General features: G+C 42.3%; 103 protein-coding genes (2 of these 103 running past the window's edge). 33 read left to right on the top strand and 70 right to left on the bottom strand.

Annotation, left to right across the window (positions count from 1 at the left end; all coding sequences use genetic code 11):
• The 5 genes from J3P43_RS03020 to J3P43_RS03040 all read right to left on the bottom strand — a co-directional run.
• On the bottom strand, window positions 1–867 hold the 5' portion of the coding sequence (locus J3P43_RS03020) for an LCP family protein (RefSeq protein ID WP_255898866.1). 132 nt of this gene lie to the left of the window's left edge; 867 of the gene's 999 nt are visible here — the first part of the coding sequence; its start codon is at window positions 865–867; its stop codon lies off the left edge, out of view.
• Between the two features lie 226 nt (window positions 868–1,093).
• Window positions 1,094–1,834, bottom strand: coding sequence for a tyrosine-protein phosphatase (locus tag J3P43_RS03025; protein ID WP_255898869.1), 741 nt, complete (start codon window positions 1,832–1,834; stop codon window positions 1,094–1,096).
• A gap of 114 nt (window positions 1,835–1,948) precedes the next feature.
• Window positions 1,949–2,164, bottom strand: a complete 216-nt coding sequence (locus J3P43_RS03030; protein WP_255898871.1) for a hypothetical protein — start codon at window positions 2,162–2,164, stop codon at window positions 1,949–1,951.
• A 62-nt stretch (window positions 2,165–2,226) separates the two neighbouring features.
• On the bottom strand, window positions 2,227–3,939 hold the full coding sequence (locus tag J3P43_RS03035) for a S41 family peptidase (protein WP_255898873.1): 1,713 nt from the start codon (window positions 3,937–3,939) through the stop codon (window positions 2,227–2,229).
• Window positions 3,940–4,102: 163 nt separating this feature from the next.
• The gene (locus J3P43_RS03040) at window positions 4,103–4,318 is read right to left on the bottom strand and encodes a hypothetical protein (protein ID WP_255898875.1); all 216 of its coding nucleotides are present in this window, start codon (window positions 4,316–4,318) and stop codon (window positions 4,103–4,105) included.
• Between the two features lie 114 nt (window positions 4,319–4,432).
• Here J3P43_RS03040 and J3P43_RS03045 point away from each other — a divergent pair, with 114 nt between their 5' ends.
• Complete coding sequence (locus J3P43_RS03045) at window positions 4,433–5,020, top strand: porin family protein (protein WP_255898877.1); 588 nt, start codon at window positions 4,433–4,435, stop codon at window positions 5,018–5,020.
• A gap of 377 nt (window positions 5,021–5,397) precedes the next feature.
• On the opposite strand, the gene J3P43_RS03050 is transcribed toward J3P43_RS03045, so the two are convergent.
• From J3P43_RS03050 to J3P43_RS03060, 3 genes are all read right to left on the bottom strand, one after another.
• On the bottom strand, window positions 5,398–5,661 hold the full coding sequence (locus J3P43_RS03050; RefSeq protein ID WP_255898879.1) for a DUF2007-related protein: 264 nt from the start codon (window positions 5,659–5,661) through the stop codon (window positions 5,398–5,400).
• Between the two features lie 74 nt (window positions 5,662–5,735).
• Window positions 5,736–8,561: a M16 family metallopeptidase gene (locus J3P43_RS03055; protein ID WP_255898881.1), complete on the bottom strand. Its 2,826-nt coding sequence runs from the start codon at window positions 8,559–8,561 to the stop codon at window positions 5,736–5,738.
• A 54-nt stretch (window positions 8,562–8,615) separates the two neighbouring features.
• Complete coding sequence (locus tag J3P43_RS03060; protein WP_255898883.1) at window positions 8,616–9,770, bottom strand: acyltransferase family protein; 1,155 nt, start codon at window positions 9,768–9,770, stop codon at window positions 8,616–8,618.
• 67 nt (window positions 9,771–9,837) lie between these two features.
• On the opposite strand from J3P43_RS03060, the gene J3P43_RS03065 reads away from it, so the two are divergent.
• Window positions 9,838–11,019: an anhydro-N-acetylmuramic acid kinase gene (locus tag J3P43_RS03065; RefSeq protein WP_255898885.1), complete on the top strand. Its 1,182-nt coding sequence runs from the start codon at window positions 9,838–9,840 to the stop codon at window positions 11,017–11,019.
• Window positions 11,020–11,369: 350 nt separating this feature from the next.
• On the opposite strand, the gene J3P43_RS03070 is transcribed toward J3P43_RS03065, so the two are convergent.
• The 4 genes from J3P43_RS03070 to J3P43_RS03085 all read right to left on the bottom strand — a co-directional run bounded on the left by J3P43_RS03070 (window position 11,370) and on the right by J3P43_RS03085 (window position 16,721).
• The gene (locus J3P43_RS03070) at window positions 11,370–13,667 is read right to left on the bottom strand and encodes a TonB-dependent receptor (RefSeq protein WP_255898887.1); all 2,298 of its coding nucleotides are present in this window, start codon (window positions 13,665–13,667) and stop codon (window positions 11,370–11,372) included.
• Between the two features lie 74 nt (window positions 13,668–13,741).
• Window positions 13,742–14,083 (bottom strand): hypothetical protein, encoded by a 342-nt coding sequence (locus J3P43_RS03075; RefSeq protein ID WP_255898889.1) that lies wholly within the window; start codon window positions 14,081–14,083, stop codon window positions 13,742–13,744.
• 72 nt (window positions 14,084–14,155) lie between these two features.
• On the bottom strand, window positions 14,156–14,887 hold the full coding sequence (locus J3P43_RS03080) for a response regulator transcription factor (protein ID WP_255898891.1): 732 nt from the start codon (window positions 14,885–14,887) through the stop codon (window positions 14,156–14,158).
• A gap of 16 nt (window positions 14,888–14,903) precedes the next feature.
• Window positions 14,904–16,721 (bottom strand): sensor histidine kinase, encoded by a 1,818-nt coding sequence (locus tag J3P43_RS03085; RefSeq protein ID WP_255898893.1) that lies wholly within the window; start codon window positions 16,719–16,721, stop codon window positions 14,904–14,906.
• A gap of 114 nt (window positions 16,722–16,835) precedes the next feature.
• Here J3P43_RS03085 and J3P43_RS03090 point away from each other — a divergent pair, with 114 nt between their 5' ends.
• Window positions 16,836–17,753, top strand: a complete 918-nt coding sequence (locus J3P43_RS03090; RefSeq protein WP_255898896.1) for a T9SS type A sorting domain-containing protein — start codon at window positions 16,836–16,838, stop codon at window positions 17,751–17,753.
• A gap of 65 nt (window positions 17,754–17,818) precedes the next feature.
• Here the strand turns inward: J3P43_RS03090 and J3P43_RS03095 are convergent, their stop codons facing one another.
• Window positions 17,819–18,187: a DUF3127 domain-containing protein gene (locus tag J3P43_RS03095; protein ID WP_255898898.1), complete on the bottom strand. Its 369-nt coding sequence runs from the start codon at window positions 18,185–18,187 to the stop codon at window positions 17,819–17,821.
• Window positions 18,188–18,301: 114 nt separating this feature from the next.
• Between J3P43_RS03095 and J3P43_RS03100 the strand changes: the two genes are divergently transcribed.
• The gene (locus J3P43_RS03100) at window positions 18,302–19,492 is read left to right on the top strand and encodes a THUMP domain-containing class I SAM-dependent RNA methyltransferase (RefSeq protein ID WP_255898900.1); all 1,191 of its coding nucleotides are present in this window, start codon (window positions 18,302–18,304) and stop codon (window positions 19,490–19,492) included.
• A gap of 130 nt (window positions 19,493–19,622) precedes the next feature.
• On the opposite strand, the gene J3P43_RS03105 is transcribed toward J3P43_RS03100, so the two are convergent.
• The 3 genes from J3P43_RS03105 to J3P43_RS03115 are packed head-to-tail and all read right to left on the bottom strand — an operon-like array spanning window position 19,623 to window position 23,127.
• Complete coding sequence (locus J3P43_RS03105; protein WP_255898902.1) at window positions 19,623–21,482, bottom strand: M1 family metallopeptidase; 1,860 nt, start codon at window positions 21,480–21,482, stop codon at window positions 19,623–19,625.
• A gap of 51 nt (window positions 21,483–21,533) precedes the next feature.
• Window positions 21,534–22,556, bottom strand: a complete 1,023-nt coding sequence (locus J3P43_RS03110) for an energy transducer TonB (protein WP_255898904.1) — start codon at window positions 22,554–22,556, stop codon at window positions 21,534–21,536.
• Window positions 22,543–23,127, bottom strand: a complete 585-nt coding sequence (locus tag J3P43_RS03115) for an RNA polymerase sigma factor (protein ID WP_255898906.1) — start codon at window positions 23,125–23,127, stop codon at window positions 22,543–22,545. Before J3P43_RS03115 ends, J3P43_RS03110 begins: the two co-directional genes overlap by 14 nt.
• Window positions 23,128–23,273: 146 nt before the next feature.
• Between J3P43_RS03115 and J3P43_RS03120 the strand changes: the two genes are divergently transcribed.
• Window positions 23,274–25,184 carry a vWA domain-containing protein gene (locus J3P43_RS03120; RefSeq protein ID WP_255898908.1) on the top strand — a complete coding sequence of 637 codons (1,911 nt, stop codon included), beginning with the start codon at window positions 23,274–23,276 and terminating at the stop codon, window positions 25,182–25,184.
• Between the two features lie 90 nt (window positions 25,185–25,274).
• The gene (locus J3P43_RS03125) at window positions 25,275–26,003 is read left to right on the top strand and encodes a DUF4197 domain-containing protein (RefSeq protein ID WP_255898910.1); all 729 of its coding nucleotides are present in this window, start codon (window positions 25,275–25,277) and stop codon (window positions 26,001–26,003) included.
• A 49-nt stretch (window positions 26,004–26,052) separates the two neighbouring features.
• On the opposite strand, the gene J3P43_RS03130 is transcribed toward J3P43_RS03125, so the two are convergent.
• From J3P43_RS03130 to porX, 6 genes are all read right to left on the bottom strand, one after another.
• On the bottom strand, window positions 26,053–27,843 hold the full coding sequence (locus J3P43_RS03130) for a DUF885 domain-containing protein (RefSeq protein WP_255898912.1): 1,791 nt from the start codon (window positions 27,841–27,843) through the stop codon (window positions 26,053–26,055).
• 179 nt (window positions 27,844–28,022) lie between these two features.
• Entirely contained in the window at window positions 28,023–29,000 is a 978-nt protein-coding gene (locus tag J3P43_RS03135) for a YihY/virulence factor BrkB family protein (protein ID WP_255898914.1), read from the bottom strand.
• Window positions 29,001–29,093: 93 nt separating this feature from the next.
• Window positions 29,094–32,858: a transglutaminase domain-containing protein gene (locus J3P43_RS03140; protein WP_255898916.1), complete on the bottom strand. Its 3,765-nt coding sequence runs from the start codon at window positions 32,856–32,858 to the stop codon at window positions 29,094–29,096.
• A 20-nt stretch (window positions 32,859–32,878) separates the two neighbouring features.
• On the bottom strand, window positions 32,879–34,090 hold the full coding sequence (locus J3P43_RS03145; RefSeq protein WP_255900180.1) for an alanine dehydrogenase: 1,212 nt from the start codon (window positions 34,088–34,090) through the stop codon (window positions 32,879–32,881).
• A gap of 67 nt (window positions 34,091–34,157) precedes the next feature.
• Window positions 34,158–34,577, bottom strand: coding sequence for a tRNA (adenosine(37)-N6)-threonylcarbamoyltransferase complex ATPase subunit type 1 TsaE (gene tsaE / locus J3P43_RS03150; RefSeq protein WP_255898918.1), 420 nt, complete (start codon window positions 34,575–34,577; stop codon window positions 34,158–34,160).
• A gap of 23 nt (window positions 34,578–34,600) precedes the next feature.
• Window positions 34,601–36,151, bottom strand: coding sequence for a T9SS response regulator signal transducer PorX (gene porX / locus J3P43_RS03155; RefSeq protein ID WP_255898920.1), 1,551 nt, complete (start codon window positions 36,149–36,151; stop codon window positions 34,601–34,603).
• Window positions 36,152–36,245: 94 nt separating this feature from the next.
• On the opposite strand from porX, the gene J3P43_RS03160 reads away from it, so the two are divergent.
• The 7 genes from J3P43_RS03160 (at window position 36,246) to J3P43_RS03190 (ending at window position 42,765) form a co-directional block, all read left to right on the top strand.
• Window positions 36,246–37,484 carry an HD domain-containing protein gene (locus tag J3P43_RS03160; RefSeq protein ID WP_255898922.1) on the top strand — a complete coding sequence of 413 codons (1,239 nt, stop codon included), beginning with the start codon at window positions 36,246–36,248 and terminating at the stop codon, window positions 37,482–37,484.
• A 71-nt stretch (window positions 37,485–37,555) separates the two neighbouring features.
• Window positions 37,556–38,593 carry a UDP-3-O-(3-hydroxymyristoyl)glucosamine N-acyltransferase gene (gene lpxD / locus J3P43_RS03165; RefSeq protein ID WP_255898924.1) on the top strand — a complete coding sequence of 346 codons (1,038 nt, stop codon included), beginning with the start codon at window positions 37,556–37,558 and terminating at the stop codon, window positions 38,591–38,593.
• A gap of 16 nt (window positions 38,594–38,609) precedes the next feature.
• Entirely contained in the window at window positions 38,610–40,019 is a 1,410-nt protein-coding gene (locus J3P43_RS03170; RefSeq protein WP_255898926.1) for a bifunctional UDP-3-O-[3-hydroxymyristoyl] N-acetylglucosamine deacetylase/3-hydroxyacyl-ACP dehydratase, read from the top strand.
• Window positions 40,019–40,801 carry an acyl-ACP--UDP-N-acetylglucosamine O-acyltransferase gene (gene lpxA, locus J3P43_RS03175; protein WP_255898928.1) on the top strand — a complete coding sequence of 261 codons (783 nt, stop codon included), beginning with the start codon at window positions 40,019–40,021 and terminating at the stop codon, window positions 40,799–40,801. Before J3P43_RS03170 ends, lpxA begins: the two co-directional genes overlap by 1 nt.
• A gap of 9 nt (window positions 40,802–40,810) precedes the next feature.
• The gene (locus J3P43_RS03180) at window positions 40,811–41,428 is read left to right on the top strand and encodes an ABC transporter ATP-binding protein (protein WP_255898930.1); all 618 of its coding nucleotides are present in this window, start codon (window positions 40,811–40,813) and stop codon (window positions 41,426–41,428) included.
• 69 nt (window positions 41,429–41,497) lie between these two features.
• Complete coding sequence (gene efp, locus J3P43_RS03185; RefSeq protein ID WP_255898933.1) at window positions 41,498–42,058, top strand: elongation factor P; 561 nt, start codon at window positions 41,498–41,500, stop codon at window positions 42,056–42,058.
• Between the two features lie 125 nt (window positions 42,059–42,183).
• Window positions 42,184–42,765, top strand: coding sequence for a 5-formyltetrahydrofolate cyclo-ligase (locus tag J3P43_RS03190; RefSeq protein WP_255898935.1), 582 nt, complete (start codon window positions 42,184–42,186; stop codon window positions 42,763–42,765).
• Window positions 42,766–42,816: 51 nt separating this feature from the next.
• On the opposite strand, the gene J3P43_RS03195 is transcribed toward J3P43_RS03190, so the two are convergent.
• Genes J3P43_RS03195 through J3P43_RS03225 form a run of 7 tightly spaced genes read right to left on the bottom strand, consistent with a single transcriptional unit; the run spans window position 42,817 to window position 46,451 of the window.
• The gene (locus J3P43_RS03195; RefSeq protein ID WP_255898937.1) at window positions 42,817–43,566 is read right to left on the bottom strand and encodes a zinc ribbon domain-containing protein; all 750 of its coding nucleotides are present in this window, start codon (window positions 43,564–43,566) and stop codon (window positions 42,817–42,819) included.
• Window positions 43,566–44,663 carry a Nif3-like dinuclear metal center hexameric protein gene (locus tag J3P43_RS03200; protein WP_255898939.1) on the bottom strand — a complete coding sequence of 366 codons (1,098 nt, stop codon included), beginning with the start codon at window positions 44,661–44,663 and terminating at the stop codon, window positions 43,566–43,568. The genes J3P43_RS03195 and J3P43_RS03200 overlap by 1 nt, the downstream gene beginning before the upstream one ends.
• A complete protein-coding gene (locus J3P43_RS03205) occupies window positions 44,660–45,139 on the bottom strand; it encodes a hypothetical protein (RefSeq protein WP_255898941.1) in 480 nt (159 codons plus the stop codon). The genes J3P43_RS03200 and J3P43_RS03205 overlap by 4 nt, the downstream gene beginning before the upstream one ends.
• 17 nt (window positions 45,140–45,156) lie before the next feature.
• Window positions 45,157–45,381 (bottom strand): DUF2905 domain-containing protein, encoded by a 225-nt coding sequence (locus J3P43_RS03210; RefSeq protein WP_255898943.1) that lies wholly within the window; start codon window positions 45,379–45,381, stop codon window positions 45,157–45,159.
• Window position 45,382: 1 nt separating this feature from the next.
• Window positions 45,383–45,739, bottom strand: coding sequence for a TM2 domain-containing protein (locus J3P43_RS03215; protein ID WP_255898945.1), 357 nt, complete (start codon window positions 45,737–45,739; stop codon window positions 45,383–45,385).
• 16 nt (window positions 45,740–45,755) lie between these two features.
• The gene (locus J3P43_RS03220) at window positions 45,756–46,034 is read right to left on the bottom strand and encodes a DUF2752 domain-containing protein (RefSeq protein WP_255898947.1); all 279 of its coding nucleotides are present in this window, start codon (window positions 46,032–46,034) and stop codon (window positions 45,756–45,758) included.
• Window positions 46,035–46,451, bottom strand: coding sequence for a DUF4199 domain-containing protein (locus J3P43_RS03225; RefSeq protein WP_255898949.1), 417 nt, complete (start codon window positions 46,449–46,451; stop codon window positions 46,035–46,037).
• A 696-nt stretch (window positions 46,452–47,147) separates the two neighbouring features.
• Between J3P43_RS03225 and mfd the strand changes: the two genes are divergently transcribed.
• Both mfd and J3P43_RS03235 read left to right on the top strand, forming a co-directional pair.
• Window positions 47,148–50,510 (top strand): transcription-repair coupling factor, encoded by a 3,363-nt coding sequence (gene mfd, locus J3P43_RS03230; protein WP_255900182.1) that lies wholly within the window; start codon window positions 47,148–47,150, stop codon window positions 50,508–50,510.
• A 204-nt stretch (window positions 50,511–50,714) separates the two neighbouring features.
• Window positions 50,715–52,010: a UDP-N-acetylmuramoyl-tripeptide--D-alanyl-D-alanine ligase gene (locus J3P43_RS03235; protein WP_255898951.1), complete on the top strand. Its 1,296-nt coding sequence runs from the start codon at window positions 50,715–50,717 to the stop codon at window positions 52,008–52,010.
• A 53-nt stretch (window positions 52,011–52,063) separates the two neighbouring features.
• Here J3P43_RS03235 and J3P43_RS03240 read toward each other — a convergent pair whose 3' ends face one another.
• Window positions 52,064–52,711, bottom strand: coding sequence for a porin family protein (locus tag J3P43_RS03240; RefSeq protein ID WP_255898953.1), 648 nt, complete (start codon window positions 52,709–52,711; stop codon window positions 52,064–52,066).
• A gap of 166 nt (window positions 52,712–52,877) precedes the next feature.
• Between J3P43_RS03240 and J3P43_RS03245 the strand changes: the two genes are divergently transcribed.
• Window positions 52,878–53,645, top strand: coding sequence for a DUF3575 domain-containing protein (locus tag J3P43_RS03245; RefSeq protein WP_255898957.1), 768 nt, complete (start codon window positions 52,878–52,880; stop codon window positions 53,643–53,645).
• A 101-nt stretch (window positions 53,646–53,746) separates the two neighbouring features.
• Here the strand turns inward: J3P43_RS03245 and J3P43_RS03250 are convergent, their stop codons facing one another.
• On the bottom strand, window positions 53,747–58,012 hold the full coding sequence (locus J3P43_RS03250) for a two-component regulator propeller domain-containing protein (protein ID WP_255898959.1): 4,266 nt from the start codon (window positions 58,010–58,012) through the stop codon (window positions 53,747–53,749).
• A gap of 585 nt (window positions 58,013–58,597) precedes the next feature.
• Here J3P43_RS03250 and J3P43_RS03255 point away from each other — a divergent pair.
• Window positions 58,598–59,257, top strand: a complete 660-nt coding sequence (locus tag J3P43_RS03255; protein ID WP_255898961.1) for a rhomboid family intramembrane serine protease — start codon at window positions 58,598–58,600, stop codon at window positions 59,255–59,257.
• Between the two features lie 79 nt (window positions 59,258–59,336).
• Here J3P43_RS03255 and J3P43_RS03260 read toward each other — a convergent pair whose 3' ends face one another.
• The 6 genes from J3P43_RS03260 to trmB all read right to left on the bottom strand — a co-directional run bounded on the left by J3P43_RS03260 (window position 59,337) and on the right by trmB (window position 66,556).
• A complete protein-coding gene (locus tag J3P43_RS03260) occupies window positions 59,337–60,599 on the bottom strand; it encodes a glucose-1-phosphate adenylyltransferase (protein WP_255898963.1) in 1,263 nt (420 codons plus the stop codon).
• 2 nt (window positions 60,600–60,601) lie between these two features.
• Complete coding sequence (locus J3P43_RS03265; protein ID WP_255898966.1) at window positions 60,602–62,023, bottom strand: glycogen synthase; 1,422 nt, start codon at window positions 62,021–62,023, stop codon at window positions 60,602–60,604.
• Window positions 62,024–62,116: 93 nt separating this feature from the next.
• Entirely contained in the window at window positions 62,117–64,915 is a 2,799-nt protein-coding gene (polA, locus tag J3P43_RS03270) for a DNA polymerase I (RefSeq protein ID WP_255898968.1), read from the bottom strand.
• Window positions 64,916–65,008: 93 nt separating this feature from the next.
• Complete coding sequence (locus J3P43_RS03275; protein ID WP_255898970.1) at window positions 65,009–65,575, bottom strand: DNA-3-methyladenine glycosylase I; 567 nt, start codon at window positions 65,573–65,575, stop codon at window positions 65,009–65,011.
• Complete coding sequence (locus J3P43_RS03280) at window positions 65,572–65,904, bottom strand: MGMT family protein (RefSeq protein ID WP_255898972.1); 333 nt, start codon at window positions 65,902–65,904, stop codon at window positions 65,572–65,574. The genes J3P43_RS03275 and J3P43_RS03280 overlap by 4 nt, the downstream gene beginning before the upstream one ends.
• Window position 65,905: 1 nt before the next feature.
• On the bottom strand, window positions 65,906–66,556 hold the full coding sequence (trmB, locus tag J3P43_RS03285; RefSeq protein WP_255898974.1) for a tRNA (guanosine(46)-N7)-methyltransferase TrmB: 651 nt from the start codon (window positions 66,554–66,556) through the stop codon (window positions 65,906–65,908).
• Window positions 66,557–66,611: 55 nt separating this feature from the next.
• Between trmB and fcl the strand changes: the two genes are divergently transcribed.
• The gene (gene fcl / locus J3P43_RS03290) at window positions 66,612–67,556 is read left to right on the top strand and encodes a GDP-L-fucose synthase (RefSeq protein ID WP_255898977.1); all 945 of its coding nucleotides are present in this window, start codon (window positions 66,612–66,614) and stop codon (window positions 67,554–67,556) included.
• A 94-nt stretch (window positions 67,557–67,650) separates the two neighbouring features.
• Here the strand turns inward: fcl and J3P43_RS03295 are convergent, their stop codons facing one another.
• The 10 genes from J3P43_RS03295 to J3P43_RS03340 form a co-directional block, all read right to left on the bottom strand.
• Window positions 67,651–68,076: a hypothetical protein gene (locus J3P43_RS03295; RefSeq protein ID WP_255898979.1), complete on the bottom strand. Its 426-nt coding sequence runs from the start codon at window positions 68,074–68,076 to the stop codon at window positions 67,651–67,653.
• The gene (locus tag J3P43_RS03300) at window positions 68,076–68,450 is read right to left on the bottom strand and encodes a phage holin family protein (protein WP_255898983.1); all 375 of its coding nucleotides are present in this window, start codon (window positions 68,448–68,450) and stop codon (window positions 68,076–68,078) included. The genes J3P43_RS03295 and J3P43_RS03300 overlap by 1 nt, the downstream gene beginning before the upstream one ends.
• Window positions 68,451–68,486: 36 nt before the next feature.
• Window positions 68,487–68,771: a YtxH domain-containing protein gene (locus tag J3P43_RS03305; protein WP_255898985.1), complete on the bottom strand. Its 285-nt coding sequence runs from the start codon at window positions 68,769–68,771 to the stop codon at window positions 68,487–68,489.
• Window positions 68,772–68,870: 99 nt separating this feature from the next.
• Window positions 68,871–69,914: an AI-2E family transporter gene (locus J3P43_RS03310; RefSeq protein WP_255898988.1), complete on the bottom strand. Its 1,044-nt coding sequence runs from the start codon at window positions 69,912–69,914 to the stop codon at window positions 68,871–68,873.
• Between the two features lie 108 nt (window positions 69,915–70,022).
• The gene (locus tag J3P43_RS03315; RefSeq protein ID WP_255898990.1) at window positions 70,023–71,447 is read right to left on the bottom strand and encodes a hybrid sensor histidine kinase/response regulator; all 1,425 of its coding nucleotides are present in this window, start codon (window positions 71,445–71,447) and stop codon (window positions 70,023–70,025) included.
• A 9-nt stretch (window positions 71,448–71,456) separates the two neighbouring features.
• Window positions 71,457–71,870 (bottom strand): response regulator, encoded by a 414-nt coding sequence (locus tag J3P43_RS03320; RefSeq protein WP_255898992.1) that lies wholly within the window; start codon window positions 71,868–71,870, stop codon window positions 71,457–71,459.
• A complete protein-coding gene (locus J3P43_RS03325; protein ID WP_255898994.1) occupies window positions 71,870–74,680 on the bottom strand; it encodes a PAS domain-containing protein in 2,811 nt (936 codons plus the stop codon). The genes J3P43_RS03320 and J3P43_RS03325 overlap by 1 nt, the downstream gene beginning before the upstream one ends.
• An 11-nt stretch (window positions 74,681–74,691) precedes the next feature.
• Entirely contained in the window at window positions 74,692–76,095 is a 1,404-nt protein-coding gene (locus J3P43_RS03330; protein WP_255898996.1) for a sigma-54-dependent transcriptional regulator, read from the bottom strand.
• A gap of 95 nt (window positions 76,096–76,190) precedes the next feature.
• Window positions 76,191–76,958 carry an enoyl-CoA hydratase/isomerase family protein gene (locus J3P43_RS03335; protein ID WP_255898998.1) on the bottom strand — a complete coding sequence of 256 codons (768 nt, stop codon included), beginning with the start codon at window positions 76,956–76,958 and terminating at the stop codon, window positions 76,191–76,193.
• Window positions 76,959–76,983: 25 nt separating this feature from the next.
• Window positions 76,984–77,400, bottom strand: a complete 417-nt coding sequence (locus tag J3P43_RS03340) for a cobalamin B12-binding domain-containing protein (RefSeq protein WP_255899001.1) — start codon at window positions 77,398–77,400, stop codon at window positions 76,984–76,986.
• Between the two features lie 96 nt (window positions 77,401–77,496).
• Here J3P43_RS03340 and J3P43_RS03345 point away from each other — a divergent pair, with 96 nt between their 5' ends.
• Both J3P43_RS03345 and J3P43_RS03350 read left to right on the top strand, forming a co-directional pair.
• Entirely contained in the window at window positions 77,497–79,167 is a 1,671-nt protein-coding gene (locus tag J3P43_RS03345; RefSeq protein ID WP_255899003.1) for a glutamine--tRNA ligase/YqeY domain fusion protein, read from the top strand.
• A gap of 82 nt (window positions 79,168–79,249) precedes the next feature.
• On the top strand, window positions 79,250–80,530 hold the full coding sequence (locus tag J3P43_RS03350; protein WP_255899006.1) for a replication-associated recombination protein A: 1,281 nt from the start codon (window positions 79,250–79,252) through the stop codon (window positions 80,528–80,530).
• A gap of 19 nt (window positions 80,531–80,549) precedes the next feature.
• On the opposite strand, the gene J3P43_RS03355 is transcribed toward J3P43_RS03350, so the two are convergent.
• Window positions 80,550–81,134, bottom strand: coding sequence for a helix-turn-helix domain-containing protein (locus tag J3P43_RS03355; protein ID WP_255899009.1), 585 nt, complete (start codon window positions 81,132–81,134; stop codon window positions 80,550–80,552).
• A gap of 131 nt (window positions 81,135–81,265) precedes the next feature.
• Here J3P43_RS03355 and J3P43_RS03360 point away from each other — a divergent pair, with 131 nt between their 5' ends.
• From J3P43_RS03360 to J3P43_RS03385, 6 genes are all read left to right on the top strand, one after another.
• Window positions 81,266–82,738, top strand: a complete 1,473-nt coding sequence (locus J3P43_RS03360; RefSeq protein WP_255899010.1) for a DUF5687 family protein — start codon at window positions 81,266–81,268, stop codon at window positions 82,736–82,738.
• A 3-nt stretch (window positions 82,739–82,741) separates the two neighbouring features.
• A complete protein-coding gene (locus J3P43_RS03365; RefSeq protein WP_255899012.1) occupies window positions 82,742–83,443 on the top strand; it encodes an ABC transporter ATP-binding protein in 702 nt (233 codons plus the stop codon).
• Between the two features lie 11 nt (window positions 83,444–83,454).
• A complete protein-coding gene (locus tag J3P43_RS03370) occupies window positions 83,455–84,240 on the top strand; it encodes an SDR family oxidoreductase (RefSeq protein WP_255899014.1) in 786 nt (261 codons plus the stop codon).
• Between the two features lie 167 nt (window positions 84,241–84,407).
• On the top strand, window positions 84,408–85,088 hold the full coding sequence (locus J3P43_RS03375; RefSeq protein ID WP_255899016.1) for a YiaD family glycine zipper/OmpA-like lipoprotein: 681 nt from the start codon (window positions 84,408–84,410) through the stop codon (window positions 85,086–85,088).
• Between the two features lie 82 nt (window positions 85,089–85,170).
• Window positions 85,171–85,506 (top strand): hypothetical protein, encoded by a 336-nt coding sequence (locus J3P43_RS03380; RefSeq protein ID WP_255899019.1) that lies wholly within the window; start codon window positions 85,171–85,173, stop codon window positions 85,504–85,506.
• Window positions 85,507–85,670: 164 nt separating this feature from the next.
• Window positions 85,671–86,867 (top strand): FAD-dependent oxidoreductase, encoded by a 1,197-nt coding sequence (locus J3P43_RS03385; RefSeq protein WP_255899022.1) that lies wholly within the window; start codon window positions 85,671–85,673, stop codon window positions 86,865–86,867.
• Window positions 86,868–86,869: 2 nt separating this feature from the next.
• On the opposite strand, the gene J3P43_RS03390 is transcribed toward J3P43_RS03385, so the two are convergent.
• The 6 genes from J3P43_RS03390 to J3P43_RS03415 form a co-directional block, all read right to left on the bottom strand.
• Window positions 86,870–88,120, bottom strand: a complete 1,251-nt coding sequence (locus tag J3P43_RS03390) for an aspartyl protease family protein (RefSeq protein ID WP_255899025.1) — start codon at window positions 88,118–88,120, stop codon at window positions 86,870–86,872.
• 190 nt (window positions 88,121–88,310) lie between these two features.
• Window positions 88,311–89,951: a dihydrolipoamide acetyltransferase family protein gene (locus J3P43_RS03395; RefSeq protein WP_255899028.1), complete on the bottom strand. Its 1,641-nt coding sequence runs from the start codon at window positions 89,949–89,951 to the stop codon at window positions 88,311–88,313.
• A 29-nt stretch (window positions 89,952–89,980) separates the two neighbouring features.
• Complete coding sequence (gene pdhA / locus J3P43_RS03400; protein ID WP_255899031.1) at window positions 89,981–90,976, bottom strand: pyruvate dehydrogenase (acetyl-transferring) E1 component subunit alpha; 996 nt, start codon at window positions 90,974–90,976, stop codon at window positions 89,981–89,983.
• Window positions 90,977–91,157: 181 nt separating this feature from the next.
• Window positions 91,158–91,472 carry a YbaB/EbfC family nucleoid-associated protein gene (locus tag J3P43_RS03405; RefSeq protein ID WP_255899033.1) on the bottom strand — a complete coding sequence of 105 codons (315 nt, stop codon included), beginning with the start codon at window positions 91,470–91,472 and terminating at the stop codon, window positions 91,158–91,160.
• Window positions 91,473–91,516: 44 nt separating this feature from the next.
• On the bottom strand, window positions 91,517–91,897 hold the full coding sequence (locus J3P43_RS03410) for a response regulator (protein WP_255899036.1): 381 nt from the start codon (window positions 91,895–91,897) through the stop codon (window positions 91,517–91,519).
• A gap of 204 nt (window positions 91,898–92,101) precedes the next feature.
• Entirely contained in the window at window positions 92,102–93,307 is a 1,206-nt protein-coding gene (locus tag J3P43_RS03415; protein ID WP_255899039.1) for a serine hydrolase domain-containing protein, read from the bottom strand.
• A gap of 315 nt (window positions 93,308–93,622) precedes the next feature.
• On the opposite strand from J3P43_RS03415, the gene fumC reads away from it, so the two are divergent.
• The 4 genes from fumC to J3P43_RS03435 are packed head-to-tail and all read left to right on the top strand — an operon-like array spanning window position 93,623 to window position 96,809.
• Window positions 93,623–95,020 carry a class II fumarate hydratase gene (gene fumC / locus J3P43_RS03420; RefSeq protein ID WP_255899041.1) on the top strand — a complete coding sequence of 466 codons (1,398 nt, stop codon included), beginning with the start codon at window positions 93,623–93,625 and terminating at the stop codon, window positions 95,018–95,020.
• A 42-nt stretch (window positions 95,021–95,062) separates the two neighbouring features.
• The gene (locus J3P43_RS03425; RefSeq protein WP_255899044.1) at window positions 95,063–95,557 is read left to right on the top strand and encodes a fumarate hydratase; all 495 of its coding nucleotides are present in this window, start codon (window positions 95,063–95,065) and stop codon (window positions 95,555–95,557) included.
• Window positions 95,558–95,559: 2 nt separating this feature from the next.
• A complete protein-coding gene (locus tag J3P43_RS03430; protein ID WP_255899046.1) occupies window positions 95,560–96,354 on the top strand; it encodes a S1/P1 nuclease in 795 nt (264 codons plus the stop codon).
• A 5-nt stretch (window positions 96,355–96,359) separates the two neighbouring features.
• Entirely contained in the window at window positions 96,360–96,809 is a 450-nt protein-coding gene (locus J3P43_RS03435; protein WP_255899048.1) for a low molecular weight protein-tyrosine-phosphatase, read from the top strand.
• A 90-nt stretch (window positions 96,810–96,899) separates the two neighbouring features.
• On the opposite strand, the gene J3P43_RS03440 is transcribed toward J3P43_RS03435, so the two are convergent.
• The 5 genes from J3P43_RS03440 to J3P43_RS03460 all read right to left on the bottom strand — a co-directional run bounded on the left by J3P43_RS03440 (window position 96,900) and on the right by J3P43_RS03460 (window position 102,112).
• A complete protein-coding gene (locus J3P43_RS03440; protein ID WP_255899050.1) occupies window positions 96,900–98,780 on the bottom strand; it encodes a rhamnogalacturonan lyase in 1,881 nt (626 codons plus the stop codon).
• 203 nt (window positions 98,781–98,983) lie between these two features.
• Window positions 98,984–99,301, bottom strand: a complete 318-nt coding sequence (locus J3P43_RS03445; protein ID WP_255899053.1) for an MmcQ/YjbR family DNA-binding protein — start codon at window positions 99,299–99,301, stop codon at window positions 98,984–98,986.
• Between the two features lie 56 nt (window positions 99,302–99,357).
• Window positions 99,358–100,488, bottom strand: a complete 1,131-nt coding sequence (locus J3P43_RS03450) for a hypothetical protein (protein ID WP_255899056.1) — start codon at window positions 100,486–100,488, stop codon at window positions 99,358–99,360.
• A 13-nt stretch (window positions 100,489–100,501) separates the two neighbouring features.
• Window positions 100,502–101,215: an RDD family protein gene (locus J3P43_RS03455; protein WP_255899058.1), complete on the bottom strand. Its 714-nt coding sequence runs from the start codon at window positions 101,213–101,215 to the stop codon at window positions 100,502–100,504.
• A 222-nt stretch (window positions 101,216–101,437) separates the two neighbouring features.
• Window positions 101,438–102,112: a carbonic anhydrase family protein gene (locus J3P43_RS03460; protein ID WP_255899060.1), complete on the bottom strand. Its 675-nt coding sequence runs from the start codon at window positions 102,110–102,112 to the stop codon at window positions 101,438–101,440.
• 108 nt (window positions 102,113–102,220) lie between these two features.
• On the opposite strand from J3P43_RS03460, the gene J3P43_RS03465 reads away from it, so the two are divergent.
• Window positions 102,221–102,898 (top strand): TetR/AcrR family transcriptional regulator, encoded by a 678-nt coding sequence (locus tag J3P43_RS03465; RefSeq protein ID WP_255899063.1) that lies wholly within the window; start codon window positions 102,221–102,223, stop codon window positions 102,896–102,898.
• A gap of 99 nt (window positions 102,899–102,997) precedes the next feature.
• Here the strand turns inward: J3P43_RS03465 and J3P43_RS03470 are convergent, their stop codons facing one another.
• From J3P43_RS03470 to J3P43_RS03485, 4 genes are all read right to left on the bottom strand, one after another.
• Window positions 102,998–103,645: a hypothetical protein gene (locus J3P43_RS03470; RefSeq protein WP_255899065.1), complete on the bottom strand. Its 648-nt coding sequence runs from the start codon at window positions 103,643–103,645 to the stop codon at window positions 102,998–103,000.
• Window positions 103,646–103,829: 184 nt separating this feature from the next.
• Complete coding sequence (locus J3P43_RS03475; protein WP_255899068.1) at window positions 103,830–104,681, bottom strand: NHL repeat-containing protein; 852 nt, start codon at window positions 104,679–104,681, stop codon at window positions 103,830–103,832.
• 202 nt (window positions 104,682–104,883) lie between these two features.
• The gene (locus J3P43_RS03480) at window positions 104,884–106,497 is read right to left on the bottom strand and encodes a DUF5060 domain-containing protein (RefSeq protein ID WP_255899071.1); all 1,614 of its coding nucleotides are present in this window, start codon (window positions 106,495–106,497) and stop codon (window positions 104,884–104,886) included.
• Window positions 106,498–106,731: 234 nt separating this feature from the next.
• Window positions 106,732–107,490 carry an RHS repeat domain-containing protein gene (locus tag J3P43_RS03485; RefSeq protein WP_255899074.1) on the bottom strand — a complete coding sequence of 253 codons (759 nt, stop codon included), beginning with the start codon at window positions 107,488–107,490 and terminating at the stop codon, window positions 106,732–106,734.
• A gap of 342 nt (window positions 107,491–107,832) precedes the next feature.
• On the opposite strand from J3P43_RS03485, the gene J3P43_RS03490 reads away from it, so the two are divergent.
• On the top strand, window positions 107,833–109,032 hold the full coding sequence (locus J3P43_RS03490) for a GAF domain-containing sensor histidine kinase (RefSeq protein WP_255899077.1): 1,200 nt from the start codon (window positions 107,833–107,835) through the stop codon (window positions 109,030–109,032).
• 108 nt (window positions 109,033–109,140) lie between these two features.
• Here J3P43_RS03490 and J3P43_RS03495 read toward each other — a convergent pair whose 3' ends face one another.
• The 5 genes from J3P43_RS03495 to J3P43_RS03515 form a co-directional block, all read right to left on the bottom strand.
• Window positions 109,141–110,439 carry a nucleoside hydrolase gene (locus J3P43_RS03495; protein WP_255899079.1) on the bottom strand — a complete coding sequence of 433 codons (1,299 nt, stop codon included), beginning with the start codon at window positions 110,437–110,439 and terminating at the stop codon, window positions 109,141–109,143.
• Between the two features lie 118 nt (window positions 110,440–110,557).
• On the bottom strand, window positions 110,558–111,073 hold the full coding sequence (locus J3P43_RS03500; protein WP_255899082.1) for a DUF4251 domain-containing protein: 516 nt from the start codon (window positions 111,071–111,073) through the stop codon (window positions 110,558–110,560).
• A gap of 164 nt (window positions 111,074–111,237) precedes the next feature.
• On the bottom strand, window positions 111,238–111,780 hold the full coding sequence (locus tag J3P43_RS03505; protein WP_255899085.1) for a dihydrofolate reductase family protein: 543 nt from the start codon (window positions 111,778–111,780) through the stop codon (window positions 111,238–111,240).
• Window positions 111,781–111,844: 64 nt separating this feature from the next.
• The gene (locus J3P43_RS03510; protein ID WP_255899087.1) at window positions 111,845–112,627 is read right to left on the bottom strand and encodes an AraC family transcriptional regulator; all 783 of its coding nucleotides are present in this window, start codon (window positions 112,625–112,627) and stop codon (window positions 111,845–111,847) included.
• A gap of 37 nt (window positions 112,628–112,664) precedes the next feature.
• A complete protein-coding gene (locus J3P43_RS03515; protein WP_255899089.1) occupies window positions 112,665–112,910 on the bottom strand; it encodes a hypothetical protein in 246 nt (81 codons plus the stop codon).
• A gap of 21 nt (window positions 112,911–112,931) precedes the next feature.
• Between J3P43_RS03515 and J3P43_RS03520 the strand changes: the two genes are divergently transcribed.
• Window positions 112,932–114,092, top strand: a complete 1,161-nt coding sequence (locus J3P43_RS03520; RefSeq protein ID WP_255899091.1) for a vWA domain-containing protein — start codon at window positions 112,932–112,934, stop codon at window positions 114,090–114,092.
• A gap of 162 nt (window positions 114,093–114,254) precedes the next feature.
• Here J3P43_RS03520 and J3P43_RS03525 read toward each other — a convergent pair whose 3' ends face one another.
• Window positions 114,255–114,884: an outer membrane beta-barrel protein gene (locus J3P43_RS03525; protein ID WP_255899093.1), complete on the bottom strand. Its 630-nt coding sequence runs from the start codon at window positions 114,882–114,884 to the stop codon at window positions 114,255–114,257.
• Between the two features lie 354 nt (window positions 114,885–115,238).
• Window positions 115,239–115,343: the final stretch of a mucoidy inhibitor MuiA family protein gene (locus tag J3P43_RS03530; RefSeq protein ID WP_255899097.1), read on the bottom strand. Its footprint extends 1,770 nt past the window's final position; only the last 105 of its 1,875 coding nucleotides appear in the window; its start codon lies beyond the right edge, outside the window; the stop codon is at window positions 115,239–115,241.

The raw sequence follows: 115,343 nt of genomic DNA on the forward strand, positions 1-115,343 counted from the left end.
TTCAATTCTTCGCATATTGTTATTCATATAGACCCGGGCCCCCATGCTTAGTAGTTGCGGTTTAGGGATACTGGTTTCTACATATGGAAGCGCCTGCGACACAATATTTGGATACTGAGAAACGCCAGTACTCTTTAATTTGTTAAGTAATGCACTTAAAACAGTTCTTTGTCTGTGGGTTCTTTCATAATCGTCCCCAACTTGCCTTATGCGGGTATAAGCCACTGCTTGTCGTCCATTTAACTTTTGCAGACCCGGCTTTAAAACGTACGGCGGTTTTACCCTCGAATCCCGATTGTTTTCATCCAGATAAGCATTTACCCACCGTACTTCGTTATGTTTCACGTCAATAGTAACTCCCTCTAAGGCATCAATAACGTTAGCCATTCCGTTAAAATCAACACTTACAAAATCCTTAATATTCAGGCCGAAATTTTGATTCAGCGTTTTCAGAGCAAGTTGTGGTCCCCCTATCCGGTAGGCAGCATTTAATTTATCATGACCAACACTGTCAATTTTGACGTAAGTATCACGCATGATCGATGAGAGCTTAAGCTTATTGGTAGCGTTGCTGATGCTTACGATCATAATAGCATCCGAATTGCCGTACTTATCCGCAGGGCGCTTGTCCAGCCCGAATAAGGCTATATTTATCGGTGGTTCGTCCAAAGAATCAACTTTCGCCATCAAAGCGGAGGATATTCCAAGTGATTTCGGGCTCTTATTAATTTGAAAAGATGAGACCTTATCCAGCTGTGAGTATAAGTAGGCAGAAAGGCCCAGCGCGCCGGTTAGAAATATTCCTAATGTTATCAGAAGTGCAGGTTTTATATTCCTCTTCTTATGAGTTGTTTTGTTTTCAGTCATTCCCCGTCCCCGCCGTTTAAAACCTTCCCTAATATAATACAAAAAAGACGAATTTGCAGATACTGCCAAAGATAATATTGCCTTCAAAATCTTTATTTTTTTAAATAATTGGGGTGGAATAGAATGTTCCCAAAGGAGATCATCCTTTTATTTAACAATAACTCTTAATCGCTAAAATTGTTTAATGGCTGTCGGAAACGGGCCTGCTACCTTGCTGTCTTCTGATCTACAGAAGCTGGTTTTGAAGAGGATAATCGGTTAGCAATCTGTACACATAAGGCTGTTGCAGCGCCAGCTTTAAAGCTTCAGCATGTTTTAGATGGTGCATATCACTACCGATAAAATCGATCACCATATTATCCACCAGCATTTCAGCTACTTTCTGGACTGGCTTCCCATAATATCCTGTTAAGGAAATTGTATTCAACTGGAGCTTGCAGCCCGCATCTTTGATGCGCTTATAGTTTACTATCGAGCCATGAAAATAAGAATATCGTTCGGGATGGGCGAGTACCGGAACATAGCCCACATCTATAATCTTCTGGATTACTTCAAAAAGATTTATCGGAAAGTTGCTAAAGGGAATCTCAAATAGCAGGTGATTATCTCCAAGAGTCAGAAGATTGCCTTGTTCCAGTTTATTTTCGAAATCTTCGTCGAAATAGTATTCGGCCGCTGCTTTTACTGCTATGTCGATCTTCTCTTTTTTCAGGGCCGCCTGAAGAATTTCGAGTCCCGTGAAAATGATTTCTGGCGTGTTACGATAGTAGTCTACCATAACATGCGGCGTGGTGATGATCCTGCGGAAGCCCAGATCGAGCAGGCTCCGGATCAAGTCGACAGACTGCGCCACATCCTGCGCTCCATCGTCTATTCCAGGGATTAGATGTGAATGCAGGTCGGTGCCTAGTGAGGAAAAATCAATTTCCGGCAGTACAGGCTTTTTCGACCTAAAAAAAGATAACATTAGTTGTTGGCGTCTTTTATTTGCCTGGAATTAAAGGCAATCACCAAACTCAAACCTACAATTTAAATTTGTTTAAGACAACGGACCTTAATGAAATCTGTTTGGAGATGCAGATTATAAGTTTTTTCTAGGGATGGCCAGAAGAAGTACAATAGCGATCGAAAAAATAGGTAGAACTATTAATGCGCCCGAGTCCTGATTCTGTTCAAACACCTGAGAGTATGTTTTCGAAGACTCTATCGTTTTAATAATTTCTACAATCGAAACTACAAAAGCGAAAAGAATCACTACTCCGTAAAACTTTGCGTTTGATTTTCTTTTCTTTTTCACTGTAAATAATTTGTACACCTCTTACGTAGCTGAGCTACTTAAGGTTATACAAAATTTACAGGCTATTTGATGTCTGCATTGGCAGAGAATCCGCCACCCGGTTTGCCAATGGATTTATAAGAACCGCTGCCTTGTAATATTGCGGATAAAGTTGTTTTATTCCCAAGTACATTATAAGCCGATTTCAAATCTTCATCATAAATAAAAGCGTTTTCAAGACGTCCTTTCTGAAAATAATAGCGGCTGATGATTTCGTTTTCGAGCAATCTGCGAATCTCTTCCTTAAATTGCGTAAGATCGTTTTTCTTGCTTACAGATACTTTATTTTTAAGGGATTCAAACTCCGATTTTATCTCTGTCATCTTCTTTTCTTTTTCAGCTTCGGCTTTCAGGTCGTTAAGCAACTTTTCGGTGCGGGTACTGTAATTATAGTCTTTATCCGACAGGTAGTTCACAAATTCAGCATATTCCGCATCCGATAGTTTGAATGTTTTAGGATTAGCGATGCTGGCTTTTTGTTTCCTGTAAAGAGTAGCGTAATCGAATATTAGAAAACGGCTCAGCAGAGTTTGGCTTATCGGACTAAGCTTCACAGCCGGAACAGCAATATCCGGATAAATCCCGCTGCCGTCGTAAACCGAGCGGTTGCCTTTGGTTTTATATTCAGTAATCAGGCTGTCGGCTACTTTTTCTACCGTCCCGTCTGCCGTCCTGTGGGTATAATCCAGCGCCTGGATGCATCTTCCGGAGGGGGTGTAATATTTTGCCACCGTTACTTTCACCAGGCTGTTGTATGGCAGGTTAAAAGTTTGCTGCACCAATCCCTTACCGTAGCTGCGCTGGCCAATAATTACTGCCCGGTCTAAATCCTGTAAAGAACCTGCAACAATTTCGGACGCCGAAGCCGCCCGGTTGTTAATCAGAACCACCAGCGGAGTGTTAGGTGCCAGAGGCTGATTTTGCGTTTTATATGGAATGGTTTTTTCCCTGTTCTTTCCTTTCTGGGTTACTACGGTAACATTGGGATCGACAAACAAATTCACAATTTTGACGGCTTCCTGTAAAATCCCTCCACCGTTCGAGCGTAAGTCAAGAATAATGCCCGAGGGGTTGTTTTTCTGCAGATTCACCAGAGCGTCCTGCACTTCTCTGGCCGAATTTTCTAAAAACTTATCGAGTTTGATATACCCTATGTTGTTATTCATCATCGCCGAATAACTTACATTAGGTTGTGTAATCTCATCCCGGTTAAGGCTTTTAGTGATAGTTTCACCGTAACGTTTAAGAGTAAGTTTTAAAGGAGTGCTTTTAGGGCCTTTTAGCAGAGTGCTTACCTGGTCGTAAGGCTTGCCTTTGATAGAGATCCCGTTAATTTCTAAAACCTCGTCGCCGGCTCTGATATCGGCTTTCTGCGCCGGAAAACCTTCGAGCGTTTCAGAAATGATCGTCCGGCCCTCGCGGGTGTGTGTAAGCGTTCCAATACCACCGTACTGGGTGCTTACGTATTTCATTTTATAATCTTCAATTTCACTTTCGGGTACAAATTCTGTATATGGATCAAGGCTGGCCAGCATGGCCTCGATGCCCGTTTCCATGAGTTGAGAAGAATTGACTTCATCTACATAGCTAATGTTGAGTTCTTTGTAAAGGGATGAAAAAATTTCTAAGTTTTTAGAGGCTTGAAACAGGTCTTCGCGGAAAGAAAAAGAGAGGATACCTGTAAAGACCAGAACCGGTACAACCAGTTTTTTTAAAGATGTTTTCAACCTCAGCATAGCTATAAAATTAATTAAATATATAACGCAGTATCTCTCAAAAAGATACACCGATCACATCAGGTAGATTTTCACAATCGGGGGAATGCCTTTTAAACGGCCTCAGACCTAAAAGTAATATAATTGCTTAGAAATAAAAAAGATTTGGGGGGTATTTTTAATGTTACAGCCTGTTATTATCCAGGTTAGCCAGGCCTTTTTTAAGTGTAAAAACCACATACTCCCGGTTGCGTTTTAAACGCGACATCAGTCGCTCAATCAGTTCATCTTCCTGCCCCGGCGTATAGGCCAGATCCTCTTCACTCAGCTCGCGATATTTACGTTCTACTTTCAGTTTAAGCTTTTGCCATTCTTCTTTACTGATAGTTATCTCTGCCATAATTTTTTCTGTGTTACAAAAGTATAAATTTAAACGTCTTCTCTAAACAAGGATTAACAGGCAACATTTCTGTAAACAGAATGTTATTCTTAAACACACACAAAATAAATCAGTATGAAACGAATTGCACTATCAGGTCTGTTATTGCTGGCAAGCGTAACAACCTTTGCCCAGTTTACGCTGGGTTTAAAAACAGGCGTCAACCTGGCAACTCTAAAAGGTGATGTAGGCGACGAAAGTAACCGTTTGGGGTATCAGGCCGGTGCCTGGGCCCGTTTCGGCGGAGCAGGCTTTTACCTGCAACCCGAAGTTTATTTAGGAAGTAAAGGCGGCGAGTTTGGCTCGATTAACCAGGACGGTACTACGTATCACGGCGAAGGGAAAGTAAATTTCACAACGCTTGATATTCCCGTGCTGCTGGGTAACAAGTTTGGCTTCGACAAACTAAACTTCCGGATCATGGCCGGCCCGGTGATCTCCTTTGTGCTTGATAAGAGCGCTAAAGAGAATTTTGAGGTAGCTACAGATTTTAACAATTACAAAGACCAGACTATCGGACTGCAAACCGGTGCGGGCGTAGACCTCGGCAATATATCGGTAGACCTACGCTACGAAAAAGGATTGTCTAATATTAATAAAAGCGGGCAGTATGATCAGAAGCAGAACTTATGGCACTTGAGTTTAGGGTATAAGTTGTTTTAGGCAGGCACCTAATCTTAAGAATACCTAGAGCCACTGATGATTAACATCGGTGGCTTTTTTATGGGCGGTCGGACGGGCTTTCCGACCTCTGGTCGGATTAAAAAAATGATAACTTTAAAAAAAATACCCATGAAAAACCGATCAAAGTTCCTTTGGCCAATCATCGTATTAATAGTAGCTGCTTTTTTGTTTTTTAGTTTTGGCTCCGACCTTGCCAGAGCATTCCACTAGGCATTGCAGCGCTCTTAAAGGGAAAGAGAATAGTCATTCACTGCAATGATATGCGACCACTTTGGTCAGGACCAGGGTTATGGAAGCCTTCACTGTAAATAGGGAACGCAGGATCCTCTTTGAGAGACCCTGCTGGGACTTGTTTACTATTCCGTATCGCCAATTTCTCCATCACTCTGATTGTACTCCTCGATGAGTCTTAATGCCTGCTCCTGATTGTCGCTTGATACAATAACCTTTACTGCATTGACGCCCCCGGCAGAAATTACCCAGGGTTCGATGGTTCCCATTAGTTCGTTCTGTAAAACGGCCTCAATCTGGTTGGCCTCAAGTACGTTTTGAATCATCGTTGCTTGCCAGGGTTCTCCGGCAAATACTTCTACTAGCTTGATGTCGTCGTGATTTTCCATGTTTGTTTTTTAAGGTGAGATAGTATGTGGAAATAAGAGGCCACCTTTTCGGCGGTAGCCCCTAATAATTGTTCTTATTTCTTTTCCGGTAACAAAATAAACTTAATCAGATTCTTGCCACTTAAGTATTTATTCGCAGCATCTTTCAAAGTAGCCGGTGTGATTTTCTTTAGCGATTCAAGATAGGTGAGCACCTGTGTCGGAGAATCGTTGTTCTGATACTGACCGCCGAGGTATCCCAGCCAGAATCCGTTTTGCTTTAATTGGGTCTCGGTACTGCGGGTTTCTTCGGCTATAAACTTCTCGATATCGCCAGCAGCAGCGCCTTTTGTCTTCACTTTGTTTATTTCATCCAGGGTAGCCGCTACCAGTTTATCAATATTTTCGGGCGCACAGCCAAAAGAGACTGTGAATGAATATCGGTTCCGTGGATATTTTGAATAGCCCATACGTGCTCCCGGACTGTACACGCCGCTTTCTTCTTCGCGTAAGCGTTCAATCAGTTTTATCTGAAGCACTTCGCCCAGTGCATCTAACTGGTTGTTGTTATCCTCGTTATAGACATAATCCCCGCTAAATACCAGTCGTACGGTTGCTTTCGGTTCCTGCCCTTTAAAAACGGTCTTGGTTAGAGTTCCGGCAGGCGGTACGATACCCAGGTCTTTAGCTGCTTCTACTCTTTTATTAGTAGGTAGTGCGCCGAGATATTGTTCCAGCAATGGCTTAATCTCTTCGTTTTTAAAGCTACCTACAAAAGTGAAGGTAAAGTCGCCGGCGTCAGCAAAACGTTCTTCATAAATATCAAATGCACGATCGAGCTTCACCTGCTCCAGTTTGGCTAAAGTAGGACCGGTACGCCGGATGTTGTAATTCCCAAGTACAGCCGAAACGGTATCGGCAAATACACTGTTGGGGTCTGAGCTTCTGTTAGCCAGGATACCTTTTTGCTGCGCAATCATGGCCTGGAACATTTCGGCATCTTTTCGCGGCGCAGTAAAATATAAATACGTTAACTGTAATGCCGTCTCCAGGTCTTTTGGTGCAGCAGAACCACTGATACCTTCGCTGCGTTCTGCAATATAAGGGCTCACCGAAACCCGTTTCCCGGTTAATAATTTGGGTAGCTGTATCGAGTTAAATTCTCCAACGCCACCACGGGTAACTATTGCCGAAGCGTAAGAAGCCGACTGAAAATCCGCATCGGGATACAGGGATGTTCCTCCGGGGCTAAACGCGCTGAAAATGATCTCATCATTTTTAAAATCCGTAGGCCTTAGCACCACTTTAACGCCGTTGCTCAGGGTTAACTCGGTTACCCCTATCGCATCAATCTTCTTTTCTGCAACAACATTTCCGGCTGTTGGCTTTGTTGCAAGCAGAGGTTTATCCGACACCTGATCAACATAAGCCGTAAGTTTATCGTTTTTAACATCTGCAATCCATTGGTTAACGGTTGCTTCGGATGGAAGTGTTGCGGCTTCCTTCTCAGGAGCCATAATCAACACATCGCGATTAGAATCTACCAGGTATTTTTTGGCTAAGGCATTTACCTCGTCCAGACTTATTCCCGGCGCAACATCTTTTGCAAAAGCGTATTCGTAGGCGATGCCGGGACTGGCTTCGCCATCAAGAAACAAGCGTACGTATTCCTGAACATAATTCTCCGACGAAGTTTTATCCCGCTCTTTAAACGCTGCTTCCATCGAAGTTAAGTACGACTGCCTGGCCCTGTCGAGTTCTGTTTGGGTAAAGCCGAATAGCTTAACCCGCTCTGTTTCTGCAAGTGCTGCTTTTAATCCTTTTTCAAGTTCACCGGGCTTGGCATAAACTACCGTTGAGGCCACATCTAATCCCGCAAGGAAACCGCCAATACTGCTTCCCGCTTGCAGGAATGGTGGATTTGCCTGCTTCATCAACTCAGAGAAACGTGCACCGATCATTTGGTTGTATAGGTTGCGTATGGTGCTGTTTCTTAAATCGTTGGTTGTTTTAAGTTTCGTTTCCGGATGCTTGATTAGCACCTGGGCAACGGTGTAGGGGAATTCTTTATCCGTAACCGCGATAAACTGGTTTTTATTTAACAGCGGGATCGAATATTCGGTTCGCGGACGCGCGTCAGGAGATTTCTTCAAGTCAGAAAATTTTTCCTTTATCATTTGCTCCACCTCGCTCACATTGATATCACCTACAACAATGAGCGCCTGAAGCTCGGGGCGGTACCAGTCTGAATAAAACTGCTTCAAGGTTTCGTGGTTAAAGTTTTTAAGAACTTCTTCGGTGCCGATAGGCAAGCGGTTTGAATACCGCGAATTGTTTAAAAGCATCGGAAGGTATTTATTCTGCATCCGTTCTCCGGCTCCTTTACCTAAGCGTTTTTCTTCCAGAACAACTCCTCGTTCCTTTTCGATTTCGGCCGAATCGAGGCTCGCATCCTGAGCCCAGTCGCGCATAATTTGCAAGCCGTTTTTGAATAGTTCCGGATTATCGGTAGGGATAGGAAGCTGATAGACTGTTTCATCGAAACTGGTGTATGCGTTTAAATCAGCCCCGAAGCGGATACCTGACTTTTGCAGATAATCTACCAGTTTATTCTTCGGGAAATTCCTGGTGCCGTTAAAGCTCATATGCTCCATAAAATGTGCTAAGCCACGCTGGTCGTCGTTTTCGAGAATAGAGCCGACCTTAACCGCCAGATATAATTGAGCCCGGTTTTTGGGTTCGGTATTGCGGCGAATATAATAGGTAAAGCCGTTGGCCAGCTTGCCTGTTTTTATCGCTGTATCAAGCGGCAGTGTCGCAGCTTCGGCAGGTTTGGAGGCAACTGCGGTGGTTGGGGTTTTGACGGCACAACCCATACTCAGAGTTAAGCCGGCAAGAAATAGAATAACGGTAGGTTTCATAATAATTTGATGGCGTTTGGATAAATATGTTTCAAAATAGATAAAATTTCCAGGTTAGACTTTAATAATGATTTTTCGTTTATACATCCACCATAAAATGATCAGCCAGAACAGCACGAAACTGAGCGCCCATGCCAGTGATGCGTTGAGTGGGGAAAAGTTTGGTGTAAAGTACGACTGGAACAGCCACGTTTTCAGACTCACTTCCTGTCCTTCCGCATTATCCACTTTTATAAAGTTGAATAATTTGGCCATAATGGTCGACAGGAAATATACAGTGATCGCATTTACACCGTAGACCACAAAAGGAAGTGTAAACCCGCGGTAGTTCTTCAGGTCGATGATCCAATAAAGGGTTCCAAGAAACATTAAGGCTAAACCGCTGGTGAAAAGCACATAAGAACTTGTCCATAGCGATTTATTTAAAGGGAAGGATAAATTCCAGATCAGGCCGGCAATTAGTGCAATAATTCCTGTCAGCAGCATAAAGAGAATTCTTTTGTTTGGCTCTATCTCCTTCCTGCGCAGCCATATCCCGGTTAAGGTGCCTGAAATTCCGCTGGCAATAGCAGGCAGAGTGCTTAAAACTCCCTCGGGATCCCAGGTGCGTGAGAGTTTCCAGAGGTGGTTTTCGGTAAGAAGTGTGCGGTCTAACCAGGCTGCAAGACTGGTTTCTTTTTCCAGGTTTGGAGCCACTCCGCCCGGAACTGGAACCAATGTGAGCAAGGCCCAGTAAGCGATCAGAATTAAAACAAAAGTGGCGACCTGGGTTTTTACACCGGTTTTGTAAAATAATATGGCGCAAAACAAAAATACCAGTCCGATGCGCTGCAAAACTCCCGGAATGCGAAGAGTGCTAAAGCTTTTTACCGGATCAACAAAGACATCGGGAAAAAGAGCGAGGATGATACCGAGGGCAAATAATATAGCCGAGCGCCGGATTATGGAAATGATGATGTCTTTGCTAGCTACCTCATTTGCCTTTTTTGTTCCCAGCGAAAAAGCGATCGAAACCCCTACGATAAATAAGAAAAAGGGAAAGATGAGGTCGGTTGGAGTGCAGCCATGCCATTCGGCATGTTTTAATGGAGCATAGATATTTCCCCAGTCGCCTGGATTATTCACCAGGATCATTGCTGCCACCGTCAATCCCCTGAAAACGTCAAGAGAAAGTAATCGCGAATTGGCTGGCGAGATGTTTTCTTTCATAAGATAAATAAGTATAAATGTGTGATATTAGCTTTATTCACCATTGATAAATCAATTTACAATTAAAATGAATGAATTCTTAATTCGCCTCGCAAATTTATACAAGAAGGAATCACGCCTGATTATCGGTTTAATGTCGGGCACTTCGCTTGACGGGTTAGATATCGCCTTGTGCAAAATCAGCGGAAGCGGATTACAGACTAAGGCCGAGATTCTGGAGTTTGAAACCTTGCCTTATACGGATGATTTTAAAGAGGATGTACGAACCGTCTTCTCCAGGCGACAGACAGATCTGGAGAAGGTAACCTTGTTGAATGCTAAAATCGGAACCTTGCATGCTGATCAGATTAATCTTTTTTTACAGAAACATCATCTTTCGAAGAATGACATTGATTGTATTGCCAGCCATGGACAAACCATTTATCACGCTCCGAAGCGGCAGCACCAGTTAGCCGATTACCCTAATGGTACTTTACAGATAGGCGATGCAGATCATATTGCGGTGAGAACCGGAATAATTACGCTTAGCGATTTCAGACAAAAACATATTGCCGCTGGTGGCGAAGGAGCCCCTTTGGCGCTTTACGGCGATTATATTCTTTTTTCTTCGGATGCTGAGAACAGAGTGTTGCTTAATATCGGAGGCATTTCCAACTTCAGCTGGTTACCCCGGCCAGCGAGCATGAAGCCGGTGGTGTGCACGGATGCTGGCCCCGGAAATACATTAATTGATGCACTTTGCAAAATGTACTTTCACACTTCGTATGACAGCAATGGCGATATTGCCCGTAGCGGGACAGTAAACGAAAAGTTATTAGCCAAGATGCTCGAACATCCCTTTTTTATGGAATCTCTACCGAAAACTACCGGTCCCGAAGTGTTTAATTTGAGTGTCATAGACCAGGCTTTTGATAAAGAAGAACTTAGCAAGATCAGTAAGAATGATTTGCTGAGTACGGCTACTCAGTTTACTGCTGTAGCTACTGCCAATGCGATTAAGGCGGTGGCAGGAGATGAGCCCTTTGGATTATATGTAAGCGGAGGCGGAGCGAATAACACATTTTTAATGGAGAAGATATCTGAGCAGTTACATGCCGAAGCGCGGCACATGGATGAACTTGGAGTTGCCGGCGACGCAAAAGAAGCTCTATTGTTTGCCCTGCTTGCCAATGAAACTATCTGTGGATCTGCATTACAGACTAACGCCGGACCGCAGGTGACCATGGGAAAAATCTCTTTACCCGAGTAATCAGCGCTCACCTATGCGGAAGTTTATTAATTGAAAAAAACGGGAACTATTCAAAAATCGATTCGTACAAAACACAACGAATTGAAAAAAGCACACACCGATTAAACTTATTCACCGTTTCAAAATCTAATTAGTATGATTCTATTTTCATCTACAAAAGACTCGAAAGCGCAGATTGCATTGATCTTTAGCTGTTCGAAAAAGCAACCTGCTAACTGGAATATCAGGTATACTTTTATAAATTAAGGGGTTTAAAAAATTGAAAAGGCTTCGGCATTCACCTTGTGGTGAGTTTGTCGAAGCCTTTTTATTATATGGGGTAGGGAATTTACCCCCATGTTTGCAGGAGCTTATTTAACAGAGTTAAACCTAAAGCTGATACCGAATGCAATGTTTCGCCCCTGATTCAAAATTCCCTCATATCTCAATCTGCTTAGGTGATTGACGTATGCTTTATCAAACAAATTATTCGCAGAAATATAGATTCGCAGAGGCTGTTTGCCCGGATTTAACGTAGTTCCGATGGAGGCATTAACCAGCGTGTACGCACCTGTCGGCGACTCAAACTCTTCATCGATACGGGTCTGCTTAAACACATTCTCAAACTCTACAGAAAAGTACGCATCACTGAAGCTTTTCATATTCAAGTCCGGCTCTATTCGTAATTCATTTCTTAAGACTGGTGCCGGCATAAATGGAAGATCGTTTTTTGTAGCTGTGTTTCTTCCTCGGGTAATTGAAAAACTGTTTTCAAAGTGAAAAAGTGAAACCGGGTGAAGGGTTAATCCCGCTTCCAGGCCGTACAAATTAGCATTGTCCTGAACGTAACGATAAAGCGGTACCAATTCTCCGTCAACATCTTGTGTTTCGTCGTTTAAGCGCCTGGAGTAGATATAGTTTCCGATGTAATTATTGAAGACATTAAAATGGAGGTCAACTCTTTTGTTATGGAATTCTAAAGCCATATCTCCATATAAGCTTCTCTCGGGTTTTAATGCAGTATTTCCAAGTTCGAACCTATTGGTCCCCTCGTGTACCCCTTCCGAACTCAGTTCTGAAATATTCGGTGCTCTGAAGGCGCTGCCGATGTTGGCTTTGAAGTTCCAGTTGGTGTTAAAATCACGGGTAAGGCCAAGAGCCCCGCTTAGATTAGAGAAGTTATTGTTAAAGTTGCTGAATTTTGCTGAACCATCTTCTTCCATTTCGATGCCGCTGATGTTACGGTAATCGAAGCGTAAGCCTGCATTAATTGTGGTTCTTTCCCAGGATTTTTTGATATATCCGAAGGCGCCGAAATCTTCGTTGTCATAGTCGGGGATAAGCAGTTCTTCTGCTTTATTTTTACTGTCCTGAAAAGCGCCTGCAACTCCAAGCACCGGCTGCCACCCGTTATTTTCCTCGAAGTAATATTTGAAGTCATAACTGTAAGTTTTCAGATCGAAGAATAAAGAAGGATCTGAAACACTTTCCTCCAATTCTCTTCTTTGATTGTTCTGAAAACCCAGGGTTGAGCGCAATCTTCCTTTGTTTAAAAGAATATGATTGTTTAAGGCTACTTTATAATGTCTCACATCCTGAAAAGGCAAAAGCAGATCCCGGCTTTTAATTTGGCCCGGTGTTAAGATATTGCCTTCTTCGTCTTCATAGACACCGTCATCGTTTTTCCCAAAATCGGGCAAGCCCAATTTCTGCGTAAAGCCCGATGCGCTAAGATGTGTATAGCCCCAATGTTTATTCAAACCAATCATTCCGCTAAGATTGGTTTCCCGAAACCCTGTATTAGGTATTCTGCCCTCGGGAGTATTGTATCCAAATGCATTTTTGTAGGTCCCGCGCCCCTGCCATACAAAGCCGTTCGTATTTCCCTGCATCATGGCCGATGTACCCGTAAGTCCATTGTTTGTAGAGTAGCTGCTAAGCAACTCGCCGCGTAACTGCCCTGGCGAAGGGGGGACAGCGTCAATTATATTAATCACTCCACCCAGAGCATCCGATCCGTAAAGAAGGCTCGCTGCCCCCCGTAATATCTCGACACGTTCTGCGCTGTACTGGTCAATTTCAATGCCGTGCTCGTCGCCCCATTGCTGCCCTTCCTGTTTTACGCCATTAGAAAGGGTTACAATTCTGTTGCTGCTTAAGCCCCTGATGACGGGTTTAGAAATGGCGGCCCCTGTTGTAACCTGAGATACGCCGGGTACATGAGAAATGGCATCGATGATATTACTTGCGGCGCGGCTGGTCAGATCGTCTTTACTTACGGTTGTAACAGATGTGCTGTTTGTGCGGTTATTGGCACTCGATACAGTACCCGTTACCACCACCTCGTGAACTTCAATTACACTGGGTTCGAGTGAAAAATTGACGGAATCTGCACTTGCGAAATCTACAGATTGTGTATATGTTTTATAGCCTATATAGCGCACCTCGACCAGAAAGCGCCCCCTCACGGGTACTCTGGTTAGATTGTATTCCCCATTTTGATTCGACACGGTCGAAAATTGAAGTTCGGGGATTGCGATGATCGCACCGGAGAGCGGCTGGTTAGTAGAGGCATCTGTAACCCTCCCACTAACAGCCAGGAATGCATTTGCAGCAGAAAGGTTGAAAACGATAGAATAGAAAAATACTATGATAGTTGAAACTTTCATCTTTAAGTTTTTAAATAGATCAAAAACATCGCCATTAAGGGATGTTGAAAAAAAATAAACGGAATATTTAAAACCTATAAAGAAGGGGGCCCTCTGAGAAAGAAGAGGATGGTTTCTGAAATGTATTCTTCCAGTATATCTTCGAAAGATATTTCAATGACGGATTGCTGGACGTATATTTCTAATGATGGGTGGAAACTAAAATGCTTATCGAAATGGGCGGTACAGGCAAAGCAAAAAGAAGCTTTTTTGGTAATATGAAGCTTATGACCGCAACTGTTATGCTCAGTGGATTTACTGCAGCCCGCGCGTTCGGAGCTATGATCATGAAAAAAGTCTACAGGCAGAACCGCTGCTGAAAAACACAGCAACAGGAACGAGGCCAGAGCAGCTCTTATTGATTTTTTAATGATCATTTTTAAGAGCTACAATATTAGACAATAAATGTTTTCGGCGAATGGCGTAATACGATTGTTGCGGAGCGATGACTAATTCACGATCAATTTGTAGCCTTTTCCATGAACGTTAATGATTTCTACTTTTGGATCGTCTTTAAGATACTTTCTGAGTTTGCTCAAAAAAACATCCATGCTTCTGCCGTTAAAATAGTTATCGTCATGCCAGATGCTTAGTAATGCTTCTTCGCGGGTTAGAACATTGTTTTTCTTTAAGCAGAGCAAGCGCAGCAGTTCGGCTTCTTTAGTTGATACTTTTTGCTGCACATCATCTTTTTTTATAGTTTGAGCAGTATAATCGAACTGGTAATCGCCTATTTCAAATTTATCTATTACCGGATGGGCTGTATTTCGCCCTTGGTTGGCGGCCCGCTTTAACAAGGCATTTATTCGTAACAAAAGCTCCTCGATGCGGAAGGGCTTTGTGATATAGTCATCACCGCCAAGGTTAAAGGCTTCCGACTTATCTTCGATCATTGATTTTGCCGTAGCGAAAATGATAGGAATATCCGGATTCAGCTTCCGGATCTCTTTTCCAAGTGTAAAGCCGTCTTTTTTAGGCATCATCACATCCAGAATGCAGATATCAAAGCGGCCTGCTGTAAACGATTTCAGGCCTTCATCACCGTCTTTCGCCAATACCACATCATATTTGCCCTTAAGCTGCAAATAATCCTGCAAAAGCGATCCCAGGTTAGGGTCGTCTTCAACCAATAAAACGCTTTGCCTGTTATTACTTGTTTCATTGTTTTCGTTTTCAGCCATGGCTTAATGATTCGGTTTATGTAGGAAAAACTATCTCAAATTCAGAACCTTTATCCTTTTCACTTTTCACCCTGATGCTTCCGTGATGTCTTTTAACAATATTGCTTACGTAACTCAATCCCAGACCAAATCCCTTAACATCGTGCACATTACCGGTTGGGATCCGGTAAAACTGGTCAAATATTTTTGAAAGTTGATCTTTATTCATGCCGATCCCTTTGTCGGCCACACGTATTATCAGGTTTTTACCAGCCGTGGCAGTGCTTATCGAAATTTCGGGCTTTTCAGTACTATACTTCAAGGCATTATCTATCAGGTTATAGATCACATTGCTTAAATGAAGCTCATCTCCTTCCACAGTAGATCTGGAAGCATTTAAATTCAAGCTAATGGTTGCCTCTTTCTTTTGAAACTGAAGCTGCATGCTGTCGGCTACTGCCGTGATGAGCTCGTTCATATCAACTGGTTTAAAGTCGAGTTTCAAATCACCTTTATCAATTTTAGCGATATTTAATACCCGTTCAATGTGATTGCCCAGCCGGATATTCTCGTCATAGATAATTCCGGCCAACCTTGAAATACGCTGTTTATCTTCTGTAATCTCCGGATCTTTCAAAGCCTCGCTGGCGATCATAATAGTAGCTACAGGAGTTTTAAATTCATGAGTCATGTTGTTAATGAAATCGGTTTTCATTTCCGAGATCTTCTTCTGCCGGATGATGGAGTGAATTGTGAACCCGAAGCAAAACAACAAGATAAGCAGCAGGGCAGCAGAAGAACTCACGGTAAGCCCCATGTTGGCTAAGATCATGGAATTTTTGTCGGGAAATGTGACCATCAGCATTCCGCCGTCCCTTACTATGTCGTTAAATAATACGGTTTTATAGGTGTTCTCCGGCTCAAATTCTACTTCCATAGATGCATTCCTGAAAATCAGCATATCATCATTTCTGGCCGAAACAACCTGGTAGTCGTAATTAGTATCAATGCCGGCATTTTTTATTTCCGACTTGAGCATCGAATCGAGATAGGCAACGTTTATGCGGCTTTTAAGCGGGATGTGTACCTCATTCAACTCGTGTTCAACCTCCTCAAAGGCAGTCTTTTTCTTTGCAGTACGGACAGAATCCAGAAATTTCTCCTTTTTTCGGCGCAATAACTGCTTCTCGCGCTCTAACTCTTTAATGGCTGCACTGCTTAGTTCTTTAATTTTAGGCTTTCCAAACGTTTTAATCTGCTGCCCTCTGATGGGGTCGAAATACAGGTATCTTCTAACAGAATCGGTGCGTCCTTTTTTGAAAGCGCGTGCTCTCGGACTTACGCTGGTAATTGCTGCTTGCTGATGAACGCCGCCCTGGCCGTCGTAAATTTCCGTAAAATCAATTTTTACATCGAAACTTTCTGGCTCGGGCTCAAGAGCAGCCATGTCTGTAATCGCCAGGATCTCGTGTCGCGACCTGAAAAGGCTGTCACGTAAGTTAAAAAGGCTGTCTGATTTTTTTTGTTCGCGGCGAAGCAGCAGTGCTTTTTTACGTCCGAGCTGCAATTCGTAGTTCATGGGGGAGTTCTGTTCCTGGGGCCGTCCCGCAATCAGAACGGGATGGCTCGGGTGTTTTTCCTCCATTTGTTGTTGATTTCTTTTCTTCAGAATATCATAGAACTCATACTTTTCAACTTTGGTAGCCACTTTATTCAAGGCCTCATTAACCGATTGATCGAAAAGCTGTGATTTGAGTGCAAAAGCCTGCTTGAAAAAATATAATTGCATAGCCATTACTCCCAACAAAGCAATACTCATCAATCCGATTATAAGGCTAATACTTCTCTTCTTCATTAATACAAAAATACGTAAGGGCTTAGCATTCAGCCTGTTTTTAACATTATTTAACAAAGCCTTAACAAAATGCGGTTTTGCCCGCATCTATCTTTGTTACATAATTGGTTGATTATGAAACATCACAGAATCAAAATTATTTTAAAGGGATTCATTTTCATGTTTGTGTTTAGCCCGGTGGCCTTTGCGCAAAGTAAAAAAGAAATTGAAAAAACCATCATTATTAAAGAGGGCGACACGATCATTAACGGAAAAAAGTTTTCTGACGTAAATAAGAGTGAGCGTGCAGTTTTGCGAAAAGAGATCAGTGAATTTGAGAAGGAACTTGCAGAGCGGAAAAAGGGAATGCAAATCGAAAAGCGACTGCGGGAGTCGGATGTTCTGGTAGAGAAAACTAGGTCTGGTAAGAGGAGTGAGAGTGATACAACAAAATTGCGGGAGTTTAGAATTGAACGCCACCATCCGCGAGAGTTACGTGTTTTTGATCACGATAGCTTAATACTAAGCATGAACGCGGATACAATCATCCGGCGCTTTCACCGGAGCATTGACGATTTGGGCGAGGAATTGTCTGCCCTGCCACATGGTGATATTCGGATAAGAGTCCCTAATGCAGCCCGTGAATGGAGAGATATCCACCCGGGTCCGCTGAGAGAGCGGCTTAACTCTCAGTCGTTCAATTATAACTATACTGATAAGGAGGGGATTGCAAACCGTATGCATATTCGTATAACTGAAGTTTCCGAAGATAAAGTTAAGCAAGTATCTGCAAGTGAAGCGAATGCTCTGGCGGTAGAAGACCTTACATTATTTCCAAACTTTTCGAGCGGGAAGATTTCATTGTCTTTTAACCTGCCGGGCAAAGGAAATACGCTGATAAAGATTCTGGATAGTGATTTGAAACCTGTTTTTTCAGGACAAGGTTTGGGCGAGACCTATTTTAAACAGTTTAATATGCTTAAAAATGGTGTGTATTACATTCATATCAAGCAGGGAAAGTCATCTTTTGTGAGGAGAATTGTTAAAGAGTAATTTTATAGGCCTAAAAAAAGCCCTGCAAATTTTGCAGGGCTTTATATTTCAAGTTGTTTTTCCAATTAAAATGGCAAATCGTCATCCTCCGGACTTGAGCTGATATTTGCCGGAGCAGCAGCATATTCAGGTGCTGCACTTTCTGCGGCGCCGCCAGCCAACACATTCACTCTCCATACCACAAGAGTGTTGAAGTATGCAGTTTTCCCGCTTTTGTCGGTCCATGGGCGTCCTCTGAGATTAAAGAATACTTCAACCTGATCTCCAGCTTTAAGTGGATCAAAAAGATTCACCTTATCTTGCAGCGCTTCAAATTTTATATACTCAGGGTACTGAGGATTCTCAGCATATTCAATAATTAATTCACGTTTTTTAAAAGTCTCGCTTACATTGGTAACCGGTAAGACTTCATGTACTTTTCCCTTAATATCCATTTTATGTCTTTAATTTATTTGCTTCGTTATTGGCCTTGCCACAAGGTGGTTATAGGTATCAAATTTATATGATTCAAATCTGCCAAAATTTATTGATTAACTTCGCAAAATATTATGCAAGTTTTCAACACTAACAGCCGGATTATCGTAACCTGTAATAAGCGTTTATCTCCCTATCTAACCACAGAAATTGAAGCACTGGGATTTTCGGTGGTTCGAACCTTCAGTACTGGTGTAGAGTTGGAAGGCACAGTAAATGACTGTATTACATTAAACCTTCATTTACGCTGTGCCAGCCAGGTACTCTATTCACTGGCAACTTTTCAGGCCCCAACACCAACCCATCTTTACAACGAACTGGTGCAGATTGCATGGGAAGAGTATATTGATATTACAGGTTATTTTTCGGTTACCTCGGTTGTTAATAACGAGCATATTACTACCCCGCTTTTTGCAAACGTTAAAGTAAAGGATGCGATTGTTGACCGTATAAAAGATAAAAAGGGTCTGCGTCCTAATTCCGGTCCGGAATACAATAAAACTGTCGTAAATCTTTATTGGCAGGATGAAAAAGCCGAGATATTCCTTGATACCTCCGGAGAAACCCTTTCAAAGCACGGTTATCGTAAAATTCCTGGTAAGGCACCCATGCTCGAGGCTCTTGCGGCCTCTACTATTATGGCAACGAGGTGGGATAGAAAAAGCCCATTCATAAACCCGATGTGCGGATCGGGGACGCTGGCTATTGAAGCTGCTTTGCTGGCTACTGATAAGCACCCAGGACTTTTCAGGATGAATTATGGCTTTATGCACATTATTGGTTACGATGAACAAGTGTTTTTCGCAGAGCGCCGCAAGCTAAAAGATAAAGCCAAAAAGGCCTTAGATTTTAAGATTGTTGCATCAGATATTTCGGCTGACGCTATTGATGTTTCTCAACGAAACGCAAAGACTGCTGGTGTTGACCACTTAATCGAGTTTCATGTATGCGACTTTGCAGAAACCCCCGTTCCGGAAGGCGGAGCTGGTGTGGTGTTTTTCAATCCCGAATACGGAGAACGTTTAGGGGTACATACCAAGTTAGAAGCTACCTACAAGCGCATGGGCGATTTTATGAAGCAGCACTGCAAAGGGTATTCTGGTTATATCTTTACCGGGAATCCTGATTTGGCAAAAAGAATCGGACTTAAAACTTCCCGGAGAATGGAATTTTACAATGGAAAGCTCGATTGCCGGTTGCTGGAGTATGATTTGTACGATGGGAGCAAGAGAGAAGATTTAAGAGAAAAAGACACCGATCAATAACCCGTGCAGCAGCTAATTTTGTTTTGCTGGCGATTTTTTCTTGCTCTGCATGCGCAGAAATGACGCGGTGCGTAGATCGTGATGTACGTTCACGAACGAAAGTGTCGCACCCCGATTTCGTTATGCTGCTCTATCTCAAAACCTCATCTATAGAATGATAAGCGACCGAATGGTAATTCGGCCTAGCTTTAGCATAGACCTTTTTCGCCCATGTTTTTCCTTCCGGAGTTTTCGCCATCTCTTTATATAAAGGCATCAGAAACTTTCGCCGACCGACTTCTGTCAGGAATTTTTCAATATTGGGATAAGCTGGCTTGTACTGATGTCTGATGGCCAGAGTATACCAGGATGCCTGAACTTCTGAATTTCCGGATTTTGTAAATCCAAATTCCTTATCCAGCAAGGCCATATCTGTTGCTGTTAAGCTATCTGGCAGGGCGCTGAGGAAATACTGAAGTTCGTTAGCTGTTTTGATCCTTTGGCTTAATCCGGCTACTTTCAGACCGTTCGAAAACCCGGCTATCAATGAATCTATTGTGCTGAATTTCTCTGAGCTTACTGCTGGAAGGTTTGACGGAATGCCGGGCTTATAAACCCATGCATCAAGTTGAATTTTCTCGAACAGCGTGGAGTCAGAGTTAAGTAAACCGGACTTCAGTTCTTCTAAAAACTGCTCAGTAGTAACCGATTGAAAAGCATGTTTTTCAAAATACTTGTTCAGGAAGCTGTCCAGCTTTGCTCTCCCTACAGTTTCCTCGATAGTTCTTAGAAAGAGATAACCTTTCTCATATGCCACATCGGTAACGCCTTCGTCCGGATCCCGGTCATTAAAATTTACCTTCAGGCGGGTGTCATCACTGGTTTTACCTATTTCTTTGATCGTTTCCTGAAGCGCCTGGAATCCCAGATATTCTTGCATTTTGGCCTCTTCTTTGCCATAAACAGCTTCAATTATCCGTCTTTCAAAATATGTTGTAAATCCTTCATTTAGCCAGAAGTCGTTCCAGGTTGCATTAGTAACATAATTGCCGCTCCAGCTATGCGCCAATTCATGCGCAATAAGACTTACCAGTGAGCGGTCTCCAGCAATCACCGTGGGAGTAGCAAAAGTAAGCATGGGGTTCTCCATCCCTCCAAAAGGGAAGCTTGGTGGAAGTACCAATACATCGTATCTGCCCCATTTGTAGTTTCCGTAAAGTTTTTCGGCAGCATTAACCATTTTGCCCATATCAGCAAATTCCCATGCTGCTTTCCCTATCGTTACAGGCTCTGCATAAATACCGGTACGCTGATCTATGGCTTTAAATTGCAGATCTCCTACAGCTAGTGCCATTAAATAGGAGGGTATGGCATATGGCTGTTTGAAATAGTATTTTCCATCGGCCGATTTTTGTTGGGGATTCTGTGCACTCATTAAAGCTAAAAGCTCTTTCGGCACAGTTACAGCAGCGTTGTAAGTGAAACGTATGCCCGGACTATCCTGACATGGAATCCATGTGCGGGCCAATATAGCCTGCGATTGAGTGAAAAGGAAGGGGTGTTTTTTTCCGGCAGTTTGCTGCGGATTTAGCCATTGTAAGGCCGCTGCATCTTTAGAAGTGGTATACCAGATGGACACTTTGGTAGTATTCGAATCGATTTTAACGTTTAATGATTTACCTAAAAATTTAACTTCTTCGCCAAGGCTAAAATTCGCTTGGGTAGAATCATCTCCCAAGGTTATTTTCTGGATATCCAGGGCACGGGTGTCGAAAATGATTTCATCTGCTTTTGCGACGTTTTCAATGGTCCAGATGGCTTTACCGGTTAAGATCCGGGTGTTGAAATCTACTTTTAAGTCGAGATCGAGGTGTTTGACTATGGCTTTTCCGGGTTCCGCCAAAGAGTGTTTATCCGCAGCAAGCGTATCCGCCGTATCTGTGTTTGTGGTGGTTATTGTTTGCTGGCAGGCAAAAAGAACCAGCGAAAAAAGAAAAAGTAAATTCTTCATAATCCGGAGTGAAAACTCTAATTTAAGAAGAATTGTAGGGTAAAGGTTTGATTATTTTTCGAAACGGACAATTACACTGGCCGTGGAGTCCTGCCGCCGCTGCCATAGGGGGCCCTCTTTTATCAATCGGATCGCTTCAGCATTAGCTATATCGGTTAGGCCTTTTACAACAACTATATTCGCAGGTTTGCCTTCCTTGTCTACTGTAAATGTCAGTAAAACTAACCCGTCAACCAATTCTTTCTTTATTTTCTTTACGCTTTCCTGTAGATAGGTATTATAAAGGTCCCAGCCTATAGATGGCTGCGATGCATTAGAATCTAAGGAATTCGACAAATTGTTTCGCCCTCTTATCCGAAATTCTTCCCCTTTAGCTTCATTCTTTGATCTTTTTTCAGACACGATAACTCCCGGCAGTCTCCCCTGTAAGGTTTGGTTGGTCTGCTGAAGCTGCACTTGTTCCAGATTTTTAGTGGCTACCGTAGCTCCGAAGCTGGTTACTTCCTGAAGATTTGACCTTTGGGCAGAATCAACAGAAAGTTTCATGAAAGCATTTACCTCATCCTCATTTTCTCCAGTAGCAGATACGTTAATGTTTTTTTTCGGCTTTGCGGATCTGACCTTCGACAGCGACTCGGATTCTGCTAACCAATCTGCCACCGCTTTTTCTTTCTCGACCATATTCCCGGGAATGCTGTCTGCAGGTGTCAAGTTTGCTTCTACATTTCTAGGTTGTGATGCCATACGTTTCTCTGATTGTTGTTCCTGCATCCAGAATAACACCGTTCCCATTACGAATAGAAGGCAGGCCGCTGCGGCAACACTAAGTCGTTGCCAGTTAAAGTAGAATGTATTTTTATTTTCCTGTTGCTGTGCAATTCGTTCGGCAAGCTGCCTTTGCAGGAAGCTCAACTGTTTGCCAACTGGTAGTTCCATCTTTGAATAGCCTTCTAACGCATCCGCCAGGAAGGGATCTTCCAGTGCCTGCTTTTCAAGCTCATGCATGGCTTTCTCATCCAGTTTGCCTTCAAGGTACTGTTGTATTGTAATATATGTTATTTTATTCGTTTCCACTTTTCTGCTTCTCCATGCAAATTTTCAAATTGCGTTTACCATTTTGAATATAGCTTTTGACTTTATTAACATCATACCCTGTCAGTTCCGCAACTTCTTTATAACACTTTTGCTGTAAATAAAACAGGTCAACACTAATCCGCTGCTCTTCGGGCAGTGTAGTCATGCACTTACTCATGTTATTTAACTGAAACTCATTCGATTCACTATCTTCATGATGCGAAAGTTCCCGCTTTTCCACACCGTATTCATCAATGCTTACAAATTCATGTTTATTGGCGCTCCTTAGTTCCATTAAGCAATGGTTTCTTGCAAGCGTATATAGCCAGCTTTTGAAGTTATTAACTTCGTGTACCCGTAATTTGGTGATTAGTTGTTCGAAGATTTGCATCACGGCATCCTTGCTTTGCTCTTCATTCTTCAAATATTTCAGACAAAGTCCAAAAAGCAGGGGCATATACTTTTCATAAAGCATACCAAGAGTCTCGAGATCGCCGGATCGTTTGTATTCAGCGAGCATCTCAGCTTCGTTAAGACCTGTATGACCTGATTTATTCTTTATAAATTTCAATACCTGATTTTGAATTCTAAACCTCCGGTTTAGGATATATTATAATGATGCGGTTTTTCTTGAAATAGCACAAAAGAATTTAATTTTTTTTTTGTCGAATTATGGAAAGTCGTCCGGGCAATCATCAAGATTGAAACCCCACCAACATGAAAAAGATAATTATTATTTTACATTTTTTGCTGATAAGCAGTATTTCTGCCCAGGCATGTTTCTGTGTTAAAGCGATTACAGGTACGGTAAAGGATGCGCAGACCAATGCTCCGATTAAAGGAGCAGTGGTCAAACCAATACCGCCGCCGAACGTAAAAATGGAAATAAAATCGGCAATTACGGATGCGAACGGAAAATATATTCTGATGGTTCCGGACGCAGTGAATTCGATTTCCTTCGAACTTATCGGATATAAAACCCTCGAAATCAGGTTTTCTACGAGTACCGTTGTTGATGTCTTTTTGACACCTGAAACAGGGGCGGTCAAAGCCATAGTTGCAAGAGACCTTCAGGAACTTTCCTCCGTCCAGGTTAGTCAGGCTCTTCAGGGGCGTGTGGCAGGAGTGGCGATACGTGGCATAGGAAAGCATAAGGCCTACGAATCTAATCCACTGTTCAACACTGAGTCTTACAACTCGATTAACGAAAACCGCTTTCATAACACCAAACAAACCCCCTTATCAACCTTCGGTATCGATGTAGATGCAGCATCTTACAGCAATATTCGCAGACATATAAACAATGGAAACCTTCCACCAATTGATGCCGTCAGGATTGAAGAAATGGTCAATTACTTCAATTACCAGTATCCGCAACCAGAAAACAATGATCCTTTTTCAGTAAATACAGAAATTTCATCAGCGCCGTGGAACCAGCAGCATAAGCTGGTGAGAATTGGTTTACAGGGCAAAAAAATACCTGTAGATAATTTACCGGCTTCGAACCTGGTTTTTTTAATTGATGTTTCGGGTTCTATGAATCAGGCAAACAAGCTTCCGCTGGTGAAATCGTCGATGAAGCTGCTGGTTGATCAGCTTAGGGAAAAGGACAAAGTTGCCATCGTGGTATATGCGGGTGCAGCTGGCTTGGTTTTGCCGGCTACCTCGGGTGATAAAAAACAGACAATCAAGAACGCGCTCGACGCTCTCGAAGCCGGCGGTTCGACTGCCGGTGGCGAAGGTATTAAGCTGGCGTATAAAATAGCTCTCGAAAACTTCGTAAAAAAAGGAAATAATCGTGTGATCCTGGCAAGCGATGGAGACTTTAACATCGGCGTGTCGAGCGATGCGGAGATGCAGCGACTTATTGAGGAGAAGAAGGAAAGTGGAGTATTTCTAACCGTTCTTGGATACGGGATGGGTAATTACAAAGACAGTAAGATGGAAACTCTGGCTGACAAAGGAAATGGAAACTATGCGTATATCGACAATCTTACCGAAGCTAGAAAGGTGTTAGTGAACGAGTTTGGAGGTACACTTTTCACTATCGCGAAAGATGTGAAGCTGCAGATAGAATTTAATCCTCAAAGGGTTCAGTCGTACCGGTTAATAGGGTATGAAAACCGCCTTTTAAACAAGGAAGATTTTAATAATGATAAAAAAGACGCTGGAGACCTGGGTTCGGGCCACGTGGTAACTGCTCTTTATGAAATTATCCCGGTAGGTGTGAAAAGCAGTTTTAAAGATTCGGTTGACGATTTAAAATATCAGCAAAAAACATCTGAGGTTATCGCTCGAAATACACCTGAGCTATTCACAGTAAAGCTTCGCTATAAAAAGCCGGATGGCAATATCAGTAAGTTAATTGAGACGCCGGTGTTAGATAATAGTATCGACTGGGTAAGTACATCTGAAGATTACCGTTTTGCTGCTGCAGTTGCTGCCTACGGAATGTTACTTCGCAACTCTGAATTCAGGCAGGAAACTACGTACGATAAAGTGATAGCCTGGACAAAATCTGCAATCGGTGGAGATGAGGAAGGCTATAGAAATGAATTTCTGCAATTGGTTAAAACCTCTGCTTTATTGTCGAAAGAATCGTTAACATCTAAAATAAAACCAGAGTAAGGATGTTGCTTTAAACCTTTTGTTGTAAGTTTAATTCTATACTTAAAAGCAAATCGCTTAATTAGGTGTTATAATTATAAAGAATTAAATATGAAACGAATTAGTCTGGTACTTACATTGATTGCGGGAATGTTATTCAGCAGTTGCGATACGCTGAACCAAACCGCACAAATATTAGGTCAGAGTTTAGGTACTCCTACTTCTGCCGAGATAGCGATGGGGTTGAAACAGGCCCTGGAATTTGGAACAACATATAGCTCTGAACGCCTGTCTGCCGAAAATGGATTCTTTGGAAATGCAGCTATAAAGATCTTATTTCCGCCAGAAGCGCAGAAAGCTGAGCGGACATTAAGAAGCCTTGGATTGAATAAATTAGCTGATAACGTTATTTTGAGCATAAATCGCGCGGCCGAAGATGCTGCCCGGGAAGCAAAACCCATTTTCATCAACGCTATTAAGCAAATGACGATTGCCGATGCCACTAATATCCTTTTAGGCAGGCAAAGCGATGCCGCCACTCAATATTTCCAAAGGGTAACTACCGCTGAACTGATGCAGAAGTTCAGGCCGGTGATTCAAAACAGTCTGGGTAAAGTGGGCGCTACGAAATACTGGGGAGATGCAATAACAGCATATAACCAGATTCCATTGACAGCGGATATTAATCCGGACCTTTCATCTTATGTTGCTCAAAAAGCTATTGACGGATTATTTAAAGAAATTGCTGAGGAGGAACTGAAGATAAGGCAAAATATTTCTTCCAGAAACACTACGCTGTTGCAAAAAGTGTTTGGTTACGCAGATAGAAACAGAGGATAAGAGTTATTTTAAACCTATAAGGTTTTTAAAACCTTATAGGTTTTCTGATTCATTTTTTCAATGTCGCCGCCCAGGCATCCATTTTTGCTTCCGCTACATCTAAGGGCATTACTCCATCTTTTAAAAATTCATCGTGAAAATCAGAGAGCTTAAAATTCTTAATCTGGTTTTCGTATTTACTGCGTAGCTCACGGATCTTTAACGCCCCGATTTTATATGAAAGCGCCTGTCCGGGGACAGCCATATATCGTTCAATTTCTGCAACAGCTCCATCTTTATCGATAGCTTCATTATCCATCATATACTTAATTGCCTGATCGCGGGTCATACCCTTTGTATGGATGGCTACATCTACAACCAGTCTGATCGCCCGGTGCATTTCATCTCCTAAAGCGCCCATATATTGGTATGGGTCTGTATAAAGTCCCAATTCCTTCCCTAAAGATTCGGTATAAAGGGCCCACCCTTCGCCATACGCTCCATACCAGGCAAAGCGGCGAAATTTCGGTAAATCATCGTTTTCCTGCTGCAGGGAAATTTGATAATGATGTCCGGGAATGGCTTCATGCAAAAACAATGATTCCATGCCCGATGTGATATTAAATTTAGTGGCGTCTAAGATCGGGATATAAAATATTCCAGGTCTTGATCCATCTGGTGAACCCTGATTGTATTCAGCACTGGCCGACGCAGCTCTGAAAGCTTCCGTCTGGCGTATTTCGAACGGGGTTTTAGGAACCCGGCCGAACATAGTACGCAATTGCGGCTCCATTTTTTTGTGGATGCCGTCGAATGCGTTAAGTACATCCTGGGGAGTTTTGAACGGCATAAAGCGCGGCTCGTTCTTCATGTAGTGGAAAAACTCGTTTAAATCGCCGATAAAGTTTACTTCCTTTTTTACTTTCTCCATTTCAGCCTTAATGCGTTCTACTTCAGCTAAGCCGGTTCGGTAGATTTCTTCCGGCGTTTTTCCGGTAGTGGTCCAGTACTTAACCAGGTACGTATACAGGCTCGTTCCGCCGGGGATTGCCTTAATTCCACTGGATTTCCGCGCTTTCGGAAGATATTCGGTCTTTAAAAACGTCGCTAGTTTTTTATAAGAAGGGCTAATCTTAGTCTTTATTGCAGTTTTATATTCATCCGTAATGGCCAACTTCTCCCCCTCCGGAAATTTTTCGGGAAAACGGGTAACAGGCGTATAGAAAATGCTCTTTTCAGGTTCGCTTACTGCCATGGCCTCCATTTGAGGAATCATTTTTTCGATGAGAGGTTTGGGCAGTACAACTCCTGCTTTCATTCCCTTACGAAAATTTACTATGGCCGAATCTACCCAAACTGCAAATCCATCCACCCGGCCCAGCCAGTTCCTGTAATCCTCGGCGCTTTTAAAGGGCTGATATCCGCTTCCCGCACCTAATTGCCCCATGGTTAACGGCAACCCCCAGAATTGCTGAAAAGGGATCATCCATTGGTTGGTTTTTAAGCCTTCCAATTGGATATTCATCTCATATTTAAAGATATCATAGCTCAACTTATCGTTGTCGTTGAGATCTTCGCGGCTAATGGAAGATATTTTGCCAAGATAAGACTGATAAAAAGTTGTAAGTGAGTCGCGGAATCCTTGTGTCTGGTCGTTTCGCAGGATTGCATTGTACCGGTTATCGCCTTGTTGAGTAGCATCTAAGGGAAAAAAATGGCTCCGTTCTTCCCAATATCGTTCAAATAAGTCCGACAAATCCGGCTTCTCGGTGTCATTTGTTGCTTTTGTTTCTTTTTGTTTACATGAAAATACGACAAGGGCTACAGCTGCAAAGGCAAATATTAAGGATCTGTTTAGCATCTTTAGTATAGCAAAATATTTAGTGTTTTGTTTAGGTAATATTAACCATCCTTAGTAACGATGCCCAAATTATTTTTTGCGAAAAGACTCGATAAGTTTCATGCATTTGTAGAATGGCGTTGCCTTTCTTGTACGAATTCGGGCTGGCTTCAAATCCAATAATCAGGCCGGGTTTCAATTCAGGATGTACTTCCTGGCTTGTCGCCGCCTGCAACATCCTGATTTTGCTTCGGTAATACTTTTACATCCTTTTCTTGTTCGGTTTGAAGAATATGCACGGCATACGAGGCCGGTTGGATTTTACGTCCGTGCTTTTCGGTATATACCTGTGTAAATTCGGCGCCAAAATAGAGGATGGCGGCTGCATAATATACCCATACCAGGATCACGATTAGCGAGCCGGCTGCGCCATAGGTTGAGCCAGGTGCTACTTTATCGATGTAAAGGCCGATGGCGTAGCGTCCCAGCATGAACAAGATGGCTGTAAAAACTGCGCCAGCCCGCACGTCTTTCCATTTAATTTTCACATCGGGTAAAAACTTAAATATGATACCCAGCAGAACGGTGATGATGGCGAAGGTGAGACAAAGGTTGAAGACCTGGACCAGAAAAACCGTAATGTCTTCAAAATAAATTTTCAATCTTTCTCCCAGGGCTTCAACCAATCCGTTAATTACCAGCGAAACAATCAGGAGGAATCCCATAGTCGCAATCATGGAAAAGGATAAAAGGCGGTTTGTGATCATCTTTAGCCAGCCTTTTTGTGGTTTGGCCTTAACCTGCCAGATTAAATTAATCGAATCCTGTATTTCAAGAAACACTCCGGTAGCACCGATAAACAAAGTAATCAGCCCTACCACAACCGTCCAGAATGAGTCGTCTTTAATTGCCGCATTTTGAATGATTTGCTGAATCTGCAGAGCTGCTTCGGGGCCGATAAACCCCTTAATCTCATAAAATACTTGGCCTTCAAACGCTGCTTGTTTAAAGATTTCAACAGCAAAATAAATCAGCATCAATAATAATGGTGCCAGTGAAAACAGGGTGTAGTACGAGAGGGCAGCACAAAGTTTAAAGCACCTGTCGTTCCAGAAACCATTGTAGCTGCCCACCAATATGGCCCAGAGGTTTTTAAAAAAATGCTTATCCAGTTTCATTTATCGCTATGCTTCAAAACAATAAATGAAAGAAAAGATAAAAGTGTTTTATATGGGGATAAATTCCCGGCAGTTTTAGCTGCCGGGAACTTTTTAACGCAAGGCGATTTGCTTGCTGTCGGCAGCGATGATCTTTTTATAGAACTCGTTAAATTCAGAAGATTTTTCGGCCGGGATTATCGGGTTTTTTATTTTGAAACTGCGGGCATACGATATCGATTTCCCGTTTGCTTTAACCGACAAGCTATAATCTATATACTCATTAGAAAGGTTAACCGGCGTTATGTTTTCGATCAGCACTTTGTCTGCAGGCACCTGAAATGTAATTTCCTCAGCTTCCGTGTCGATATTATAAAGTTTGGACAGATCAATGGGGAATAACCTCGGGCTGGTAGTAAAAGAGATGTCGGATGCCAGTGCCTTGTCAGACCAGGGAAGCGATAATATTACAATTCCGCCAATCTTTTTTACTTCATTTTTAAGCTTGTAATCTATGGCTACATGCAGAGTATCCCGGTTACCGGTATTTTCAATGTTAACAAACGAGAGCTTTGTTAATTCTGCAGAAGGAATCCAGCTTGTTAGCGATTCTTGCATAGACTTCATTCTATCTTTTTCACTTAAATTGATATAGTTCTCGCGCGAAAAGCCAGAAAGAGCACCAACCTTGTAGTTTTTTTCTGAAACCACCAGATCTTCGTTATCCACATTGATTTTTGTATATCGATAGATGTTATTCAACTTGCGTGTATCAGGGTTTAAATATCTGATCTCTTTTTTTTCTGTCTTATCATCGATGTCTAAGATCACCGAATTGACGGCAGATGAGCTGAAGCTGCTAAAAGGTAAATAGTTAGATGTTAATTCCAGATACCTCACCTTATCATCCGTTTTTATCTTAACCATACAATGGTTGAAATTGATCGACGGAAGCAAAAGGCTTTTCATTCCATTGTCTTTAGTGCTTACAAGCACCAGTTGGGCATTAATTCCCACTTCCTTTGCCATTGCTAAAAACAGCGTCGACACATCTTTACAATCGCCAATACGCGTATTTAAAACGGTTGAAGGATTCTGAGGTACTAATCCGCTTTGGCGAAAGGACACCGAGCTGTAAGTGATGTTCCTGGTGATATAATCGTATATCATTTTCGCTTTCTCTGTATCGGAATATTTTTTGCCGTCAAAAATAGTTTTCACCGCTTCTTTAACCTCATAATTGGGTCTGGCTTTGGCCGATGCCAGGTCGTTGTACCAGGTCGAAACGTAATTCCAGTCAGGGATAGTAGAAATGTGCAGAAGATTAGCAACATCGTCGAATGCCGGCATTTTGTCTTCGTGTTTTATACTTTCCTGATTTTGAAGCTCCCAGTGGTATAAGTCGAACTCATCACCCGCAGAAGATTTGACAGGCTCAACGTTCTTTTGTGAAAAATTGTAGTGTATCTTTTGACCTTTCGCAATTAAAAGGCTGTAGCTGGTATTAACATAAGGATAGCTGTGGCTAAAATAAAAGGTGTCCCAGAATTTATCGGCTAAGCGGCCCTTAGAATAGTTGAATGTTTTATAGCGAACATAAATGCAATCGCCGACCTCCAGATTAGTAAATACCATCTCGTTGTTATTTACTTCCGCCTTAACTTTGCTGCCATTCGCTTTAATCACTTCAGAATTTTCTATGATATAGCTTTGCCAATTTTTCACTTCTGCGGCATATTCTTTCCATTTCTCCAGCCCCGAACTATTTAAAATCTTAGCAAGCATCATGTGGCGTTCTTCAGAAGCGCCGCTGGGATAGATTACCGTCTGGGCATTTTCGCTCAGAATTACCACATCATCTTCGGGATAAGTTGAAGCCGCAGGCGCTTTTTTGATGATCTCTTCAATATTATATTGTTTAAAATAATCGTAAACGTCTTTTTTATTCTCTAATTTCCTAAGCTCCTGAATCGATGTATAGTCGGCTGGATATAACGTTAAAGAATTCTGATACGAGCGTGCAGCCAAATCTTTCTTTCCTTGTTCGGCGTAAATATTCGCCAGTTGTGAATGATAAGGCGCACTGTAAGGAGCCATTTCTATAGCTTTTTTAATGTATTCTTCGGCTTTAGAAAAGTTCTGCAGTTGAACATAAATCTCAGACATCTTACTGTATATACCAACCGCAACCGGGTTATAATTTATTTCATTTTGAAAAACCTTTATGCCATCGTCTACCTTGCCGGTTTTAAAATAAATGTTGGCCAGCGAAGAAGCTGTTGAAAGGTCATCATTCTGAGCCAGATATTTTTTCAGTACCTCAATCGCTGCTTTATTGTTCTTTTTAACTTCGGTTTCAATCAAAACCTTGTATTCTACAAACCTCTGCTGGTCTGGATATTTAGAATAAGCCTCTTCTGCCAACCGGATTAGTTCTACCTGTTTCTTATTATAACCCGCCATGCTGATTCTTTTAGACAGCATCTCTTTGTCGCCGGCGCCGTAGATCTTTTCAAGTTTAGCCAGGTATTCTTCGGCCTTCACATAATCCTCTTTCGCCACATATTCATCATATAAATACTCCAGTGCTGCAACGCTTTCGGGATCATTCATTTTAATATCTTCCTGGCTGCTTTCAAGGCCGGTTTTATCCTGGCTTCTCGCGAATAGTTCAACCATCAGAAGATTCAAAAACGTACTCATTGGATGGTTTTTTCTAACCGTTTCAAGCGTCTTTCTCGATTCATACACCTTATCACTGCGTAGGTAAATTTTAGCCAGCAGGATATAATTCAGGATATTTTTTGGATCTTCTTTGATTTTATTGCTGAAATATTGTTCTGCAAAGGGTAATACCGGAACGGGTTTAAAAGTGCTTTCTGCAGAATAGATTTCTGGCTTAGATTGAGCAGTTAGATTAGAAACAGGCTGGCCTTTATTGTCGGTGATCCGGATTAAAAAATTCGATCTGCCCGCATAGCTTTCACCCACCTGAACTAAAATTCTATTGAATCCCTGATGCAGTTTCACAGAAGAAATATAAGAGTCAAGGTCATTATTGCGCTCTTCAGGTTCCGAAACAACAATTTGATCATTCACCCACACTTTCATAGAGCCAGATACACCAGCCCGTAACTGCACTTCCTGTTCAACCGGTGAATTAACAAAGGTTTGCGCGAAAACGACGGCTTCCATCGGGTTGCCGTAATAGGTAAAATCAAACCATTTATCTTTTCGGTTAAATTGCGGACTGAACCATTTCACCGGCGCGCCGTATCTGTTGGTAAATACAGCATCCGTCTGAGGTTTTTTAATGGCGTCGAAGTTTTTGTCAAAGCCGCTTCCCGAGATATTTTCGAACTCACCAGCGATGGTCCAGTTTTCTATCGCTCCTATTTTGGCAAAAGCTCTTTCTGCTTCCGACTTGTTTTTTATCTTTTCGTAATGGCTGCCTATCATAGAATGGGCCATAGCATTCAAGCTCCCGTCGACTTCTTTATTTTCGGCCAGTTTTTTAAGAAAGGCGAGATTCTCATTCGTTTTTCTGGAATAGCCATCGGTTACAGCCGGCGAAGACCACAGCGCAAAAATGTAAGGCGCTGCTTGTGGTTCTTCTTTCAGAAATTCCTGGAAAAAATCGAAGGGTTTACCGGCAGCCGGCGTATTCTCCGACAATAATAAAAGCCATAATAGAGCTTCTTTCTTTTCCGTGGGATTTTTTAGCGCCTCGGCAAATTTTGATGCTGCCAGAGCTTTGTCGTTTTTAAGAAAGGCTGCGGTGCCTTGTTCCAGATTGGTTTGCGCTTTTGAGGTAAAAACAGCAAGCATTAAAAAGAGGCTTGCGAAAGTTTTCGCAAGATAGTTGTAGTGATGGTTCATTGTGATAAAGTAAAATAGGTTTAACGGTTTGAGACGATAAGAAGTTCCAAATCTTTTGGAGGAATATTAAAACGCTCTGCAAGATCTTTATTGGTAAGATGGCCCTGATACAGATAAATGGCATTCCGGACGCCTGATTTTTCCCATATAACGTTCATGATTCCACCCATTTCGCCGATGTCCATCAAAATAGGAGTGAAAATATTGGTAAGTGCATAGGTTGCAGTTCTTGCAACCCGCGAGGCGATATTTGGAACACAATAATGAATAACCTCATATTTTCTAAAAACCGGATGCGTATGATTAGTTATTCGCGATGTTTCGAAACAGCCGCCCTGGTCTATACTTACGTCTATAACCACCGAGTTCGGTTTCATATGGCTAACAGTTTCTTCGTTAACAATACAGGGGCTTCGGCCGTTTGAGGAGCGGATGGCTCCAATCACTACATCGCAGGTGGTAATTGCTTTATTTAATACGATCGGTTGTATCACTGATGTGAAAACTCTGGCTCCAATATTATTCTGGAGCCTTCTTAGCCGGTAAATAGAACTGTCGAATACTTTTACTTCTGCGCCCAGTGCAATTGCTGTGCGCGCAGCGTATTCTCCAACGGTTCCTGCGCCCAGAATCACCATTTCGGTAGGAGGTACGCCGGTAATGCCGCCGAGCATTAAACCTTTTCCATCAAAAACATTGCTTAAATACTCCGCAGCAATGAGCACAGAGGTTGCGCCCACAATTTCACTCATTGAGCGGATTACGCTCAGCGAACCGCCTTCATCACGCAAATACTCGTAAGAGAGTGCGGTTATTTTTTTCTTCATCATCGCTTCAAGGCAGTCTGCCTTAAGCGATCCCATCTGAAGTGTCGAAAATAAAACCTGGTAGGGTTTCATCAGTCCGATCTCTTCCTGAGTGGGCGGGCCAATTTTTATAATGATATCTGCCTTGAATACTTCTTTCTTGTCGTATTGAATCTTCGCGCCCTGTTCGCTGTAATCGTTATCAGAGAAGTTCGCGCCCATTCCGGCTCCCGATTCGATCACTACTTCATGGCCGTTATTAACTAATAAAGCCACCGAAAGCGGTGTGAGTGCAATCCGGTTCTCCTGGAAAGAAGTTTCTTTAGGAATGCCAATGTAAAGGCTGTTCTTACGTGTTTTGGTCTCGAGCATTGCCTCCTGGGGCTGCATCATGGCTTGCTTTGCAATGTCAGACAGTTCACTCATCATGGTTAGCTTCTAAAAAAGTGTGCTGAAAATACGAAATCTGATTTACTTACAGATAATATAATGATCAATTGAGTACTTTGACTTTAATTACACGTTCATTCTCTGAAGTTTGCAGCAATTTTAATTCCACAAATTCATCCGGAAGCAGGTTAGGGATTTTTTCCGGCCACTCAATAAAGCAGTAATTTCCCGAATAAAAGTAGTCTTCATAGCCCAAATCCAATGCCTCGCTTTCAGTTTTGATGCGGTAAAAATCAAAATGGTATACAGTTCCCTTATTTCCCGAATATTCGTTAACAATCGAAAACGTGGGGCTAGATACCGTATCCTCTACTTCTAATAAAGTACACAACGATTTGATCAATGTTGTTTTGCCTGCACCCATCTCGCCATAAAAAAGAAATATGCGATGGTCCCCCGCGTGTTCCAGTAGTTGTGCAGCGGCCTCCGGCAATTCATCAAGGCCCGAAACTTTTAATTCCATTTCACAAAGATATTGATGCTGTTCTATCTTGGATTATAAACCGCATAAGGTACTATCATTTCTTCCAGAGAAATGCCTCCGTGCTGGAAGGTTTCGTTGTAATAGTTCACGAAATGATTGTAATTATTCGGGTAAACGAAGTAAGTATCTTCTTTTGTAAAAATAAAACTCGAGCTCACATGAAGTTTAGGTAAATGGGCCTCGTGCGGATTTTTAATATGGAAAACATCTTTGGCAACAAAGTTTAGATTTTTGCCCTGCTTATATCTCAGGTTGGTATTGGTATTCCTGTCGCCTATTACCTTACTGGGATGTTTCACCCGGATGGTACCATGATCGGTAGTTATTACGAGACGTACATTTTTATTAGCCAGTTTTCTGATCGCTTCGAGTAAAGGCGAATGCTCAAACCATGATAGCGTTAACGAGCGGTACGCAGCTTCATCGTTCGCCAGTTCTCTGATCATTGCCATATCTGTGCGTGCATGCGAAAGCATATCGACAAAGTTGTAGACGATTACGTTCAGTTCATTAGTAAGAAGGTTGTTGATGTTTTCGACAACGGCTTTACCCTGTTCAAAGGTCAGGACTTTGGTATAAGAATGCTTAAGATCTCTTTTAAAGTTCCGTTTTAGATTATCTTCCAGAAACTGCTCTTCGAAAAGGTTTTTTCCCCCTTCGTCTTCATCATTCTGCCACATAGAGGGGTATCTCCTTTCCATCTCCAGAGGCATAAGTCCGGCGAACATAGCATTTCGGGCATACTGGGTAGCCGTTGGTAAAATGCTGTAATAAGTATCTTCTTCTTCCAGCCTGAAGTGTTCGGTAATCAGAGAGTTAATTATTTTCCATTGGTCGTATCTCAGATTATCTATCAGGATAAAAAAGGTTGTCTTATTATCGAGTATAGGGAATAGCTTTTTCTTTAATAGCTGATCGGACATGATTGGTCCGGATTCAGGATCCTTGCACCAGCCCAGGTAGTTTTTCTCGATAAACTTGCAGAACTGCATGTTTGCGTCAGACTTTTGCATAGTGAGAATTTCATGCATCCCGCTATCTTCGAGCTGTTCAAGCGAAAGCTCCCAATAAAGTAACTTTTTATAAACGTCAACCCATTCTGTAAAGCTCAGGTTGTCGTTAAGCGTCATTCCCAGGGTACGGAAATCCTGTTGATAAGCCATAGAAGTTTTCTGATGAATGAGCTTCTTATTTTCAGTCAGCTTTTTTATTGTTAAAAGAACCTGGCGCGGATTTACGGGTTTTATCAGATAATCATCAATTTTTGAACCGATGGCATCTTCCATCAAATATTCTTCTTCGTTCTTGGTGATCAAAACAATTGGAACATCCGGATTAATATTTTTTATCTCGGCCAGGGTTTCCAGTCCGGTAAGACCCGGCATGTTCTCGTCAAGAAACACTAAGTCGTAAAAGCCTGCTTTAAAGGCATCCAGGGCGTCGTTTCCGTTTGTAACAGTCTTTACATTATAGCCTTTCTCATTTAAGAGCATAATATGAGGCTTGAGTAAATCTATTTCGTCATCGGCCCAAAGAATTGTAGTTTCTTGCATTATTTAAGTATTTTTTTGTGTTGCACAGGTATAACAGTAAAAGTAGTTTTTTGTATCAGATAAATTAACAATTTTTGCAGGGCACCACTATATTTTGAATAAGAAGAAAATTATTAACGACCCGGTATACGGTTTTATCACCGTTCCTTCAGATCTTATTTTTGACCTGATTGCACATCCATACTTCCAACGTCTTCGAAACATAAAGCAATTGGGGATGACACATTTGGTATATCCCGGTGCATTGCACACACGTTTCCACCATGCCTTAGGTGCCATGCATTTGATGGGTATGGCTATCGAAACGCTAAAAACCAAGGGACATGATATAAGTTCGGCAGAAGAAGAAGCGGTTACCATCGCCATATTGCTGCATGATATCGGGCACGGACCTTATTCGCATGCCTTAGAACACACTATTGTAGAAGGAATATCACATGAGCATATTTCCGTACTGCTAATGGATAATCTGAACCGCCAGTTCGATAATAAGCTTTCGCTGGCGCTCGATATTTTCAATAATAAGTATCATAAATCATTTTTACATCAGCTGGTATCTGGCCAAATGGACATAGACAGGCTCGACTATCTCAATCGCGATAGCTTTTTTACCGGAGTATCAGAAGGGATTGTAGGATTCGACAGAATCATAAAAATGCTTGATGTGGCCGACGGGCAACTGGCGATAGAGGTGAAAGGAATATATTCTGTAGAAAAGTTCCTGATAGCACGCAGGCTAATGTACTGGCAGGTATACCTGCATAAAACTGTGGTTGCTGCGGAGCAAATGCTTGTTAAAATCTTAGACCGAGCCAAATATCTGGCCGGGCGCGGGAAAACGCTTTTTGCCACACCGAACTTTTCTTATTTCTTAAACAACCAGGTAACGAAGGTCGATTTCAAAGAGAACCCTCAAACTCTCGAATGCTTTACTCTTTTAGACGATTACGACATTTACACTTCCGTTAAAGTATGGGCATCTGACGATGATTTTATCCTGTCAACTTTGTGCAAGAGTCTTTTAAGCCGGAATCTTTATCATGTTGAAATAACAAATGAGCCGCCAGACAAAGAACTTGAAGCTTCACTTGTAATTAAAGCGATGGAAATGTATCCAATTGCGGAAAATGAGGTATCTTACTTTGTATTTACAGATACTTTAAAGAATAACGCTTACAGGGCAGGAGCAGAAAATATTAATATTTTAATGAAAGATGGAACCGTAAAAGACATTGCGAAAGCTTCGGATAATTCGAGCCTTGAAGCGCTTTCAAATACCGTTGAAAAACACATACTTTGCTTTGTCAAAGATTTAAAACACACAGAAGAGTAAAACTCTGATTCTTTTTTGAAGTAATTTCTTCAAAATTTGTTCATATACTAATAACACCTAAATTTGCGGCGATGCAATTTACTGCCCAACAGATCGGAATTTTACTCAATGGCATTGTGGATGGAGATCCGGACGTTACAGTAGACCAATTAGCAAAAATCGAAGAGGCCACACCGGGGAGCCTTTCGTTCCTTGCCAACAAGAAATACGAGCAGTATTTGTATCAAACGAAAGCATCAATCGTGATCGTAGGAGAAGACTTTGTTCCTACGGCACCTTATACGAGTACCCTCATCAGGGTGAAAGATGCCTACAGTGCTTTCTCCATCCTTCTGGATCAATACAACACACTAAAACGCGATAAATCAGGAATAGAAGAGCCTTCATTTATTCATCCTACGGCAACTCTTGGACAAAATGTTTATGTAGGAGCTTTTGCCTACATAGGAGCCAACGCCGTTATTGGCGATAACTCCAAGATTTATCCACAGGTTTATATTGGCGATAATGTGGAAGTTGGAGAAAACTCCACATTTTTTCCGGGAGTAAAAATCTATTACGATTGTAAAATAGGAAATAACGTAATTATCCACTCGAGCACTGTAATTGGTAGCGACGGATTTGGATTTGCTCCGCAGGCAGATGGAACGTACACTAAAGTAAGCCAGATCGGAAACGTAATTATTGAAGATAGCGTGGAAATTGGGTCTAATACCTCGATTGACCGGGCGACAATGGGTTCGACTATCATCAGAAAGGGAGTGAAACTCGATAATTTAATCCAGCTGGCGCATAACGTGGACATCGGAGCAAATACGGTAATTGCCTCCCAGACCGGCGTGTCTGGAAGTACAAAAATTGCAGAAAATTGCGTGATTGGCGGCCAGGTTGGTATTGTAGGCCATATTACTTTGGCCAGAGGTACACAAATTCAGGCTAAATCGGGCATTAGCCGGTCTATCGAAGAAGAAGGGAAGAAATGGGCGGGTGCGCCAGCAACTACATATAACCAGCACATGCGAGCACAGGTGGTTCTTAACAGATTACCTGATCTGGAACGCAGAATAGAGGAACTTGAACTCAAGCTTCGACAAAAAAATACAGAATAGCTGATATCCTGGAGAAATGACGATAAAACAAAGGACGATTAAATCGGAGATTACGATATCCGGAACTGGATTGCACACAGGTCAATCTGTAAACATGACATTTAAGCCGGCACCCGAGAACCACGGCTACAAATTTAAACGCATTGATATTGAAGGCCAGCCTATAGTGGAGGCCGACGTCGACAATGTTACTGATACATCCCGCGGTACAAACCTTTCGCAAAATGGAGCCAGCGTAAATACCGTAGAACATGTATTGGCTGCTCTGGTGGGTCTGGAAGTAGATAACGTTTTAATTGAACTTGACGGGCCTGAAACACCTATCATGGATGGCAGTTCACTTAAGTTTATCGAAGCGCTTGAAGCCGCCGATTTTGAGGAGCAGGAAGCAGAAAGAGAATATTACCACATTCCGCATAACATTCACTATTCTGAACCCGACAGAAAAGTGGAAATGGTGGCTATGCCTTTAGATGATTATCGCTTTACCTGCATGATTGATTATAATTCGCCGGTATTAGGAAGTCAGCATGCAGCCATTACAACCATCACCGAATTTAAGAAAGAAATCTCTTCAAGTCGTACCTTTTGCTTCCTGCACGAACTGGAAATGCTGCTGGAACATGATTTGATAAAAGGCGGCGACTTAAATAACGCCATCGTCGTGGTTGATAAGGAGGTAAGCAAAGAGGAGCTGGAGAAGCTGGGCGTGTTATTCAAGAAAAAAGATATTGATGTTGCCAAAGAAGGTATCTTAAACAATATCGAACTGAGGCATCAAAATGAGCCCGCCCGCCATAAATTATTAGATATGATTGGTGATCTGGCTTTGGTAGGTGTGCCGCTAAAGGGGCACATTATGGCCGCCAGACCCGGACATGCGGCAAACGTGGCTTTCGCTAAAAGGATCAAGGCGCAAATAAAAAAAGAACGCAGCAAAAAGAAGGTTAAAATTTACGACCCGAATGCTACCCCTGTTTATGATACGGTACAGATCATGAACATCCTTCCACATCGTCAGCCTTTTCTTTTAATTGATAAAATCCTTGAACTCACTAAAACGCATGTAGTTGGTTTGAAGAATGTCACCATGAACGAAGAGTTCTTCAAAGGACATTTTCCGGGCTCTCCCTTATTCCCTGGGGTGCTTCAAATCGAAGCCATGGCTCAAACAGGAGGAATTCTGGTGTTAAACACCGTTCCCGACCCTGAGAATTGGATAACCCTGTTCCTGAAGATAGAAAACGCAAGATTTAAAGATAAAGTAGTGCCAGGAGATACCTTAATCTTCCAGTGTGACCTGCTTGCTCCGATCCGGAGAGGTATTGCACAGATGAAAGGAATAGGCATAGTAGGCGACAGAATTGTCGTTGAAGCAGAATTAATGGCACAGATAGTAAGAAGACCCACAGAAGAAACCGCATAATGATCCAACCGCTGGCATACATACACCCGCAGGCAAAAATAGCAGACAACGTAGTTATCGAGCCTTTTGTTACTATCCATAAAAACGTCGAAATAGGGGAAGGAACCTGGATTGGTCCTAATGTTACTATTATGGACGGCGCCAGAATTGGCAAGAACTGCCGGATATTCCCGGGGGCAGTTATTTCTGGTGCTCCTCAGGATCTGAAATATAATGGCGAAGATACCATCGTTGAAATAGGTGATAACACCACCATTCGGGAGTGTGTAACCATCAATCGTGGTACCAAGGATCGCTGGAGGACTAAAATTGGTAACAACTGCCTTATAATGGCTTATTGTCACATCGCTCACGATTGTGAGGTTGGGAATTACTGTATATTTTCGAACAACACTACTCTGGCCGGCCACATTACAGTAGGTGATTATGTAGTTCTGGCCGGAATGGTTGCTATCCACCAGTTTTGTAACGTAGGATCGCATGCTTTTGTAACCGGTGGTTCGCTGGTTAGAAAAGACGTTCCTCCTTATGTTAAAGCTGCAAGAGAGCCTCTGTCGTACGTTGGGATCAATTCTGTTGGCTTGAGACGCCGCGGTTATAGTTCTGACGAGATTAACGAGATACAGGACATTTATAGAACCTTATTTGTAAAAAACTACAATGTAACAGCGGCTTTAGATATCATAGAAGCAGAAAAGAAACCAACCGAAGTGCGCGATGAGATCCTTGATTTTATAAGGAACTCGAACCGTGGTATCATGAGAGGCTTTAGCGGCGCCTGATAGGCTGAAATGGAGATCTCCCTCAAAAATATCGGCCGCCGGTTTAACCGGGATTGGATATTCAGGGGTATCAACTATAATTTCGAACAGGGAAAATCCTACGCGATTTTAGGCCGGAACGGCTCCGGAAAATCTACCTTGCTGCAACTGATTTCGGGAAGTTTGAGCCCTTCAGAAGGACGTATCACAGCCAAAGCAAAGGGCAAACTTGTTGACGATGAGGACCTGTTTGCATCCTTAACCATAGCAGCGCCTTATCTTGAATTAATCGAAGAATTTACCTTATCCGAGATGATCGATTTTCATTTCCGGTTTAAATCTTATCAAGCCGGTACGGATAAGTCCAACCTTATAGATCTGCTTGAGCTTAACTCCTCAAAAAACAAAGCTCTTAAGTACTTTTCTTCCGGAATGAAACAGCGTACCAAACTCGGGCTGGCTATCTGCACCGATACTCCTGTACTGCTTCTGGACGAACCTACTTCAAACCTCGATACTCAGGCTATTAGCTGGTATCAAAAGCTTATAAGCGATTTCGGCCGGAATAGATTAGTGGTGGTATGCTCTAACCAGGAGCACGAATATCAGTTTTGTGAAAACCATATTCAGCTTTCGGATTACAAATAGCAATTTTGGGCCGAAACTATTTATCCCTTATCCAAATTCGATTATATTTGTGGCCCAATCAAATATAATATGGCTAAGGCTTCAGATGTTAAAAGCGGAAACGTTTTGCGATTTAATGGCGAACTGGTAACAGTTGAAGAGTTTTTACACCGCACCCCGGGAAATTTACGCGCTTTTTATCAGGCCCGCATGAGGAACGTAAAAACCGGAAAGCTGGTAGAATATCGTTTCCGTACCGATGAAGAGGTTGAGATTTGCAGGGTAGAGACTAACGACTATCAGTATTTGTATGATGAAGGCGACTTCTTCGTGGTAATGGATAATAACACTTATGAGCAATTTAATATTCCGAAATTTCTGTTCGGTGACTCCGCAAGGTTTTTAAAAGACGGGATGAATGTTATCATTGCTTTCGAGAGTGATGAGCCGATAATTGCCCAGGCGCCTACAAGTGTTGAACTCGAAATCAGCTACACAGAGCCGGCAGTGAAAGGCGATACTTCGACGAATGCATTAAAAAATGCCACTGTTGAGACGGGAGTCGAAATAAAAGTACCGATGTTTATTAATATTGGTGATAAAGTGAAGGTGGATACCCGTACGGGCGAATATATTGAAAGAGTTAAGTAGATCTTCAAACCTCATCAGAAAGCGGCCTTAAGCAAACTAAGGCCGCTTTTTTTATGGCTATAAGCCAGGTAGCGAAGGTTTAAATCTTACATCAGATCTCAAGCGCGATTTGCTATTTTAGCATAGTGAATAAAAAAGACTTACGAAATCTTTATCTGCAGAAGCGGAGAGGCTTATCGCCGGATGATGTTCTGGCTTTAAGCCAACAGGTTATTGAGCAGTTTAAAAATTTGCTTTTAGGCGATATTAAGTTTGTGCACCTGTTTTATCCTATCACCGGGAAGCAAGAGTTCAACTGTTTATTGCTTAAAGAGCATTTTAGGAGCCTTCAACCCGGAATAAGCTTTGTACTTCCTAAAAGTAATATAGAAAGCCATACGCTCAGTAATATTTTGTGGGAAGAGAGCACTCCTTTGGCTATGAATCAGTGGGGAATAACCGAGCCCGAAGATGGCATCGAGGTGGAATCGAGGGCTATTGATCTGGTGATAATTCCGCTTTTGGCTTATGATAAGCAGGGAAACCGGATTGGATACGGAAAGGGTTTTTACGATAGATTTTTAGCAGGCTGCCGTGCGGATGTTTATAAAGTCGGTATCTCGTATTTTGGCCCCGAGGAGGTAATCACAGATGTTGATGTTTACGATATCCCCCTGGATATTTGCGTTACACCCGAGAAGATCTGGCATTTCCCAAAACCTTATTAAAGCAAAAAAGCGCCTCATCTCTGGGCGCTTTCTTATTGTCATAAAACTTTTTTATACTGTTTCTTCAATCTTTTCTCCTGCCAGAGCTTCGTCAACAAGGATACGTCCGCAATGCTCGCAAACGATAACTTTTTTATGCTGACGGATATCTAACTGACGCTGAGGAGGGATTTGGTTGTAGCAGCCAGAGCATGAATCACGCTGAATAGTTACAACAGCCAATCCGTTTTTAGAGTTATTACGAAGACGGTTGTAGGCGGTTAATAAACGCTCATCTATAAATTGTTCGGCTTCTTTAGCTTTAGCAATTAGTTCGTCTTCTTCTTTTTGAGTTTCGGCAGTGATATTCTCAAGCTCTGCTTTTTTGATCTCTAAATCCTTGCGGCGTTCTTCGATGTCTGCAACAGCTCTTTCGTAAACCTGAGTTTTGTTGACGATGTCGAAGCCGAGTTCTTTTATTTTCTTTTCACAAACCTGGATCTCCAAACCCTGAATTTCGATCTCTTTAGAAATAGCATCGTACTCACGATTGTTTTTCACATCATTTAACTGGGTTTCGTACTTTTTAACCGCAGCCTGAGCATCTCTGATCATATTTTTGCGGGTAACAATAGCATCTTCGAAATCATCAAGGTCGCTTTTGATTTTCTGTATACGGGTTTCAAGGCCAGCAACTTCATCTTCTAAATCTGCAACTTCCATAGGAAGATCGCCGCGTACCTGCTTGATTTTATCAACCTTGGTATGTATATTTTGCAGCGCGTATAACGCCTTAAGCTTCTGTTCTACTGTTTGTTCCATTAAATTAAATAATTTATGGGGTTTGTATTAAATTCTGTTAAACGGAGTGCAAAGTTAGGAAATTTTTTCCGAATAATTTCAAACAACAATTCCTGTGTAAACTGCTCACTTTCAAAATGTCCGACATCGGCAATCACTATCCTGTTTTCAGCGTCAAAAAATTCGTGATATTTAAAATCGCCCGTTATAAATACATTAGCTCCGGCTGCAATAGCTTTCTTTAAAAGGAAGCTTCCCGCGCCGCCGCACACCGCAACTTTCGATACCGGTTTACCGGTTAAAGCAGTGTGTCTGATTACTTTCGCATTCAATTTTTCTTTCACGAGTTGCAAAAAGCTTTCTTCGTCCATTTCTTTCTCAAGGGAAGCAATCATTCCGGCTCCTACTTTCTCATGGGCGTTTGCGAGCTGGTATATGTCGTATGCAACCTCCTCATAGGGATGTGAGGCCTTGAGAGCTGAAATAATGTCATTTTGCTGATAGGCCGAAAAAATTACCTCGATCTTAATTTCTTTTTCCTGGTGGATTTCTCCTCGTTCGCCCACAAAGGGATTTGCATTATCCAGGGCTTTAAAAGTGCCAAATCCTTCTACATTAAAGCTGCAATCCGAGTAATCGCCGATCTTTCCCGCTCCGGCGGCTGCAAGAGCGTCTCTTACTTTAGAGGCATGCTCAACTGGAACGAAAGTGCTTAATTTTTTTAATAAGCCGTCTTTTGCCGAAAGGATTCCGGGGTTTTTCAATCCGAGCTTTTCACATATTTTCCAGTTCACGCCATTCTGGATGTGGTCAAGGTTAGTGTGAATGGCATATAAGGCAATGTCGTTCTTAATGGCCTTGATAACCACACGCTCTACGTAGGATTTGCCGTTGAATTTTTTGAGGCCCTTGAAAACAATGGGGTGGTGGGATATAATCAGGTTGCATCCTTTTTCGATGGCTTCGTTTACGATGGCTTCAGTGCAGTCGAGCGAAATAAGCGCTGCGGTGATCTCCTGGTCGGGATACCCACAGATTAATCCAGAATTGTCGTAGTCTTCCTGATAGGACAGCGGCGCAACTGATTCTAAGAAATATGTCAAATCTTTTAATTTCATAATTCTTCAAGCTCGTTCTCCGAATCTTTTTCAAGGATCCGTCTGTACCAGTTAATTCTCATCCAATATTGAATGAAGAAAATTATCTGAAGGAAAGCTGCTGCAGAAATTATCGTCATGTATTCTTTCACAACCGGAATGTAGATCAGCGCTAAAGGAAAAATTACCTCAAAAATTACCGAAAGTATTGCAAAAATCATCCCCGAAATAAACCCCGGGCGCTTAACGTCTTCAAACTCGCGGTCTTTTAATTCATTGGCAATAGATTTTGACATTCCGATCACTACGAGAAAGTTCAGGACCTTGTTCACTCCCGGCAGGAGTAGGAGCCAGATCATCAGCTGACTTATGGCTCTGTTTTCGGGGCTTACGTAAGACAGCGCTTTAATCAGACTACGGCAGAACAGCACGATGATCAGTGCGTTAATCAGGCCGGAAATAATAAAAGTCTGTAAGTTAACAGGCAAGCTTTGCATAATGGTGCAAAGTAACATTAGTTAAGCCATCTGAACAAGCGGATGATCAGATTTATTAAGAGGCTTGCAATTATCATGGTGGTGATTGGGAAATAGAATTTGAAGTTTTCCCGTTCAATGCGGATATCTCCGGGAAGATTTCCGATCCAATGAAGCTTGTTACCCCAAAAATAAACAATAGCGCCAAGTACAGCTATAACGGCGCCGGCAACAATGATCCATTTTCCCGTTTCGGACGACATTTTACATTCCCATCTTTACCAGTTGAGCGCATTCAAGAGCCATTTTTTGATTGAACTCGTTAGCCATATTTTTGTGATTCACCGCATCCACAATAGTACCGATAAAACATAATCCGAAGGTGAGCAGATAGACAATGCCCATTCCGATTTGTCCGGTAACAAACCGCTGAATGCCGGCTATAATCACCAGCCCAAGCAAGGTGTACAGCAAAAGATCATTTGCACTTTGCCGCTTTCCTGAATAAAACATCACGAACCGGCGGGCCTGGTGTTCGTCCATACCACTCATTATTTGTTGCGTGTATTGAAATTCTTCGGGGGTAATTCCTTTCAGGTTGAATAATAGGTCTTTATACATTGGAGTAGGTTTAGAATCAGAAATATACTAAGTATTTTTTACTTAAAATAAATATTCTGTGAAGAAGAATTGCCAACGTCGGAATTCCAAACCAATGGTAACTGAAGGACTGGGACAAGTCGCCGTGAAATATACAAGATATAGATCGGCCCAATCCGCAGCCGGGACACCATGAAACGCCGAGATTACTTAGAGGACATAATGAAAAATGGTGATGAGCGGAAGGCGTACTACAGGCAAGGGCAGTTAAGGCCGCAATCCAAAATACCAGTTCAAAATGTTTTGAGATATTCAACTATAAATTATGCTGTCTGTTCATTAAAAGTAGTGAAATTACGATATTAAAAAGAATGCCAACAAGGCCTGCACCGCCGACACGTTGATAATAATCCATAGTTAACAACTGCGAATCGGCGTATTGGACATAGAGAGTACTCGCCGCCGCATACAAAACAAATCCTACCAAAAGAATTTTAAACCCTTCAATCAGACCTTCAAAAAATTCCAGACGCCCACCGTTGATATTATTTCTATAGTTTTTTATTCCTAAATATAGCCCGGTAAACGGGATGATCACCGATAAATATTCCATCCAATGGATGTTTAAAGGCCCCTCTTTAGTTTGGTGGTATGCCCCCACAAAATGCATTAATAAAATCCAGGCGGCAGATAAGGCGCCGATTAGTAACCCGTACTTAAGTGCGTTTTTCATTTTAAATTAATTTGGTTTCGCAATAAATCATACATCGCTGATTGTTAGGCTCTGACGATTTCACGTTTCAGTTTATAGAAAGTGTTTGTTGATTTAACATTCTTTCTGTTAAAATTGTTCCTGTAATTGTTGTTTAAATTAATTTTTCCACCCGGAGAGGCGGAAACTTTAAGATAACGAAAAATATGGAAGTACGGACGAGGTGGCTGGGATGTAAAAATAGGAATAAACCCCTGTCAGGGTTTCAGGGGAGTAAAGTGTGTACCCTCTTGGGTGCTGTATGATTGCTGTTCCTTCAATGAGGTTTACTTTGCTTGTGTTACTTCTACTTTTTGGAATTCGCTGCTGTTGCAAGAGTTGATGGCAGAGGCTCCTAATAAGATTCCGGTAAACATGCAAAATAATTTAAGCTTAAAAGATGGTGACCGTTTCATAACAATTAAATTAAATATTTGCAAATATTAATTCAAAAAACACACCAAAGCCTTGAGAGTTGATAAAAACGGCTTATTAAGTCTCCTGGCGGCTTTTTATAACAAACCCAGTCAGATTCATTGTATCTTTTAATGTACACTATCTTGTTGTATAGTGTTAATCTGACGAATCTCAGAACCAAAAAGATTATTCCAAACAATTTCGCTAGCTTTTGATATTAAATTAGGAGGAGCAGGTATATTTGCATTCGGAAATTTGAACGTGAACATAAGGGAGATATTAAATTTATACAAGAGCGATTCCAGGGTAGAGGCTTTGGCGAAAGCTTTGAATTCGGCAAAACATCCCAGAATTCACCTCAAAGGTCTTATTGGCTCGAGTGATGCCATGATTGCTTCTGCCTTCTATTTTCTAAATCATTCTAACCTCCTTTTCGTCTTTCCCGACAGGGAGGAAGCAGCCTACTTCCAGAGCGACCTGGAAAATATTTTAGACAAGGAAATACTGATGTTTCCTTCATCCTACAGAAAGCCTTTTGAATTTACACAACCCGATCCAGGGAATGTGCTTCAACGGGCCGAAGTGCTGAATGAGCTCATCCACTCTACCGAATTCGGAAAGCTGATTGTTACATATCCTGAAGCATTAGCCGAACGGGTAATCAACCGCGATTCGCTGGAGAAAAATACGCTCGAGATTTCACAGGGAAATAAATTAAATATCGATTTCATTAACGAGTTTTTGATCGAATACGATTTTGTGCGCGTTGATTTTGTTTACGCCCCCGGTCAGTTCTCTATCCGTGGTGGCATTGTCGATATTTTTTCCTTTTCAAACGATCTTCCATACCGCTTCGAGTTCTTTGGCGACTTTATAGAAAGCATCCGCACCTTCGAAATAGAGGACCAGCTTTCTTTAGAACATGTAAAAAGCGTTACCATCGTACCGAATGTGCAATCTAAGTTTTTAACCGAGCACAATATTTCGCTTCTAGAGTATATCGATTCGGGCACCAGCGTTTGGTTTAAAGATGTTCAGTTTACCCTGGATATTTTAAAAGAGGGTTATAAAAAGGCGGCAGAGCTTTGGAAGGCGCTTGACGCGAACCTCAAAAACCAAAACCCAGATTGGATAGATCCTAAGTTCAGTTTTACGGATGAGAAACTTTTGGCAGATCAATTAAAAGACTTCGCCGTGCTGGAATTCGGAAAGCAATTTTTTTATCAGCCTACCGAAACCATATCGTTCGATTTAAGGCCACAGCCATCATTTAATAAAGATTTTAACCTGCTTATTCATAATATTAAAAAGAATGAATCTGAGAAGCTGACTAATATCATCTTTACAGATTCGGCCAGGCAGGCCGAGCGTCTGTATGCTATTTTCGATGATATCGATAAAACCGTTAAGTTCAATTCAATAAATCTTTCCTTACGGGAAGGGTTTATTGACTACGGAAAAAAACTGGCCTGTTATACTGATCACCAAATTTTCGACAGGTACTATAAATACAAGTTAAAGAAGGGATATACCCGTTCGCAGGCTATAACGCTTAAGGAGCTTAAAGAACTAAAATCCGGCGACTACATCACTCATATTGATCACGGAATAGGAAAATATGCAGGCCTGGAAAAGGTTGAAGTGAACGGAAAAACCCAGGAGATGATTCGTCTTATTTATGCGGACAACGATCTGCTGTATGTGAACATTAACTCCCTCAACCGGATTTCTAAATATTCCGGAAAAGAAGGTACCGTTCCTAAAATGAATAAGCTGGGAACCGACAGCTGGGAAAAGCTGAAGAAGACAACAAAAAAAAAAGTTAAAGACATTGCCCGCGATCTGATAAAGCTTTACGCTATTCGTAAGGCCCAGACGGGTAATGCATTTCTTCCCGATACTTATCTGCAGACTGAGCTGGAGGCCTCTTTTCTGTATGAGGATACCCCCGACCAAGAGAAAGCCACGGCTGACGTAAAGAAAGACATGGAATCGCCTCACCCTATGGATCGCCTGGTTTGCGGCGATGTTGGGTTTGGAAAAACGGAGATTGCTGTTCGGGCCGCCTTTAAAGCTGTAACAGACAGTAAGCAGGTAGCGATTCTGGTGCCTACCACTATCCTCGCTTTACAGCATTATAAAACATTCAGTTCTCGCCTGGCTGATTTTCCATGCAATATCGATTACATCAATCGCTTTAAATCTGCTAAACAAATTAAAGAGACACTTAAGAAACTCGAAGAAGGGAAAGTAGACATCATCATCGGTACTCACCGAATTGTGAGCAAGGATGTAAAGTTTAAAGATCTGGGTCTTTTAATTATAGACGAGGAGCAGAAATTTGGTGTGGGGGTAAAAGAAAAGCTTAAGCAAATGCGGGCGAATGTAGATACTCTCACCTTGACTGCCACGCCTATTCCAAGGACATTGCATTTCTCACTTATGGGTGCTCGCGATTTGTCGATCATTTCTACTCCACCACCCAACCGGCAACCTGTAGTAACAGAACTGCACGTTTTTAACGAGCAGCTGATCAAGGAAGCTGTTGAGTTTGAGGTTGATCGCCATGGGCAGATATTTTTCATCCATAATCGGGTGCAGGATCTGGCGCAGTTAGGAGGCCTGATTCAACGACTGGTACCGAAGGCTCGTATTGGAATAGCTCATGGTCAGCTTGACGGCGATGCCCTTGAAGATGTGATGCTAAAGTTTGTTGACGGCGAATACGATGTGCTTGTGGCTACTACAATCATAGAAGCCGGACTGGATATTCCAAATGCTAATACCATTCTCATCAACCATGCGCATATGTTTGGCTTAAGTGATTTGCATCAGATGCGGGGGCGTGTTGGCAGGTCGAACAAGAAGGCCTTTTGCTATTTGTTAAGTCCTCCTCTGTCCACCCTGACTTCCGAAGCGAGAAAACGGTTAAGCGCCATAGAAGAGTTTTCCGACCTCGGAAGCGGATTTAACGTGGCGATGCGCGACCTCGATATCCGCGGAAGCGGGAACCTGTTGGGAGCCGAGCAAAGCGGATTTATTGCCGAGATTGGCTTTGAGATGTATCATAAAATCCTGGATGAAGCTATTCAGGAGTTGAAAGATGATGAGTTTAAGGATCTGTTTAAAGATGAGAAACCCAGGCCCTTTATATCATTTACGCAAATCGATACGGATCTCGAAGTCTTGATCCCTGATAGTTATGTAACCAATATCACCGAGCGATATAACCTTTATACAGAGATTTCAAAATTAGAAACAGAGGAAGAATTGGAGGCTTTTGCACTCAAATTGCAAGACAGGTTCGGACCTGTTCCGAAACCCGTTCGGGAGCTGCTCAAAACCTTAAAACTGCAATGGTTGGGTAAAGCAATCGGCTTCGAAAAGATCTCCTTCAAAAAAAATTCTTTGAAGGGTTATTTTATCTCCGATCAGCAGTCGCGATATTTTGAAACCGAACAATTTAACAGGTTGCTGCAATATGTACAGCAAAATCCGTTCGACTGCAATCTTAAGGAAGTGAAAAACTCGTTGAGAATCTCTTTTGAAAATATCACCAGCCTGGACGATGCTATAGCCCGGCTATCGGAGATTGCGGCTCCAGCGGATGTGGAAAATCCATGACTTTAGTAGTTCTATTTGAACCTTTAAATGTAGTGGTCGATCTGAATAAAGCTTTTTAAATCCAAATTACTCCGCAGCAACGGGGTTTAAGAGCAAAAGAGCGAAGTGTTTCTTCAGCTTACTAATCTAAATTATTGAGGATTATTAAAAGCAGTTTTCGTTAACAATTCTGTACATTTTGATATTATTGCAGAAAGGATTGTTATGCGCACAGAAGATTTATATTCCATTTACCTGCAACACCCTGTAATTTGTACCGACACACGGAGAATCACTTCTGGTTGCCTGTTTTTTGCATTAAAGGGCGATAATTTTGACGGGAACATCTTTGCCAGCCAGGCTTTGGATGAAGGGGCTGCCTTCGCGGTGATCGACGACCCGGGGTTTGTAAAAAATCAGCAGACTATCCTGGTCGGAAACGTTTTAGAAACACTTCAGCAGCTCGCTAATTATCACCGTAGGCAGCTAAATATTCCTTTCGTCGGCATTACGGGAACTAATGGCAAAACGACCACTAAAGAACTTATCAAATCAGTTCTTTCGGTGAAATATAAAACCTACGCTACACAGGGGAATTTGAATAATCATATCGGTGTGCCTTTAACTCTGCTGGCAATAGATCGCAGCGTGGAGATTGCTATTGTAGAAATGGGGGCCAATCATCAGAAAGAAATAGAATCGCTCTGTAAAATAGCAGAACCCGACCTCGGACTTATCACCAATGTTGGCAAGGGGCACCTTGAAGGGTTTGGGGGTTTTGAAGGAGTTAAGAAAGGTAAGGGCGAGTTATACGATTTCCTGAAACAAAGCGGCGGCCGGGTTTTCCTGAATAAAGACAGCTCGCATTTGCTCGAAATGGCGGGCCAAAGGAAATTGGAAAATGTCTTTTATTATAGTACAGCGTCAGATTCTGATCTAAAAGGCGAGCTAATAGAAAATGATCCTTTTCTAACGATCGACTGGATCTCTGATTCGGAGAGACACAGGATAAAAACTAACCTGACGGGCCCTTATAATCTTGAAAATATTCTGGTGGCCATAGCCGTCGGGCGATATTTTAATTTAAGTCCTGATGAAATAAACGAGGGTATAAGCGCCTATGTTCCCGGCAATAATCGCTCGCAGATCACTAAAACGGAGCACAATACGCTGATCTGTGACTATTATAATGCTAATCCCAGCAGTATGGCAGCGGCTCTTGATAATTTTGCGTCCATATCTGCCGGAAAGAAGGTGTTAATTTTGGGTGATATGTTTGAGCTGGGAGATGAGTCGTACGATGAACATAGGGCGATTGCAGAGAAGGCTTTGCAGCTCGATGTTGACCGTAAGATATTAATAGGAAAGGCCTTTTATCAATGTAAGACAGAAGGGGCTAACTTTTATGAAAGCACGGATGAAGCGCTTAAGAATATTAAGTCGGATTCTGTAAAAGGGGCTACCGTTTTGATCAAAGGCTCGAGAGGGATGCGGCTGGAGAAATTGGCTGAGGTATTATAAAAAAAAGCGGCTTCCGTATGGAAGGCCGCTTTTTAGAAAAGTTTTGTAAATACTTAGAATGAAAAGCCTACAGTAACTGAGAATACTCTGTTGGTGATTTTGAAATCGGAACCGTCTGGAGTGTTAGCCAAATTGCTCAGGCCTAATCCGTAATTCAAGCCAAAATTCACACCGTTTGATAACTGGTAACCCGCTAAAAGATTCACACCAAAATCAGTTCCTTTCATATCATCTTCGTCATCACTCCCAAACTTCAATTTTTCCTCCTCAGAATCCTCACCTTCTTCTTCGTCTTTATCTTTTCCAGAAAGTGCCAAACCTGCGTATGGGCCAGCACCCAAATAAAGACCGCCGATTTTGTATACAGCATTTACTGGGATCTCCAAGTACATCACATTTCTACTGAATTTGTAGTCTTCTACCTCTTGTTTAAATCCTTTTCCTGACAGAGTTAAACCAGGTTGAATGGAGAACGAACTTCCTAAAGCAATGTCAGCGTAACCGCCGATCTGGAAAGATGTCTGTGCTTTTAAGCCTTCTTCCCAATCTTCAGCGCCTTCACCCGAAACGCCTACTTTTGCAAAATTCACCCCAGCTTTAATACCATACTTAATGCCAGACGCAGTAGTGCCAGAAGTTTCCTGAGCCATTGCAACACCTGAGATGAGGCATGCGAAAATTAATGTGTAAAGTTTTTTCATGTTGTTTTGTGTTTGTTTCGGTAAATAACAGCACTTTAATTGAAAGTTACAATACCTAAAGTCAGGTATTTTCAAAAAGTTTGTAAACAAAATACCTATTTCCGGGTATTGTGTAATTCTTTCAATAAAAGTATCTTTCTGCCTGTTTTAAATAAAACTTAATCGTATGAAGAGAAATTTTACTAAATTATTGTTTATCACTGCTCTGGCGGTACTTTCTGTAAAAGCAAATGCTCAAACAGACAGTGTAAAAGTAAAGGGGATGGGGAAAAACCTGATTAAGGTTAGTTTGACATCGCTGGCATTAAATACTTACTCGTTTAGCTATGAGCGTAAAATCGGTAGAAAAATTTCATTAGGAATAGGATACCGCGTAATGCCGGAAGGCGAGCTTCCGTTTAAAAGCAATTTGGAAAGTATTATAGACGATCCCGAAACATTCAAGCACGTTGATGGCTTCAGAACTGGAAATACTGCGATTACGCCCGAAATTAAATTCTATTTCGGAAAAGGAGTTTTCCGCGGATTCTACATTGCACCTTTCGCTCGTTTTGCGAAGTACACTGCCAAGTTACCATCGTTTGAGTATGAGTTTGAAGAGGGAGGAATGAGTCAAACAGAACAAATTCCATTAAATGGCGAGTTAAAAACTACAACTGGAGGTCTTCTGTTTGGCGCGCAGTGGAAACTGAGTAAGCTAATTTATTTAGATTGGTCAATTCTCGGTCCGCAATATGGAAGTTCGAAGGGATTTCTAAAAGGAACGAAAACCTTGTCTGAAGACGAACAGGAGGCCTTGAGAGAGGAACTTGAAGACCTCGAAATTCCGCTAGTGGATAGTGAAGTCACTGTCGATGCCAGTGGCGCCAGAGTGGATTTTGATGGACCATGGGCGGGAATAAGAGCTTCTATCGGCCTTGCTTTTAGGTTTTAGACAAATTACTTAGTAGTATGAACGAGGGACGGCTTCAAGGCTGTCCCTCGTTTGTTTTATATCTGAGCATCGTTTCCATCTGTCGCAAACGATACATCTTTCTAATACAGCGTAATCTTATTCGTCGTCTGTTTTTCCATTAATTCCATCAAATCTTTCAGGTTAATCGGCTTCGATATATAGTCGTCCATACCGGCTCTTATACAGGCTTCTTTATCCTCTTCCATGGCGTTTGCAGTCATAGCAACGATGAGCGGCTGCTGTTCGCAGGTTTCACGGATAATCTTTGTTGCTTCCAGCCCATCCATTTCAGGCATCTGGATGTCCATAAATATTAACTCGTAGAACTCAGCACTAAGCATCGCCAATACTTCTTTTCCATTATTCGCAATAGACGAGGTATATCCGAGCTTACTTAATACCTTAACGATCAGTTTTTGATTGATAAGGTTGTCTTCTGCAATCAAGATCTTAAACGGATTTTTTTCTGCGAAATCCACCGACAGTGTTGTCCTGGTATCTGCAACTGCGGTGTTGCTGATCTTTTCGTTCTTCAGGGCCTGATGCACCACCTCGAACAAGCTATTCTGTTTAACCGGCTTGGTGAGGATGGCAGAGAAAAGATGAGCATATTTCTTTCTTGATTCATCGCCAACCGAACTCAGCAAAATTATTGGTAAATCGGCCTTTAAGGCTTTAATCCGGGTACTCACCTCGGTTCCGTCCATCTCAGGCATTTGCATATCCGAAATAACCAGATCGAAATTATGGGCTGCAACTAACTCCAATGCATCACGGCCCGACGATGCCAGCGTCGTGACTATTCCCCACTGATCAAGCTGAAGCTGGATGATTTTAAGATTCGTTTGATTATCGTCTATTACCAATACTCTCTTGCCCTCACAGCCATTCAACCTTAAAGCAGTATACCTTATTGACGATGTTTGGCTTGTCTGGCACTGAATATTAAAGCTAAAAGTGGTGCCTGCGTTTACCTCGCTCGATACAGATACTTCTCCACCCAGCAATGCTATCAGTCGTTCAGATATCACCAGTCCAAGTCCGGTACCGCCGTATTTACGGGTGGTTGAAGAGTCTACCTGCGAAAACGCTTTGAATAACTTTGATAGTTTATCTTTCGGGATACCGATACCCGTATCTCTTACTTCAAATCCCAGATCCATTTTGCTTTCTGATGGATCATTCAGAAGAGTAACGCCAATAAATATTTCACCATGTTTAGTGAATTTTATGGCATTACCTACCATATTGATAAGAATCTGCCTTAAGCGCATGCCATCGCTGTGGATCTGAGCCGGAATGCGGTGATCAATCTGATACATCAAATCGAGCCCCAGATGGGCAGCTTTGCTGGTAAATATTTCCAGAACTTCTTCAATGCATCGCCTTAAGTCAAAGTCGTGGGGATCAAGATGCATATTACCCGATTCGATCTTTGAAAAGTCGAGAATATCATTGATCACACTTAATAATGCTTCTCCGCTGTTGCGGATGATTTCGGCATATTCTTTTTGTTCGGGCGATAGGTCGGTTTGTGAGAGCAGGGACGACATTCCGATCACGCCATTCATTGGCGTTCGGATTTCGTGGCTCATAGTGGCCAGGAACGTGCTTTTAGCCTGGTTGGCCCGGTCTGCTTCTTCGCGGGCTTTGCGCTCTTCTTCCTTTTGAAAGTGAAGCTCTTCAGATTGTGCCTGCAACTCTTCCGACTGCGCCTGGAGTTCTTCTGCCTGAGATTGCAGCTCCGAATTCATATCAGCCAGCTCACGGGCCTGTTTGCTTATTTCTTCGGTTCGTTCCTGCACTTGCTGCTCAAGCTCTTCTTTTTTAGCTTCGATAGCCCGGATTCGATATAAGTAAATGGCATACACCGCTGCAAGGAATAATAATACCGACAGTAACCTGAACCACCAGGTCATCCAGAAGGGTGGAGTAATAATTAGTTCAATACTGGTGCCCTGTTCATTCCATGCACCATCATTGTTACTGGCTTTCACCCGCAGCGTATAAGTACCAGGATTTAAATTGGTATAGGTTGCTTTCCGCTCGGAGCCTATATAGTTCCAATCCTTATCAAAACCTTCCAGCTTATAAGCATACTGGTTATGAGAGCTGATGGTGAAATCTAAAGCAGTAAATTCAAATGTGATTACCGATTGATCGTGCCCAAGCACTATCTGTTTTGTTTCTGCGATATGCTGCCTGAGAAGAGAATCTTTATCGCCAACTTTTACCGAATTGTTAAATAGTTTGAAATCAGTGATCAGCACCCGGGGGAGGTTCTTGTTCTCTGGCAGACTTGCCGGATGGAAAATATTGAATCCGTTTACACCTCCGACCAGAATTTCGCCGGCTTTGGTAAGAATTGCGGCGCCGGAAGAAAACTCATGGCTCTGTAATCCGTGGAAAATTGTAAAGTTCTTACTTTTCCCGGTCGAGATGGTAAACCTGCTTAACCCATTATTAGTTCCAAACCAAAGGTTTCCACGGGCGTCGGGCACAATGCTTTTAATGGTATTATCGGACAGCCCATCACCCTGCGTAAACGTGCGTAGTTTTTGGCTGCGTTTATTTAATACGCTTAGTCCGCCGCCTGCCGTACCGATCCATATATTGTTGTTCTTATCAGAGTAAAGCGAATTTATATTTGAACTTTGGAGGTATTTAAAGTCCGCGTCGTATCGCCTGATCTGTTTTGTAACAGGGTTATAAATAGATAAGCCTGAAGTGGTGCCGATCCAGATTTCTCCATCTGTATCCTCACAAAACGCTCTTACAAAGTCGCCGGAAAGAGTTGACTTATTCACCGCATCAGAGCGGAGTTTTTGAATAATACCGGTTTTAAGATCCAGAATATTCGCGCCTCCCCCGTTGGTAGCTATCCACACGTTGTCTCTACTGTCTTCAAATATAGCGTAGATATTTTCGTTATTTAACTGCTTTTCCGAGTGGCCCTTTGTATAGACCTTAGAATGTCTGCCATTTTGATCATATAAATGGAGCCCCGATCCATAGGTGCCCAACCACAATTGGTTGCCATGTTTACTCGGATATAGGGCCAGAACGCTGTATGTGTAGAACGGGTTGCCCCGGCTTGGACTGGCGTTGATCCTGATAAACCGGTTTTCATTGCGCTTAAACAAGTTCAGACCACCGCCACTCGTACCCACCCATATATCCCCATTCACGGCCTCGGCGAATGAGGTCACAGAGTTGAATGACAGAGAGTTTTGATCGGCAGGGTGGTTTCTGTAAGTTTTAAAGAAAGATAAATTTTTATCATACTTATTCATCCCTCCGTCGTTAGTGCCTACCCATAGAATATTATCCCTGTCGAGCAGTAGAGACGACACAGAACTGTTTCGGTTCAAAGAATTAGGGTCGAGCGGATTGCTGTAATAATGCTTAGATTCGCCCGTACGCGTGTTAAATAAGTCTAAAGCACTTTGCGTACCTAACCACAGATATCCATTACCAGCATCGGTGATGTCCGAGATGTTGTTATTGCTCAGGCTCGACGGCTTTGCCCCATCCGATAAAAATGACCTGAATGTCCGGCTTGAATGACTAAATAAATTTAGACCACCGCCCATTGTTCCAATCCACAAGTTGCCTTTTTTGTCTTCGGCTATCTTGGTGATAATATTGTTGCTCAAGCTACCTGGGTTCTTTTCATCATGAAAAAAACGTGTGAATTTTTTTGAGCGGCGGTTGTAGATATTTAATCCATTAGATGTACCAATCCATAAATTGCCTTTACTGTCTTCGATAATCGCTGTTATGCCATCATTGCTAATGGTATTGGGATCGGCCGGATTTGATATAAATCTGGTAACCTCGCCTGTTTTGGGGTTTAGTAAATTAAGGTTCCAATAGGTGCCTACCCATAAATTGTTTTGCTTGTCCTGGTATATGGTAGTTGCTACCGAATGGCTTAATTTTTTGGGGTTATTCGGTTCCTCGATGTAGTTTATGAAGCAATCGTTGGTGCGGTCGTATCTGCTAACTCCTCCTAAAAGAGTTCCAACCCATAGATTTCCAGCCTTGTCTTCGAATAAAGATAAGATATGATTTTTGCGCAGGCTCTTTGGATTATTGGGTTGATTGCGATAAACGGTAAATTTGTAACCATCATATTTGTTCAATCCATCCTGGGTACCAAACCACATAAATCCGTACCTGTCTTTCAGGCTTACAGAAACCGTGCTTTGCGAAAGCCCGTCGATATTGGTGAGATGTGAGAAATGAACTTCTTTTCTTTGAGCATAACCTGGTACGATAAAACAACACACACAAGTTGTTAGGAGCAGAGATAGAAAGTAAGTGATATTTTTGATTCTAAACATACATTAAGCCTTTTCAGGTGCCTAAGCAGCTGATAACAGGAGCATTAAATCAGGGTTTCAGGCTTCCGGATCTTATAGCGGAAACGCTCTGTATTCTACTCTTTTTAAGAAAATATGTTACAACCCATATCGTATAATTTATTTCGTTTCGGGAAAAGCCATCTGCATGTGTTTTTAGTGTTTAAAATGAACATGATATTGTATTCCTCTTGATTCTAATGCATTATCTCTAATTTACCGGGGCTAGTCTCAGCGAAATCTGTAAAGCAAGTAAGTCTTTTGTGCAAGGCTTTCGTTTCAATTGAACTTGTTTGTCTATATTTAATTTTAAAGAAATGGAAACCGATGTGAAAAAGCAGAACAAAAATCTCAATGATGATGAAAACAGTAATTAACGGTTTCGGGATCGAAAGCCATGGATCCGGTTATTGATTGAATGTGTTTACCAAACTTTAGCATCCCTTCGCCTGTATTATACTATTGAAAATTCTAATCCGGTTGGTGCTTTAAATAGGCGGCTGGTCCACTACACATACATCGCAAATGAGAATTACGAGTCCTCTGAACTTAAAATTAAATTAATCTATGTTTTTCCCGATAGGAGATGATAACGTAAGGGGGCGCTCGAAACCCATTTTTACCTACCTGCTTATTATTTTTAACTGCTACATTTTCTGGCAACAGCTTCAGCTTAGCCCGGAACAGATGGAGAATTTTTTCTATGCTTATGGTGCTGTCCCGGCAGAAATATGGCGCGGGCAAAACCTTCATACGCTTGTTACCAGCATGTTTTTACATGGAGGTTGGATGCACCTGATCGGCAATATGATGTTTCTCTGGATCTTTGCTGATAATATTGAGATAACTATCGGCAGCTTGCGGTTTCTTTTTTTCTATTTAGCCGGCGGAGTTATTGCTGCATTAGTTCATTGTTTTGTATTGCAGGGCAGTTCGATCCCATGCATAGGGGCCTCCGGAGCTATTTCTGCGTGTTTGGGAGCATATCTGGTCATGTTTCCCTCATCACGGATCAGGGTACTTTTTATCTTCTTCTCGTTCAGGGTTTCGGCCTTTGTGTTTCTCGGATTTTACATTGTTCAGCAGCTTATGGCCGGTTGGGAATCGTTGGAATTACAGGCTGCGGAGACTTCAGGAGTAGGTTATTGGGCGCACATCGGAGGCTTTGGTTATGGCTTTATCAGAGGCTTTTTCTTGAGGAAGAAGCAAAAGCTGGAATATTTTTAGAAGCCGGGCCGGGTTTCATTACAAACAGAAAAGCCACCTGCGGGTAAAGGTGGCTTTTCTGTTCTTATCGGGAACCAATTTATATTACGGTTCCGTTATCAATACACGCATTTTTCTTCACCACAACAATACCTTCATTTACGGTGTATTTTCCGTAGTCTCCGTCTTTTAGATGCGCACCGCCGTTTATTCTCACATCGTTTCCGATACGGCAATTTTTGTCGAGGATAGCATTTTTGATGTAGCAGCGTTCTCCAATTCCGATTATCGGCGTCTGGCTGTTCTTGGCCTCTTCCAGTTGTTCAAGGCTTTGATAATAGTCGCTACCCATTATATAACAATACTCAATGGTAGTACCTCTGCCAATGCGCGTACGGATACCAACCACAGAACGCTCAATCCGACTGGCGTGGATGATGCATCCGTCGGCAATAACGGTTCGCTCGAGGGTTGTTCCCTGTACTTTAGATGGAGGGAGCATTCTTGGCCGCGAGAAGATAGTTTTCTTATCAAACAAGTTGAATTCGGGAATATCATCTGTCAATCCGATATTAGCTTCAAAGAAAGAGGGTATTGTACCGATGTCTGTCCAGTAACCATCGTACTGATAGCTTACTACCCTATTTTTATTTAAAGCTTCGGGTATAATCTCTTTACCGAAATCAGTATGCGGATCATTTGTTAATGTGTCGTATAAAACATTGCGATTAAAGATGTAGATACCCATTGAAGCCTGATACACCCTTCCCTGAGATTCCATTTCTGGCCCCACTTCTGATTTCCACTCTTCGAAATCACTTTTAGGTTTCTCTATAAATGCCGTAATCAATCCTTCGGCATCAATTTTCATGATTCCGAATCCCGGTACATCTTTGGCAGTAACCGGAATCGTTGCGACCGACACCTCCGCTTTGCGATCGATATGATCCTGGATCATGTGATTAAAGTCGATTTGATATAATTGGTCGCCCGACAAAATGAGAACATAGTCGAAGTCAAAGGGCGACATGTGGTGCAGCGATTGCCTTACTGCATCGGCCGTTCCCTGGAACCATCCCTGGTTGTTCGGAGTTTGTTCTGCGGCAAGAATATCCACAAAAGCAGTGCTGAATACATTAAAGTGGTATGTGTTCTTAATGTGTTTATTCAGCGAAGCCGAATTGAACTGCGTTAACACAAAAATTCGATTGATTCCAGAATTCAGGCAGTTTGAAATTGGGATATCTACCAAACGATATTTCCCTGCAATAGGAACCGCTGGTTTTGAGCGTGTAGCGGTAAGCGGCTGCAAACGCGTTCCGGAGCCGCCTCCGAGGATAACTGCAAGAACTTTCGACATCATATTTATAAAGATTTAAGGTTGTTGTACAGGGTTATATATTGTGCTGCAGATTGATGCCATGAGTAATTCAGGTTCATCATTCTATTACGTAACAATTCCATCTGCGTGCTGTTTTTATAGATTTCAACTGCCCGCGAAACGGAATCAACGATGCTGTCTACATTTGCTTCTTCAAAGCGGATTCCATAACCGTTTTCTTCGCTAACATCAATCACGGTATCCTTTAAGCCGCCGGTGCTTCTAACAATCGGCACGGTTCCGTATCTCAACGAGTAAAGTTGGTTTAATCCACAGGGTTCAACACGCGAAGGCATTATCAGGAAATCTGCGCCTGCGTAAATGCGGTGCGACAACGCCTCGTGATACCCAATAAAAACGTTATAATTTTCTTTGAAGGTAGAAGTCAGCGCGGCTAGTTCTTCCTCTATCTCTTTTTCTCCCGAACCGAGAATCAGGATATTGACCTCATCGGGATGCTTTAGTAGAATTCTGGTAACGGCTTCGGGTAGCAGGTCGGCCCCCTTTTCGCCCACTAATCTGCCAATAAATGCAACCAAAGGTTTATCGTCGCTGAGAAAGAACTCTTTACAAACCAGGGCTTTGTTTGCAGCTTTTCCGGCTGTCGCAGTTTCGGTATTATAGTTCGCCGAAATCATAGGGTCAATCGACGGGTTCCAGACATCCGTGTCAATCCCATTGATAATACCCACTCCTTTGGCCTTTTCGGAGATAAATAGCTGCTCCAGCCCGTTAGAATTGACGCTAAGCTCTTCGAGATAGCTGGGCGAGACTGTAGTGTATTTCCAGCAGCATTTTACAGCCGAAGCCAGCGGGTTAATGCAATCTCCCCATTCCAGTAATTTTCCTTCCCAAACATCAATATCGGGTAAAAGATTTAACTTTTCCCAGCCCAGCCAGCCCTGATATTGTCCGTTATGGATGGTGAGTACGGTAGCGATGTGTGACAGAGATTTATAGCGCGATGAATGATACAAAAGGAAAGGTATCAGCCCCGAATGATGATCATGCGAGTGAATAACGTCTGGCAATACCTCGAAATTAAGCAGCCACTCTAAAAAAGCGATCTGGAAGGCGACAAATTGTTCAGACTCATCAGGGTAGCTATAAATTTCTGGCCTGTCAAGCAAACCCGGAATTTTTATCAGGTGCAGCGGAAAGCCAAGTTTATCCGTAGCTTCTCGTAACACCTGGAACGATCCCATGAAAGTCCCCATCACTATTGTAGAGTCATAGATGACTTCAAATTCATTTTCCTTCACAAACTTGCGGTCGTAAAATGGCATTACTACCATGGCAGAAATCCCGGCAGCTTGCTGGTATTTCGGAAGGGCTCCTACCACATCTCCAAGACCACCCACTTTGGCAACCGGATAACATTCTGCACTTAGGTGGATAACATTCATCTATTAAGGAATTAAGGATTTTGAAATTTAAGGAAATTTTTTTCTCTTAAACAAGAAACCCGTCAAATTGTAACGGGTTTTTTGTTTTTTTAATTAATGCGCTTCGAGCCAGTTACTTCCCTCGCCAATTTCTACCAGTATGGGAACAGTTGTTTTAAAAGCATTTTTCATCCTGTTCTGGATAATAGCTTTCACTGTATCTTTCTCGGAGTTATATACATCGAATACAAGCTCATCGTGCACCTGCATAGTCATCTTTGAAATAAGCTTTTGTTCCTGCATATCGCGGTAGATGTTAATCATGGCTATTTTAATCATATCGGCCGCCGAGCCTTGAATAGGAGCATTGATGGCATTTCGTTCCGCGAATCCACGAACCGTTGCATTTGCAGAATTTATATCCCGGACATACCGGCGGCGGCCCATCAAGGTTTGAACATAGCCGTTCTCACGGGCGAAGTTCATGGTATCACTCATATATTGTTTTATTCCTGAGTACTGGCGGAAATATTCCTCAATAATTTCTGCAGCTTCTTTTCGTGGAATACCAAGGCTCTGAGATAAGCCGAAGGCAGACTGACCATAGATGATTCCGAAGTTTACAGCCTTAGCGTTGCGGCGCTGCGTAGAGTCAACTTCATCAAGTGCAACGCCATAAACTTTCGAAGCCGTTGCGGTGTGGATGTCCAATCCTTGCATAAACGCTTCCATCATGTTCTCGTCTTTGCTTATTTCGGCAATAAGACGAAGTTCAATTTGCGAGTAATCGGCAGAAATGATAGTGAACCCCTCTTCACGTGGAATAAACGCTCGCCGCACCTCCCTTCCACGCTCGGTTTTAATGGGTATGTTTTGAAGGTTGGGATTGTTAGAGCTTAACCTGCCTGTGGCAGCTACCGCCTGATTGTAAGACGTATGAACCCGTTCCGTTTTTGGGTTTATCAGCAGAGGTAAGGTATCCACGTAGGTGGATTTTAATTTTTGAAGCTGACGGAAGTCCAGAATATCTTTTGCAATATCACTTTTAGTCGCCAGAGCGGTCAGAACATCCTCTCCGGTTTGATATTGTCCGGTTTTTGTCTTTTTGGCTTTCGGATCAAGTTGTAATTTATCGAAAAGAACTTCTCCTAATTGTTTGGGTGAGGCTATATTGAATCGTACTCCGGCTTTTTCGTAGATTGTTTTTTCTAACACCTTAATGTCCGTATCAAGCTGTACGGAGTAATCCCCTAAAACATTCTTATCGATTTTGACGCCTTCCCTCTCCATGGCCGCCAGCACATAGATCAAAGGGTTTTCGATTTCTGTAGCAAGTTTAGTGGCTCCGGTTTTTTCGAGTAGTGGCTCAAATACTTCTTTTAGCTGCAAAGTGATATCCGCATCTTCAGAGGCATAATCTTTCACTTTTTCGATCTCCACATCGCGCATATTGCCCTGGTTCTTTCCTTTTGTACCGATTAGCGATGTGATAGAAACCGGAACATAACCCAGATAATTTTCCGAGAGGATGTCCATATTGTGCCGTGTATCAGGATCTATAAGATAATGGGCCAGCATGGTATCGAATAATTCGCCTTGTACGGTAATGTTGTACCAGTTAAGTACCAGAATATCATATTTTAGATTCTGACCGATCTTGCGGATGGAAGGGTTCTCAAACAGATCTTTGAACTCCAGCACGATTCCGCAGGCTTCTGTTTGATCTTCGCAGATGGGGACATACCAGCCGGTACCGGGTTTTATAGAGAAAGACAGACCCACTAACTCACAGTTGTTAGCATCCAGACAAGTAGTTTCTGTGTCGAAACAGAATGAGGTTTGTGCCGACAGAAGTTTTATCAGATCGGCCCTTTTATCGGCTGTATCCGCTAACTGATAATCGTGAGGAGTGTTGTCGATATTTTTAGAAGCAGGAGCCGGCTCAATAATCGTTTCTGTTTTTATTACAATCTGCTCCTGCTGATTTCCGAACAGATCAAATTGCTGGCCATGGCTTACCTGCCTGAATTCTGTAACATTAAACTCTTCGCCAAACACTCGTTTCCCGATGGTACGGAACTCGAGTTCAACAAATAAGGGCTCAAGTTTTTCGCGGCTGGGCGGATTCACCTGCAGTGCTTCTTCATCAAGCTCGACCGGTGCGTTTAACAGGATAGTAGCCAGCTTTTTAGAGACCAGTCCTTGTTCGGCAAAATTTTCTACATTTTCCTTCATCTTGCCTTTTAACTGGTGACTATTGGCAATGATATTTTCTACTGTACCGTATTGCTTGATTAAGAGCTTGGCGGTTTTTTCACCAATTCCGGGAATACCAGGGATGTTGTCGACTGCATCCCCCCACAGTCCAAGGATGTCGATCACCTGGTCTACCCGTTCAATCTCCCATTTGGCCAGAACTTCGGGCACACCCAATATTTCCATGTCATTCCCCATTCGGGCTGGCTTGTAAATGAAGATATTCTCTGATACCAGTTGAGCAAAATCTTTGTCAGGAGTCATGCAATACACCTGGAATCCTGCTTGTTCAGCTTTTTTAGCCAGCGTGCCGATGATGTCGTCAGCTTCATAGCCGTCGGAAGTTATGACCGGAACATTAAACCCTTCGATCAGTTTGATCACATAGGGCATGGCCGCCGAGAGGTCCTCCGGCATCGCTTCACGGTGTGCTTTATAAGCCGAAAAGTCGGTGTGTCGCTCAGTAGGTGCATCTGTATCAAACACCACCGCAAGGTGAGTAGGCCTTTCTTTCTTTAACACTTCGAGCAAGGTGTTGGTAAAGCCCATCACCGCTGATGTATTTATGCCGTTTGACGTAAAACGGGGATTTTTGCTCAATGCGAAGTGCGCCCTGTACATCAGCGCCATACCATCAAGAAGGAAGAGTTTTTTCATTATCGTGATTACTCAGATTGTAAAGATTACACCGACTGTGTTATATCCATAAGGGTGTAACACTAGATTCAAAGGTAGCAAGATATTGATTCCTTAACGAAAAGAACAATCTATAATATGGTCGTTCACCATGCCGGTTGCCTGCATGTGCGCATAGCAAATGGTGGTGCCGAAAAACTTAAATCCGCGCTTTTTCATGTCTTTTGAAATCGCATCAGAAATTTCTGTTTTTGGCAGGATATCCTTTATGCTCGTTAAACTGTTTTTTATAGGCTTCCCTTCGGGAAGAAAAGAATACATGTATTTATCGAAAGATCCGAACTCTTTTTGAATCTCGATGAAGTGCTTTGCATTACTGATGGCTGCTTCTATTTTCAGGCGATTTCGGATGATCCCGGAATCTTGCATTAATCGTTCCACATCCTCCTTAGTAAATTGAGACACCTTATGTACGTCGAAATCAGCGAAAGCTTTTCTATACCCATCGCGACGTTTCAAAATTGTGATCCAGCTTAAGCCTGCCTGTGCAGATTCGAGAATAAGAAACTCGAACAACACTTTATCGTCGTGCACTTCCTTTCCCCATTCTTCGTCATGATATTTAACATAGAGCGGATCGGTGCCGCACCACGAGCAGCGGACTATCGGTTGTTCGGTCATAGCAATTCTTTGTTGGGGTCCCAAAATAGGTTTTCGAAATCTTTGATAAGATCATTTTCTACTTCAATCCCTTCACTTTTCAGCATCTCTTCCATAAGGTTCTGACCAGGAAAATGGCTTTTTCCGCTAAGCATCCCAAAACGGTTAACCACACGATGTGCCGGTACCCGGGGCTGCGCAGTACCCGAAGCATTCATGGCGTATCCAACCATCCGGGCCGAACCTTTTGTACCCAGATATTCTGCTATTGCACCGTAAGAGGTCACCCTGCCGACCGGAATAAGTCGGGCCACTTCATAAACTCTGTCGAAGAAGGTGTCCTTGTCCATTTTAATCGAAGCTGAACTTCAGATAATTGATGTTCTTATCCCTGGCAAGATACTTTTTTTCATAATACGTTTTTATAGAAAGCACCTCATCGGCAAACTCAGAATTATAAAGATCTTCAGTTCTTACTTTGAGATTCAAGCCAAGCTCCTCAATCTTTTCTAGCGTATAGGCATGGAGCTGGTCGTTATCTGTTTTGAGATGGACGATTCCTCCCTCAACCAGTAAGGTTTTATATCTCTGCAGGAATTTTGGAAATGTCAATCGCTTTTTCTCACGACTGTCCTGTGGTTGTGGATCTGGAAACGTAATCCAGATTTCCGATACCTCGTTTTCGTCGAAATAGTCGAGTAGGTTTTCGATCTGGATCCTCAGAAATGCTACGTTTGGAATGTTCTCTTCGATGGCAGTTTTTGCTCCTCTCCAGATCCGGTTGCCCTTGTAGTCAATCCCTATGAAGTTTTTGTTGGGAAAAAGTTTAGCAAGATTTACAGTGTACTCACCTTTTCCGCATGCCAATTCTAAAATAACAGGGTTTTTGTTGTTAAATTGTGAAATATTCCAGTTCCCTTTTAGAACTTTTCCTTCATCAAGCTGTTTAACATTCTGGAATGTCGCTATCTCGGCGAACCGTCTTAATTTATCTTTACCCATAATTAAATTCGTCGCAAAAATAAAGTTTTATCTTTGTGGCAACAGGAAAATATACGTGGAAAAAAACGCTAAAATATACATTGCCGGCCATCGTGGAATGGTTGGATCGGCGATACATCGTAAACTTGAGAAAGAAGGCTATACGAACATCATAACAAGAGGCTCAAAAGAGCTGGATTTGCGGAGCCAGCAGCAGGTAAGTGATTTCTTTGCCGAAGAAAGGCCCGACTATGTATTCCTCGCCGCAGCGAAGGTTGGGGGTATTGTAGCAAACAATACTTATCGGGGCGAATTTTTGTACGATAACCTGATGATCCAGAATAACATTATTCATAATGCTTATTTAACCGGGGTAGAAAAACTGATGTTTTTAGGATCGAGTTGTATTTATCCTAAACTGGCGCCTCAGCCGCTTAAAGAAGAATATTTATTGACGGGACTGTTAGAAGAAACTAACGAACCTTACGCCATAGCGAAGATTGCCGGTATAAAGATGTGCGACGCTTATCGCGCTCAATACGGATGTAATTTTATCTCGGTTATGCCTACCAATTTATATGGCTATAACGATAATTATCATCCACAGAATTCGCACGTATTACCTGCGCTGATCCGTAAGTTCCATGAGGCAAAAGTTAATTCACAGGGCAAAGTGACGATTTGGGGTACCGGAAGTCCTTATCGTGAGTTCTTATTCGCCGACGATTTAGCGGATGCCTGCTTTTACCTGATGGAAACTTACAATGAACCCAGCCTGGTGAATATCGGCACCGGAGAGGATATTTCAATTAAAGATCTTGCCTTGCTGATTAAAGGAATTGTTGGTTTTGAAGGCGAATTAGAATTTGATACTTCCAAGCCCGACGGTACGCCCAAAAAGTTAATGGATGTGTCGAAGCTTCACGCGGCTGGATGGAAGCACAAGGTGCAATTAGAAGATGGAATACGTTTGGCTTATCAGGACTTCCTAAATAAGGAAGAAGCGGTAAAGGTGGCTTAGCAGATGCGTGCTTTCCAAAAGTTTAGAACTTTTGGAAGTCTATAGTCGGAAGCGCAATAAAAAAACCCGTATTGACGGGTTTTTTTATTGCTAGTTAATACGTTTCACTATCCGGCGGTATCCCATAATCCCTGATGGGGGCTACTCGTTGTGGCCTGCCGTTTCCTTTAAAGATACTGGTAAACTTATCCAGAATACCCGAAACCCGATCTGAATTAACCTGTTTGGCCGCTTTCTGCGACAAAAACGTGATCAGAGTTTTGGTGATGAAGCCGGATTTTTTAAAGAAGACTCCGTTTAATAAAAGTGGTAGAACAACCCTTGATATGTTGGTGAAGATATCCTGTTGCATTAGATCATGGGTAAAGGAAGATTTCCCGCTATCCGTTTTAAACAGGCCGAAAATCGCAGAAGGGCTTTTAAAGCCATCTTTCAGAGCTTCTTCATCTTTAAACGCTTTGACTTTCAAAAAGTCAATTTCAGCACGTAATTCTGCTAAACTGCTAAACGACTTTTCCATTATTTCTTTTTGTTAAATATCCGCTTCACCATAAAATCGTGCAGGTATTTTTCTACCAGCTTATCTTTTATAAAATACATTACCAGGGCCAGAGTGAGATATAACAGCGCTACAATGCCGAATCCCAATGCATACGATCCGAATTCTTCACCTAAATAAAGTGCAAGTGTGAATGATGCAAAAAGGAATGTCAGTATTCCCATGATCAGTACAAAAGAATCGGTGATAAGATTCGCTGTTACTACGGTAAGCCGCTCAATGACGGTTAGTCTGGTAAGCTCCACCTTAGTGGCTATGTATTCCTTCAATAAAGCAAGCAAATCGGGCGATACCTTTCGCTCCTGCTCCTGAGTTTGTGTTTGAGTTTCTGACATGACATTAAAAATAGTGCTCCCTTCAGGGGATTAGATTTACATTTGCTCTGTAACCGGTGCTTGCTGGTTAGCCGACGAATCAAAACCCTCTTCTCTATTCAGCTTCGTTTTAATTTTATCAACCACGTTTTCTTTGAAGTTCGACAAATTATCGATTTCTTCTGCTGCGCGGTCTTTGATCGCATCGCCGAGATTCTTCAGCGCATCGTTTAATTTATCGCGTGTTTCTGAGCCTCTTTCTGGTGCAAAGAGGATTCCAATTGCTGCTCCTGCAGCTAAGCCTGCTAATAATGCGGCCACAATTTTGGTGCTGTCGTTCATGATTTAAAGGATTATGGTAAAGTATGAGTGATAATCGTATAAAATTTATTCTGACTGTACTCTAAATACAAAGCAAGAATAAAAACTGTTTCAATAAATTTATTCTTCTTCTGCCGATCGGATCTGTTCCAGGCGCTCGGTTGCCAATTTACTAGTCTCATAGATTCTTACCGTCAGGATGAAGTAAGATAACAATAAAGGCCCATAAACCAGCCCCATAATACCGAATGCTGGTATCCCCACCACTACCCCAATAATAGTGATAATAGGATGGATATTACCCACTCTTTTGGCGATAAGGAAACGGATGACATTGTCGATGTTGGTAACGAGTACGAATCCCCAGATTAAAATTCCCCAGCCTGCGGTTTCATCTCCATTTGCAAGGGCCAGAATACCGGCCGGAACAAACACCAGGGCAGCGCCAATTAAGGGTAAAAACGATAGAAAAGTGGAGATTACCCCCCAAAATAAGGCGTCAGGAATGTCGAATATAAAAAATCCAAGAGAAACCAGGGCACCTTGCACCGTCGCAATCAAACCTTGCCCCAGAACGTTTGAGTAAGTGGTGTTCTTCATTTCATCTGCAAATTTTAAAGCGTTCTGCTCCCTGAAGGGTGAAAATCTAATCAATCCGGCTTCGAATTTTTGATAATGCCTGAACATAAAATAAAGCAGGAAATACATCACGGAAATCCCCAGTAATAAAGATCCTGCACCGCCTAATATAGACGGAAACAGATCGCTGGCATAGCCGCTAGCTCTGTCAAGGGCGTTATCTACCAGGTTACGCTGGTTAAATGTTTTGTAAAAAAATGCATCCAGTCGCTTTACCAGGTATTGGACTCTCAATGGGTCTTGTCTGAATTCATTTACCTTATGCATCACCATCAGGCAGAGGGTGATAATAGGAAGAATGATGATGATAAATGATATAATAATTACGGAAATACTTGCAGCCGCTTTTCTCCATTGCCATTTTTGATTAATGTGCAGGTAGACGGGTCTGAAGATGGTATACATTACCACCGTACTTAACAAAGTACCTGCAATATATCTCAGTGAATAGAGGATACCACCGCCAAGGATGATCAGGATTATTAATACGATATTGTTTCGCTGCTTATAGTTGAAAAAGGCCATTTAGTTGTGTTGCAGTATCATTGCGCCGAGCGAGCAATGTAATACTTTATGCCATAACATTGAATCTGGCAAATTGTTACGAAAAGAGGTGCGAAAGTGCTTTGAGGCCTAATCAGCCGGGAGTAGAATGTTGATGGTAGTGCCCGAGTTGAGTGTGCTGGCCACCTGGATTTTTCCTTTATGGCCGTTAATAATTCGTTGGGCACGCGTTAAGCCCAGCCCCATCGATTTTGGCTTGGTACTAAAAAATGGCTCAAATATTTTATCAAGGTTCTCAGGCGCGATACCAGTGCCATTGTCTTTTATTTCTATCCTAATCCCCGACGAACGTTTTTCGACCGAGATGCTTACTGAACCTGTTTCTTTATCAATCGCTTCCGAGGCATTTTTTAAAATATCTTTTAAGGCTGATTTCAGTTTTTCTGCTTCAACCTTTGCGGCTAAGCCCTCAATCTTAGGCCGGCTTATTGTTAAATCCAGTTCTTGTCGGGCGTCGTCAACCAGCTCAGTAAACAGGGTGCTCAAGTCGGTATCCGATAAGTTTAGCGATAACACATCCGTACTTTCTATCAACTCGGTTGTTAGTGCATTAATTCTCTCGCAGTTTCCTTTGATAATATCCGAAAGCGCCAGGCTATCTTCATTGTTCAAAGAGCTGGAGAGTTCATCGATGGCAAGATTTATGTTCGATAATGGATTCTGTATCTCTTTGGAAATGCTTTTCGCAATACGCTCGGTAGCGGCCAGTTTGTGTGATATGGCAATGTCTTTTTCTTGATTCAGACGAAATGTAAGATCGTGTATGATAGAATAATAAAGCTCTTCATTAGCATGTTGCGACACCTGGAGAAATGAAGAAACGTTGCAAAATTTCGTTTTACCTGATAGAGTCACCATCTCCACTTCCAGTTCGGTAATTGCCCCTTCTGCGTTGATTGTTTTGATATATCGAGCCCGGTCCTCTTTGTTTTTATATAAACTGGCAGCATTGATCTTTAACAGTTCAGAGCGGTTGGTTTCGAAAAAGCTTAAGGCTGCGGTATTAGCGTCAATGATACGGCCTTGTGGATTTGTTATCAGCATCGTATCCTTAGAGCGTTCGAACATGATACGGAATTTGCTCTCGCTGGCTTTCAGCTTTTGCAAGGTCTGGTTATGAGCAAGCGCATAGCGGATTGCACGTTCAAGCGTTGGTCCGGATATGGTGTCCTTTATCAGATAATCGGCGGCGCCGAGCTGCATGGCTTCCTGATCAATCTTCAGATCGCCCTTGCCGGTAAGCATAATAATAGGCTCGGTGCAGTTCGATTTAATGGCTTCATTTAAGAGATCCATGCCAGAATCTTTCCCCAGGCGGTAGTCAACCAGGTAGATATCATAACGACTTTTTAGCATGGCATTTATTGCCTCAGAAAAACTATTGCACCAGGATAGCTCATATTTCTGAATGTGCGAGTTTTCGCTTAAAATATCCTTTGTAAGGATAAAGTCGTCTTCATCATCATCAACCAGAAGTATTTTAATAGTGCTCATCTGATCTTTTTAATTTTGAATCCATCTGGATGAGATGGAGGCTGTGATATTAACCAGCTCGGTAAATGACGAAGGTTTTGTATAAAATCCCGAAGCCCCCATTTCCAGAACATTTATCTCTTCTTCTTTTGACCTCGAAGTAGTTAAGATAACTATCGGGATTTCTTTGTATTGGTTATGAAGTTTAAGCTTAGACAGCACGGCTTTACCGTCCATTTTAGGCATGTTTAAATCGAGTAGAATCAAGTCGGGCAGGGTACGTTCGATCTCTTCCTCAAAACTGTAAAGATAATCGAGCAATTCGGCGCCATTCTCGAAAAATACAATACCGGCAGGCATGTTATTTTCCAAAAACGCTTCATTAATCATTAAGCGATCATCAGCATCGTCCTCGGCAATCAAAATCAACTTCTTCTTTCTCATTAATTATAGTCAAATGGTATAAAGATATAAAAGGTCGCTCCTTCTCCTTCTATCCCCTTCGCCTCAATATATCCTGAATGGTTCTCCACTATTTTTTTACAAACCGATAATCCTATTCCTGTTCCTTCGTACTCGCTGCGGGTATGAAGGCGTTGAAACAAGGTAAAAATCTTTTCCGCATAATCATTATTAAATCCTATGCCGTTATCTTCTAAGCTGATTTTGCAATATTCCCGATCCTCAACCAGGGGCAGATGAGGCGAAGAAAACCCTGCCCCGCTTATTTTGTCAATATTAATTTTAATAACCGGAATTACCCCTTCTTTTGTGAATTTTAATGAGTTGCTGATTAAATTCTGAAACAACTGGCGCATCTGCGAAGGTATTGCTTTTAGCACCTGTTCGCCGGTTATTTCCATTCTGGCTTTTTTCTTTTCAATCGTAAATTCAAGATCGCCCAATACCCCTTTGATGATTTCTGAAAGACTTACCGGCTTGAAATCTTCGTTAGGGCGACTAATCCGCGAGAATGTTAACAGGTCGTCTATCAAAATTTGCATCCGTTCGGACGCATTTTGCATCCTGTTGATATAGTCAATCCCCTCTGCCGGTAACTGAATGCTGTATTTACTTTGAAGGCGGTCGCCAAATGCCCGAATTTTTCTCAGCGGTTCCTGCAAATCATGCGATGCAACGTAAGCAAACTGCTCCAGCTCGCTGTTCGAGCGGTTTAATTCGGCAACCTTGCTTTCCAGGTTTTGCTGCGCTTTTTTAATATCGGTGATGTCGTGCATCACTATCATCACCCCGAATATTTCGTTCGATGACGAGCTATAAACAGGGTTATAAGTTATTTTAAAAGTTTTGGCATTAATGCCTTTCTCGTACCGGTTACCTTCACCCTCTAGAGCAGACTGGAACAGTTTTAAAGCACGTTGATAGTCATCGGCAAACATGTTTTGCAGACTGGTCCCTTTGTCCAATGTTTGCTCGGGGTCGATTCTCGAGATAGCCGGACCCTCGCATAGCAGCAATTCCATTTTTTTATCAAAAAGGAATACCGCGCTATCAGGTACATTTTTAGCGATGGTGCGGTAAATACTTTCGCTTTTGTCGAGTTGTAAAGTGGTGTTCTTCAGTTCGGTGATATCCTGCGTATTTCCGACAACCTGATAGACGTTTTCAAAAGAATCAATTTTGTATTTACCATTCGACAGGAGGTGTCGCACTTCACCATTAGGTCTCACCACACGATATTCTAAAGAAAAAGGTTCGTGCTTTTCTTTAGAGTTTGCCAGCGTTTCAAAAAACCTGAAGCTGTCGTCGGGATGGATAATGCTTCGGTAATATTCTAGGTCAATCCTGTTTTGGCTGGGCAGAAGGCCATGAATTCTGAACAACTCGTCAGACCAGAAGAAGTTATTTTTTTCAATAAACCACTCCCAGCTACCATTGTGCGATATCGCTTCGGCTTCGCGCAAGAGCGCTTCGCTCTGAGTAAGCTTTACAGAGGCTTCGTGAAGGCTGGTGATGTCAAGGATCGTACTTATCAGCTTCTTTTCCTGGCTCGCATAATCTCCCTGGGCTAATACATACCTCACCTCGCCGTTAGCCCGCTGAATTTGATATTCGATGTTATAGGAGCTGTTATTTCTAACTGCCGACGTGAGTTCCCGTTTTACTTTCTCCCGGTATTTAGGTGCTATTATTTCTTCCTGAAGTCGAAGCGAGGGAGAAACCTTCGCCGGATCGTATCCAAAAATGTTATATGCCTCGTCCGACCATTTCACTGATCCCGTAAGGGTATCAAACTCCCAGCTGCCCAGATGAGCAATTTTTTCTGCATTGGCCAGAAGCTCCTCCCTTCGTTCCAGATCTCGCTGAATAAGTACACGTTCTCTGATTTCTTTGTCAAGACGGGCGATAATGTTCTTCTCTTTTCTGCTGGTGTCAATGTAATTCATACTTATTCCAAGCAGCGGGATAAGATAATTTACAAAGCGAAGAAAGTAGGCTGCATTAAAAAAGCTATCGTAAGGCTGCTGATAAATAGCCATAAACAGCTGCGCAAAGGCTGCCGGAATGATGCTTAACACCATTAGTCTGGTGAACAGCGAAGGAAAGCGGATTAAGAAATATGGCAGGAACCAAAATGCCTGTATCAGGTAGATAACAAGAATTCCAAGCTCGTAAGGATGAGAGATGAAATTGTTTGTAACCAGGGCACCAATATCGTCAATGTAAAATGTAACGGGTATAGCGATTGTCAGTATTATAAAAAAGATAACCGCCAGGCCCGACAACGATCTTCGCTTCTGCTCGAGGCTGCGTATGTTCTTTTTATCGATGCTGATAAAATACCAGATACTGGCCGTTAACAATATCGCATGAAGCAGCCTGCTAATAAACCATTTTAAATAGAGATCGTTGGGTGAACTGGAAGAAAAACGGATAAAGTTATTATCAGCGACGAGGAAAAAGCCTTCGTATAGGGCCACGCAGAATAAAGCGCCTCCAACTATGGGGGTAGAAATATCTTTTTTTACAACAAAGTCTGCAAACGACAGGGCGAATGTTATCACCGCGGCCGAGATACCGAAGATTAGCCAGATATGATAAGAGAGATACTTTGTAGAGTAGGCGCCGTATGGAATTTCGACAGAGGCAGGACCTGCAGCACTTCCCGAATACAGCTGAGGGATTACAAATGCTACCGGCAAAATACAGATACAAAGTACCGACCAGATAAATTGGGGCGGTAAATTGAATTTGTTTTTAAAGTTGTTGTCGAACAGTAAGCGGCTTATCACGATCCTGCCTATTATTCAAGGTTAATGGCCTTCATTTTATTGTATAAAGTTTTCCTGTCTATGTTCAGAATCTTGGCTGCTTTGGTTTTATTAAAGTTTACTTCTTTCAGGACTTTAATTATCGTTTCGTATTCTGCTTCATGAGCTGCGTTTTTTAAGTCGCGGCTATTCTCTCTGGACTGGAGATTGCCAACAGCCGTCTCTATAGCGGATACTTTAGCGAAGGTTGATATTTCCAGAGGAAGAGCCTTTAGCGGAATCTGATTGCCTTCGGTGAGCAAGGTAGCCCGACGGATAACGTTTTTAAGTTCTCTTACATTTCCCGGCCAGTTGTAGGTAAGTAAACAGTCTATCACTTCCTGAGAGAAGCCTTCCACGTTGCGGTTAAGTTCTCTGTTCGCCATATCTAAGAAGCTTTGTGCAAAGAGCAAAATGTCCCGTTCACGTTTTCTAAGTGGTGGCAGGTGAATGCTGAATTCATTAAAGCGATGGTATAGATCTTCCCTGAAGCGGCCTTTCTGAATGGCTTCCATCAGGTTTTCGTTTGTAGCAACAATTATCCGCACGTCAAGATCAATCTCTTTGGTGCTGCCAATACGTTTTACTTTTCTCTCCTGTACAGTTCTTAAAAGAGCAGCCTGAATGTCGTAAGACAAGTTTCCGACTTCGTCGAGAAGTAAAGTACCGCCATTCGCCATTTCAAAATGACCAATTTTGGTATACAGCGCTCCTGTAAATGAACCTTTTTCGTGACCAAAAAATTCACTTCCGGCAAGTTCCTTGGTCAGCGATCCGCAGTCCATTGCAATGAACGGTTTGTCTCTCCGGTTGCTTTTCATATGTATCGCCTTAGCAACCGACTCTTTACCAGTTCCGCTTTCGCCTGTTAATATCACACTATAATTTGTTGGAGCAATAATCTCGATCTGGCGAAGAAGGTCTTTTGAAGCGGTGCTGTCCCCGGCGATAAATTCGTCCGGCAAGTTTGCGGCAGCATTTTTTTCGTTTTTTACAGAAGACGTATTGCTTTCCGGAAAACTTTTAGAAAGTACTTCCTGCGTTTCAAGCGCTTTATTTATTGTATTTAAAATTTCGTCGGGATACAGGGGTTTTGTGATGTAGTCATACGCTCCCATTTTGATGAGCTCTACCGCCAGCTTTATATCTGAATAACCGGTGATGATAATTACGCCAGTTGCCGGATAGGCCGCTTTAATTTTTCGAAGCATCTCCCGGCCGTCGGTATCTTCAAGCCTGAAATCGCATAGAACCAGATTATAGTGGTCCTTAGCCAATAATTCCATTGCTACACTGCCGCTGGTTGAAGTAGACACTTCAAAGCCATTACGTATTAAAAATTTTGATAATAACAGACCGATATTGATCTCATCATCAACGATTAAAATTCTTTTCATAGAAAAAAGCCCCCTTTTTTGATAAATATAAAGTTAATTATTTTACTTGGGCAAAAATTTCTACAATTTTAATTTCTGATTAATTTAATTTCCTATTATCTAAAATTTGCTATTCTTTTTTCAATAAACGCCGCGGTACCCTCTTTAAAATCAGAGGTTTTAAAACAATTAGAAAATTCTTCGATTTCCGTATTAAAGCCATCACTGCTATAACCTGAATTAATTGCCCTGATGGCTGCCGATACAGCCTGCGGAGAGCGACTAAGAATTTTTTGCAACAATACTACCGCTGTATTGATCAGAAAGTCGGCTGGTACCACATGATTTAAAATACCTAATTTATACGCCATATCAGCTTCGATCATATCGCCGGTAAGTATAAGTTCGAACGCTTTACCTTTGCCAACCAGCTGCGGCAAGCGCTGCGTACCGCCATAGCCGGGTATCAAACCGAGCGATACCTCGGGGAAACCCAATTTGGCATTTTCTGAAGCTATTCTGATATGGCAGGCAAGTGCAAGTTCAAGCCCCCCACCCAGTGCAAAGCCATTGATGGCTGCTATAACGGGTTTTGTGGCGCCGGCAATAAAGTTGAAAACCTTTTCCTGGCCTTCGGTTGCCAGATTTAAGCCGCCTATCTCGTCCAAATCTCTCAATTCAGTTATATCAGCCCCCGCAACAAAAGCCTTTGTTCCGCTGCCGGTGATGATGATTCCACCTACCTCAGAATTTTGCAAAGCATCAGCCATGGCTAAATGCAATTCATTTAAAGTATCTTTATTTAAGGCATTGAGCTTCGTTTCGCGATTTATGGTTATAGTGAGAATTCGCCTGTCAATACTGATGAGGATGTTCTTATACATAGCTTGTTCGGTAAATTGACTGGATTTAAAAATTTCGATTTTTCAGAGCCCAGTTCTTAATATATTCGGTGATCTCTTTTGTGGGGGTTCCAGGCGCAAACAGTTTGCCAACTCCCATTTCGTTCAGTGTTTTTTGATCCCTTTCGGGGATGATACCGCCACCGGTAAGTAACACATCGCCTAAATCCATCTCTTTCATTAACTGAATGATCTTTGGAAAGACAGTCATGTGTGCACCGGATAATATAGAAATGCCAATGGCGTCCACATCTTCCTGCAATGCTGCATGTACCACCATTTCGGGAGTTTGGCGCAAGCCGGTGTAAATCACTTCCATCCCCGCATCGCGTAATGATGTAGCAATCACTTTCGCTCCGCGGTCGTGTCCATCGAGACCAACCTTCGCCACCAATACTCTCACGGGCCTGTTAAACGTTTTCATAAAGATAAAAGTAGGAAGAAGTTTTTTATAAATCCTCTAAAGATACATCCTCTGTGGCAGTTGAATTTTACTACTTTTGTAACCTTTATTCCGAATATGAGCGACGAACGATCATTAAATTTTATTGAGGAGATAATCGAAGAGGATATCAGAAATGGTAAGCATGGTGGGAGAGTGCATACACGCTTTCCTCCGGAACCCAACGGCTATCTGCACATCGGTCATGCCAAAGCTATCTGTTTAAGCTTTGGGCTGGCTCTAAAATATAATGGAAAAACCAATCTCAGATTTGACGATACCAATCCTGAAACAGAAGAAACCGAATACGTAGAAAGTATAAAGGAAGACGTTAAGTGGCTTGGGTTTGAATGGGCGAACGAACAGTATGCATCCAACTACTTTGATCAGCTCTATGAATTCGCAGTTGAGCTTATAAAAAAAGGACTGGCTTACGTTGATGATGGAACACCGGAAGAAATAGCTCAGCAAAAGGGGACGCCAACCGAACCGGGAACAAACTCGCCATACCGAAGCCGTAGCATAGAAGAAAATCTACGCTTGTTTGCAGAAATGAAGGATGGGATTTACAAGGATGGAGAGAAGGTTCTTCGGGCCAAAATCGATATGTCGTCGCCTAATATGCACATGCGCGATCCTTTGATGTATCGTATTCGCCATGCTCACCATCACCGCACTGGCGATACCTGGTGCATTTACCCGATGTATGATTTTGCACACGGCCAGTCAGATTCTATAGAAGAAATTACTCATTCACTGTGTACACTGGAGTTTGTAAGCCATCGTGAATTGTACGATTGGTTTATCGAACAGCTGGAGATCTTCCCGTCAAAGCAATATGAATTTGCCCGCTTAAACATAACCTATACCGTTATGAGTAAGCGAAAATTGCTTCAATTGGTCAACGAAGGATTTGTAAACGGCTGGGACGATCCGCGGATGACAACCATCAGTGGATTACGGCGTCGTGGTTTTACTCCAGGTTCTATAAGGGATTTTTGTGATCGTATTGGGGTCGCTAAACGCGAAAACATCATCGATGTAAGTTTACTTGAATTCTGTGTCCGCGAAGACCTCAATAAAACCGCCTGGCGAAGAATGGCAGTTCTAGACCCGATAAAACTTGTCATCACCAACTATCCTGAACAAAGAGAGGAAACCCTCTATGGTGAAAATAACCCTGAGGCCGAAGGAGGAGAAGGCATTCGCGAAATACCTTTCAGTCGTGAACTCTGGATAGAGCGCGAAGATTTTATGGAAAATCCGGCTAAGAAATATTTCCGCTTAGGGCCGGGTTTAATGGTACGTCTTAAACATGCTTATATCGTTAAATGCGACGACTTTGTAACAGACGAAGCGGGCAATGTAACCGAAGTTCATTGCACGTATATACCAGAATCTAAATCCGGCGAGGATACCTCGGGTATTCATGTTAAAGGAACCATCCACTGGGTGAGTGTACCGCATGCAGCCACGGCCGAGATCAGGTTGTACGACAGACTGTTTCGTGTAGAAGATCCGGGTAATGAAGAACGGGATTTTAAGGAATATATCAATACCGAAAGTTTGCAGGTGCTTCCAAAGGCCTTTATCGAGAAGGATTTAACCGGCGCCGAGTTGGGCCGTGGATACCAGTTCATACGGAAAGGCTATTTTACAATGGATAAAGATTCTGCTCCGGGAAAACTAGTGTTCAACAGAACGGTTACTTTAAAAGACACCTGGGCTAAGGAAGTTAAGAAGGGATAGTAATCGCTTCGAAATGCCCAGGTTTCGCGGTTTTTTTGACCTCGATATAGATTCGTTTAGCAGATAATTTGACCAATACTCTATGGCAACCATCGCTCCGCTGGCAGAACGTATGCGGCCCGCTACTCTCGACGAGTATGTCGGGCAACAGCATCTGGTGGGGCAGGATGCAATTCTGAGAAAGGCCATTGAAAGCGGAAATCTTCCCTCCTTAATTTTATGGGGACCGCCAGGAGTAGGAAAAACCACCTTAGCTTTCATTATTTCACGGCAGCTCGACAGGCCCTTTTTTAGTTTGAGCGCTATTAATTCAGGCGTAAAAGACATTCGTGAAGTAATTGAAAAAGCAACGGTTCTAAAAGAGACCGCCGAAAATCTGCCGATCCTTTTCATTGATGAAATTCATCGCTTTTCCAAATCGCAGCAGGATTCTCTACTGGGCGCTGTTGAGCGTGGTCTGGTTACCTTAATTGGCGCTACCACAGAAAACCCATCTTTCGAAGTGATTTCTGCCTTGCTTTCGCGATGCCAGGTGTATATACTCAAACACCTAACAGAAGAAGATTTAACAAAACTGATTGCCAGAGCTTTAAAAGACGATGAGTTCTTGTCGAAAAAGCAAATCGAGATAGAAGAGCATGAAGCTTTGTTCCGCTTGTCGGGAGGCGATGCGAGGCGGCTTTTAAACGTACTGGAACTGGTTGTTAACGCCGTTGGTAAAGACAAGCAAAGTATTACCAACAAACTTGTACTCGACAACGTGCAGCAGAATATGGCTTTATATGATAAGGCCGGCGAAAATCATTACGACATCATTTCTGCCTTTATTAAATCCATCCGCGGAAGCGACCCCAACGCTGCAGTTTATTGGCTCGCGCGTATGATTGCGGGTGGAGAAGATCCGCTTTTTATTGCCCGCAGATTATTGATCCTGGCTTCGGAGGATATTGGAAATGCCAATCCGAATGCCTTGCTGCTGGCCAATAATTGTTTTCAGGCGGTTAACGTCATCGGTTTTCCCGAGTCGCGGATCATTTTATCTCAAACCGTTACTTACCTGGCATCTTCGCCAAAAAGTAACGCAAGCTACGAAGCAATAAACCGGGCGCAGGAGCTGGTTGCCAGAACAGGAGACTTACCCGTTCCGCTTCATATCAGAAATGCGCCAACCAAATTGATGAAAAACATCGGTTATGGTCAAGAGTATAAATACTCGCATTCGTATGAAGGCAATTTTGAGGAGCAAGAGTATTTTCCGGATGCTTTAAAGGGGACAACTTTGTTCGAGCCGGGAAATAATTCCGCAGAACAGAAACTGAGAGAGCGGCTAAAGGCTTTGTGGAAGGGTAAGTATAAGTATTGAAAAGGGGGATCAACCAGCTTTACCTTAGAAATGGAATAGCCGGTTGATAGATAACCTGTTTTTTCATAAGACTCCGCACAGTGTTAATGACTATCAAGACCCCGTTAAACAGATAAAACGCCATTATAATAAATATCAATTTTTTAATTCCGCCGAAAATTCCCCCTATCCGAAAGTGAAAAATGGTACTACTAAATATTAAAATATAAATAAGGAACAAACAAATTGACCATGATATTTGAAAGTTCAAGAGTTTTCGTCCGGTGTCGTCCAAATACTTAATTTTATCTTTTTTAGGAACCCAAATGGCCAAGGGAATGATTATTCCTAGAATCGGGAATGCGATATAGCTAAACGCAGATAAGTTTAGCAAGGCCAGAAAGCGACTGTCCTCCTGCTCAGCCCAGTCGATCAAATCATCCGGTGTAACGTTCAGCGCAAACGCCAGTCGTTTTAAAGTATCGCCACGAGGTTCTGTCTCGCCATTTTCTATTCGCTGTATGGTTCTTAGGCTCAATCCGCAACTTTTTGAGAGTTCTTCCTGGCTTAAACCCTTTCGGGTGCGTAGTTCTTTGATCTTAATTGCTAAATCTGAATTTTTCATCTGTAAGGATATCGCCCAAAAGTAAGTTAAGATTTGTTTTCCATTTACGACTTGTTTAAGTCATTTTTGCGACAAGCGTGTCAAATCCACTCAATAGTGAATAAGTACGGTGATATTATCTATCTTGAAACATGAATAGGGCCTTCCTCCAACATCAGTGGCTGGCTTTCTGGCGTTCAAAGAACACAGGAAAAAGTATAGCGGTGAGTATTGTGCTCGGACTAACGCTTCTTTACTTTTTCGCTAATCTGCTCATCCTTTCGTTTTTTCTCGATAAAATTCTGGAAAAAGTTATCCCCGAAAGGGATGCTATCGATTCATTTAACGGTTTGTTGCTATATTACTTTCTGGCAGATCTGCTGGTGCGATTTCAGTTTCAGGAACTGCCAACTTTGAGGGTTAAACCCTACCTCGCTCTCCCGGTAGGGAAAAATAAAATAATAAGCTACCTATCACTCACTTCACTCTGGACAGGTTTTAGTTTATCTCCCTTTTTGTTAACAGTCCCATTCCTGCTTAAAGTGCTGGTCTTTGATGGGGAGTTCGTCGCTTTCTGTGGCCTCGTAATTGCAATTGCTGGCCTAACTCTGCTCAATCACTTTTTTAGTTTGTGGCTAAAAAGAAAGATAAATATGAATGCGTGGTTTATGGTGGCATTTCTGGTATCACTTGCCGCTATTGCACTTGCCGATTTTTATCTTGATTCAGTATCTCTGCAGGCCGTCTCCCGGAGAATCTTCGGTTCTATTCTGGAACGGCCCTACCTTGCAGCGGTTCCCGTACTTTTAGCTACAGCGATGTTTTACATGCATCAAAAGTTTCTAAAGAGCAACTTGTACCTCGATGAATTATATAAGGAGAGGACAGGGGCGAAAAGCACTACCGACATTCCATTCCTGAAAAATTTTGGTATGGCAGGCGAGTTGGCAGCGTTAGAAGTCAAACTTATCATCCGCAATAAACGACCTAAGTCTACTGTGATCACCAGTTTGTTTTTTATGTTTTATGGCCTGATCTTTTATACCAACCGCGAGCCATCTCCTTCGCTGATGATCGTTGCAGGCTTGATGATGACCGGGATATTTATCATCCAATACGGGCAGTTTATGTTTAGCTGGCAAAGCGCCCATTTTGATGGAATTATGGCAAATAATATATCTGCGGAAGATTTCTTTAAATCCAAATTTCTTCTGTTCACTGTGTTTTCCAGCATAACCTTTTTGCTTACGATGCCATATGTGTATTTCGGCTGGGAGATACTGTTCGCTCATGCTATGCTTTATCTATGGAATATCGGGGTGAGTAGTTTAATTGTCCTGACTTTTGCGAATTGGAATTTCAAATATATTGATTTGTCAAAGGGCTCGTCTTTTAACTGGGAGGGCGTGGGGGCTTCTCAATTTATTATCGGAATCCCACTTTTTATTTTGCCTATGATGCTTTATCTCCTGATGAAATTGGCATCTGATTCGATGACAGCTCTGGCTTTACTCGGGTTTATCGGAGCGTTTTTCCTGCTTACGCGAGCTTACTGGCTTAATAAATTACTGAAGATTTTTAAAAGTAAACGATATGCAATTGCCGAAGGGTTCAGAAACCATTGAGATATGATACAAATCAAAAACCTTGTTAAACGCTACAATGATGTAGCTGTGGTCGACATCCCCGAATTGTCAATCAATAAGGGAGAAACCATTGGCTTAGTGGGAAATAACGGAGCGGGGAAAACTACCCTTTTTCGGCTAATGCTTGATTTAATCAGAACAGATGAAGGAGAAGTACGATCAAAGGAGGAGAATGTAGCCGAGAACGACCATTGGAAGCGCTATACTGCTTCATTTTTGGACGAAGGATTTCTGATAGATTACCTCAGTCCGGAAGAATATTTTTATTTTATCGGCTCGCTTCACGGACTAAACCGGGCTCATATTGACGAAGAGCTTGAGAAATACGATGACTTTTTTAACGGCGAGATTTTAGGCAGGAAGAAATATATCCGTGATTTATCGAAAGGAAATCAATGCAAGGTTGGTGTAGTTGCAACTCTCCTTCAGAATCCCGAGGTTTTGCTATTGGATGAACCCTTTGCAAACATAGATCCGAGTACGCAAATACGTCTTAAAAGTTTGATTAAAGGCATTGGATCCGAAAAACATATAACTACTATTGTATCCAGTCATGACCTGAATCATGTTACTGAAGTGTCTGAGAGAATCATTCTGATGGAAAAAGGAAAGATTATTAAAGACATCAAGACCGGAAACAATACTCTTTCAGAACTTGAAGAATACTTTTCTGTTATGCAATAAACCGATTACATATGAACATTGATTTAACCGGCAAACGTGCGTTAGTATGTGGAAGTACACAAGGCATTGGCCGGGCCACAGCTATGGAACTGGCTTTGCTGGGTGCCAGTATTACTCTTGTAGCCCGGAGTGAAGACAAACTTCAAAATGTAGTGAGCCACCTCCCGGCAGACGACACGGAATCTCACCATTACCTGGTTGCTGATTTTACTCAGCCAGAACGCTTGAAAAGTGAACTAGATAAATATTTGCTGGATCATAGTATAGATATCTTAATCAACAACACCGGAGGCCCGGCGGCCGGTCAGGCCATAGACGCTGACATAGCAGAGTTTAGGGAAGCTTTTTCGCAGCATCTTATTTGCAACCAAATTTTAGTACAGGCGGTTGTACCTGGAATGAAAGAGGCTGGCTGGGGCCGGATCATTAATGTGATCTCAACTTCGGTGAAAGCTCCGCTCAAAGGCCTGGGAGTTTCAAATACGATCAGGGCGGCCGTTGCCAATTGGGCCAAAACCTTGTCGTTTGAACTGGCTCCGTTCGGAATCACCGTAAACAACGTTTTGCCGAGCACCGCCATGACCGGAAGATTGCAATCTTTGATAAAAAGCCGGGCTGATAAAGAGGAAAAGACACTTGAACAGGTAGAGAAAGACATTATAGCTGAAATACCCGCGGGGAAAATAGGTACTGCCGAAGATGTGGCCGCTGCGATAGCTTTTTTGGCAACTCCGGCAGCCGACTACATTAACGGTATAAATTTGCCGGTAGATGGCGGAAAAACCGCAAGTCTTTAAAAACAATTTTGTAAAAAAGCTATTGTAGATATATAAGTTTAATTATTTTTAAACCAAATCGTAATCCTATAGTCTATACTTGCAAAGGCCATTTGGGAACATACTGCAGAGATTGTAGAAGGGCGAAATTTTAAATAATTAACACACACAAGAAAATTAAATTTATTATGAAACCAATGAAGATTAAAATAGCTACTTATTGTATAGCTCTAGCAACAGTATCGATGGTAACAGTAGGTTGCAGTCAGATGACTAAAACCCAAAAAGGTGCAGTGATTGGTTCCGCTACTGGTGGTACCATTGGGGCCATTATTGGAAAGAAAGCTGGTAATACAGCAGTAGGAGCCGTTATCGGTGGTGCTATTGGCGGTGTTGCAGGTGCTTATATCGGCCGTAAAATGGACAGACAAGCTGAAGAAATCAGACGTAACGTTCCCGGAGCTGAGGTTATTCCGGCAGGAGAAGGTCTGATTGTAAAGTTTGATTCCGGGATCTTATTTGATGTTGACAAAGCTGATTTAAAACCAAATGCAAGAACTAATATTCAAAATCTTGCGGCTACTATGAAAAATAACCCTGAAACCAATATTATGGTTATCGGTCATACCGATTCAGATGGTTCTGATTCTCACAATTATGGCTTATCTGAGCGCAGAGCGAGTTCTGTTAAATCATATACTGTAGCCAACGGGGTTTCAAGCTCGAGATTAACTACAGTAGGTAAGGGTGAAGCAGAGCCTATTGCTGATAACTCTACTGCCAGCGGAAAAGCGCAAAACCGTAGAGTAGAAATTGTGATTGTGGCTAACGAAGCTCTTAAAGCCGAAGCTCGTCAAAACGCGCAATAATCCCTTTAAAATTATTCTTAAGCCCATTCATGATTTTCATGGATGGGTTTTTTTATTTGAGGTAAAATTTTATATTTGTTTGATGCTGAAGTATTTACTCATATGCGGTTTTTTGATTTTTTCGCTTTCAGTAAGTGTTAGCTATGCTGCAAACGGAAAACCGGTGAGTATTGAGAAGGCAGATGCAAAGAAGCAAGCCTGTAAGACATCTGAAAAGCTGATTCCAGAGAAGTTGTTGAGAATTAAACCACTGGATGTTAAATCGCCGGAAAAAGCTCAGGCCGCTTCATCTACAAAAGCACCATCAGCAGCAAACACTTTTGAAACTCTTATTACACCCTTAATTAAAGCAGTTGCTCCTCATTTTTATGATCAAATTATAAAAAAAGAGCCAAAACCTTCTACAGTGCAGTCCTAGACAACTTCCCGGTGTCTGGTTTTCCTTGCTGAGCGCTTTCCCTTCTTATGCCCTTTCCCGCTAAGTAATTTTAATGTTAAAAGCTGTTAATTTGAACCTCCTGAAAAATTAATACGCCGGCATATCGTTTGAGAATATATATTTGAATTATAACATAAAAATTAATGATAAGAAATCTAACAACATTGCTGTGTTTCTTCGCCGCACTGAGCGGGTATGCTCAGAATATAAAAACGGGTGTAGTTGTTGTTGGCTCTACCCCTTCAGCCATGTCAGCTGCTATTCAGGCGGCCCGCTCAGGAGTTAAGACCTTGTTAATTGATGCAGGCAGGTTCGATGTCATAACCCTGGCTTCGTCAGACCAGGCGATAAACGGGGGTTTCTATCAGGAATTTAAAAAGCATGCTGATAGCCTTCAAAAGAGCCCGGTGACAGCGAAAACATTCAGCCCGGAGTTTACAGCTCAGGTGTTTAAAAAATGGACAGACACGGTGAAGAATTTGACTGTGCTTCCGAACGCTTCCATCCGAAAGATAGAAAAATCGAAAAAGGGTTGGGAGATTGATTTAAAAGACAGGGAAATAAAGGCTGAAGTAATAGTAGATGCCACCCAAACACAGTCGGTTATCCCAATTGCCTTAGCAAAATTAGACAAGGAAGATAAAGTATCCCTAATTAATCCTGCATCCAGTTATTTATACCGGACCAGCGTTGCTTTTGGAGCCGGAGCTAATTTTGAACCTGTGCCCATTTTTAAGTTAATTAACACGGGTGCAGACAACCTTATTACAACCTTCCCCGGAGGGGAAACCAACTTTCTAACGGGACAGGCGGCCGGCGCGACAGCCGCTTATTGCGTATTTTTCAACACAAATACCAATAACCTGAGCGTTAGAAAAATTCAAACCGAATTGCTTTCATATAAATCTCAGATAATAAGGTTTGACGATCTGTCCGATACTGATTCTGCAAAGGTTGCTCTTCAGCATATCGGTGTAACAGGGATACTGCCTGCAAGGTCGCAGAATGGCAGGCTGCTCTTTTTACCTCAGGCTCCGGTGAGTACCGACGAAATAAAACCTGCTTTAAAGCAATACTACTCGCGAAGCCATGTATGGTTTCTTGATCATAAGGAAGACAAGCTAAAACTTGAAACTGCACTTGATCTTATAAAGTTTTTGGCCTCGAGGGGCGAAGAATTGAACCGCGAAGTAGAAAAGGCCTGGAAAACATCTCTTAAACTCACAGGCTCTTACGATCTTAAAAAGGAACTTACGCGCCGGGAACTCGCAATATTGCTTGATACCTACCTTCAGCCTTATTCGGTAGAGGTTGATTTGCAAGGGAACGTTCGGCGCTAGTTTCAGATTCGCCTTTTTAGTGTAAGCACAAAAAATTTATGGTCTTCAGTGTTTGTTGGGATGACCTCGAGAACGATTGTCCTGTCTTCTTTTGATCGGAAAAGGGTGTTTATTTCATCAATGCCTAAGGATTGTACTTCTTTGAAGTTGACAGACAGAATCCGGTCACCTTTTTTAAGGCCGCATTTTTCGGCAGCTGATCCGGGTTCAACTCTGGATACAATGATCGCCTCATAGTTCTCTCCTTCAGTGGTAATTTCCATTCCGCTCATATCGTGTTCAAACGGTTCTCTGAACATATAATTTGGTCTCAGATACATGGTTTCGCGCTGATAGTCAAAAACCACGTTGAAACGTTTCAGTACATTATTTCCAAGATTTCCGTTTCTGCTTATGTTGGTGATTTTAGCCGCAACGTTACTATAGTCGGGGAAGGCGCAAATAACATTTTCCAGGTGAAACCGGCCGAGCTCCAGTTTAGGTATCCGGCTTATAAAACCACTGATCAGACCTGAAAGGCCGACCCCCAGGTTTGCAGCAATATGCGTTTTAGGTGGTGGATAAGGGATTCCACTTTTAGTTTCCATCGACAGGGGATGGCCGGCGCCAGTATCAATAATGAGTTTTACTTTTTCTTTTTTACCGGGCGATAATTCCGCCATCAACTCGACGTACGGTTTGCGGTCTTCTATTGAAATGGGAATTTTAAATCCTTTTCTGGGGATGTAGGCCGTTTCGTGTGCGTAGTAGGTGACAGATTTCGTTGAGTAGTTAATACGGACGATGAAGCTTTGAAATAGCTCATAACCGATTAGACCGTGGATAGGCATCCCCAAAAATGAAGATAAGTTAAAGGGATCATCCTTAAGAATAGCTACAGGCATATCGCCTATGATTGAATTTCCAAGTTCAATTCTTGCCGTTGGATAAATAAGCGCTGTGATTTCGTCGCCCTCACCAATACCGTTGATCTTCACTGTGCGAGGCTGAACCGAGGGGAGCGATTCGACCAGCTTGGGTTCGGTGATCAAAAACAAGCCAACACCCGTGTCGAGCACAAAATTAAAGGGCCCTTTTTGGTTGATAAATACTTCGACAATGACAAGATTTTTAACGAGACGGAAGGACGTACTTTCCTGCTTCCGGCCATACCGAAAGTTAAATTGCGGGTATGCGCTTTGACAGATCAATAGTATGGTCAATACCAATATGGTTTTGTATCCACCAAGATGATCAGGTTTTCTGCGTTTCAACTTAAGGTAATTGATTGTATATCAAGTTACTCATGTTTTATGAATAAATCAATGATAATCGGGGCCAATCAAAAAAGATCTGCAACGGAGATACGCGCTATCAAGATGAGCACAGGAGAGCCCGCAAATTTACGGCAAAAAAAAAGACCTATACAGCTGTATAGGTCTCCTTATGTATAATGTGAGAATATTAAACCAGTAATCTAACCGGTTCTTCGAGTAATGATTTTAATGTTTGAAGGTACGCTGCGGCACTTGCGCCGTCAACTACACGGTGGTCGCCGCTTAGTGTTACTTTCATAACGTTTCCGGGAACAACGGCTCCGTTCTTCACCACCGGGACTTGCTGAATTCCGCTTACTGCTAGTATGGCTGCATTGGGTGCATTTATAATAGCGGTGAATTCGTCTACACCAAACATACCTAAGTTTGAAATAGTAAAGGTTGAACCTTCCATCTCGGCTGGCTGAAGTTTCTTAGATTTAGCTTTTTGAGCAAAGTCTTTCACTTCCAGAGAGATGTGCGATAATGTTTTACCATCTGCAAAACGAACCACGGGTACTACCAGGCCTTCATCAACCGCAACGGCTACACCGATATTTACATGTTCATTCACCCTGATCTTGTCGCCCATCCATGATGAGTTTATGGTTGGATGTTGTTTTAATGCGATAGCGGCAGCCTTAACAACTAAATCGTTGAACGACACTTTTACCGGAGCATAATCGTTGATTTTTTTGCGGGCTTCCATCGCGCTGTCCATATCAATGCTCATTGTAACAAAGATATGAGGGGCAGTAAATAAGCTCTCAGAAAGTCTGCGCGCAATCACTTTACGCATTTGTGTTACCGGTTTTTCGGTAAACTTCTCTTCTCCTATAAATTGAGGGATAGAGATCGGCTGAGGAGCTGCACCGGCTGGTGCTGGTTTATCGCCTGCAGGAGCTGCTGCTGCCGCCGGTTTAGCTGAAGGTGTAAATCCTTCAACGTCTTTCTTAATAATGCGTCCGCCTTCTGCACTTCCCTTAACCTGCGAAAGGTCTATTCCTTTGTCCTGAGCTATTTTCTTCGCCAGAGGAGATGCTTTAATCCTCGAATCAGAGTCGGATGATTTTGCCTCTGGTTCCTCTTTTGAAGGTTCGGATGAAGGTGCTTGTTCTGCTTTTTTCTCTGCAGAAGCTGCGGCAGGTTTTCCACCTTTTAATAGAGGCTGTACGTCTGTTCCTTCTTTACCAACGATGGCGATAATGTCGTTAACTTTTGCCGCCTGGCCTTTTTCTACACCAATGTAAAGTAAAGTTCCTTCTGCGTAGGCAGTAACCTCCATAGTAGCCTTATCGGTTTCTACATCGGCTAAAGTATCGTCGCTTTTTACAGTGTCGCCAACTTTTTTATGCCATTCGGCGATGACGCCTTCGGTCATAGTATCGCTTAAAAGAGGCATCCGGATAACGGTTGCTCCAACAGATTCAGGATCTATTGCTCCGCTTTCTTCTTCGGCACTTGACTCTTGTTTTGCGGGCGCCTCAGATTCTGATTTTGCTGCTTCAGGAGTAGAGTTTCCCCCTTCAAGTAAGGGTTTATAATCTTCACCTTCCGCTCCTAATATCGCAATTACAGAGTCTACAGGAGCAGCAGTGCCTTCCTCTGCACCGATGTATAATAGAGTTCCTTCCTGGAAAGATTCAAAGTCCATTGTGGCTTTATCAGTCTCAACTTCGGCGATTAATTCGCCCGAACTTACTTTATCGCCAACTTTTTTATGCCATTTTGCGATAACACCTTCGGTCATGGTATCGCTCATTTTGGGCATTCGAACAACTTCAGCCATTGCTTATATTTTCAGTTTTTAACAATTATTTAGCTTGTGATGTAAGGATAGTCTTCCTGTACATACACATCTTTGTATAACTCAGCAGCTTCAGGATAAGGAGATTCCTCGGCAAACTTCACCGATTCTTCTACTATTGTCTTCACTTTAGCATCTATTTCGTCGAACCAGGCCTGATCTGCATAGTTATTCTCAACTATCGCTGCCTTAACAACTACAATCGGATCTTTTGCTTTATAGCTTTCAAGCTCCTCTTTGGTGCGGTATTTTGCCGGATCAGACATGGAGTGTCCTTTGTAGCGATATGTGCGCATTTCAAGGAACGTTGGTCCTTCTCCGTTACGTGCGCGTTGCACCGCTTCGTCCATAGCATTGTGTACAGCAACCGGATCCATTCCGTCAACAGGTGCACAAGGCATGTCGAAACCTAAACCAATTTTGTAGATATCTACCATATTAGTGGTACGGGCAACAGAAGTACCCATAGCATAACCGTTATTTTCGCAAATAAAGATTACCGGTAACTTCCATAGCATCGCCATATTGAAGGTCTCGTTTAAGGCACCCTGGCGCACAGCACCATCGCCCATGTAGCATACATTTACATTTTTGGTACCGAGGTACTGTTCTGCGAATGCGATACCTGCGCCTAGTGGAATCTGAGCACCTACGATACCATGTCCGCCAAAGAATTTCTTCTCTTTACTAAACATGTGCATAGAGCCGCCCTTTCCTTTAGAGCAACCGGTTACTTTTCCATATAGCTCAGCCATCACTTCATTGGCCGACATACCTCTCGCTAATGCATGAGCATGATCGCGGTATGTAGTAATCATGGAGTCGTCTGGCGTTAAAACAGACATAGCGCCTGCAAGAACTGCTTCCTGACCAATATATAAGTGACAAAATCCTCTGATTTTTTGTTGTCCGTAAAGCTGACCAGCTTTCTCTTCAAACTTACGAAACAGCAGCATGGATTCGTACCACTGCAAATAAGTATCTTTGGTAATTGGAACTGAACTCATTCGTGTTAATGTGCTTTTTGGCTGGCAAATCTAACCATAAATACTAAGAAAAAGAACATGATTTGCTTTTGTTTTTTAGCAAATTGTCGTGAAAAACTTATCTTTTTTAGAAAGAGAAGCAGATTTTGTCTTTATTCTTCAGGTTTAATAAAAGAAAGGAGGATTTCTTAGTGTTTTTATATCAGCCTTTAAGCAAGTCGCCCAGGCCGCCCAGTCCTCCAAGCATATCCTGACTCATGGCCTGCATTTCGGATTGATGCGCGTTTTCTGCCTGCTCAATCGCTTTGTTTATAGCAACAGCCAGCAACTCTTCAAGTTCTTCTTTGTCGGCAGACGATAAAAAGGTCTGATCAATCTCAATAGCAGTTACGAGTTTATTTCCGTTGGCTGTAACTTTTATTTTTCCGCCTTCCGCTTCACCTATAACCGTTACATTATCGAGGCGCTTTTTTACTTCGGCGGCTTTTTGCTGGACCTGTAATAGTTTGTCGAACATATGATACTTAGTTTAGGAAGAGAACATAACTTTTTTTGAAAAGTTTATATTGTTTTCCGAATGACATCGGGGGTTAGTGGCTTGGAGATGAACCCCTTTACTGAAGCATATGACTGTGAGCGGGAAATGTCTTTTTCGTCAACAGAAGAACTTACAATAAAAATTCGGATATCTTTAATAAGCGTATGCCTGATTTTTTCAAATTTATCCAGAAAATCCCAGCCATCCATAACCGGCATATTGAGGTCGAGCAAGATTACGTCTGGCAGAGCTTCGATCATCTCGCAGTTATCCTGCAGAAATTTTAACCCCTTGCCAGCTTCGGTAAAGCTCACATATTCATCAAAAAGCTGGTGCTTAGAGATCATTATCTGAGCAATGCGCTGATGTATGGGATCGTCGTCAATGATAAAAACTTTACTCATTTATCACAAAGTATAGGTCTGTGTTGATCAAAAAGCTATCCGTAGTTATTGCAGACAGTTTATTAGATCAACAAAATACATTATTTGTTACAAATCAGTGTGTTAAATTTTAACTTAAAATAAAAGATTTGTCAATGCAGCACAAACATAGGAATACTGTTGATAAAAATCAACACGTTGTGGATTTAAATACGCGACCTGCTCTTAGTCATCTGCAGTATCTCCACTACCCGAATAGGCCGACTTGTGAACCACAGGCATATCTACTATCCTGAATAATTCATGCAGTTGCTGCAGGCTTCCGTTAGTGAGATTGGTTAGAAGTACGATTGTCACATCGGTTGTTAAATCACGTAAATAAATATGACGGAACCCATGCCACCATCCGGTATGGTAAACTACATGGTGTTTATCCCCGTTAAAGATTCGCCATCCATAACCGTAGTTAAAATGACCTTTAACGGTTTCGTTGTGGCCGGTATAGGCTGAATCGAGGAGCGCTTTACTTACCAATTTTCCTTTTCGTAAGGCTCGATCGAATAAATAAAGGTCGCGAACAGTACTGTATATTCCTTTATCGCCAACAGGTCCGTCTAAGAAGTTCTGCACCACCGAATACCTCCATGTTCCGCGGTCGTGGCCCACCACTTTTACCGGAATCTTTTCATATTCTGCCTTAGAATAGACGGCTGTGTTTTTCATCCCGGAAGGATCAAATATGTTTTCCTTCATAAATTGGGAGAACTTCATTCCGGAAACCTTCTCTACAATCGCAGCCAGTATCATGTAATTTGAGTTGTTGTAGTGAAATTTCCGGTTGGGAGTGGTGTATGGATTAGGCTTTCGTTCGGCAATGATCCGCATTACATCCTGATTCGTGATTCCGATTTTCTGGTTTCTTTTTTCCTTACGCCAGATTCCGTCTACAAAGTACACATAGTTCATTAAACCCGACCGGTGAGTAAGAAGCATTTTAATGGTGATGCCTTCGTAAGGGAAATCAGGATAGAAATCTTTTACAGTTTGTTCGAGTCTTATTTTACCCTGATCCACGAGCATCAGAACCGCAGTTGCGGTTAACGGTTTGGAGACCGATGCCAGTTCAAATTGATAATCGATCTGTAAGCTATCTCTCCGCAGATAATCTGCCCAACCAAAAGCATTTTGATAAAGTATCTTCCCCTGTTTGGCTACCAGAACGTTTCCGTTAAAATTTCTGTTGCGGTGCAGGTTCTTCATAAAGGCATCAATCCTTTTATCTGCTTTTTCGGGATCATAAAGCATCGCCAGGCTGTCGGCCTTATTATCTTCGGCAGTTCTTACAGTTTTTTTAGTTTCTTTCGATGAGCATGAAGTAATAAAAAATAAAAATGCGAGCGCCTGTATAATAATGAAGAAATGCCTGATCATATATGCCTGGTTAAAATAACACCTTAAAAAAGGGTGGAAATTAAAAATTATTACAAAAGCACAGCGAAAGAGTTTTAAACTTTTCTGTGATGAAATAGCAAGAGTGTAATATCCAGTGCTTTAGCCAAATGAAGGTTTGGCGAAGAATTTTCTGAGGCGTTAAAATAAGTCTGACAGTTTATTCGCACCAAACCATCACGAACCTAACAGCCGACGCGCCGTTTGGAATAAGCTCACGATAGCTTCCCTGCCATTAAAAAACCAATATATTTCAAATGAAAAATCTAAATTTGCGCCATCAAAAAAAATAAAGTCATGACTTTCAGAATAGAGCACGATACGATGGGAGACGTTCAGGTCCCGGCAGATAAATATTGGGGGGCACAGACAGAACGCTCAAGAAATAATTTTAAAATTGGTCCTGAGGCGTCAATGCCAAAGGAAATTATTGAAGCCTTTGCTTATCTTAAAAAGGCGGCCGCATATACTAATACGGATTGCAACGTGCTTGCAGCAGAAAAGCGTGATTTAATTGCGCAGGTTTGTGATGAGATTCTGGAAGGGAAACTTGAGTCTGAATTTCCTTTAGTTATCTGGCAAACAGGGTCGGGAACCCAATCTAATATGAACGTTAATGAGGTAGTAGCCAATCGCGCTCATGTATTGCAGGGGAATAAACTAGGGGAAGGCAAGACCTTTATCCACCCTAATGATGATGTAAACAAATCTCAGTCTTCAAACGATACCTACCCAACCGCTATGCATATAGCTGCTTACAAAATGGTAATGGAAGTAACCATTCCGGGTGTCGAAAAACTCAGAGATACTTTAAAGGCGAAGTCGGAGCAGTTTAAAAGCGTGGTTAAAATTGGCCGTACGCATTTGATGGATGCCACTCCTCTAACCCTTGGACAGGAATTTTCGGGCTACGTGTCCCAACTGGATCATGGCTTAAAAGCGCTGCGTAATACCCTGGATCATTTGTCTGAACTAGCTCTGGGCGGCACTGCAGTAGGAACCGGAATCAACACTCCAAAGGGATATGATATTAAGGTAGCAGAATATATTACCAAATTCACAGGGTTACCGTTCAGAACAGCGGATAACAAATTTGAAGCTCTTGCCGCACACGATGCTCTTGTTGAGTCGCATGGTGCCTTAAAGCAAATCGCGGTTTCTTTAATGAAAATAGGTAATGACATTCGTTTACTGGCTTCGGGTCCGCGGTCTGGCATTGGCGAGATCTATATTCCTGAGAACGAGCCGGGATCATCCATTATGCCCGGCAAGGTTAACCCTACTCAGAACGAAGCCATCACCATGGTTGCGGCCCAGGTAATGGGTAATGATGTGGCCATCACTATTGGCGCATCGAACGGGCATTTCGAATTAAACGTTTTTAAGCCGGTTATTGCAGCCAACTTTTTGCAGTCGGCACGCCTGATCGGTGATGCATGTGTGTCTTTCAACGACCATTGCGCTATAGGTATCGAGCCTAATTATGCTGGTATCAAAAAACATGTAGATAATTCACTGATGCTGGTTACAGCCCTGAACCCTCATATTGGATATGAGAATGCTGCCAAAATAGCTAAGAAAGCGCATAAGGAAGGAACTTCATTACGTGAAGCCGCATTAGAACTTGGCTTGCTTACTAACGAACAGTTCGATCTTTGGGTGAGACCCGAAGATATGATTGGTGGATTAAAATAATGCCCTCTTTCTCCCTCTCACCTGAGGGGGAGACTTAATATTATGCAGATAAAGTGTCTCTTGTTTCTTATTGTTTGTTCCGCGCTTGCCTCATGTAAGTTTAATCCGAATTACCAGGGGCGGGGTGCAGACTATCTGCAGGGAATTTGGGAAGAAGAATCTGTTCCTTACCAGGATAGCCTTATTCAGTATACAAGACATAGTTTCAGGTTTAGCTGCGATTCTGTGTACATCCAGATGGAGACTAAGGCTAAAGCGAATTATAATCCCGACAGCTGTTTTAACAAAGGCACCTGGAAAGAATATGCCAAAGGTAACTATGTGTTTAAAAACGATACTCTGTACATCCTTAGCACCTTTACCAAAGCTGATTATAAACAAAAGTTATCGGGATGTTACCGTATAGGTCAGTATTTGCCCACCTTTGTAGTTAAGGAAAGAGACGAAAACAAGCTCGAATTACAAGGCTTACAACAGCATATTCCTTTAACCTTGAAGCTAAAGGAGCGAACTACCTGTATTCCTAAACCTCTTTAGGTATGAAAAATACATATAAACTAATTACTGCATTTTTTCTGTTCTCAGTACTTGGTCAGCAAGCCATGGCCTGGGGTGTTCTGGGGCATCGCATTGTGGGCGAAATTGCAGACAGCCATTTAAAATCGAAAACCCGGAAAGAGATTAAAAAAATCCTGGGAAACGAATCGGTGGCCATGTCAAGCAACTGGATGGATTTTATTAAGTCGGATAATTCGTTTAGATATCTGGGCAACTGGCATTATGTAAACTTTCAACACGGGTTAAATTATACCCAGGTGGATGAATACCTGAAGAGGGATACCAGCACGAACATATACACCAAAATAAAATTTGTTAGCGGGGAACTGAGAAAAAAACAGCTTCCGCTTGAGATGAAACGGATGTATTTGCGCATATTAATTCATTTGGTGGGCGATGTGCATCAGCCGATGCATTGCGGCAGGGCCGAAGATCAGGGCGGAAATGAAATTAAGGTAACCTGGTTCAACAAGCCGGTAAATTTGCATAGCCTTTGGGATTCTGAATTAATAGAGTTTCAGCAGTTAAGCTACACGGAATTTGCCAGGGCGATAAATTACCCAAGTGTTTCGGAACGGAAGACCTGGCAGCAGGATGATCTGACTACATGGGTCTTTGAATCGTACAAGTTGAGCGACGAGCTTTATAAGGAAGCAGAAATGAATACAAAATATAGTTACCGGTATAACTTTGACCATATAAAAACCCTTGAACAGCAGTTGCTGAAAGGAGGGGTCAGACTTGCCGGATTGTTAAATCAAATCTTTAGTACTTAATAGATATGAAGATTTTAATGGTTTGCCTGGGCAATATTTGCCGGTCGCCTCTTGCACATGGAATTATGGAGAACCTGGTGAAAGAGAAAGGGTTGCATTGGGAGATAGATTCTGCAGGTACTGGCGATTGGCATATTGGTTCGCCGCCGGACAAACGCTCGATTGCCGTTGCTAATGCGTATGGTATTGACATCTCTGGTCAGTGCTGCAGACAGTTTCAAGTAGCAGATTTCGATAAGTTCGACCGGATATTTGTGATGGATCGAATGAACCTGAGGGATGTTCTCGCTCATGCGAGAAGAGAATCTGATAGAGAAAAGGTGAGATTGTTACTCGATACAGAAATGGTTCCAGACCCATATTATGAAGACGATCAATTTGATGCAGTTTTTAAAATGATTGAAAAGGGCTGCAGAAATATTATTGAAGAAGAATTGAGCCGCCGGGTGCGGTAGCTCGTGTCTGAAGTCAGTTCTGAAATGGTCAAGCTAAAAGCCAGACTGCGGTTATTTCTCGTGCAGTCTGGCTTTTGTATTTCTGTTTGGCTATTTTTTAGAGGCTTTCGTCGGTTTCGTTAACACAATATCGGGTCTTGGCGCTTTTTTCATGTCCTCACCCAGATAAAAACTTAGATGCGGAGGCTGATTATAAGCCACATTTTGCCAGGCTATACTTAGCCTGTATTGGGGGTCGTGCATCAGTGTATACAGGCGATGGCTTGTTGGAATAGTAGTGGTGTAGAGACGTAATTCGTTAGGGCTGTTGGCGAAAATGATTTCTTCCCTCCAATCACCCAGGAGATCTGCCATCAGGTTTGGATTTCTGAAACGGGCTCCTGCTCCCTCCTGGGCATTAAAAATGGTGCCTGTTCTGTATTTTTCGACTTTGCTGCCACTCAAAATTTCACGGGTCAGATCGCCATCCCACCATATCACAAAGCCGCTTGAGCTTGGCGAAGGACCAATTTTCTCACCTTTCATATTGTGCAGCCCGTCAGAACCTGACCACCACATTTCGGCGCCTGGATTATCTGCGTCAATGTTTTCTGCTACGCCTCTTCCCACATCCGTATCAATTGCACCTTTAAAATAAACTTCGCCGGTACGGGCGTTATAAACCGCCACGCCGGGGCCGGCATCTTTAACATATCCGGAGTCGCCTTTTGAATGATCTTCAATTTCATGAGGGCCAAAAACTTCGAGGCCAGGCTTTGTAGGGTCGAGATCGCTTACATGCAAAGCATCTCCGTGCCGAAAGCCGGTAGAAAACAAACCCTTGCCGTTATCGTCTACCACCATCGCGCCGTACACAATTTCGTCTTTACCATCATCATCCACATCGGCAACCGTCAGGTTGTGATTTCCCTGACCTGAAAAAGGGTTCTTGCCATCCTTAGTATCGAATACCCAACGTGAAGTAAGCTTTCCGTTTCTGTAATCCCAGGCCGCCAGCACGGTTCTGCCATAATATCCACGGCACATTACCACACTTGGAAGTTTGCCATCCAGGTAGGCTGCACAGGCCAGAAAGCGGTCTACCCTGTTCCCACTGTTGTCGGTGCCACCATTTCCGCCCGGGCCGCCCCAGCCATCAGTAGGATATCGTGAAGGGATATAAGCCGTAGTGGCCATCGCTGCGCCTGTTTCACCGTTGAATATGGTAAAGAATTCTGGTCCGTCAAGCACCTTGCCCAGCGTTCGAGCTTCTTTACTTCTGTAATCTTTAGTAGAATCGCCAATCACTTTTCCTTTACCGTCAATTGTTCCGTCTGCGGTTTTCATGGCTACTTCGGCTTTGCCGTCGCCATCCATGTCAATGGCAATAAACTGGGTGTAATGTTCGCCTTCGCGGATATTCCTGCCAAGATTAATGGTCCAAAGTAAAGTTCCGTCTAGTTTATATGCCTGTAAAACAGGTTTGTCTGTCAGGCCGTTAAAAGAGTTATCAAGTCCTTTCCCCACCTGGTGAAGCACCAGTTCATATTGGCCGTCGCCATCAAGGTCGGCAGCAGAGGCGTCGTGAGGCCTGTAGCCTGCTGGCGTTTGAAGTGGAATGGAGAGAAATTGTTGTACCGGCGCATTGGCAGGTAAAATGAATGGCTTACTGTCACCGGTTTCCTTCCCGTTTACAATTGCCTTTATTGTATACGTAGTGATCTGGCTTAAATCAGCTTTGGTGTCTATGAAGTTAGTGCCCGCCGTCATCGGTTGCGAGTTTAGCTTCACAGCCTTGCCACTGCCTGTTGTCCGATAGATATTAAAGGGCAGATTCGTTGGTTCTGTACCCAACAAACGCCAGCTGATAAACACAGAATCGGGCTTATGCCTGACGGCTATAACACCACGGTCGAGACCTTCCATAACACGTTGGCCAAAAAGGGAGGTACTGAGGAAAATAAAGAGCAGGTACAGCACTTGCTTTCTCATGATTTTTAAGTTTAGGTGACAGTCAAAAATTGGTCGTATCGCGGGTTTGGTTTAACCCGAGGAGCTTTATAGCGGCCTGAAGTAAAGTTGGTGTTTAGAAATCAGAGTTGCAATCGCGTTATGGTAAAATATCGATTACAAGGAGAGCTATCAATGCTTGTAAGGTTAGCGGAAAAGATGCTCTTTGATCAGCCCTAAGATGATCACCTGGGTTTGATTACATCCATATAGGCGATATTCAGCGCGTCCCGAACTAATTCTTCAGGTAGGTTCTTCAATTCGAAAGTAGTCCAGCCCTGAAGTCCCCACTTGTTGGGAACGGCATAAACGGCGCTTTTCCCAATCGCGCAGAATACAGACTGTTCTACAACAGGTAATTTGATATTGGCCGATTCGACTGACTCCTGAAGCGTAGCAAAAATCCTTTTCCCATCAACTTTAAAAGCAATTCTGTCGAAATGTGGATGGGTAATCGTTCCTGGGAAGGAGAGAGCCAGGTTTTTAAAATCGTTTAAATTCATAATATCTGGTTAAGCAAGAAAGGATGAGTTGAAACTCCGGCTAATCCGCTGTGAAATTATTTACAGTAATCCTTCATGGCCTCGAGAACCATCTCATTTCTGTCACCTAGCTCATATCCCTTGCTGAGATCGGCACAGATCTTTTTAAGTTCTTCCTCTGGAATCTCCACTTTGTCTTTTGACGCTAAAACCGTTACGCCATTTGTTTTGCTTAGTGTTCTGCTATTTTTTAGCTGATGTTTTCGTAAACGAGTGAATGCACGATTTGTAAATACTTTCGTAGACAAAGGTTCGAGTTCCAGGGCCTTGTCAAAATCGGTAAGAGCTTCATCAAACCTGAAGTCGTTTAATTTCATGGTTCCCCGTTCAAAATAAGCATCGCTGTATTGCGGATTTAATACGATAGCCTTATCTAAGTGTTTAATCGCTCCGGCAATATTCCCATCTTTATACAATTTGCTTGCTTTGCCTAGCAAGGAATAAAACGCTTCTTCTTCTTTTGTAGGTGTGGCTTTTCCGTCCTTAAACTCGGTTTCTCTTTTTAGCTTGCCGGTAGAGTACCATTCTTGCCACGTTCCATCTTCTTTTCCGTGTTTGAAAAGACCTTTGTTTTTAATTTGGCCGTTGCTGAAAAAAGCTGCCGCTGTTCCTTCTGCTATCCCGGAGTCGGTATAAGTGCGATAAAAGCTTTTGTTACCATTTGGATAGTAAACAATCCTCAGCCCGTAGGCTAGCCCATCCTTCAAACGGCCTTCTCCCTGTTTTTTTCCATCCAGGAAGTAGTCGATAAACGGTCCAGTATAGGGTTTTGACGCATTTTTTAAATACCATCTCCCATTATCCTTTTGTTCCATCAATCTTACGGTGGGGATTTTCTTCAGTTCTTCCGATCGGTTAAAATATTCTTTAGTGGTTATAAAAATGAGTTTGTCGATATCAGAAAATCCACGTTGTTCAATCAGAGATTTCGTATTGATTACCTGAACTTCGTGAATAGCCTCCTGACGTAGGGATCCAAATCCCTCTTTGGGTTCGTCGATTATAGGTACAGAATCAACCACATATAGTATTCGCTCTTCCGCCGCTTGAGCAAATGCATTTAATGAGAAGCTTAAAATGAACAGTATTAATGAGAATAAAGCTTTCAATTTTTTTTTATCAGATGGTAAATTATCAGTGTCCTTCATATTGTCCGTTAAATCATTGATTTATCATGTCCCCTTTCTCATCCAGCATTTCTTTCGCAGCAATTTTAGCTTCTTCGACAAATCTCTCATCGTCAAGAATCGATTTGAGATCTTCAACCGATTTGTAGGAATAGATTTTTTTCAGCTTCGTGATTCTGTTGAGATCAAGCTCCTCATCCTTCTCGATTGCATCCGTTTGAAGATAGCTCACAACATAAGTATGGGCAATCCTGTCGTGCAAGGTTCTGTTCTTGCTATCTTTTAATAACGAAATTACATCACCGATATGAAGTAATGTGGCCATTAGCAGGGACTGGTCCTGAATGTTATCTAAAATAAGAAGTATCGAATCAGATGAACCCTGGTGTTGAATTGCAACTGCCGCAAGGGATGTGAAAAGATAAACAAAGGCCAGACCGAGATGAAAAATATTTCTTGTTAATACCTCTTTCAAAGACGGAGGTTGATAATCTTCGTTGACTACGAAAATATTCATCGCTTTTTTTCCGGGTGTCCCTTGATATTTATATTCACAAAAAGGTTTATACCCGTAGCTTAGTATTGTAAATAAGCTTAAGAGAAGATGATGATCAAGTATAGAAACGTTAGTAAAAATCAACAGGTAGACTAAGCCAATGATCAGGGTATCAAACAGGGAAGCAACAAGGCGTTGCCACAATGTTGCATAAGCCATTGATCTGTCGCTTTGTTCGGTATCTGCTTCCATTTAAGAAATTTGAGATACTAAAGCTAAGAAAAATTAAGAGATCAGTTGCACACGTACAAGCGTGAGATTAAGGTACATTCGTTGAGATTTCTTGCTGGCGCAGATTGAATTCCATGATCACAGCCTTTCGCCGCACTTTCTAACAACGTAAAGTGCCAGAGAGCCCTTGAGCTTCTGGCACTGATCAGCTTATAAAATATTTAATAAGGAGAATATCTAAATTTATTTTTCAAGCCCCGCACTGAGCAGTTCGTCAGAACTTAAAAGTTCATCTTTTTCGTAGAACTCTACAAGGCCGGAGTCAACGTTGTACATTCCGCCTATAATTGCCACTTCGTTCGAGTCGATCATTTCCTTTAGCAAAGGGCTTCTTTCCATTATTTGATCCATGGTTAATATCACGTTTAAAGAAGCAACTTTCTCTACAAACTCCGAATTTGAAGCGTTGCGGTTTGCACTGATACTGGTTTCGGCTTTAATGGCAGGTTGAATTTTTTCTAACAAGGCACTGAGATTTCCGAGCTTCACTCCGTCGCAGGCACCTTTAATCGCGCCACATTTTGAGTGCCCCAATACTGCAATTACTTTCGCTCCGGCAACTTTACAGGCAAATTCCATACTTCCAAGAATATCTTCGTTTAAAACATTTCCTGCTATTCGTACGCTAAATACATCACCCAAACCCTGGTCGAATATCAGTTCGGCAGAGGTTCGGGAGTCAATGCAACTCAAAATTACAGCAAAAGGATGTTGTCCTTCCGACGTTTCATTAACCTGCTGAAGCAGATTGCGGTTAATTTTTAAGTTACTTACAAACCGTTTATTTCCCTCCTTTAACAATTCGATCGCTCTGAGAGGTGTAAGCGCTGCCTGCATTTCTTTTGTTAATGTTTTCATCCTTGCTGTTTTTAATTGTTATTGCACAAACAAACATAGTAAAAATATCATCTATAATAGTAATACTTTCAACAAAAAATATCTTTACCTTTGTTGTTTCAGTTTTCTATGGAGCTATCTCTTAAGTTTAATATTAATCAAAAGCTATCGCTTCGCAACCCCGAAGAGTCTGATCTGGGCAGGAAAATTATCCAGCACGGGATAGTACTTGTGCATCAAATGGGATTTGAGGTATTCACCTTCAAAAAGTTAGCTAAAGAGATCGGAACTACAGAAGCCAGTATTTACCGGTATTTTGAAAATAAGCATCGCTTGCTTTTATACATAGTAGACTGGTATTGGAGCTGGCAGGAATATCGTCTGATGTTTCAAACAAATAATATCGCGAGTGCCGAGGAGAGGTTAAAAATAGCTATAAGTCTGTTATCGGATCAGGTTGAAGATGATGTGTCCACCAGTTATATCAATGAAAAATTGCTGTATGAGATAGTGATGTCTGAAGGGGCAAAGTCTTACCTCACCAAACATGTAGCCGAAGACAACAAGGCAAAATTCTTCAAGCCATATAAAGATTTATGTGCCAGGATAGCGGGTTTTATCCGCGATTATAATCCTGATTATAAGTACCCGTTTTCTTTGTCGAGCACCATCATCGAAATGGCGCACTCACAAAAATACTATATGCACAATTTGCCTTCGCTTACAGATTTTGGTGCAAGTAAAGATGAAACTCAGATAGTTTCTTTTTTAGAAAACCTGGTATTTTCGAGTATACGGAAGCATTAGAGCGATATATGGCTAGTGCCTGAGCCGTCTTTTCAGCCTTACAAAACTGGCAAGTACCTAAAAAACCAACACGCCTCATAAACACATCGAACGTGTAAGTTACAGGCTGTGTTTCGAATTGTACAGCTTTACAAGCTGCTTAATGGTAGCAACCGTAATTTTTTCCAAGCCTTTCATTTTTTCCTGTATCTCCGGCTCATCTTCCATCATCTCTGCCAGAATCGCTTTAGACACTTCCACCATTGATCCGGTTGATTTTTTAGTATTGAGCATGCCTCTGTAAGTTTGACCTGTCCCTATCAGAACCTTCGACATCCCTGGCACAACTCCGGATTTCTTAGTCAGAAAAACCTCGCGATACGAATTATTGTCGCCATGGCGTAGCAGGTAGTATCGCTTTGCCGTTTCTCCACTGTTTATATTACCTGAACTGAGGGCGACACCAACAGTTACACAAACAAGATTTAAGGAGCCTTTAACCAGATAATCTTTAATGGCATATTTCCCACCCTCCAGCGGCGTATAACCCTCTTCAAGTTTAGTTACATCATTCAAATACGACTGGCTCCGCATCACATAGATGTTATTCTTTGCATTCTTTTTCTCTCCGGATTTTACGGTGTTGATAGCGGAAGCGGGGCTTTTAGTAGTGCTGGTGTCTGCAGCGATGGCTTCCGTGGTACTTTGTGCGCTGGAATATTGAAAAGCCAGAGCAAGAGATACTATAGAAAGTACAAGGGGTTTCATTTGTTAGTGATAAGGTGTATCAAATTTAATAATATTTTGATTGGTTGCTGCTTTAAATCAGGGCACGGCGAAGCATTCCGGGGAGTTCGAGGTTGCCGGATGAGTTGAAGATGATTAACTCTTAGGTTAATATAAGGCTTGAGATCGGTTTGTTTCCGTTATTTTTACCTGGAAGGTTAAGGCTTTATTTAACTGTATACGCCGTTACCGTATTGTGGTAAAAGTTAGGGATATACAGAGTTTTTGTCTTTGAATTGTATTCCATATCGGCCGTATTGATCTTTTCTTTGCTTGAGTCGATTAGCAACTGAGGGGTTCCGGAATTAACGTACCATACTTTACCTCCCCATTCTGAAACTATATATTTCTCATTTGCAAGACCAACAATGCCGTCAATGCCACCCATGCCTTTAGCGATTGTGCTTAAGGTGTTAGTGGCCGTATTCAGAGATAAAAGGGAACCATTGCCATTTCCAATTAGTAACTGGTTCTTTTGCATCAGCAGTCCGTTAATTCCCTTCAGCAGAGCATCTTCTGATATGAGAGTGATTCTGCCATTTTTCAAAGCGTGTAATTTATTGGTTCCCGAATCGGAAATATATATAATGCCGTTTTTAGTGTCGACAGCAATATCATTCAAAAACTTCGCACCTTCAACGGGATACCGCTTTATAATCTTACCGCTGGCAAGATCTATCTCAGCAACACCGGTGATTTCTGTTACGTATAGTTTGTTGTCCAAAATGCCCATTCCTTTCGGCGAATTTAAGCCGTTTGTAAATTTTAAAGTCAGGACCTTTCCATCAGGGCTCATTTTGCTTATAAAGCTGCTTTTGTTATCTGCGGTGGGATTTCCATTGATGCAAGAAACATATAAAACATTCTCTTTGGGCTCAAAAAGTACACTTTCGGGGGTTCTGATACTTGTATCGCTCTGCCAAATCTGGGTTAAAGTGATTTCTTGTGCTTGTGACCGCGGACTAAGGCAGATTAACATCAGCAGGCTGCCAAGTGAAGACAATATTATCTTTTTCATGAATTTGAAGAATGGTTAGTTCAATTATAAAAATTAAAAAGGCAATTAACAACGATTTGAGGCATTATTTACGCATAAATAAACACACCGGTTTTCATTACGGAAAAAGGAAAGAAATTTTTCCTGTGGGGGGCCCAAGCGCGTGCGTTTGACTAGGGTGAATGCCTTAATATCAGTTTTTTACCTCCCTTAAGGGAGAGAACTATTCCAGTTCATGGCGGCCATCGTCCTTAACTTTCGCGCCGTCTTCAATTTTACGAATTCGTAACGCCATATATGGTTTTCCAGGCATCTTTATCGACGACTTGTTCTTATCAATAAATTTATATCTGTTTCCCGGCATGGGCACAACTTCAAACACCTTGTTAAGGGGCGTAACAGTCATGTTCCAGGTGTCGATAATATCGGCCTTGAATTTCACACCAGTGGCAAGCTCTCTTTTCGGAAGCACAAAATCCCATCTGTTCATTTTATCCTTTCCAAAATAGATGAGGTAATAATCCCCTGCTTTGCCGGCCATATTGTTTTCATAATAATGGTCAATCGGTTCCAGCCCGCCGACAGGGTTACTTTCTACAATCTTTCTTAAAAATGCGATCCGGGCAGGGCTTGAACCGGTTAAGCGTCCGCCATTGGAAATCCAGGGGCTGGCCTGGTAAGATTCGCCGTGAGTTGCGTAGCCCCCGCCAATTATAGCATTCCAAAAACGGAATGTCATTTCTTCTCCTGATAACTGCCCCCAGCGACTGTCGATGTTGCCTTCATAATTTATTTCATCGTTTACAACGGGCTTTTTATAAATGTCTCTCAGTATAGCTGTTCCGAAAGGGGCTTTTACAACATTATAATATTGGTAACTAACGTGTGTAACCCAGGGTTTTGTATAATCATAGATCCTATCGGCATTGTGTATAGACCGAAGGTGTTGATAAGGGTCTTTTTGCTGTACCAGTTGAAACAGTTCATCCCAGTCGTTATCATTCATGTTCCGGATGAAACTGTTCTCGTTAGCAAGGCTCCACCAAACATTCCGGAAGGCAGCATACCGGGCCACCATGTACTGGGCAAAACGCCTATTCACCTCCTGGCCTGCCATGTCAAAGCCCCATTTACCTTTATCGTAGGGACGGAAAAGAATCAAATCGGCCTCCACACCTAAGTCCCTCAGCTTACGCATACATTCATCAAGATTTTTGAAGTACTCGGGGTTGAAACGTGAAAAGTCCCAGTTCTCGCGGCTGGTCCCTTCAAAAGGAAAAACCGTTATTTTAAGCGGTCCCTCAACATATCTGTCTTTGTATGGCGGGACTGCTAAAAAGCGTACTTTGTTAAACGGACTCGATTTAAGGGTTGCTACGGTGCGGGCTTTCGTTTGCGCATCCTGGAAAGGCCATTCGTATATGGTAGTGCCAAACGGATAATAGGGCGTGCCATCTTCGTATTGAAAATGATAGCTTCCGCGCACTTTAACCGGTCCGTGATTCTTGGCTGAGGGACTTGTGCATTCAAAACTTCCCTTATTATTTTCGAGTTCCCGTTTGTTGCTGCTGGTGAGGTAAGTCCATGTACCTTCTTTATCGGGCATGAACCTGATTTTGTAAACTCCGTTGCCGTCGTAATATCCGTCCTGTTCATACACTTTATCGCCATTGCTGAACCGGCCGGTTAAAGTAGTACCGACAAAGGGGTTGCCGGAAGACGGACCCTTGAGTGTGATTTCAAATACATCCCATTTTTCAATCCTGTCTTGAGAAAAAGTGCTGTTTACGAACAGGATAAGAAATAAAATAGGCAGGGAAACGTGCTTGATCTGCATAATATTTCGAAAAGTTTTGGTCAGGTTTAAACGACCAACAATATTACGATACCGGAAGCCATTCTGGTTTATAGCAACACATTCGTTACTTTGTTCCTGGCCGGTCGAAGCACTTAAGTCAATCCGTTAACACTCAATTCGCCTTTTAACATGCTGTCTGTCAGCTTTTAAGAGGCGCCAAAAAAAGGGAGCAGCTCTGGCCACCCCCTTTCTAAGGTTAATCCGAAGATGTGATCAGATCTCTTTATATTCAAATTTCAACGTTACCACCTCTTCGTCTGAAGTAACTGTAGCAGTCAAAGGGTAGCCTTGACTATCGTACGTATATACAGTATTGCTGTTTACATCAAACTCGGTACCCGGGCTGTCGAAGTTTTCGGTGAGCACTTCGTTTTTTGCGATAAAGCTGGCAGTAATCCCAGCCGGATCAAGCACGTACTTTACGGCCGGGTTGGTGAGCATGGATTTTTTTGTTCCATAAGTATAAGTGCGGGTATAAGTACCACCGGCGGTTAACACTGTCTCTATTTTAGTTACATTTCCATTCTGGTAAGTCAGGGTCGACTTCGCGGATTGCTGGGTCTGAACCTTCTGAATAATCTCGGTAACCTTCCCGCTAGCAATTGTATATTCAAGGTTAGTGGTGCTTTGTAACTGTCCTTCATCATATGTTTTTAATGAACCGGTCACAGGAATTGCGTTTGTGTAAACTGCTTCAAAAACCTGTTTAGAGTCTCCTTCTATATTCTCTACTTTAGTAAGGTTTCCGCCGGCATCATAGGTAAAGGATGTTTTCTCAGTATTGTCTGCAGTGCCAAATGACGTAAGGCGTTTATTCGAATCATAATTAAAGGCATGAGTGGTGGTGTCGCCATCCTCGATGCTAATTAATTTTGACAGGACTTTTGTTCTGATCACCGGATCATCGTTGTCTTTACAAGCTGTAAATGCTGTTGCTGTGGCTACTAGTAGTGTTAAGAATTGTTTTTTCATTTTATTTATTTTTAAAGTTTAAGCAAAAAAAGTCCTGCTCCTGCAAAAAAGCAGAATCCGGGTTTGATTAATAAGTTGCAATTTTCCCTGAGGGAGATTTAGAAGTACTTGTTTGTTGAGTGTGGTTTTTTCATGTGCTAAAGTGTGTTCGACTATAATTACGGACACATTTTTTGAAATGCTACAGCCGGAGGAAAAAAAAGTTCGAAGTAAAGATTTGAACTCGTTTAGTTTAAACTCTCCTCTGTTAGCCAATGCTATCAGACTCTGCACTGAGGAGGCTGTGGAAGCTTGTAATCAGGTCGAATCTTTTTTTTTGTCAAATTCGTATGTTTGTTCATCATGAGTTCAATTCGACCCATTCCGCCTGATGAGCTGGAGCGCCTTTTAAATCTGTCTGAGTATAATATTGATTTTGCCAATATTCAAAATAATTTTTCTGAGCTCAATAAGCTTGCGGCGAGCATCGCCGGGACAGATATTTCATTAATAAATCTCATCGATTGCTATACTCAATGGACAGTTTCAAGTTACGGATTGGAAATGAAACAAATGCCCAGAGATGAAAGCGTATGTCAATACACTATTATGAAAAAAGGTGGGTTTGAGGTTCCAAACCTTTCTTCTGATGATCGGTTCAAAGACTTTGATTATGTAAAAGGTGAGCTCGGTTTGAAGTATTATTATGGAATTCCCCTGACAACAGTTGAAGGATTTAATATAGGTGCTTTGTGCGTAATGCATCCTGAGACCAGGCTATTGTCGGACGAAAAGATAGCCCATTTAACAATTATTGCCGACGAGATTGTGAACAGACTGCGGGCCATTAAAGTGATTGAAAAGTTAAAGTTGACAGTAAAGGAAAGTACTTATACGCAGAAGAAAATCGTGCATGACATCAGGGGCCCGATTGCAGGAATTATCGGCCTTGCTGATATTATTATTGAACAAGGCTATAACAATGATATGGATGAGGTTCTGGAATATATGAATCTCGTAAAAAATAGCGGAGATTCGATTGTATCCCTGGCCAATGAGATATTAACTGCACAGCAGCAAGCTGATTCCGGATATCACGAAAGTTTCAATCTTTTAATTTTTAAAGAAAAGCTCGAACAGCTTTATCTTCCTCCCTCAATAAAGAAGAATATCGATTTTACGGTGTCTACAAGTAAAGAAACTGAACTGTGGCCTGTTTCCAAATTCAATTTAATGCAGATAGCAGGAAACCTGGTATCAAATGCCATCAAATTTACTCCAGAGGGTGGTTCAATCCGAGTACAAGTCGACCTGGAGATCGGGGATATTGCCAATTTGCTGCAGATCAGCGTTTCTGATACAGGCATCGGTTTAAGTCCGGCTCAAATTGACTTGATAATGGGTGGGAAAGGAAAATCTACATCAGGAACTGGTGGTGAGGATGGCTTTGGTTTCGGCCTCGCCATGGTAAAGAACTTAATCGACTCTATGCATGGAGAATTAAAAATCTCTTCTGCACCGGGACAGGGCACCTGTTTTGAAGTAATATTGCTACAGCATTGACAGTGGAGCGTTAAAAACACGCAGTAAACCAGAGACGTTGCCGGTGTATTATCACACCGCCACTTTTTTATCCCTTTTTTCTGAGAGAAAACCTGATATTCTTGGCGACTATCTGTTCTTCGGGTCGTAGACCATAAGTTCGTTTAACTGGTTTTTTACTTGAGTAAAATCCTTTATATAAGCATAAGCTTTATTACCCTCGCCAGGTGTATAAGTTATAACTCCGTCAAGACCCATAAAAATATTGCCAAAGGGCGAGGTTTCCCAGAGGTTACGTGCAGAAGGCCTGCAGGCGTACAGAACCCGCAGCTGGTCCCAGCTAAACCGATCTTTAGCTTGTCCTTTGTAATATGACTCGTATGACTTTCTTATAATATGCTCCGGCCTCGTACTGGTTAAAGCAGAGCCAACCTCAAGCTTTAATCCGCTTCCTCCCGCAAACACAGTTGGAAACTCCACCGGTAACAGTTTAAGCTCTGTACTTGCAGAATACATGTCGCTATAGTAATTAAATCCACAATTGCCCTTTGGAAGGCCTGCAGCGCCATTTCCGCCAGCGCCGTAAAATTTAACCTTTCTGCGCATCAACTCAACTCCGTTTAAGCCGCTATGCTCGTCGGGCTGAGATTTTAACAGATTATAAATATTCGTTGCAGGGCCTATGGCAATAAGTGTTACGCTTTTGTCTGGTTGAGCCGCCAAGGTTTTGCGGTATAACTTCACTACCTCGGGTGCCGTTTGCTGTTTAAGAGAATGCGGGTACGAAGCCACTATGGGCTGCATAAATTCATCTCTTGAATAAGGAGCTTTTTCCTTGATCGTTCCTATGGGTAAGTCTGGCCTGCCATACCAGGTATTAACTGCGTGAACAAATGGCACTGCAAGTTCATGGCCGATCACCACCCCGATTGCAAGAATTTCTATCTCGCCGCGGTCTGCCAGAGCGTGTAGCATTCCAAGAGCTCCTGCATCGTCTACATCGCCGCCAACATCTGTGTCTAGAATCACCCGTTCTTTTGGCTGGGCATTTTGCTCGGCCGGTATTGCAGGCGCCGCTGGTACTTCAGGCACTGCCGGTGCAGCTGGTAATAAGCTTATTTCGATTACTTTAATATAGTCAGATCCACCCGTCTCCGGAGCTTTTTCCACGAGTGTTCCGGAAATATTTACCTTCTTTTGGACGTAATTATCCAGGTTATGATGGTTGCTTTTTAGAATATATGATTTGCTGTTTATTGAAATGATATGCTTTCCAAACGCTTTCTCTGTTTCAGTAGCCAGGCTGATTTCGCCACTTCCCTCAAAGGCTATTTCAATTGGATTTTCGGTGATGTCGCCTCCTTGAAGCTTTTTGCAACTGGCAAAAAGAATGAGGGTTACTATTACTAAGTACGCCTGTAATTTCATTAATAAAATCGTTTACCCCTTCAACCTGAACGGGGGATGATTTCTTAGAACTAATTTCTTTCTGTGATATTGCGTGCAGGAGAAATTTTTCTTTACAGGATAAGAAAAACTTTGAGGTCTATTTTGTCCTAGTGATTTCGGCGATGTAGCCCTCGAAAGAAATGGCTTGCCTGTTATAATTATTAACGTTCAATGTAGCAGAGCCAGATTCGGAAACTCTGATCATCAGCCGCTGGCTGTCTCTAACATCTTTCGGTTCGATGGTGATGATCCAGTTCTTTTTCTTTTTAATAGCAGAATACTTAAAATCTTTTGAAGTAAACCGGGTACCGGTATCATCCGTATTCATCGGAGCGCTGTACGACCTGCCAAAAAAAGGCAAGTCGGCTACAATGCTGTCTTTTGTAACCCGTAAGTAATACCGCCCATCTGAAAGATCTAAAATGTTATTCATTGCATTCGGCCCCATTATCTGATTAAGCGCAGGTTCAGATAGCGGATTTGCCCTGCTTGCATTGAAAACGAAATTTTTAGAGGCAATTAATTTTTCCGTGCCGGTCTTATCGGTCTGAGCGGAAACGGGCATCAGATTTAAAGAAAGTAAGATGACAAGAACTGCATGCGTTAATTTCATAATTGTAGTATTTATGTATTAACTAAGATGTACCGTATTGGTTTAATCCATAAATTTCTTTTACATTTTAATCGATTTTTTAACCTGACGCAGTTTATGCACCTAAGCGGTTTGAGATGCATAGGTGCATACTACTGTCGTACCACAAATTGATCCATCCAACCTCAGCTTCCAATCTGATTAATCCGGTAACGTAGCGATACCAGGCCCGAATCGTAAGTTTTGCTTTCGAGCAGCGTGAGGTGAGTTCGATGCTCTTGTTCTTCAAAGAGGCGTTTACCGCTGCCCAGCAGTATAGGATGTACTGACATCCACAATTCGTCGACCAGGCCAGCTTGCATCAAAGATTGGGTGAGGGAAGCGCCGCCGAATAACCAAATGTCTTTACCGGGTTGCTCTTTAATCTTCCGCGCCTCGGCAACAATGTCGCCGGATAACAGAACAGCACCTTGTTTTACAGATTTCAGGGTATTGGAGAATACATATTCGGTTAACGGCGGCATACCAGGCACCAGTTCGCCCGTATTGTTTTCAGCATATTGCTGTGCCATCTCATAGCTTTTGCGTCCGATGAAAAGGGCGTCAATCCGATTGAAAAAATCGTTCAGGCCATAATCCTGATCTGTAAAGCACCAGTCGTATTCGCCGTTCGGTCCTTCAATGTATCCGTCGAGTGTGATAGCTAATCCTAGAATTACTTTTCTCATGGTTGTAAATTTTATAGGTCAAAATTGCGAAGCAACAATCTTTCCTGATTGTACAAAACGGACATCAATACAAAATATGCTTCGCATTCACTACTTCACGAGGCGTATAGCCGGTATAAGCTTTGTACTCTCGACTGAAGTGCGCCTGATCATAGTAACCACTCTCATAAGCAATGGTGGTAAGCGAAAAGTCCGGGTATTTTTTAAGATATGACAGAGATCTCAAAAACCGGCAGACACGCAGATACTCTTTTGGCGGTAGGCCCACATACCTTTGGAACTTCCGCGAAAGATGTCGCTGGCTGAGGCCTGTACAATCCGCCAGGTCGCCTACATTATTTAGTCCTCCCGAAGCTTGTACCTGTTTCAGGCAAAATTCTATATGTGAGTCGTGTTTGTTGCCGGCAAGTAACTCCATCAGATGGCTTTGCAGGATCTTTGCACGACCATGATTATCAACAGCGCCGGCCAGCTGCTCCTCTATCTCCGCTGCTTTGTTCTTCCATAAGTCGGCCAGGGCAGTGGTAGAATCACTTAACAGATGCATGGGGGGCTGAAAGAAATGGTAAGCCATCCCCGGGTGAAAGCATACCGCCAGGCAACCAGATCCCTTGCGCATTTGCACATCCATGGGCTTGGTCATTCTAAAAGTCACTATACTGCGTTTATACAGTTCGTTAGAAATCGTGGCGATTGGTGTGCTGGTGTAGTTAATAAACAACTCCACGCAAGTGTCGGGTAATACACGTATATGGTGGGTGTCTGCATCTCCATCGCAGTTCATCGAACATATTAATTTGATATATGGCTGTAAAGCAGGAATGATGTTGTACAACTGCAAACGCATGCTTTAAAGATAGTGATAATTGGGATTTTCAGCCTGGTTATTGGGCAGGTTTATGTGGTGCATCTACGACGGGTTTTGCATGGGTATTGGCTGCTTTGTAAAATTCTGAACTGGTTTCAAGTCCTGCAGCTAAAAGCGGAAGTTTAAGAAAAATATTTTTAGATTTACAAGAGGCATCGTTATAAATGGCTTTATAGACAAGTGCATTTACCGGCTTGTTGTTGGCAGCACCAGAAGGCCGAGCAAATAGTATTTGAGCGTGTTGCGTTTTTTCAATACACAACGTATTCTTATAAACATCATTATGGTTAACAAATTTCTCGGCCTGGTCTTACTTATTGTGATGGGATTGGCAGGTTGCACAAAAGATGGCGATGGGCCTTCTACTCTTTCTGAGTCTTATTACACGGATGATGTAAGCCAGCCGGGTCGACCTGGAGATGCAGATCAGGCCGGAGTTATAACGGCTGGCGAATGGAATGACCTGGATAACTGGCAATTTCTTGAGAATATATTAAAAAAGGCAGACTTCAAAGGCATATCTGCAAAGTGGGATTATTTTAACCTTAACCGAATCTCGGTGCTGGTTAAGGGTACAGACTCCTTGCCGGTTGTTGATGCACTTGTAAAACTTAAGAGTGGGGCAGCAACAGTGTTTACAGCCCGGACAGACAATCAGGGAAGAGCTGAACTTTGGCCAGACCTGTATGGTACTGCAGAAACAGGTGTTGCGAACCTTTCGATTGACGTCAATAACGGCGCTGCGGTCATTGCAAATGTGAAATCTTATCAGTCTGGGTCAAATAAAATAATTGTTCCACCAGGTATAAAGAGCAACAAGATAGAGGTTGCCTTTGTGGTAGACGCCACAGGATCAATGGGAGATGAACTTCGGTTTTTAAATACTGAACTTCTTGATGTAATATCCAGGGTAAAGAAAGACAACCCAAGTTCGGAGCTTACAACTGCATCAGTATTTTATCGTGATAAAGGCGATGAGTATGTAACCAGGGTATCCGGCTTTACCAGCAATATCAATACGACGCTCAATTTTATCAAAGATCAACAAGCTGCCGGCGGAGGGGATATTCCGGAAGCGGTACACAGCGCGCTGGATAAGACAATAAATGAGCTGCAATGGTCACCGGGTTCTAAAACAAGACTGGCTTTTCTGATTTTGGACGCTCCGCCGCATCAAACTGCTGAGGTGCTTAACAACCTGAAAAGCTCTATCCTAAAGGCAGCTGAAAAGGGTATTAAAATAATCCCTGTTACTGCAAGCGGTACTGATAAGGAGACAGAGTTTCTGATGCGGTTTATCGCTATTACAACAAATGGAACCTATGTGTTTATCACTGATCACAGTGGTATTGGGAATGACCATCTGGAAGCAACGGTGGGTGAATATCAGGTAGAGTTTTTAAATAATTTGATGGTAAGGCTGATAAATAAGTATGCCCAATAAGGCATTTTGTTATCATACAGTCTATTTATATCCAGAGTGTTCAGTTCAACGCTCCGAAAGCTGGAGAGATCGGAAAGGAAGTGCGACGAGGATCCGCCGGCAAGAGAGATCAGGTAAAAAGCAGGCCGCAATACTTAATTGCGGCCTGCTTTTGCTATTAGTTTAATAACTGGATCCAAACGGGAATCTTATTCCTAAAGTCAGGATGGTGTGACCAGTAATTGGATTCGAGTTGTCTGAGGTAACACCGTCACGGGTGTTTGAAGTAGTCGAACCGGTAGGCAATGCAAAGCCAGCTTCAGCAAAAATAAATGGCGAGCCAATTTTAAATTGCATACCTACGCTTCCATTGATTGTTAAACCACTAAACTTTTCATCTTCGGGTTCTAGTGTAAAGTCCGGGTCAGCCTCTCCCTCAGATTCGAGTTTGTTTTTACCCATAACATAAGAACCTCCGATTGGAAAATACAAACTAAAGTTATCTTCATAACCGCCGATAAGGTGATAGATACCTAAGACACTTACAGACATGAACGAAGTGGTCAGCTTATAACCTGATCCAGATTCATCATCAGCAAATGTTTGCTTTATAGGTAAACCATACGAAAACCCTAAAGAAATAGCTTTCTTCTCGTCGAGGTTATAGGCCCCGCGAAGTTGTACACCCGGGGTGGCTTTTTTAATTTCTCCTCCATAGTTGGTGTAAGTTCCACCAATTCCGAGGTTGAATTGGGCGTTTGCAGCAAAAGACAGCATTACAATGCACACAGATAGTAGTAGATTTTTTTTCATTTTTGGATTTTTTAATTGTGAATTTATAAGTTGTTGGTTGTAAACAGATGCAATATGAGGACGCAACCAAATACATTAGTACCGGTTATGCCTCGAAAGGTCTAAAGACGAGATCAGAATACGTATCAATTATAATGATCGCCGATAAAAGGTGTTTTCAATAGGAAGTGGGTGATTAGGTAAAAAGGTTGTAGGTGTTGTCATGCCCGGTGTAAATCAAATTGCGGGCCATGTGATATTTTGGATTAAAATGGTGGTTTCTGTAAGTTTTTGTGAAGCAGATTCCTCAGCCCGGGAAGGAGATTGTGAATAAAATTGCTTGGTTATTTTCCTCAGGCTTTGTTGGACAGCAGGTTACTCCAAACTCACTGGTCTGTTCTTTGGGTACTTCACCTCATATTTTAACTGTAAAGACTTCTTGCCCTGCGGCAGTAATTGCAGATCCCATTTCACCAGTCC

The organism is Paradesertivirga mongoliensis (assembly GCF_024436395.1).
In the GTDB taxonomy this organism is placed as follows: Bacteria; Bacteroidota; Bacteroidia; order Sphingobacteriales; family Sphingobacteriaceae; genus Paradesertivirga; species Paradesertivirga mongoliensis.

Coding starts and splice junctions, on each gene's coding strand:
- J3P43_RS03500 (WP_255899082.1), bottom strand. CDS start 111,073: ATGAAATTAACGCATGCAGTTCTTGTCATCTTACTTTCTTTAAATCTG.
- J3P43_RS03035 (WP_255898873.1), bottom strand. CDS start 3,939: ATGCTGAGGTTGAAAACATCTTTAAAAAAACTGGTTGTACCGGTTCTG.
- J3P43_RS03355 (WP_255899009.1), bottom strand. CDS start 81,134: ATGAAAAATTCAGATTTAGCAATTAAGATCAAAGAACTACGCACCCGA.
- J3P43_RS03200 (WP_255898939.1), bottom strand. CDS start 44,663: ATGAAATTAAAAGATTTGACATATTTCTTAGAATCAGTTGCGCCGCTG.
- lpxD (WP_255898924.1), top strand. CDS start 37,556: ATGCAATTTACTGCCCAACAGATCGGAATTTTACTCAATGGCATTGTG.
- J3P43_RS03280 (WP_255898972.1), bottom strand. CDS start 65,904: ATGGACAAGGACACCTTCTTCGACAGAGTTTATGAAGTGGCCCGACTT.
- J3P43_RS03415 (WP_255899039.1), bottom strand. CDS start 93,307: ATGATCAGGCATTTCTTCATTATTATACAGGCGCTCGCATTTTTATTT.
- J3P43_RS03135 (WP_255898914.1), bottom strand. CDS start 29,000: ATGAAACTGGATAAGCATTTTTTTAAAAACCTCTGGGCCATATTGGTG.
- J3P43_RS03195 (WP_255898937.1), bottom strand. CDS start 43,566: ATGGAACAAACAGTAGAACAGAAGCTTAAGGCGTTATACGCGCTGCAA.
- J3P43_RS03430 (WP_255899046.1), top strand. CDS start 95,560: ATGAAAAATACATATAAACTAATTACTGCATTTTTTCTGTTCTCAGTA.
- J3P43_RS03265 (WP_255898966.1), bottom strand. CDS start 62,023: ATGAATGTTATCCACCTAAGTGCAGAATGTTATCCGGTTGCCAAAGTG.
- tsaE (WP_255898918.1), bottom strand. CDS start 34,577: ATGGAATTAAAAGTTTCGGGCCTTGATGAATTGCCGGAGGCCGCTGCA.
- J3P43_RS03255 (WP_255898961.1), top strand. CDS start 58,598: ATGTTTTTCCCGATAGGAGATGATAACGTAAGGGGGCGCTCGAAACCC.
- J3P43_RS03505 (WP_255899085.1), bottom strand. CDS start 111,780: ATGAGAAAAGTAATTCTAGGATTAGCTATCACACTCGACGGATACATT.
- J3P43_RS03245 (WP_255898957.1), top strand. CDS start 52,878: ATGAAGAGAAATTTTACTAAATTATTGTTTATCACTGCTCTGGCGGTA.
- J3P43_RS03480 (WP_255899071.1), bottom strand. CDS start 106,497: ATGCAGATCAAGCACGTTTCCCTGCCTATTTTATTTCTTATCCTGTTC.
- J3P43_RS03075 (WP_255898889.1), bottom strand. CDS start 14,083: ATGATCATTAAAAAATCAATAAGAGCTGCTCTGGCCTCGTTCCTGTTG.
- trmB (WP_255898974.1), bottom strand. CDS start 66,556: ATGGGTAAAGATAAATTAAGACGGTTCGCCGAGATAGCGACATTCCAG.
- J3P43_RS03485 (WP_255899074.1), bottom strand. CDS start 107,490: ATGAAAAAACAATTCTTAACACTACTAGTAGCCACAGCAACAGCATTT.
- J3P43_RS03210 (WP_255898943.1), bottom strand. CDS start 45,381: ATGTCGTCCGAAACGGGAAAATGGATCATTGTTGCCGGCGCCGTTATA.
- J3P43_RS03055 (WP_255898881.1), bottom strand. CDS start 8,561: ATGAAACCTACCGTTATTCTATTTCTTGCCGGCTTAACTCTGAGTATG.
- J3P43_RS03490 (WP_255899077.1), top strand. CDS start 107,833: ATGAGTTCAATTCGACCCATTCCGCCTGATGAGCTGGAGCGCCTTTTA.
- J3P43_RS03145 (WP_255900180.1), bottom strand. CDS start 34,090: ATGAGTGAACTGTCTGACATTGCAAAGCAAGCCATGATGCAGCCCCAG.
- J3P43_RS03105 (WP_255898902.1), bottom strand. CDS start 21,482: ATGAAGAATTTACTTTTTCTTTTTTCGCTGGTTCTTTTTGCCTGCCAG.
- J3P43_RS03085 (WP_255898893.1), bottom strand. CDS start 16,721: ATGAAGAAGAGAAGTATTAGCCTTATAATCGGATTGATGAGTATTGCT.
- J3P43_RS03250 (WP_255898959.1), bottom strand. CDS start 58,012: ATGTTTAGAATCAAAAATATCACTTACTTTCTATCTCTGCTCCTAACA.
- J3P43_RS03510 (WP_255899087.1), bottom strand. CDS start 112,627: ATGCGTTTGCAGTTGTACAACATCATTCCTGCTTTACAGCCATATATC.
- J3P43_RS03520 (WP_255899091.1), top strand. CDS start 112,932: ATGGTTAACAAATTTCTCGGCCTGGTCTTACTTATTGTGATGGGATTG.
- J3P43_RS03435 (WP_255899048.1), top strand. CDS start 96,360: ATGAAGATTTTAATGGTTTGCCTGGGCAATATTTGCCGGTCGCCTCTT.
- J3P43_RS03305 (WP_255898985.1), bottom strand. CDS start 68,771: ATGAACGACAGCACCAAAATTGTGGCCGCATTATTAGCAGGCTTAGCT.
- fumC (WP_255899041.1), top strand. CDS start 93,623: ATGACTTTCAGAATAGAGCACGATACGATGGGAGACGTTCAGGTCCCG.
- J3P43_RS03445 (WP_255899053.1), bottom strand. CDS start 99,301: ATGAATTTAAACGATTTTAAAAACCTGGCTCTCTCCTTCCCAGGAACG.
- J3P43_RS03260 (WP_255898963.1), bottom strand. CDS start 60,599: ATGATGTCGAAAGTTCTTGCAGTTATCCTCGGAGGCGGCTCCGGAACG.
- J3P43_RS03340 (WP_255899001.1), bottom strand. CDS start 77,400: ATGAAAACGTTTAACAGGCCCGTGAGAGTATTGGTGGCGAAGGTTGGT.
- J3P43_RS03385 (WP_255899022.1), top strand. CDS start 85,671: ATGATAAGAAATCTAACAACATTGCTGTGTTTCTTCGCCGCACTGAGC.
- polA (WP_255898968.1), bottom strand. CDS start 64,915: ATGAAAAAACTCTTCCTTCTTGATGGTATGGCGCTGATGTACAGGGCG.
- J3P43_RS03050 (WP_255898879.1), bottom strand. CDS start 5,661: ATGGAAAATCACGACGACATCAAGCTAGTAGAAGTATTTGCCGGAGAA.
- J3P43_RS03120 (WP_255898908.1), top strand. CDS start 23,274: ATGAAAAAGATAATTATTATTTTACATTTTTTGCTGATAAGCAGTATT.
- J3P43_RS03095 (WP_255898898.1), bottom strand. CDS start 18,187: ATGGATATTAAGGGAAAAGTACATGAAGTCTTACCGGTTACCAATGTA.
- J3P43_RS03140 (WP_255898916.1), bottom strand. CDS start 32,858: ATGAACCATCACTACAACTATCTTGCGAAAACTTTCGCAAGCCTCTTT.
- J3P43_RS03180 (WP_255898930.1), top strand. CDS start 40,811: ATGGAGATCTCCCTCAAAAATATCGGCCGCCGGTTTAACCGGGATTGG.
- J3P43_RS03225 (WP_255898949.1), bottom strand. CDS start 46,451: ATGAAAAACGCACTTAAGTACGGGTTACTAATCGGCGCCTTATCTGCC.
- efp (WP_255898933.1), top strand. CDS start 41,498: ATGGCTAAGGCTTCAGATGTTAAAAGCGGAAACGTTTTGCGATTTAAT.
- J3P43_RS03410 (WP_255899036.1), bottom strand. CDS start 91,897: ATGAGTAAAGTTTTTATCATTGACGACGATCCCATACATCAGCGCATT.
- J3P43_RS03205 (WP_255898941.1), bottom strand. CDS start 45,139: ATGCAAAGCTTGCCTGTTAACTTACAGACTTTTATTATTTCCGGCCTG.
- J3P43_RS03470 (WP_255899065.1), bottom strand. CDS start 103,645: ATGAAACCCCTTGTACTTTCTATAGTATCTCTTGCTCTGGCTTTTCAA.
- J3P43_RS03275 (WP_255898970.1), bottom strand. CDS start 65,575: ATGACCGAACAACCGATAGTCCGCTGCTCGTGGTGCGGCACCGATCCG.
- J3P43_RS03455 (WP_255899058.1), bottom strand. CDS start 101,215: ATGGAAGCAGATACCGAACAAAGCGACAGATCAATGGCTTATGCAACA.
- J3P43_RS03375 (WP_255899016.1), top strand. CDS start 84,408: ATGAAACCAATGAAGATTAAAATAGCTACTTATTGTATAGCTCTAGCA.
- J3P43_RS03045 (WP_255898877.1), top strand. CDS start 4,433: ATGAAACGAATTGCACTATCAGGTCTGTTATTGCTGGCAAGCGTAACA.
- pdhA (WP_255899031.1), bottom strand. CDS start 90,976: ATGAGTTCAGTTCCAATTACCAAAGATACTTATTTGCAGTGGTACGAA.
- porX (WP_255898920.1), bottom strand. CDS start 36,151: ATGCAAGAAACTACAATTCTTTGGGCCGATGACGAAATAGATTTACTC.
- J3P43_RS03240 (WP_255898953.1), bottom strand. CDS start 52,711: ATGAAAAAACTTTACACATTAATTTTCGCATGCCTCATCTCAGGTGTT.
- J3P43_RS03330 (WP_255898996.1), bottom strand. CDS start 76,095: ATGAAAAGAATTTTAATCGTTGATGATGAGATCAATATCGGTCTGTTA.
- J3P43_RS03465 (WP_255899063.1), top strand. CDS start 102,221: ATGGAGCTATCTCTTAAGTTTAATATTAATCAAAAGCTATCGCTTCGC.
- J3P43_RS03425 (WP_255899044.1), top strand. CDS start 95,063: ATGCAGATAAAGTGTCTCTTGTTTCTTATTGTTTGTTCCGCGCTTGCC.
- J3P43_RS03070 (WP_255898887.1), bottom strand. CDS start 13,667: ATGAAAGTTTCAACTATCATAGTATTTTTCTATTCTATCGTTTTCAAC.
- J3P43_RS03365 (WP_255899012.1), top strand. CDS start 82,742: ATGATACAAATCAAAAACCTTGTTAAACGCTACAATGATGTAGCTGTG.
- J3P43_RS03495 (WP_255899079.1), bottom strand. CDS start 110,439: ATGAAATTACAGGCGTACTTAGTAATAGTAACCCTCATTCTTTTTGCC.
- J3P43_RS03525 (WP_255899093.1), bottom strand. CDS start 114,884: ATGAAAAAAAATCTACTACTATCTGTGTGCATTGTAATGCTGTCTTTT.
- J3P43_RS03065 (WP_255898885.1), top strand. CDS start 9,838: ATGAATGAATTCTTAATTCGCCTCGCAAATTTATACAAGAAGGAATCA.
- J3P43_RS03370 (WP_255899014.1), top strand. CDS start 83,455: ATGAACATTGATTTAACCGGCAAACGTGCGTTAGTATGTGGAAGTACA.
- J3P43_RS03450 (WP_255899056.1), bottom strand. CDS start 100,488: ATGAAGGACACTGATAATTTACCATCTGATAAAAAAAAATTGAAAGCT.
- J3P43_RS03475 (WP_255899068.1), bottom strand. CDS start 104,681: ATGAAAAAGATAATATTGTCTTCACTTGGCAGCCTGCTGATGTTAATC.
- J3P43_RS03320 (WP_255898992.1), bottom strand. CDS start 71,870: ATGAGAAAGAAGAAGTTGATTTTGATTGCCGAGGACGATGCTGATGAT.
- J3P43_RS03405 (WP_255899033.1), bottom strand. CDS start 91,472: ATGTTCGACAAACTATTACAGGTCCAGCAAAAAGCCGCCGAAGTAAAA.
- J3P43_RS03080 (WP_255898891.1), bottom strand. CDS start 14,887: ATGGCTGAAAACGAAAACAATGAAACAAGTAATAACAGGCAAAGCGTT.
- J3P43_RS03350 (WP_255899006.1), top strand. CDS start 79,250: ATGGCAACCATCGCTCCGCTGGCAGAACGTATGCGGCCCGCTACTCTC.
- J3P43_RS03130 (WP_255898912.1), bottom strand. CDS start 27,843: ATGCTAAACAGATCCTTAATATTTGCCTTTGCAGCTGTAGCCCTTGTC.
- J3P43_RS03025 (WP_255898869.1), bottom strand. CDS start 1,834: ATGTTATCTTTTTTTAGGTCGAAAAAGCCTGTACTGCCGGAAATTGAT.
- J3P43_RS03300 (WP_255898983.1), bottom strand. CDS start 68,450: ATGTCAGAAACTCAAACACAAACTCAGGAGCAGGAGCGAAAGGTATCG.
- J3P43_RS03060 (WP_255898883.1), bottom strand. CDS start 9,770: ATGAAAGAAAACATCTCGCCAGCCAATTCGCGATTACTTTCTCTTGAC.
- J3P43_RS03395 (WP_255899028.1), bottom strand. CDS start 89,951: ATGGCTGAAGTTGTTCGAATGCCCAAAATGAGCGATACCATGACCGAA.
- J3P43_RS03360 (WP_255899010.1), top strand. CDS start 81,266: ATGAATAGGGCCTTCCTCCAACATCAGTGGCTGGCTTTCTGGCGTTCA.
- J3P43_RS03380 (WP_255899019.1), top strand. CDS start 85,171: ATGCTGAAGTATTTACTCATATGCGGTTTTTTGATTTTTTCGCTTTCA.
- J3P43_RS03460 (WP_255899060.1), bottom strand. CDS start 102,112: ATGAAAACATTAACAAAAGAAATGCAGGCAGCGCTTACACCTCTCAGA.
- J3P43_RS03345 (WP_255899003.1), top strand. CDS start 77,497: ATGAGCGACGAACGATCATTAAATTTTATTGAGGAGATAATCGAAGAG.
- J3P43_RS03440 (WP_255899050.1), bottom strand. CDS start 98,780: ATGAGAAAGCAAGTGCTGTACCTGCTCTTTATTTTCCTCAGTACCTCC.
- J3P43_RS03295 (WP_255898979.1), bottom strand. CDS start 68,076: ATGGAAAAGTCGTTTAGCAGTTTAGCAGAATTACGTGCTGAAATTGAC.
- J3P43_RS03235 (WP_255898951.1), top strand. CDS start 50,715: ATGCGCACAGAAGATTTATATTCCATTTACCTGCAACACCCTGTAATT.
- J3P43_RS03315 (WP_255898990.1), bottom strand. CDS start 71,447: ATGAGCACTATTAAAATACTTCTGGTTGATGATGATGAAGACGACTTT.
- lpxA (WP_255898928.1), top strand. CDS start 40,019: ATGATCCAACCGCTGGCATACATACACCCGCAGGCAAAAATAGCAGAC.
- J3P43_RS03100 (WP_255898900.1), top strand. CDS start 18,302: ATGCAAGTTTTCAACACTAACAGCCGGATTATCGTAACCTGTAATAAG.
- J3P43_RS03125 (WP_255898910.1), top strand. CDS start 25,275: ATGAAACGAATTAGTCTGGTACTTACATTGATTGCGGGAATGTTATTC.
- J3P43_RS03335 (WP_255898998.1), bottom strand. CDS start 76,958: ATGTATAAGAACATCCTCATCAGTATTGACAGGCGAATTCTCACTATA.
- J3P43_RS03090 (WP_255898896.1), top strand. CDS start 16,836: ATGAAACATCACAGAATCAAAATTATTTTAAAGGGATTCATTTTCATG.
- J3P43_RS03040 (WP_255898875.1), bottom strand. CDS start 4,318: ATGGCAGAGATAACTATCAGTAAAGAAGAATGGCAAAAGCTTAAACTG.
- J3P43_RS03170 (WP_255898926.1), top strand. CDS start 38,610: ATGACGATAAAACAAAGGACGATTAAATCGGAGATTACGATATCCGGA.
- J3P43_RS03215 (WP_255898945.1), bottom strand. CDS start 45,739: ATGTATAAAGACCTATTATTCAACCTGAAAGGAATTACCCCCGAAGAA.
- J3P43_RS03310 (WP_255898988.1), bottom strand. CDS start 69,914: ATGGCCTTTTTCAACTATAAGCAGCGAAACAATATCGTATTAATAATC.